Consider the following 112,339-nt stretch of genomic DNA (forward strand, 5'->3'; position numbering starts at 1 on the left):
GGTCTACAAAGCGGATCTCAAAGGTCATAACCCTTCAATCAACACACCAAACACCACCTTCGACGCGGGGTGGAGCAGCCCGGTAGCTCGTCAGGCTCATAACCTGAAGGTCACAGGTTCAAATCCTGTCCCCGCACCCAAGTCCAAACAAACGGCCTCTGCCCAAGCAGAGGCCGTTTTCGTTTGCGCGGACGTGGCCGCTGACCTCAGCCGTGCGCCGGCTTAAGGCTGGGGGCGAGGCTCTGCCACACGGCCTGGACGTCGCTGAGCCAGCTGTCCACGGGCTGGGTAAGGTCATGGCGGGCCTCGAACGCAAGGCCCGCCGTGTCCCACCGCCGCCAGCGCAGGATCGCCTCGTAGGCGCTGTCGTCCCGGTAGTGCAGCAGCACAAGCCGGCGCGGCAGGACGTAGAAGCTGGACACCTCCACCTTCGCGCCACCCTGGCTGAAGTCGGAGATCACGCCGTCGGCCCAGTGGGCCAGCTTCGGCCCCCAGAACAGACGCGCCGGGGCGTTGACCACCTCGCGCGGATGGGCTCGCCGGTCGACGAAGTCGCCTGTGCTCATGATCTTCGCTCCAAACTCTGCGCGGACCTTCCCACGGCCAGGCTAAGCAATCCTCACCGGGGGATCCGCTAGAAGCGGCGCTTAGCCCCGATCCGCAGGGTCCGAGGTTCGAGCACGCGCCCGAGACGCCCTTCGGTCGGCTCGGCGTCGACCCCAGGCACGAAGGCCTCGTACCAATAGGCCATGTCCTTGTCCCGCCGGTCCAACAGGTTGAGCACCTCGGCATAGAGCTCCAGGCGGTCGGTCTTCCAGGCGCCGCGGGCGTTCACGACCGTGCTGCCGCGGTCACGGACCGAGTTGTCCTCCACGAGCGGGTAGGGGCCCAGATGCCGGACGCGGAGGCTTGCCTCCCACCGCGGGCGGACGGCGGCCAAGCCCAACTGGGCGGCGTTCTCGAAGGCGTTGGGGATGAAGTCGCCGGTGCGATAGCGGGCATGGCTGGCGGTGTAGCTGGCGTCCAGCGCGAGCCACGCCAGGGGCCGCCAGAACGCCACCAGCTCGTAGCCCCGGCGGCGGCTGGCCCCGGTGGGCTCCACTGCATTGGAGTCGCCGACGAACTTCAATTCGCTGTCGAGATCCAGCCGCCAGTAGGTCGCCGTGGCGGTTAGCCGACGGGTCTGCAGGCGCGCCCCTGCCTCAGCGCCGCGGCCGGGGACCAGCAGGGGGACGGGGGTGGCGCTCACCGCCCCGCGGGCGTCGTTCGAGTGGAAGCCTCGCCCCCAGGCGCCGTAGACCTCCAGCCAGCCAACGGGGGCATAGGCCATGTTCACCTTGGGGGAGAGCAGGGTGTCAGTATCCCGGCCCTCGCCCAGGAGGGCGGCTTCGGGGTCGCGGGCGCGGACGTCGACACGGTAATGGTCGGCTCGCAGACCGCCGATCAGGCGAAGCCCAGGGAGGGGCCGCCAGACGGCCTCGCCATAGGCCGCGCCGGAAAGCTCCTCCACCTGATAGGCGCCGAGCGAGGCGACGAACGCCCGCGCGTCCGTGCGGTGGACACCCACCTCGCCGATGTGGTCGAGGCGGAACTCGCCGCCGCCGCTGAGCTCCACAGTGTCCGAAAGCGGGAGCTGTCTCTCGATCCGTCCCGCGAGCACCCATCGACGGTCGAACTGGCGTATCTGCGCGCTCCGCCCATCGGCATCGGCGAAGGTCGGGTTCGAATACATCGTCCAGTCGTAGGCCTGCCCGTTCAACGCCGCGCGCCAGCCGTCGCCCAGCAGCCTGGCCGCCGCCACGACGCGAGTGGTCTCCCCGGTGGCGGTGGCGTCGGGTGCGCAGAAGACATCGCGGCAGATCGAGGAGCCCACGATGCGGTCCGGGATTTGCTCGGTCGGTCTCCAGCGGCCGCGGTAGGCGTGCAGGATGAGTTCGAGATCCGCGGTCCGGACCGGCGCCACGTACTTGGAGAAGAGGGCGTAGTGGCGCAGGTCCTCAGGTAGCGCCCACGGTCCATCGTAGGTCTTGGCCTGTCCCACCAGCGTAAGGTCGCCCGGGCCGAGCGCGTGAGCCGTGCCGCCCGCAGCGACCCGACGCCAGCCGTAGGACCCGCCTTCGGCCGCGACCCAGGGGGCGTCATACCCCGCGATCGTGGTCATGTAGGCCGCTCCGGCCATGGCGAAGTCCCCGCCGTCCGCGCGGTAAGGTCCTTTCCGGTAGTCCTCGCGCTCCACCACCTCGGGGATCAGGCCGTTGAGGTCGAGATAGCCCTGGCCGTGGCCGTGGGTGCGCAGGTTCATCTGCACGTCGTCCACGTAGGCCGTGAAGTCCGACCCGTGGTCCAGGTTGAAGCCGCGGAGGAAGTACTGGTTGGCCTTGCCCGAGCCGGAATGCTGCGCCGCCACCAGGCCCGGCACGGCCTCCAGCAACTCGGCGACGCGGAGCAGCGGGCGGACCAGCAGGTCGGAGCCGGCCACCGTTCCTTCGCTGGCGGTGTGGGCCACGCCGACCTTCGCCTCGCCGCGTCCGAACACCACCACCTCGTCCAGGGCTCGGGCCGAGGGCTGGGCATGCGCGGCGCCGCTGCAGGCGAACGCAGCGACGGCGTGCGCCGCGCGGATCTTGAGTGGCATTGGTCGGTCCCCCTTGGCGCTCGGCCATACTTTGCTTTCGAAGCCGCGGGACGGTTAAGAACGGTAGCCGGGGGGTTACCGGCCGTTACGGGAGGCGTCGGTGGAGGCGGGCGACAGCATTGCGGGGCAGGCGGCTCATCTGCGCGCGTCCGGCGCATTGGGCCGTTCGGAGCTGCTGCTGCGGCTGTTCGACTACCTGGTGGAATCGTCCACGCGCGGGGACCGGCCGAAGGAGGTCGAGATCGCCCTGACGGTGTTCGGACGCGGCGGCGACTTCGACGGCGGGCGGGATGCTTCCGTGCGCGTGGCCGCGCACCGCCTTCGGAAAAAGCTGGACGCCTTTTACGCCGACGCTGGCCGCGACGAGCCCGTACGGCTGACGATGCCGGTGGGCGAATATCGCCTGGCGCTCGAGCCACAAGCGCGCGCCCGCCCGAAGCGCCGGCCGGCGTGGCCCTGGATCGCGGCGGCCGTGCTGCTGGTCACGAACCTGGCCACGATCGGCGGCGTCGCGGCCAGTCGGTGGAATGACCCGGCCGCCGCGTCACGGCGCCTCGAACCCTGGCGTGGACTTACGAAGTCGCAGCGGCCGCTCATCATCGCCGTCGGTGACTACTACATCTTCGGCGAGGTGGATCCGCAAACGGGCGCCGGGCGGCTGGTGCGCGAGTACGGCGTCAATTCCCACGAAGATCTCGAGACCTATCGCCTGGCGAACCCGCAGCAGGGCGCCCACCTCAGGGACCTCGACCTCTACTACCTGCCCGTCGGCGCTGCGCATGCGCTGCGCGCCGTCCTGCCGCTGCTGACCGCCGCGGGTGAGACGCCGCAGGTCGTGACCACCTCCAGCCTCACGACTGAGATGCTGCGGCGGAACGACATCGTCTACGTGGGCTATCTCAGCGGCCTTGGACCCCTGCGCGACCCGGTGTTCGCCGGCTCCCGGTTCCGGGTGGGCGACACCTGGGACGAACTCATCGACGCCCGCAGCGGGCGAAGTTTCGTCAGCCAGCAGGGCGGACCCGGGCGGGGGCCATCGCCGCAGCAGGACTACGGCTATCTCGCGTCGTTGCCGGGGCCGGAAGGCGGGCGCATCCTGATCATTGCCGGGATGCGTGACGTCGGGCTGATGCAGGCGGCCGAAGCCGCCGCGCGGCGCGAGGTGCTCGCCGCCCTGCGGCCCGCCGCCCGCTACGGCGCATTCGAGGCGCTGATCGAAGCGAACGGCATGCATCGGACCAGCCTGGGTGGTCGCCTGCTCCTCGGTTCGCCCCTAGATGGGGGGCGGGTTTGGAGCGCCCGGCCGGCCGCAGTCTTCCCCGCGGGCTGAGGCCACGGCGACGTTGCGGGCGCCGGCCCCCTTGCGTAAATGGTGGCCGCGGCGCGTGGTTGTGCGCCGTTAAGGCTGCGCACCTCTTGATCGATCCTTCCCTCCTGCGGCTCAGCGAGCTCGAACTCGACGCCCTCACCGAGCTGATCAACATCGGAATCGGCCGCGCGGCCGCCAGCCTCGCCCTCATGTGCCACGAGCCGGTCACGCTTACGGTGCCGGCGCTCTCCACGGTCACACCCGAACAGGCGGCGGAGATGATCGGTGGCGCGCGGGTGGGCCGCGTCGTAGCGGTGGAGCAGGATTACGCCGGCGACGTCTCCGGCCGCGCCCTGCTGATCTTCCCGGAAGTGAACAGCCTCGAACTGGTGCGCGCCGTGGCCGGCGAGGACGTGCCGGCCGCCGACATCCCGTCTCTGGCCACCGAAGCCCTGCTTGAGACCGGCAACGTGGTGCTGCAGTCGTGCCTCGGCACCCTGGCCAACATGCTGCACCGCCAGCTCGAGATCAGCACCCCCCGGCTTACCGAAGGGCGCGCGAGGGAAATCTTCCCGCGTGTGTCGCAGGACGGCGTGCTGTTCGTTTACATCAACTTCACAGTCCGCGGGCGGCGTATCCGTGGGTACATCGCGCTCTTGATGGACCTGGCGGCGCTCGGCGCGCTCAAGCTTCTGGTCAGCGAGTTCGTGAAACGCGAGACCGAGTAGGCTCAGCCCTCGATCATCTCCCGGATCTTGACGGCCAAAGCGTCCATCGCGAACGGCTTCGAGATCATCTCCATCCCCGGACCCAGGATGTCGGAACGCCGGGCCGCGCCGGCGGCATAGCCGGTGATGAACAGCACCGGCAGATCAGGCCTGCGCTGGCGGGCGACCTCGGCGAGCTGGCGCCCATTCATGCCGGGAAGCCCCACGTCGGAGATCATCAGGTGGATGCGCCTTCCAGTGTCCAGGATACGCAGCGCTGCGTCGGTGTCGCCCACTTCGACAGCCACGTAGCCCAGCTCCTTCAGAACCTCCACGATCAGCAGGCGCACCGAGTCGTCGTCTTCCACCACCAGAACGGTCTCGCCGGAGCCGCTCGGCGCGTCGGCTGCGTCGGGGTGGGCGTCGGCCTGCTCGGCTTCGGTGGCTCGCGGCAGGTAGAGCTTCACGGTCGTGCCGACGCCCGGCTCGCTGAAGATGCTGACCTGGCCGCTGGACTGGCGCACGAAGCCATAGACCATCGACAGGCCCAGGCCCGTCCCCTGGCCGATTGGCTTGGTGGTGAAAAACGGGTCGAAGGCCCGGGCAAGCACCTCGGGCGGCATGCCTGCGCCGGTATCGCTGACGCTGGCCACCACATAGTCGCCGGGCTCCAGCTCTTCCATGGTCGCAGCCTGGGCGGCGTCTAGCCGGACATTGCCTGTCTCGACCGTGAGCTTGCCGCCGTCGGGCATGGCGTCACGAGCGTTGATCGCCAGATTCAGCAGGGCGCTTTCGAGCTGATTGGCGTCGGTGAGCGTCGTCCAGAGGTCGGGGTCCAGAGAAACGGCGAAGTCCACCTGCTCGCCCAGCGTCCGGCGCAGCAGGTCCTCCATGGACGCGATCAGCCCGTTCACGTCGATGGGGCGAGGATCCAGGGTCTGGCGGCGTGAAAACGCCAGCAGCCGATGGGTGAGGGCCGCGGCTCGCTCGGCCGAGGCCACCGCCGTGTCGATGAAGCGGCGGGCCTCCTCGGTTCGCCCGGAGTCCAGCCGCCGGCGCACCATGTCCAGGCCGCCGAGCACGCCGGTGAGCATGTTGTTGAAGTCGTGAGCGAGCCCGCCGGTGAGCTGGCCGACGGCCTCCATCTTCTGGCTCTGGCGGAGCTGGTCCTCCAGCTGCTTGCGTTCGGTGACGTCGCGACCGATCGCGTAAAACTCGTTGCCTTGAGGTATGATCGTCCAGTTCACCCAGCGCCATGACCCGTCCTTGGCGCGCATGCGGGCGTCGACATCCTCCAGAGAAGCGCCGGCCGGCAGCTCGGCCCAGCGGGCCAGCGCAGCCTGGGCGTCCTCGGCCTGCACGAATTCCCGCAGATGGTGGCCGACCACGTCCTCCTCGTCATAGCCGAGGAGGTCGCGCCAAGCCGGATTCACCCCCCGGTAGGCGCCGTCCGCGCCGACGACGCCGAACAGGTCGCGCGAGCTGTTCCAGAGCCTGTCGCGCTCGCGGGTGCGCGCCTCGACGCGCGCCTCCAGAGTCTCCGCCAGCTCCCGAAGCTTGGCTTCCGCGGCCTTGCTCTCGCTGATGTCGTAAATCACCCCGATGAAGCGGATGCCGGCGTCGCCGTCGCTACGCCGCTCGCCGCGCAGCGCCAGCCAGCGTTCGGCGCCGGTGTCCGCCCGGCGGATACGCAGCTCCGCCTGAACGGCGCCTTCCTCTCCGTCGCCGGTGGCGATGATCGGCGGGTCCGTGGGATGGACCACCGCATTGATCGTCCGAACCGGCAGGGCTTCGGCCGGATGCAGCCCCAGCAGACGGCAGAACTGGTCGGAGACGGTCGCCGTCCCAAAGCCGTCCACGTACTCGAATGTGCCCACGCCGCCGGCGGTCTGGGCGATCCGCAGCCGTTCCTCGACGCGCTTCTGCTCGCTGATGTCGACCAACACACCGGAAAACCGGGGTGGCTCCCCCGGGCGGTGTTCCGCCCGGCCGCGCGCGCTGACCCAACGCAGGCCGCCCTCGACAGGCAGGCGGAAATCGCGCGCAAACACCTCGGCGCCGTGCTGTACGCCGGCGACGGCGATGCGCAGGCGCATCCGATCCTCGGGCAGGATGCGCTGGAAGAAGGCCTCGCTCGGCAGGCCGGCCTGCACGGCCTCGGCGCCGAGCCCCAGCAGGTCGGCGAACCGCCGGTCGCCGCGCACCCGGCCGGCGGCGAAGTCCCAAACCCAGGCGCCATTCGCGCCGCTCAGCGCGCCCTGAACGGCGTCGGACCCGTTGTCCCGCCCTTCGCCCACTGTCAGCGCCCGGCTTCGGCTTCGGGTCCGACCACGCGGGTGATGAACTCCGAAACCAACTCCTTCAGCGCGTCGAGGGACGGCAGGTCCATCAGGACGGCGATGTAGCCCCGGATGTCCCGCTCGGCGATCGCGAAGTTGATGTAGAGGAACAGGGCCACGCCGGCGTCGCCCCCCGCCGGATCCAGTTCGAACAAATGCGCGCTCTGGTCCCGCAGCACCCCCGGCAACGACATCTCCAGGGGCCGCTGAAGCATGTTCGCCATGGTCGCCAGGCAATTGTTCAGCACCACGTTACCGGTCTCGGCGAGCGCCTCCTCCTCGAGGCTCGCCAGCTCGTTGTCCGACAGCTCGTCGCCCGTCACCGCGCGGACCAGCGTCAGGCTGTTGGTTTCCGGGAAGATGAGCAGGGCTTGGCCCGAGAAGGCGCCGGTGAATTCCTGGCGGACCGCTACCAGCCGGCCGATCTCCCGCTCAGCCATGAGGGTGGCGGCCGCGCTTCGGCTGATGACCTCCACCGAGGGCACCGAAAGCAGGACCTGCCGGCCGACCATCAGGCGCAGGCTGGCGGCCGCGCGGCTGACGCCGATGTTCACCAGCTCGGTGAGCGCGTCGACCTCGAGCGGCTCGAGGAAGATGGGCGGCGCTGTCACGAGCCGGTCGCGCGGAGCTTAAGGGCGGCGCCGGAGAGGAAGCCCCGCAGGGCGTCCTCGGTGATCGGCTTCGGCACGAAGGTGGCGCCGGCGGCGCGCGCGCGGGCGATCACCTCGTCCTGGACATTCGCGGTCGCGAGCGCGATCGGCATCTCCGGATGCCGGCCGCGTAGCTCCTCGGCCAGTTCAAGCCCATTCTTGCCGGGCATGTTGAAGTCCAGGATCAGCACGTCCACCGGGTGGCTCTCGAGCAGGGCAAGGGCCTCGTCGGCGTTGCCAGCCTCAAGGCGTGTCCAATCGGGCTGCAGGGCCGTCACGGCCTTACCAACCACGATCCGGGCGAGCTTGCTGTCGTCGACGATGAGAACTGAGGTCAATCCAGGGCTCCTTCACCCTTGTGGCCCGGTCGCGGGCGGCCGTCATCCATAACGCCCGGGCGGGCGCTTGTCTGCCGCAGGTCGCTGCGCGTGGCGGCCGCCAGCGCCGGGGCCAGATGGTCGCGCAGGAACTCCAGTTGCGGTGCGCCGCGCAGCGGCGGAGCGAAGGCGAGCAGCACCTGCGCGACGGCGGCATGCAGGCTGGTGCAGTCGGAGAGGTCGACAGGGCACAGCCGTCGCTCCAGGGCCGCCGCCAGGGTCTCGGCCTCCTCGACACGGCAGGCGCCTTGCAACCAGATCACCTCCCCGTCCACTCGCACGGTCATCCCACCAGCTCCGCGACGTCGAGCACCATCAACACCCGCCCGTCAGGCAGCAGGGTCGTGCCGGCAAGGCCGGGCACACGCGCGAGGAGCCCTCCCAACGGACGAAGCGGAGCCTCCAGCCGGGCGCCGAACGCCTGGACGGAGATCGCCGCCAGCTCGTCGCCGGTCTGCACGATCAACAGCTTCAGCTCGTCGTGGGCCCCCGCCGCCCGCGGCAGCCGCAGCAGGTCGGAAAGCTCGATCAGCGGCAGCGGCCGCTCGCGCCAGACCAGCGCCCGACCGGCGCGGACGGACGTGAGGCGGGCGGCGTCGACACGGGCCGTCTCCACCACGCTCTCGAGCGGCACGCCGAAGGTCTCGCCGCCGGCCTCCACCACCATGAGGCGGGCAAGCCGCACCCGCACCGGAAGCAGCAGGGTGATCCGGGTTCCCGTTCCCGGCGTGCTCGCCACTTCGACGCGGCCCCCGAGCGAAGCCACCGCCGCTCGCACGGCGTCCAGGCCGACGCCGCGGCCCGAAAGGTCGGTGACCGCCGAAGCGGTCGAGAAGCCCGGACGGAAGATCAGCTCGGCGGCCTCGGCGTCGGACAACGCCGCCAGGGCGGCTTCCTCCAGCAGCCCGCGCTCGGCGGCGACGCGGCGGACCTTTTGCAGGTCGAGGCCGCGTCCGTCGTCGGCGACTTCGATGGCCACCTCGTCGCCCACGGGGCGGGCGGAGATCCGCAGCGCGGTCGCGGCGGGCTTGCCGGCGGCTCGCCGGGCGTCGCGCGGCTCCACGCCGTGGTCGAGGGCGTTGCGGACCAGGTGCAGCAAGGGCTCGAAGAGGCCGTCGACCAGCGACTTGTCGACCTCAACGTCTTCGCCGGACAACACCAGCTCCGCCGACTTCCCGAGCGAGGCCGCGGTCTGGCGCACGAGGGCCGGGAAGCGGCGGAAGAGCGGCGCCAGCGGCGTGAGGCGCAGGCGGGTGACGGTGTCGTGCAGCCGGCCGAGGCGCCGGTCCAGGTCGGCCTGGGCGGCGGCCAGTGTCCGGGCGACTTGGGGTTCGGCCGAGCGTGCGAGCTCGTTGGTGAGATGGGCGAGGCTGTTCTTGGCGACCACGAGCTCGTCGACCGCGGCCGCGAGCGCGTCGACGCGCGCGCCCTCCACGCGCAGGCTGCGGACGGCGAGGGCAGGCGCTCTAGGGCCGTCTCCAGCGGGGGTGGCGCCCCCCAACTCGGCGAGCTCAACTTCGTCGGCCACCAAGCGGAACGCGCTGCGCACGGCCTCGAGCGAGGCCGTGCTGAGCCCGCTCAGCACGAGGTTGCAGGTGAAGGGATCATAGGGAGAGGTGTCGAACGCGGCGCGGGGCGCGACGGTCAGGCGCTGCAAGTCCGGTACGGCGGCCACCGTTGCGACGGGATCCTCGCCCGCGAAATAGCTGTCGGGGCGCGGCGTGTAGCGGAAGGCGACGTAGGGCCCAGGCCGATCGAGGCTCGGCGTGAGCAGGTCGGCGGCCCATTCGCTTGGGCTCGCGTCTCCCTCCGGCTCCGGCACCTCCGTCTGGGCGCCGTCGGTTTGGCTGAGCGCCGCCAGAAGGGGAGCCACCGGAGCCGCGTGCGGGAGGCGACCCTGAGCGGCCGTTTCATCGAGCCAGCGGCCGGCCTGCCACACCGCCGAAAGGAGCGCCTCCGCGAGGTCCGGCGTGAGCCTGAGGTCGCCCCGCCGGACGTCCGACAGCCGGTCTTCCGCCACATGAAACAGCTCGGCCATGGGCGCGAAGCCCACAAGGCCGGCGGAACCCTTGAGGGTGTGCACGGCGCGGAACAGGCTCTCCAGCGCGCCGCCGTCCTCCGGCGCACGCTCCAGGGCGTGCAGGTCCTGCGCCGCCTGGTCGACCAGCTCGCGGCCTTCGGTGACGAAGATCTCCAGCAGGTCGTCGCTCACGACGGCGCCTCCGGCCGCTGGTAGACCACAGCGTCGGGGAAGCGGCAGGCGCGGAACCGGTCCGTGATCCGGCTCATGGATTCGGTGTGACCGAGGCAGATGTAGCCGCCCGGCTTGAGCGCGGTGAAGAGGTTGTCGATCGCCCGGGCCCGCGCCGCATCGTCGAAGTAGATCAGGACGTTGCGGCAGAAGATCACTTCGAACTGGCCGTGGCCCGACAGCGTCGATCCCTCGATCAGGTTGGCCGGGCTGAACAGCACCGACTCCTTCAAGTCGCTGATGATCTCGCGGTCGCCCTCGCCGGCCTGCTCGAAGTAGCGGTCGACGACATCAGCGGGCAGTCGGGAAAGGGCGCGCTCGCCGTAGCGGCCGGCGCGCGCGGCCTCTAGAGCCTCCGTGTCGATGTCAGAGCCCACGATCTCGACATTGTAGGCGTCGACCATGGGCCAGTTCTCCAGCAGCCAGATGGCGATGGAGTAGGGCTCCTCACCGGTGGAGCAGGGAAGCGACCAAATGCGGATCTTGTCCCCGGGGCCCTTCGTGGCGGCCACCGCCGGCAGGATCGAGCGGCTGAGGCAGCGGAGCTGATGGTCCTCGCGGTAGAAGTAGGTCTCGTTCACCGTGAAGGCGTTGATCATCGCCTCCAGCTCGGCCGGTTCGGAACGCAGGCGGGCGAAGTAGTCGCCGAAGCGGGCCTCGCCCGTGGCGCGCATGCGGTCGGCGACGCGACGCTCGATATAGTAGCGCTTGCTCTCCCCGTAGGTCATGCCGGTGCGCTGGTAGAGGTAGTCACAGAAGCGCTCGAGATCGCTGGCCTTCAAGGGCTCGGCGGCGTTCATCGCGCCATCTCCGCCAGAAGCCTATCCGCGAGGCCGTCGAGCGGCGCCACCAGGCTGGCGCCACCGGCGCGGACGAGTTCGCCCGGCATGCCCCAGACCACCGCCGTCTCCTCCGCCTCGGCGAGGGTCCGGCCTCCGGCGGCCTGCAGCTGCGTCATCGCGGCCGCCCCGTCGTCGCCCATGCCGGTCATGAGGACGCCCACCAGCCGCTCGGCAGGGAAGGCGACCATGGCCGTCTCCACGAGGCGATCGACGCTGGGGTGCCAGCGATAGGCCTCGGCAGCGGGGGCGGGGAGCGCGACCACCCCATCTGGCCGCGCGGACACCACCAGGTCGGCCTCGCCGCGCCCGACGTAGACCCGCCCAGGCTCCAGCAGCAGCGGCCGGGTGACCTCCACGACCTCCAGGGCGCAGATCCCGTCCAGCCGGCGCGCCAGGGGGCCGGTAAAGGCCCGCGGCATGTGCTGGGCCACCAGGATCGGCCACGGAAAGTCGGCGGGCAGCGGCTCCAGCAGCGCGTCCAAGGCTGGCGGGCCTCCGGTGGAGCAGCCCACCAGGACGAGACCTGGCGGCGTCCCGTCGCCCAGCGCCCACCGCCTCCCCGCAGGCTCGGCAGGGTCGGCAGGCGAAAGCCGCGGGCGCGGCCGCACGGCTGGGATCGCGCCCGCCGCGTTGGCCAGGGTGCGGACACGCTCCGTCAACCGGTGCGTCCGGCGGATCCGGGCGCCAGCCGCGGCGCGGATCTTGGCCACCAGCGGCGGCCCCAGGGTGTCGATCTCGAGGGAGAGAGGCCCCGCGGGCTTGGCGATAACGTCCACCGCGCCGAGCTGCAGCGCCTCCAGGGTCTCGGCGGCGCCTTCTTCGGTCAGGGAGGAGACCATCACCACCGGCGTCGGCCGCTCGACCATGATCCGGTCGAGGCAGGCCAGGCCATCCATTTGCGGCATGTGGACGTCGAGCGTGATCACGTCGGGCTCGAAGGTCCGGAGCGAGTCCAAGGCCTCGACCCCGTTGCGCGCATAGGCCACCTCGAAGCCGGGCTCGGCCTCGAAGAGATCGCCCAGCAGCCGCCGGGCCAGGGCAGAGTCGTCGACGACGAGGACGCGCGTCACGGAGCGAGCTGAGCTCCGTCGGCCAGGGCGGCGAGCAGGTCAGCCTCGGCGCGGTCCAGCAGCTCCTGTGGATTGACGAGCAGCACCATGCCGCCGTCCGCCGTCAGCTGGGCCACGCGGTCGAAAAGCCGGGCCGCGTCTGCGCCCAGCTCGGGCGTTGCAGAGACGCTTTCCTCAGGCGCCTCCAGGATCTCGGTCACCGTGTCCACGGCGAAGCCCACCAGGGTCTCGCCCACTCGCGTGACGATCACCCGAGGCCGGCCCGCGGCCGAACCCGGCACACCGAAGCGGCGGCGTTGGTCCACCACCGGCAAAGGCGCGCCGCGCAGGTTCATCACGCCCGCCACGAAGGCCGGAGCGCGCGGCAGGCGGGTGACGGTTTCCGGCAGCGTCACGACCTCCTGCACCGCCTCGATGGGAAAGCCATAGCGTTCTTCCCCCAGGCCGAAGATCAGGAACCGCTGGCCGGTGCGACGCTCGCGGGCGGTGGTCATCTCGGTTCCCTTCTGGCGCCCGTCCTCGAGGATCTGGGCGACGGTCTCGTCGCGGAACAGCCGTTCGGGCGCCAGGACGGAGACCAGGCCGTCGTCCACGGTGCGCAGCATGGCGTCGATATGGGCCTCTCCCGCGCCTCGGTTCAGCACGCGCGGCACGGGGCCTATGGCGGCTTCCGACGCCCGCAGGATGGAGGTGAGCTGGTCGACCACCAGCCCCACCCGAGAGTCGCCGATGGCGGTGACGATCACGCGGGCGCCGCCGCCAGGGGCTTCGCCCGGCAAACCGAGCAGCACGCGGGTCGCCACGACCGGCAGCAGGCCGCGCCGGAAGTCGACCACGCCGAGCATGGCTGCGTCCGTGCGGGGCAAGGCGGCGATCGCGCGCGGAAGCGCCACCACCTCCCGAACCGTCTCGAGCGGGAGGGCGTAGGGCTGGCCGGCGAGGCGGAAGCCCAGGAGGGCCACCTGCGTCTCTGCGGACGTCGCTTCCGTGAGGGCGCGGCTGGGCGTCGCCCGCGCGGCGCGATTGCGGCTCAGGCCGGCGAACTGCGCCGCGAGCAACTCGTCGACGGCCAGGATGCGGGTCTCGCCCGCCTCGGTCAGCAGCAGGCCGCCGGGGGTCGCCTCGCCGTCGGCAAGCCCGGTGACCTCGTCCACCGCCAGTCCGAGCGGCGGCGCGCCATGCAGCACGACGATCCGGCTGCGGTCGGTGGCCTGGGACTCCTCGCCGCCCAGCACCCGGGCCAGCGCCACCACCGGCGCGACCTCGCCGCGTATGCTCGCCACCCCCGCCAGCCCGGCGGGGGCGTGGGGAACGCGCGTGATCCGCGGCCGGCGGACCACCTCGGCCACCTCGTCGGCAGCCACAGCCAGGCGGCGATCTCCCACCCGGAACGTCAGCACGGCGCCCGCGGCGGCCATCGTCTCACGCCTCGCCGGTCTGGAGAGCGTCAGCGAGTTCGGCGATCTCCTCGATGGCGGCCGCCAGGTCTTCCGCGCCGCGCGCTTGCTGGCGGGCGGCGGCGGCCGACTGGGCCGCGGCGCCGCCGGCCTCCTCGGCGGCGGCGGCCACCTGCTGCATGCCCGCCAGCACCTCTCGCGTCGCCGCCAGCACGCTCTCGGCGGCCTGAAGGCTCTCGGCCGCGCCGGCGCGGACCACGGCGACGTCCGCCTCCACGGTGGCCAGGCGTTCGTCGATGGCGATGTTGCGCGCGATCTCGCTCTCGGCGGCGCCGACGATCTGCTCCAGGTCCGGGCGCACCGTCGCCACCTGGATCTGCAGCCCACGGACCACGTCCTTCACCTTGTCGGCGTTCTCGGCCGATTCCCGGGCGAGCGTGCGGATGTCGCCGGAGACGGTGGCGAAGCCATGCCCCGCCTCGCCGGCGCGGGCCGCCTCCACCGCGCCGGACACGGCCAGCATGGTGGTCTGCACGGCTATCAGGGCGATGGCGTCCACCTGCTTGTCGATCAGCCGGCCGGACTCCTCCAACTCGCCGGCGCGCTCCGCGCTGGCCCGCGTGTCCGCGAGCGCCGCGGCGACCCCGTCCGTCATCCGCCGCATGGCGGTGCGGCTGTCGGTCAGCAGGCGCTGCACCGCCTCGGCCTGGGTCAGCGCGTCGGCGGCGGCCGCCCGCGTTCGGTCGGCGGCGCGTTCGATCTGGCCCATGGCGGCGGTCGCCTGCTGGGTGGCGGCGGCCTGCACCTGGGCGCCACGGGAGATCTGTTCGATCGCCACCAGGATTTCGGCGGCGGCGCCCGACAGCTCCTGAACGGCGGCGGATAACTCCTCAGCGGCGGCGGCGACGTCCTGCGCCCGGCCTTCCACCGCAGCGCCGTCCTCAAGGCTCTCGGCCAACTCGGCCAGGGCCTGCGCCGTACGGTCGCTTTCCTCCAGCGAGGTGGCCTGCTGCTGGACGGCGCGCTGCGCCTCGGCCGCGGCGGCCGACTGCTCTTCGGCGGCGCTGGAGATGCTCTCGGCTCCGCGCTGGGTCTCGCGGGCCGCCGCGTCGGCCTCGACCGCAGCCAGCAGGATCGACTGCGAGCCGTCCGACAGCGCGTTCATCTGGCGTCGGATCTCGAGAAGGTCGCGCCCGACGGCCCCGCCAGCCTCGGCCTCCGCCGTGGCCCGCTCGGCAGCGCCGCGGACCTTCTCCGAGAGGGTCCGCACGTCGTCGACGATGGCGGACGCCAGACCGCCCACCTGGCCGGCCCGGCGCTCGGCGTTCTCGGCGAGGGCTCGCACCTCGTCGGCGACCACCGCGAATCCCCGCCCATTGTCGCCGGCCCGCGCGGCCTCGATCGCGGCGTTGAGCGCCAGCAGGTTGGTCTGATCTGACATCTCCGCGACCGCGCGGGTGATCTCGCCGATCTGGGCGGCGCGACCCTCCAGGGCGCCGATCACCTCGACCGAGTTCAGCTGGCGCGCGGCGTTGGACTGGACGGCGGCGACGGCGCCCTCCACCTGGGCCCCCGTCTCCGCCACCAGCGCCTGCAGGGCGTCGATGCGCCGTCGCGCCCCCTCCGCCCGCTCGCGGGCCTGGCCGAAAGCCGCCGCAAGCGCCGTTACGGACGCCAGCGACTGATGGCTCGCGCCCGCCGCCTCTTCCGCGGCGCTCGCGATCTGCTCCAGAGCCCGCCGCAGCTCCTCGGCGGCGGACGCCGCCTCGGACACGCCGCCCGCCAATTGGTGGGTGGCCGCGCCAATGCGTTCGGCGACGGTCTGGCGCCGGCCGCCGGCCGCGCGCGTGCGCTTCGGCCGGGGCGCCGGGGCGACGTCCGCCGCTTCCGCTTCAGCGCCGCCCTTGGCGGCCGGCCGCCCACGCGTCGCCAGCGTCGACCGCTTCACCAGAGCCATGTCCCGACCTCGCCCCCCGCGCATGAGCCCTGGCTGGCGCCGGAATGGCGCGGCCGGGCGTCTGCGTGATCTAGGGGGCGCAGCCTGCCTCCGGCAAGCGGCATCTCCCCGACTTCGCCTTAGGAACTCCGGGAGCCGTCGTCCGGTTCGCCACGGGCCAGGGCAGGAGAGCAGACATGATGGCGGAGCCCTCACCGCGGAGCTATGTCCTACGGGCCCTAGCGGCCAGCGAGATCGCCGAGAGCTGCAACGAGATGTCGATCCGCGCCCAGTTCTTCGCCTTGGCCGAGCAGTGGCTGCGCGAGGCGGAGGCGGCGGAGAACGAGGGTGGGGCGGGGGTTCAGCCGGCGGACATATAGGCGAACCGCGCCAGGAACAGCGCCGCCAGGCCGAACAGCAGCACGTCGGCGCGCGTCACCCGGCGAGCCACCAGCTTCAGCACCGCATAGGCCAGGACCCCCATCGCCAATCCGTTGGCGATGGAGAAGGTGAGCGGGATGGCGATGAGCGTCAGGAAGGCCGGGATCGCAACCACCGGGTCGTCCCAATCGACCTCTGCCAGCGGCGCCATCATCATCGCGCCGACCAGCACCAAGGCCGGCGCGGTCGCGGCCGCGGGGATCAGCTGCACCCAGGGCGCCACGAAGAGGGTGAGAAGAAAGAGCAGGCCGACCACGACAGCCGTCAGCCCGGTGCGGCCGCCCGCCGACACGCCGGAGGCGCTCTCGATATAGCTCACCACGGTGCTGGTGCCGGCCAGGGAGCCGGCGATGGTGGCGCCCGCGTCGGCGAACAGGATGCGGTTCAGCCGCGGGATCGTCCCATCCGGCTGCATCAGTCCCGCGCGCTTGGACACGGCCACCAGGGTGCCGACGTTGTCGAACAGGTCGACGAACAGGAAGACGAAGAGGATCTCCAGGAGGGCGAGGCCAAAGCCGTGGCCGCCGATCCCGAGCGCCGCCGGGATGTCGAGCCGGAAGGCGGTGGCGGTCATCTCGGCCGCCGAATAGGGCTCGGGATCGAACCTCGCCAGTCCCAGCGCCCATCCGAGCAGGGTGGTGGCCACGATGCCGATGAGGATGCCGGCCCGCACCCGGAGCACCTGCAGCGCGGCCACGATGCCGAGGCCGAGCACCGCCAGCAGCGCCGTCGGCTGCTTCAGGTCGCCGAGGCCCACAAGGGTGCCGGGATTGCCGGTGACGATGCCGGCGCTGCGTAAGCCGATGAAGGCGATGAACAGGCCGATCCCCGCGGCGATGGCGGCGAACAGGCTCTTCGGGATCGCGCTGACGATCAGCTGCCGCACCCCGGCGAGCGTCAGAAGCAGGAAGGCGACGCCGGAGACGAACACCAGCCCGAGCGCCGTGGGCCACGGCACGCCCATGGCCCCCACGACCGTGAAGGCGAAGTAGGCGTTCAGCCCCATCCCGGGGGCGAGCGCGATCGGATAGTTGGCGAGCAGGCCCATCAGCAGGCAGCCGATCGCCGCCGCGATGCAGGTGGCCGCAGCCACGCCGGCCACGGGCATGCCCGCCTGGCCCAGCACCGAGGGGTTCACCACCACGATGTAGGCCATGGTCAGGAAGGTGGTCAGCCCCGCCAGCACCTCGGTGCGGACGTTCGTGCCGCGCGCCGAGAGCTGGAAGAGCCGCTCCAGCATGGTCAGGCGGCCGCCACGCAGGCGTCGATCTCGGCCACCCGCCTGGCCTTCTCGTCGGGGGACAGGAAGGAGCCCACGAAGCTGTTGCGCGCCAGGGTCACCAGCTCGTCGCGCGTGAGGCCGACGGCGGTGGCGGCGGCTGTCCAGTTGTCGCCCAGATAACCGCCGAAGTAGGCCGGGTCGTCCGAGTTCACGGTGGCGCGCAGACCGAGCGACAGCATCCGCTTCAGCGGGTGGGTCGTGAGGTCGTCGACGACGCAGAGCTTCAGGTTCGAAAGCGGGCAGACGGTGAGGGTCATGCCCTCGCGGGCGAGCCGCTCCACCAGCCTCGGGTCCTCCAGCGCGCGGTTGCCGTGGTCGATGCGGTCGACGCCCAGCACGTCCAGCGCCTCCCACACATAGGCCGGCGGGCCTTCCTCGCCGGCGTGGGCGACCAGCTTCAGGCCGCGCTCGCGCGAGGCCTTGAAGACGCGGGCGAACTTCGAGGGCGGATGGCCCACTTCAGAGGAGTCCAGGCCCACCCCGGCGATCCGGTCGAGATAGGGCTCGGCCTGTCTGAGGGTGTCGAGAGCGGCCTCCTCCGGCAGGTGCCGCAGGTAGCAGAGGATCAGCTTCGAGGTGATCCCCAGGTCCCGTTCCGCCTCGGCCATGCCGGCCAGCAGGCCGTCGGCGACCACCTGGAAGGGGATGCCGCGGTCGGTGTGGGTCTGCGGGTCGAAGAACAGCTCCACGTGCCGGCAGCCGTCCTGCGCCACGCGGCCGAAATAGGCCATCGCAAGGTCGCGGAAGTCCTCCTCCGTCCGGAGCACGTCGGCGCCCTGGTAGTAGATGTCCAGGAAGTCCTGCAGGTTGGAGAAGGCGTAGGCGGCGCGGACCTCCTCCACGGACTTGAACGGCAGGGCGACCTTGTTGCGGCGCGCCAGCTGGAACATCAGCTCGGGCTCCAGACTGCCTTCGATGTGCAGGTGGAGCTCGGCCTTGGGCAGGGCGCGGATGAAGGCGGAGAGGTCGGTCATGCGGCGGAGCCTAGCGCGCCGCCCCGCGCATGCGCCAGCCGGCCCATGAGGTAGGTCCGCTCGATGGCGCGGTCGTCCCCCAGGATGGAGAGGGCGAAGAGCCGGTCCCGCAGGGTTCGGGCGGCCGCGGTGCGCCGGGCCATCAGCGGCGTGGCCGCCAGGTCGAGCACCACGAAGTCCGCCTCCTTGCCGACCGCGAAGTTGCCCACGCGGTGGTCGATCTTCAGGGCCCGGGCGCCCGCCAGGGTGGCGAGATAGAGGGCGTGGAGCGGATCGAGCGGCTCGTGCTGCAGCTGGCCGACCCGATAGGCCTCGCCGATCGTGCTGAGCAGCGAGAAGCTCGCCCCTGCGCCGATGTCGGTGCCGAGCGCCACCTGGGTCCCGCAGTCGCAGGCCTGCTTGAGGGAGAACAGGCCCGAGCCGAGCATCAGGTTCGAAGACGGGCAGAAGGCGGCCGAGGCTCCGGCGGCGGCCAGCCGGCGCAGGTCGGCGGCTTCGGTGTGGACGCAGTGGGCGAGCACCGAGCGGCCGGTGACCAGGCCAAAGCGCTCATAGACCCCGAGGTAGCTGCCGTGCTCGGGGAACAGGCCCTCCACCGTGGCGATCTCCTCGAGGTTCTCGCTCATGTGGGTGTGGACCAGGATGTCCGGGTGATCGGCGGCGAGCTGGCCGGCCATCGCCAGCTGGGCGTCGGAGGAGGTCACCGCGAACCGTGGGGTCACGGCGTAGCCGAGCCGCCCGCGCCCGCGCCAGGCGCGGATCAGGGCCTCCGAGTCGGCGCGGCCGGTCTCGACCGTGTCGCAGAGCGCCGCCGGGGCGTTGCGGTCCATCAGCACCTTGCCGCCGATTAGGCGCATGTTGCGGGCGAGCGCCGCCTCGAACAGGGCGTCCACCGAGGTGCGATGAACGGTGCCGAACACCAGGGCGCTGGTGGTGCCGTTGCGCAGCAGCTCGTCCAAAAAGAAGGCGGCGGCCTCGTCGGCATGGGCGCGGTCCTCGAACGCCTGCTCCACCGGGAAGGTGTGGGTGGCCAGCCAGTCCAGAAGCCGGGCGCCCCAGGCCGCGACCACGTCGGTCTGCGGGTAGTGCACGTGGGCGTCGATGAAGCCGGGGGTGAGGATCCGACCGGGGAGCGCCTCGACCGGCGTGCCTGCGGGCAGGGCGGGGGCGAGCTCGGCCCAGGCTCCGGCCGCGGCCACATGGCCGTCCTCCACCAGAAGCAGGCCGTCCTCGTGCCAGACGGCGGCCTGGTCGCCGGCGGCGCAGGGGTCGTCCAGCAGGTGCAGGAGGCTCGCGCGGAAGGCCTGGCGTTTCGTCGACACATCCGCGTGATGCGCAGGCCCGCGCCGAAAGGCAACGCCCGCTCTTCGGGAACAGCCGCGGCGCCGTCCGGTTTACGAGGGCATGTGGTTCTTCATGCTCTTCGGATCCCCGCTCGGCCTGTTCTCGATGATGAACGGCCTGAACACCGCCCCTGCGAGCGAAGGCGTCCGCGTCGTGCCCGAGGGGCTCAGCAGCTAAACCCGATGACCGACCCCGCCCAACCCAACGCCCCGCCGCAGGACGACAGCTCGGCTGGCGAGAACCTCTGCCCGCGGTGCTCAGGTAGCGGGCGCCTCGACGACCAGCCGTGCCCCGAGTGCGACGGCACGGGCAAGGTGATGGACGGCATCGGCGGCGGCTAAGCCGGCGCCCGGCTCTTCAGGAAATATTGCCAAGTTCAGGGGTTAGGATCAGAGTTCGCTCTCAAAGGCCCTGCGCCGGCGAACCGGCGGCAGGGCCTTTCCGACTCTGGAGGGTTTCCCACCCATGTCCGGCAACAGGACATCGCACATTCGTCTGACCTCGCACCCGGGCGCCGGGGCTGCGAGCCGCTTCCCGATCCGTTGGGACGCCCCTACCGCCCGTGAGCGCGGCCCGGTGGTGGCGACCGCTAACGCGGGCCCCGACCGCAACGCCATCGGGGCGCACGGCGGCGCCTATTCGGTCTATCGCGCACTGGCGATCTCCGCCGGCGCCATGAACCCGCTGGCGCGGCCCGAGCTGCACAACACCCATCCGGTGGTGGACGTCGGCCCGCACCCGCAGTGGAGCGAACCCGGCCGCATCGTTAGCCTCGACCCCTGGGGCCACCGCGTTGCGGCCGACTTCGCAGACGAGCTGGCGGAGGGCGTCGACATCCGCCCGACCATCGCCGTCACCAAGGCCCGCATCGACCTGCCGGAGATCCACGATGCGATCGCCAAGGGCCGGCTGAAGCCGGACGGCGAGGTGGTGCACGAGGGAGGCGACGTCTCCGTCACCAAGGCCGCCATCGATCCGGTCTGGTGGCTGCCGGGCATCGCCGAGCGGTTCGGGACCGACGAGCAGACGCTGCGTCGCACGCTCTTCGAACAGACCGGCGGCATGTACCCCGAGCTGGTGACGCGCCCCGACATGCAGGTCTTCCTCCCGCCGATCGGCGGCATCACCCTCTACATCTTCGGCGACGCCGCCAAGCTCGGCGACCGGACGGTGAGCCTGACCTGCCGGGTGCACGACGAGTGCAACGGCTCGGACGTGTTCGGCTCGGACATCTGCACCTGCCGGCCTTACCTGACCCATGGCATCGAGGAGTGCGTGCAGAGCGCGCAAGCCGGCGGCACGGGGCTGATCGTCTACAACCGCAAGGAAGGCCGGGCGCTCGGCGAAGTCACCAAGTTCCTGGTCTACAACGCCCGCAAGCGGCAGCCCGGCGGCGACCAGGCGGCGACCTACTTCGAACGCACCGAATGCGTCGCCGGCGTGCAGGACGCCCGCTTCCAGCAGCTGATGCCCGACATCATCCACTGGCTGGGCATCCGCCGGATCGACCGGTTCGTCTCCATGTCCAACATGAAGTACGACGCCCTGGTGGAAGGCGGCGTCGAGATCGGCGAGCGCGTGCCGATCCCGGACTACCTGATCCCGCCGGACGCCAGCGTGGAGATGGAGGCCAAGAAGGCGGCCGGCTACTTCACGCCGGATGGCGCGACGTCCGACCTGACCAAGGTCGTTGGCCGCGACCTCGACAAGTTCTGATCGAGGCGCGAACCGTGGATCTGAATTCCGCCGCCGACCTTCTGTCGGCCGCCGCCGTGCGGGCGCGTGCGCACGAGCTGCTGGCGATCGCCCTGGACGGCGGCCTCGACGAGTGGCGCGTGGATCTGGCGAAGCTGGACGCGGCCGCAGACCTCACAACCGAGACGGTCCGGGCGAACTATCCGGACCTGAACGTCCCCTTCCATGCCCGCTGGCGGCACTTCAACGCAGGCGGGCGCGACCTTTGGGCCGAGGCGAGCAAGCCCGCCGATCGGACGGCGCTCGGCCGGGCGGCGTTCGACCTGGTGATCCCGTCGGTCCTGCTGGACGCCGGGGCCGGGCCGGGCTGGCGCTACCGGGACGCCACGGGCGCGGAGCTGGCGCGCTCAGAGGGGCTCGGCGTCGCCTCGCTGCGCATGTGGCAGGCGGGCGCGCTGGACGATCTCTCCCAGGTGACCGCCGCCTCGGTGGCGGAGGCCTTCCAGGTTTCCGAGGACAATCCGCTGGTCGGCGTCGACGGCCGCGCGGCGCTGCTGCGCCGGCTTGGCGAGACGGTGGGCCGGCCCTCGCGGCTGTTCGACCAGATGGCCGCCCGCGCCGAGGGCGGCCGGCTCCCGGCGCCGGTGATCCTCGAGGTGCTGCTGGCCGAGCTTGGCCCCATCTGGCCGGGCCGGCTCAGCCTCGACGGCGTGCCGCTCGGCGACTGCTGGCGCCATCCCGCGGTGGATGGCTTCGTGCCGATCCACAAGCTCAGCCAGTGGATGAGCTATTCGCTGATCGAGCCGCTGCAGTGGGCGGGGATCGAGGTGGTCGACATCGACGGGCTGACCGGGCTGGCCGAATACCGCAACGGCGGCCTGTTCGTGGACACCGGCGTGCTCGCCCTGAGGGATCCCGCCGACCTGGCGCGGGAGCATCCGGTGGACGGCCCGCTGGTGGTCGGCTGGCGGGCGCTGACCGTCGCCCTGCTGGACCGGCTGGCGCCGCTGGTGCGCGAGCGGCTGGGGGTGACGGGGGAGGCCTTCCCTCTGGCTCGGGTGCTGGAGGGCGGCTCGTGGGCCGCGGGCCGGCGGGTCGCCCGCGAGCGCCGCGCCGATGGCGGGCCGCCGCTGAAGATCCTCAGCGACGGCACGGTTTTCTGAGAGGGATGGGACAATGAAGGGCGTCACCGTCGTCGACCACCCGCTGGTCCGCCACAAGCTGACCCTGATGCGGAAGAAGGACACCTCCACCAAGAGCTTCCGCCAGCTGCTGAAGGAGATCGGCAGCCTTGTCTGCTACGAGGTCACCCGCGACCTGCCGCTGGAGACGGTGGAGATCGAGACGCCGATGATGCCGATGTCGGCGCCTACCATCGCCGGCAAGAAGCTGGTGTTCGCCGCCATCCTCCGCTCTGGCATGGGCATGCTGGAAGGCATGCTGGAGCTGGTGCCGGCGGCGCGCGTGGCCCACGTGGGGCTCTATCGCGACCCCATCACGCTGGGCTGCGTAGAGTACTACTTCAAGGCCCCGGCGGACCTGGCCGACCGCCTGGTGATCGTCGTCGATCCCATGCTGGCCACCGGCAACACGGCGATCGCCGCCGTCGACCGGCTGAAGGAGGCCGGCGCCAAGGACATCCGGATGGCCTGCCTGCTGGCGGCGCCGGAGGGTGTCTCCAACTTCCTTGGCCACCATCCGGACGTGAAGGTGTGGACCGCCGCCGTGGACGAGCGGCTGAACGACCACGGCTACATCCTGCCGGGCCTCGGCGACGCCGGGGACCGGATGTACGGGACGAAGTAGCGCCGCGTCAGAAGATCGGCAGCGTCACCTTCAGCACCACGGCCACGGCGGCTGCCGACCACAGCGCCGTACGGCCGATCAGCCGGCGGCGGTTGGGGGAGGGGCGGCGAAGCGGGGTGGCGGCGGTCATGGCGGTCGGCTTGGCTGGCGTGGTGGAGCTCATATGCGCCGTGATGGCGCAGCTGCAATGAGCGGGAATGCAGAGCCGGTATGCGTTTTTCGCAGGGGCCGCTGTGACCTTCGGCACAGGCCGGTTGCTGAACGATTTGGCTCGCGGAAACGGCGGCGCCTGTTTGCTGGGCGCCGGCCCAAATCCGGTCCCGACGCGGCCTGACACCGGTTGCAGGCCGGCCCAACTGCCGCCATGTCTTGGGGGTCCCGTTTGGGGCGTTTCCTCCCTTTGACTTGGCCGCGCTTTGACGAGCGCGGCCTTTCTTTTGCGCCTGCACCGCGACTGCACGACCCGTCATGCAGGGCTGCATTACGGCGAATTATCTTGGCGGGGCTCGGGCGCGCCGCCACAAGGGGGCGGCGTGTCGACCGGCGCCTCGAGGGGGCGCCGCCGAAGGAGAGACGCTTCCGTGTTCGCCCTGCTTGCTTCAGCCTCGGTGCTCGTCGCCGGTCCGACGATCGCCGCGCCCGAGCTGCCCGCCCTGCCGCCGATCCGGCGCGAGGCGCAGATCACCTACCTGGACCGCACCGGCCAGGTGATCGGCGTCCGCGGCGGCCGCTATGCGCCGCCGGTCGATCTGGCCCGCCTGCCGGCGCATGTGCCCGCCGCCTTCGTGGCGATCGAAGACCGGCGGTTCTGGGAGCACACCGGCTTCGATCCCCGCGGCATCGCCCGCGCGGTGGTGGTCGCCGCCAGCGAGGGCCGCGCGCGCCAGGGGGCCTCGACCATCACGCAGCAGCTGGCCCGCAACCTCTACCTGACCCAGGACCGGACGATCGAGCGCAAGGCGACCGAGCTGCTCTACGCCGTCCAGCTGGAGCGCACCTACAGCAAGAAACAGATCCTCGGCCTCTACCTGAGCCGCGTCTACTTCGGCTCCGGCGCCTACGGGATCGAGGCGGCGGCGCAGCGCTACTTCAACAAGCCCGCCGCGAAGCTGACCATCATGGAGTCGGCCATGCTGGCCGGGATCATGAAGTCGCCGGTGAACTATCACCCGGTTGAGGAGCCGGAGGCCAACCTTGCCCGGGCCAGGCTGGTGCTGGACGCCATGGTCGAGACCGGCGCCATCACGCCCGCCCAGCGCACCCAGGCCCTGGCCGCCCCGCCGAAGGTCTGGAAGTCCGCCCCCAATGACGCCGCCCAGTACTTCCTGGACTGGCTGGACGGCGAGACCCGCAAGCTGACCGGCGGCCTCAAGCAGGACATCGTCGTCGAGACGACCCTCGACGCCCAGCTGGAGCGCACGGCCGCCACCGCCGTGCGCCGCGCCGCGGCTGCGGCTCCCCAGCTCCAGGGGGCCGTGGTGACGATCGACGGGGCCGGCCGGGTCCGCGCCATGGTCGGCGGCACGGACTACGCCAAGGCGCCCTACAACCGCGCCGCCACCGCCAAGCGGCAGGCCGGCTCGGCGTGGAAGCCCTTCGTCTACCTCACCGCCCTGGAGGCGGGCTGGAAGCCGGACGATCCGGTGGTGGACGAGCCGGTGACCATCGCCAACTGGAGCCCGCGAAACTACGACGAAGGCTTCCTCGGGCCCATCACCCTCGAGCGGGCGGTGGCCTCGTCGACCAACACCGTGGCCGCACGGATCGCCGACATGGTGGGCCGCCAGAACGTCGCCGCCACCGCGCGCCGGCTGGGGGTCGCCTCCCAGGTCAACACCGACCCGGCCATGGCGCTCGGCACGACCCTCGTCACCCCGCTGGAGATGACGCAGGCCTATGCGGTGTTCTCGAACGGCGGCAGCCGGGTGCAGGCCTATGGAATCGAGCGGATCCGCGGAGCCGGCGGCAAGCTGCTCTACCAGCGCAAGCCGCCCAGCTGGACGCCGGTGGTGCAGAACCCCGCGCTCAGCCACCTGAACCGCGTGCTGCGCGCCGTCATCGCCAGCGGCACCGGCGCCAAGGCGCAGATCGCCGGCCACGATGTCGCGGGCAAGACCGGCACCACGTCCGACTACAAGGACGCCTGGTTCTGCGGCTACACGGGCGGGCTCGCCGCCTGCTCCTGGCTGGGCCGCGACGACAATGCCCCCATGGGCCGGATCACCGGGGGCGGGGCGCCCGCCGAGCTGTGGCGCACGGTGATGAGTTCGGCGGTCAAGCGCCTGCCGGTGCAGGCGATCCCCTATGGCCGCCCGGCGCCCGCCCCGCCGCTGGCGCCCACCGCCATCGCGGCCGCGCCCGAGGAGCCCGACGAGGAGGAGGCGGCCTTCCCGCCTCCCGCAGGCCGCTAAGTCGGACCGCCTCTCCCCCGAGCCTTCCTCAGTCCCGCAGACCGGGCTGGAGTGCGACCGCGACAAGCGCCGCCGGGACGATCTAAGAAGAGGCGAGGGGGAGTCTCACATGGCCACACAGAGCGCGGGCGGCGCGTCGAACCGCAGGATCCTGACGGCCAGCCTGGTCGGCACGGCGGTCGAGTTCTACGACTTCTACATCTACGCGACGGCGGCTTCGCTGGTGTTCGGCCAGTTGTTCTTCCCCAAGGCCTCGGCCTCGGCGCAGCTGATGAGCAGCTACGCGACCTTCGCGCTCGCCTTCTTCGCCCGCCCCCTGGGCGCGGCCTTCTTCGGCCACTTCGGCGACCGCATCGGGCGCAAGTCGACCTTGGTGGCCAGCCTGCTGCTGATGGGCGGCTCGACGGTGGCCATCGCCTTCCTGCCCACCTACCAGCAGGCTGGCTGGCTGGCGCCCTTCCTCCTCTGCGTGCTGCGCTTCGGCCAGGGCTTCGGCCTCGGCGGGGAGTGGGGCGGGGCGGCCCTGCTGGCGGTGGAGAACGCCCCGCCCGGCTGGCGCGCCCGCTTCGGCATGTTCCCGCAACTCGGCGCCCCCGTGGGCTTCCTGGCCGCCAACGGCCTCTTCCTGCTGCTGGGCGTGCTGCTCACGCCCGAACAGTTCGTCGCCTGGGGCTGGCGCATCCCGTTCCTGCTCAGCGTCGCCCTGGTGGGCGTCGGCCTGTGGGTGCGGCTGAAGCTGACCGAAACCCCCGCCTTCGCCGCGGCCTTGAAGGAAGCGCCGCCGCCCAGTGTGCCGTTCGCCGAGCTGTTCCGCCGCCACGCCCTGGCCACCCTGGGCGGGACCTTCGCCGTCGTCGCTTGTTTCGCCATCTTCTACATCACCACCGCCTTCGCCCTCGGCTACGGCACCACGAAGCTGGGCTACAGCCGCGAAACCTTCCTGGGCGTGCAGCTCGCCGCCATCGGCTTCATGGCCGCCGGCATCATCGTCGCCGGGTATTGGGCGGACGCCACGTCGCCGCGTCGGGTCCTGATGACCGGCTGCGTGCTCACGGTCCTCACGGGCCTGGGGCTGGGGCCGATGATGGGCTCAGGCTCCCTGGTGCTCATCTGGGCCTTCCTGTCGCTCGGCCTCGTCATGATGGGCCTGGTCTACGGCCCGCTCGGCGCCTTCCTGCCCAGCCTCTTCCCGGCCCGGGTCCGCTACACGGGCGTCTCCGTGGCGTTCAACGTCGGCGGCATCCTCGGCGGCGGCTTGGCCCCCATGGCCGCCCAGTGGCTCGCCGATCGCGGCGGCCTCGGCCTCGTGGGCCTCTACCTCAGCGTCGCCGCCCTTGTCAGCTTCCTCGCCCTGCTGGCGCTCCGCCCGCAGGCCGACCTTTGAGAGAGACCCACATGCACCGCCGGACCCTGCTGCGCAGCGGCGCAGCCTTCGTCGTCGCGGGCGCCGCCCCCGCCTGGGCGGCCCCCGCCGGAGCCGAGGACGCCCGCCTGCGGCGCCTGCTGGACGCCTTCTGGGAAGCGGACCTCGACGAGGCCCCCGAGCTCGCGACGACCCTCGGCCTCGACGTGGGCCCGCGCGCCGGCCAGCGCCGCCGGCTGAACGACGTCTCCTCGGCCAGCCGCGCTCTTTGGGTGGCGGGGCGCAAGGCCAGGCTTGGCCGGCTTCGGCAGATCGACCGGGCGAAGCTCTCCGCCGCGAGCCGGGCCGATCTCGACGTCGTCGCCTACGCCTACGAGCAGATCGTGGCGGGCGGCGAGCGCTTCACCTTCGGCGAGGGCGCCGCCGGTTTCTCCTACGCGCCCTTCTCCCCCTATGTGCTCAGCCAGCTGTCGGGCGTCTACCAGTCGGTCCCGGACTTCCTCGACAGCGTCCATCCGGTGAAGACCGCCGCCGACGCCGAGGCCTACCTCGCGCGCCTGGAAGCCTTCGCCGGCGCCCTGGACGCCAACACCGCCGACGTCCGCAAGGACGCCGCCCGCGGCGTGCTGGCGCCCGACTTCGCGCTGGACGCGACGCTCGCCCAGCTCCGCAAGCTGCGCGAGCCGGCGCCGGAGGCCAGCGGCCTGGTGACGTCGCTCGTCCGCCGGACGACGGAGGGCAGGATCACGGGGGACTGGAGCCGCCGCGCGGCCGCGGTCGTGGCCGGGAAGGTCTATCCGGCGCTCGACCGGCAGATCGCCGCCGTGCAGGCGCTGCGCCCCCAGGCAAAGCCGGATCCGGGCGTCTGGAAGCTGCCGGACGGGGAAGCGTTCTACGCCGGCGCGCTCGCCTTCCAGACCACCACCACACTCAGCCCGGACCAGGCCCACGAGCTCGGCCTGCGCCAGGTGGCGGAGCTGGAAGCCCAGCTGGACGCCCTGCTGCGGGCCCAGGGGCTCACGGACGGAACGGTCGGCGAGCGGGTGACCCAGCTCTCCAAGCGGCCGGACCAGCTCTACCCGAACACCGACGCCGGCCGCGCCGCCCTGCTGGCGGCCCTGAACGTGCAGACCGAGGCCATGCGGGCAAAGATGCCGCGGGCGTTCCAGACGCTGCCCAAGACGCCAGTGGAGATCGTGCGGGTGCCGCCGGAGATCGAGGATGGCGCGCCCAACGGCTACGCCACCCCGCCGGCGCTGGACGGCTCGCGACCTGGGCGGTTCTACATCAACCTCAAGGACACGGCCGAGTGGCCGAAGTTCACGCTGCCGACGCTGACCTACCACGAGGCGCTTCCGGGCCACCAATGGGAGGGCGCGATCTCGCTCGCCTCCACCGAGATCCCACGCCTGCGCCAGGTGGGGCTGGGCTTCGCCGCCCACGGGGAAGGCTGGGGCCTCTATGCCGAACAGCTCGCCGACGAGTTGGGGGCGTACGAGGGCGATCCTCTCGGCCGCATCGGGTACCTGCAGTCGCTGCAGTTCCGGGCCGTGCGGGTGGTCGTCGACACCGGCATGCACGCCCGGCGCTGGAGCCGCGAGCGGGCGACCGACTACATGGTGCAAAAGACCGGCTTCGTCCGCAGCCGCGCGCAGCGGGAGATCGATCGCTACGCCATCTGGCCGGGTCAGGCGTGCAGCTACAAGATCGGCCACACCGAGTGGGTGCGGATCCGTGAGGAGGCGAGGGCGCGGGCGGGCGCCCGCTTCGACCTGCGGCAGTTCCACGACGTCCTGCGTCGGGGCTCCATGCCGCTGGTGGTGCTGGAGCGCACCGTCAAGGAGATGTTCCCGGGCTAGGCGGGAGGGCGGCGGCGCGAGGCGCGCCGCCGCCCCGTGCCTTACCAGCGGCGGTCGTAGTAGCCGCCGTCGTAGCGGTAGTGATCGCGGTCGTTGTCGTTCAGGGCGTCGGCGATGATCAGGCCGATGATGCCGGTGGCGATGGCCGCCATGACGATGTCGCCGTTGTCAGACCGGTAATAGCGATAGCCGGCCCTCGGCGGCGGCAGGCGATAGGCCCGGTAGTCGCTGATGTAGTACCCGCGGTTGTTGTAGTACGGATAGTGCTGCCCGGTCCGCCAGCGGTTCTGGCCGTAGCGGTGGCCGCGGCGATTGTCGTAGCGGTCCCACTGGTCCGGGCGACCGTCACGGTCGCGGTCGCGGTTCCACTCGCGGCGATCGGGCCGGCCGTCGCGGTCGGAATCCCGCTCGTAGTAGCGGTCCCCATAGTAGCCGTAGGGTTGGGCGGACGCCGTGGCGACGCTGCCGAAGGTCATGGCGGCGGCGGCGGCGATCAGAAGGGCTTTCTTCATGGCGATCTCCTCAGTTGCCGCCATCCTGCCTGAACGCCGCTGAACGGACCTGGGCTGTGCCGTTCACCTGGAATTCAGGTGCCTGAACGGCGAACGCCCCGGAGGGGGAGGGGCCTCCGGGGCGCTGCGGCGCAGGCTGGGTTCTCTTAGAAGAACAGGCCGCCGACAACCGCGCCGATCAGGCCGCTGACCACCGCGGTCAGGACGGCGTCGTCACCCACGCGGGTCCACTGGTAGCCGGCCGGCGGGGCGTAGAGCCCGTAGGTTCGGTAGTCGCGGATCGCGTACGGCTGGGCGTAGTAGGCCTGCGGCAGGCGCTGGCCGACGCTCCAGGGACGGGCGGCGTAGCCCCGGGGCGCGTAGTAGCGGCCGGCGTTGTAGCGCCGCTGGGCTTGCTGGAAGGCGCGGCGATCCTGGCGCTGCTCCTGGCGGAATTCGCGCCGGTCCTGACGCAGATCCTGCCGGAATTCGCGGCGATCCTGCCGGTCCTCGCGGCGTTCGATGCGGGCGTCGCGGTCGCGTCCCCGGTAATCCTGGGCGGCGGCGGGCAGGGCGGCGCCGGCGGCCATCGACAGCGCCAGGCCTGCGATCATCAGCTTCTTCATCTTCGGTCTCCATTGCGGCGCGGAGGCCGGGGGATCCGGCCGTCCGCCCTGCGTTGGACCTCTTATGGACGCCTGGCGCTGAGGCCCGCCTGAACCGCCGGCGATGGGGCGGGTTCATCCCACCGCCCTATTCGGGCCGCGGTTCGGAAACGTCTGAAATACAGCGCCTTAGAAGAACACCTTGCGGAAGCTGAGGCGCACGGTGCGGCCAAGCGGATCGATCAGGTCGGGCTGGTAGCTGATCGGCGTCAGCCCCTGCGCGTCGCGCACCTCCAGCCGCTCGTCGAACAGGTTGTCGACCGAGAGCGTGGCTCTGGCCCCGCGCAGCCAGGAGCGGCCACGCGCCCAGGGCTGGAGCCCGAGGTCGGCGAACAGGCGCACGTTGACGGTGGTGAGGTCCGAGAAATCCAGCTCCTGGCCCCCGAACCGGGCGCCGTTCACCTCGGTGCCGCTCTGCCACCGCACCGTGGCTCGGAAGCCCAGTCCGTTTCGCGAGGCGCCGGCCTGCGCCTCGATCTCGTGGCGCGGCGTCCCGCCCGTGGCCCCGATCGCCGACCCCTCCAGCAGGTCGAGCGGCGCGACGCCCGGGCGGATGAAAATCTCCTCCTGCAGGCGCCAGGTGTGGAAGAGCGCGAACTGCAGCGCGCCTGCGCCTGGGCCGCCGCCGCGTCCCCCGAAGCCGCCGCCGCCGGGCCCACCGAAGCCTCCGCCGCCGGGGCCGCCGAAACCCTGGCGCTGGCCGCCGCCGCCGCGCTCGCCGCGCGCCGCGCCAGCCTCGCCCGGCGGCGACGCCGCGCCCGGCGCCGCCACGGACCCGGCGTTCTGGCCTCGCGCGTCCTGCCCCTGCGCCCGCGCGCGGCGCTCGGCGAAGCGGCGCATCTCCTCGGGCGTGAACTGCGGCTGGCGGGTGGCGCGCAGCGGCCGGCTGTAGTTGAAGCCCCAGCGGATCTGCTCGCTGTCCTGCCGCTCGAAATTCACCGGCCGCACGTCGACGCGCGTCAGCCGGCCGGTCCCATCGCGGAAGATGCGCTCGTTGAGGAACGCCCGCTCGATCTCGGCGGTGACCGCCGGGAAGGAGGCGATGGCGTCGCGGATCCGGGATCGCGTGTAGTCGGCGCGGAAGTTGAGCTGCTGCTCCTGGAACGGCTGCCAGTTCAGGCCGAGCTTAAAGACGCGGCGGCTGTCCGCCAGCAGGTCCTCGTTGCCGCCTTCGACCTGGGTGACCTCCACCGTCTCGCCGCGCACATAGTCGAAGACCCGCACATTCTCCGTCTCGATCTGCGGGTTGCCCAGCTGCTGGACGGTGGGCGCGCCCTCCTCGTCGGTGACCGAGGCGATCACGCGGAAGCGCTCGAAGGGCGACCAGTTGATCCCGCCCCCGAGGGTGGTGAGCGTGCCGAAGTCGGAAAGCTTCTCTGCCGCGGCGTTGAAGTTCAGCGTCAGGTTGCCGATGCCGCCGAGGAACGCGTCGCGGCGGGTGAGCGGGACGTCGAGATTGGCCTGAACCCGGCCGACGTCGCGGCCCAGGTCGGTGTCCCGCGCCACGCCCGAGCGTAGGGACGCGCTGGCGAAGTCCAGGGTCGAGGCGCCGACGGTCAACGCGGCCGTGACATCGCCGGCCGGCAGGTCGAACAGCGTCCCGTGCGCCAGGGCCTCGATGTCGGCCGAGGTGACCACCGACTTCGCCTGGTCCGGCGCGCGATAGAAGACCAGCCCTGAGGGCAGGGGCGCGAAGGGGTTCACCTGGCCGGCCGTGACCGCCGCCTGGAGGATGCTGGTGTTCAGGCCGCGCTCCGTCAGCGTTTCGGCCTGGGTGCGGTCGGCGTTGGCGGTGACCGACCAGCGCCAGCCTGAGGTCGCGCCATTCGCGGAGAAGCCGAGGTGTGCGTCGATCACATCGTTGCGGCGGGTGAGCGGGGTCAGGCCGGCGAAGCGCTGCACCTCCACGGCGCGGCTGAACGGCGAGAACGGGGAGCCGGCCGGCACGGTCAGGGTCGCCCCGGCGAGGCCCTGCAGGCTCTCGGTCTGGGTGGTCTCCAGCCGGCCGTTCAGGGTGGCGCCGATCCCCTCGCCAAGCGGTCGCGTCAGGACCGCGTTCACCGAGGCCCCGGTCTGCTCCGAGAGCAGGCTGCGGTAGGGGGCTTCGCTGGTGGCCGCCGCCGGCTGGGCGGCGAAGGCGGCCAGGCCCGAGCCGGTGGTCGGCACGCCGACGACCGTAAGGGGCTGTCCGGCGAGCGCGGTGAGCGCCGGGTCGATCTCGCCTGAGCCGAAGGGCGCGGCCGTGACGTTGCCGGCTAGCGCGAAGGGCCGCTCGGCGCCGCTGCGCAGCACGTCGCGCTCGCTCTCCAGCAGCGGCGTGGACCGGTTGGCCTTCAGATCGAGCTGGAAGCGGGTGTCGCGCTGAATGCGCAGGATGTTGGCGTTGGCGTCGAAGGCTTCACGGCCGCCGGCGGTGGCGACCCGCGCGCCCGCCTCGGTGGTGAGCGCATTGAAGCGCCGCCGCAGCACGAAGTTCACCACCCTCTGGTCGGCGCGGTAGCCGTACTTCAGCGCCACCTCCTCGGGCAGGATGTCGACGCGCAGGATGGCTTCGGGCGGCAGGTCGCGGATCTCGGCGAAGCTGGAGATCCGCTGGCCGTTCACCAGGGTGACGGGCCGGCCGCCGCCGCGCCCGCGGGCGCTGCCGATCTGGGGGGCGAGGGCGTCCAGCAGCTCGGCGACAGAGCTGACGCCAAGCGAGCGGATCTCGCGGGGGCCGAGCTGGATCTCGGGCGGGATGTCCCCGACCACGGCGCCCGGTTGCTCGCGGGTCTCAGCCACCACGACCAGCTCCTCGACCACGGCGTCCACGTCGTCCTCGGGAGCAGCAGCCGACGGGTTGGCGCCCGACTGGGCTGCGGCGGCGGGCGCGGTCTGGGCGAGGACCGCCGGCGCGACAGCCACCGTCGCAACGCAGGCCAGCAGCGCAAGGCGCAGGTCGGCGCGCGCCGCTGCGCGCTCCGTGGTCAGCTCGATCACGCTCTTCATTCTCCTTGACGGCTAGTCGGCGGCTTTGCTCGGCCGCGGCGTCCCTCGGCGGCTCAAACACGCGAGGCGCGGAAGGGATCACGCCACCTTGGCCGTCGTGTGTCGCCGACGTATCGATGCATTGCAGAATTGCGCCGCTCGCGTGGCCATCACCGTCCGAAAACCGCCAGTCTCCACCCATGTGTGTCCGAAAACCGCGAGACTCGTGGGGTCGGGCCGCGCATCCTCGCGACCATGGATATGGATTTCGAAGCCTGCCGCCGCGCCTTCGTCACCCGGGACCCCCGGTTCGACGGCCGCATCTTTGCGGGCGTGAAGACCACCGGCATCTACTGCCGCCCGATCTGCCCGGCCCGCACCCCGAAGGCCGAGAACATGACCTTCTTCCCGACCGCGGCGGCGGCCCAGGAGGCAGGCTTCCGCCCCTGCCTGCGCTGCCGGCCCGAGTCCTCCCCCGACCTCGGCGCCTGGCGCGGCACGTCCAACACCGTGACCCGGGCGCTGTCGCTGATCGAGGCCGGCGCGCTCGACGGCGGCGACGTGGACGGGCTGGCGAGCCGGCTAGGGGTCGGCGAGCGGCAGCTGAGGCGGCTGTTCAAGCAGCACCTGGGCGCCTCGCCCGTCGCGGTCGCCCAGACCCGGCGGGTGCTGCTGGCCAAGCAGTTGATCCACGAGACGCGCCTGCCCATGGCCGAGGTGGCGCTGGCCGCCGGCTTCGGGAGCGTGCGCCGCTTCAACGAGACCTTCCAGCAGCTGTTCGGCCGATCCCCGGGCGCCTTGCGCCGCAGCCAGGGCGCCGAGCAGAGCGCGGCGGCGTCCGGCATCACGGTGAGACTGCCCTACCGTGCGCCCTATGACTGGGATGCGATCATCGGCTTCCTTTCCGCCCGGGCGATCCCGGGGGTCGAGACGGTAGGCCCCCGCCGGTACGCCCGGACCCTGCAGGTGGACGGCGCCTGCGGGGTCGTGGTGGTCACCCCAGGCGAGGGCGACTTCCTCGTCGCCGAGATCCGCTTCCCCAAGGTCCAGGCGCTGCCCGCCGTGATCGCCCGGATCCGGCGCGTGTTCGACCTGGCCGCCGACCCGGGATTGATCGGGGCGCACCTCTCGCAGGATCCGACCCTCGCGCCGATGATCGCGGCCCGTCCCGGCCTCCGCGCGCCCGGAGCCTGGGACGGCTTCGAACTCGCGGTGCGCGCGATCCTGGGCCAGCAGATCACCGTCGCGGCCGCGCGCAACCTCGCCGCTCGGCTGGTGGCGGCCTATGGCGCGCTGATGGACGACCCCGCGGCTGCGGCGCTCGGGCTGACCTGCGTCTTCCCGGCCCCCGAGCGGCTGGTGGGCGAGGACATCGCCGCCCTGGGCATGCCCCGCGCCCGGGGCGCCGCCCTCGAGGCCCTCGCCCGGACGGTGGCGGCGGACCGCTCGATCTTCACGCCGCGCGCCGACCTGGAGAGCGCCATCGCCGCCCTGTCCGCCCTCCCGGGCGTCGGCGAGTGGACCGCGCAGTACATCGCCTTGCGCGAGCTGCGTGAGCCGGACGCCTTCCCGCACGCCGACATCGCCCTGCTGCGCGCCCTGACCGAGCCGGACGGGCGCCGGCCGACGCCGCAGGAACTGCTCGCCCGCTCTCAGGCGTGGCGGCCCTGGCGGGCCTACGCCGCCCAGCACCTGTGGGCCGCCGACGCGGCGGTCCAGCCGCAAACCACAAGGACCAAGACCGATGCCAAACGTGCAGCCTGAGACCTTGACCCTCGACCGGCTCGAGACACCGATCGGCACGGCCCTGCTGGTCTCCGACGAGGCGGGGGTGCTCCGCGCCTTCAACTGGACCGACTACGAGGCGAAGATGCGCAGCTGGGTCGCCCGGCATTACCCGCGCGCCGCACTCGTCGATGGCCGCTCGCCGACCCGACCGGCTTTCGAGGCCTATTTCGCCGGCGAGCCCGCCGCCCTGGACCGTGTTCCGTGGAAGGCCTCGGGCACCGTCTTTCAGCTGCGGGTTTGGGAAGCGCTCTGCTCAATCCCGGCGGGAGAGACCCTGAGCTACCGTGGCCTCGCCGAACGGATCGGCCGTCCCAGCGCGGTGCGCGCGGTGGGGCTCGCCAATGGGGCCAACCCCGTGGCGGTGGTGGTGCCCTGTCATCGCGTGATCGGAACGAACGGCTCGCTGACCGGCTACGGCGGGGGCCTGTCGCGCAAGAAGTGGCTTCTGGCGCACGAGGGCGCCCAGGTCCGCGAGGCGCTGGCGGCGTGACCGAGCCTTACCTTACCAAGAATTCATCTACCGGCGGTCGCACATCGGTAACGCTTCCCGTATAACCAGGGTCGACGGAATCGCATCGTGGGAGGGAGGAGCCGATGTCGACATTGACGGACGTTGTCGCCGCCGTGGTGATGCATTCCTCCGCGGTCGCGTTCTCCCACTTCGGCGTGGCCGTAGAGCCGCTGGAGATGGCCAGGCCGTCCGCCCCGGTGGAACGGGTGATCGCCCGCACGCCGCGCAAGGGCCGGGTCGAGCGCCTGGAGAAGGTCTCCGACTGCCCCGAGACCCGCAAGCCGCTGACCCGCCAGGCCGTCGTTCGCGCCTAGGCGAGATCGTCCGCGCAACCGCTTGCGCTGCCGCGACATACCGCGCCTGAGGCGCGGTTTTCCACAGGCCGCTGTTTGCGTCTGCACGTCGGGCGGGTAATCCTTCCCGGGCGGGAGTGGGGGCTTCCGCGCGTAAGCGAAGGGGATCGGCGCGCATGAGGATCGGAAGACGCCAGCCGCCCACGGATTTCGGCGCGTCGAACGACGAGGGGCTCACCCCCGCCGCAAGCGAGAGCGCCGCGCGTGCGGTGAACGATCCGGTCATGGCACCGGCCGCCGAGGCCGCGCCCGCCTCGCCGCTGCAGCCGCCGCCTCTGCGTGGCGCGGTGGCTCCAGCCGCGCCCCGTACGCCGGCCCGCCGGCCGCAGGACCTTGGGGAGACGCCCGCGGACACGACCTTCCGTGCGCCGTCGGCCTGGCCGATCTACCTGACGGCGCTCGCCGTATCGGTGCTCTGGGCGCTGGGGCCGATCGCGTTTGCGGTGGGCTATCGCAACCAGGTCGCGCCGCTGACGCAGGACGTGTTCGCCCTGGCGGTCTTCGCCCTGCTGGCGATCGGCCCGGCGGCGTTCGTCTGGGGCTGCGCCTACATGATCCGTCAAGGCCAGAAGCTCGCCGCCGAGAGCCGGCGGGCGAAGGTCATGGCCGAGGACATGCTGTCGCCGGCGCTCAGCGCCGCCGCCCGCGCCGGTCACGTGGTCCAGGCCGTGCGCGACGAGATCGCCGCCGCCGGCCAGGCCGCCGACGAAGCCCGCGAGACCCTGCTGGCGCTCCGCCAGGCCGTGGCCGAGGAGACGCTGAAGCTCACCGACGCCACCCGCGCCTCGGTTCGCACGGCCCAGGATCTCGCCGGCACGCTCGGCCGCGAGCGCACCGAGATCAGCGCCCTGGCCGACACGCTGGACGCCCGCGCCGCGCAGGTGGCCGACGCCATCGGCGGGCAGGCCCGGCGCGTGGTCGAGGCGACCGACGCCGCCGCGGCCCGGCTGAAGACGTCCGAAGCCGAACTCTCCGGCACGCTGGACCTGCGCGCCGCCCGCATAGGCGAGGCGATCACCCAGCAGGCCCGCATGGTCGCCGAGGCGGCCGACGTGGCCGAGACCCAGCTGCGCGAGGCCGAGTCCGTGCTCGCGGCCCGTGCGGCGGATCTCGCCGCCGCCGCGTCCGAGGTGGGCGACGCCGCGCGCACCGCCGGCGAGGACCTCACCCGCCACATCGCCCGGCTGGAGACCGCCGGCACGGGCGTCGCCGACCAGGTGCGCGCCGTGCAGGGCGGGCTCGCCGATCACCGCACCGCGCTCGTCAGCCTCTCCAACGCCCTGCGCGCCGACCACGAGGGCTTCGCCGCCGAGACCCAGGCCCATGCGGACCGGCTGGGCGAGTTCATCAGCCAGGCGCGCCTCTCGGCCGCCGAGATGAACGAGCGGGCGATGCGCGGCTCCGAGACGCTGAAGGCCCTGATGGCCGACGCCGCCGAGCAGTTCCGCGACCTCGCCGAGACCGCCCGGGCCGAGCGCGAGGAGTTCGGCCAGTCGACCCTGCAGTCGCTGGAGGCGGTCTCCGCCGCCGCCGCCGAGCAGCGCGCCCAGCTGGAGGCCCAGACCCGCGCCGCCATCGACGCCCTGGCCCGGGCGGCCGAACAGACCCGCGAGGCGGCCGCCAGCCACGCGGCCACGGCCCGCGAGCAGGTGGACCAGCTCTCCGAAGCCGCCTTCACCGCCGGCCAGAAGGCCAACCAGGTGTTCGAGGCCAGGCTGGAGGAGGCCCGGGCCCTCGTCGCCCAGTCGTCCGAGATGGTCGAGCAGGCCGGCCAGGCGACGGCTCGGAAGCTGGAGGAGGGCGCCGCCGCCGCGCGCGCCGCGCTGGCCGAGCTCCAGGCCATGCTGGCCGAGCTGGAGGCCCGCGCCAGCCGGCTGCCCGCCGCCGCCCAGGACCAGGCCTTGCAGGTCCGCGAGACCGTCGTCCAGGGCATGGACGAGCTGATGGCCGCCGCCCGCCGCACCGCCGACGAGGCCCAGGCCATCGACGCCGCCTTCCAGGAGCGCGTCCGCCGCAACTTCGAGATGCTGAGCGAGGCCGTGCGGCTGATGGGCACGGTGGCCGCCGCGCCCGGCGCCGCCCCGGCGGCCAGCCCGCCGCCGCTTCGGCCCGTCCCCGCGCCGCCGGCTTTCACAGCCTCCGCCGCCTTCACCCAGAAACCCGCGCGCCCGCGCCTGCCCGAGCCCGAGCTCGAGCCCGAGCCGCCGCCGGTCGCCGCCGAGCCGCCGTCGCCCCCGGAGGCCGCCGTGCCGCCCGAGGACCTGGTGCTCGACGAGATCGCCGAGCCGGCCCCTCCGCCCGTCCGCGGCCGCGCCAAGGCCCCGCCGCCGGCCGCGGAGTCCGAGAAGCCCGCCGGCGCGCTCGCCCAGCGCCTGGGCCTGCGCCCGCGCCTGAAGCTGACGCCGACCGCCACGGACGAGGAGTTCAGCCAGGTGTTCGAGGCCGCCGGCGGCCCGCCGCCCGCCGAGGCCCGCGGCGAGGGCTGGACCTGGAAGGACCTGCTGGCCTCCGTCGACGGCGGCCCGTCTGAGGCCGGCGACCTGGAGCAGACCCTGTCCGACGAGCTGGCCGGCATGGGCGTCGACGCCGAGAAGCTGCTGCCCAAGCCCCGCATCGACGAGATCGCCGCCGCCGTGCAGACCGGCGACCTCGACGGCGCCCGCCAGGTGGTCAAGAAGCTGGCCCCCGCCGCCACACGCCGCATCGTGCGCCGCCTGTTCACCGACGAGGCGCTGAAAGGCCAGGTCACCGCCTTCCTCCGCCGCCACCAGGCGCTGGTGGACGACGCCGTGGTGCAGGATCCCGAGGGCTTCCTGATGGCCGAGCTGCTCGGCGGGCGCGCCGGCCGGCTCTACCTGCTGCTCGACGCCGCCGTGGGGGACATGGCCTGAGGCGGCTCAGCTTCCGCGACGAGCGCTGGCCGCTGCGCGAGGCCTTCGTCATCTCCCGCGGCGCCAAAACCGAGGCGCACGTGGTGGTGGCCGAGATCGCCGACGGCGAGCACGTGGGCCGCGGCGAGGCCGTGCCCTATCCACGCTATGGCGAGGACGCCGAGGGCGTGCTGGCCGAGATCGCGGCGGTCCGCGGGGCCATCGAGACCGGCGCCGGGCGCGAGGTGCTGCAGGGGCTGATGCCGGCCGGCGCGGCGCGCAATGCGCTCGACTGCGCTCTGTGGGACCTGGAGGCCAAGCGGGCCGGCGTCCGCGCCTGGACGCTGGCCGGCCGCGAGCGGCTGGACCCGGTGAAGACCTGCTACACCATCAGCCTGGGCTCGCCCGAGGAGATGGCCGCCGCCGCGCGGCTGCACGCTCGACGCCCCATGCTGAAGCTCAAGGTCGGCGGGCCCGACGACCTCGACCGGGTGGAGGCGGTGCGCGGCGCGGCCCCGCGGGCCCGGCTGGTGGTCGACGCCAACGAGGGGCTGACCTTCGACGACCTGCGCCGCCTCGCCCCCGAGCTCGCCCGCTTGGACGTCCAGCTGGTGGAACAGCCCCTGCCGGCCGCCGAGGACCAGGCGCTGGAGGGCTGGGCGAGCCCCGTGCCGCTCTGCGCCGACGAGAGCCTGCACACCCGCGCCGAGCTGGCCGACTGCGCGCGGCGCTACGCCTGCGTGAACATCAAGCTCGACAAGGCGGGCGGCCTCACCGAGGCCCTGGCGCTGGCGGCCGAGGCCCGCGGCCTGGGCCTGGAGCTGATGGTCGGCTGCATGGTGGCCACCTCGCTGGCCATGGCCCCGGCCCTGCTGGTCGCCCAGGGCGCGCGGGTCGTCGACCTCGACGGGCCTCTGCTGCTGGCCCGCGACCGCGAGCCCGGCCTGCCGATCACCGGCTCCCTGATCGAGCCGCCGCCGCCGGAGCTCTGGGGCTAGCCTGCCGGTCCCGGATCGCTAGGGTCGGGGCCATGGACCTGCCCCGCAACAGCTTCAAGCACGCCATCGCCGCCGGACGTCGCCAGATCGGCTTCTGGCTGGCGCTCTCCGACAGCTATGCGGCCGAGGCCGTGGCCGGCGCCGGCTTCGACTGGCTGGTCCTCGACATGGAGCACGCGCCCAACACCCTGACCTCGGTGCTCACCCAGCTGCAGGCCCTGGCCCCCTATCCGGGCGCGGCGGTGGTGCGCCCGGCCTGGAACGACATGGTGGCCATCAAGCAGGTGCTCGACCTGGGCGCCCAGACCCTGCTGATCCCCTATGTGCAGACGGCGGAGGAGGCGCAGGCCGCGGTGGCCGCCGTGCGCTACCCGCCGCGCGGCGTGCGCGGCGTCTCGGCCGGCGCCCGGGCCAGCCGCTACGGCCGGGTGGCCGACTATCCGCAGCGCGCCGAGGAAGAGCTCTGCCTGCTGGTGCAGGTGGAGACCGCCGCCGCGCTGGAGCAGCTTGAGGCGATCGCCGCGGTGGAGGGCGTCGACGGCGTGTTCATCGGCCCCGCCGACCTTGCCGCCAGCCTGGGTCATCTCGGCCAGCCGGGCCATCCCGAGGTGAAGGCCGCCGTGCTGGACGCCATCCGCCGCCTGCTGGCCGCCGGCAAGCCCTCGGGCCTGCTCACCCTCGACGCGACCTTCGCCGACGAATGCCTGGCGGCCGGCGCCGCGTTTGTGGCGGTCGGCATCGATGCGGCGGTCCTCGCCCGCGGGGCCGATGCGCTGCGTCAGCGCTTTCCGTCCTAGCCGGCCGCGTCCCACAGCCAGGCCGCGCCGCGCACGCCGGAGCTGTCGCCCCAGCGGGCGGGCGCGATCCGCGCCGCCCAGCGGTCGGTGAACACATAGGGCGCGATGGCCGCGGGGAGCCGTTCGTAGAGTTCGGGGATGTTCGACACCCCGCCTCCCAGCACGATCGCCTCCGGATCCACGATGTTGCAGACCATGGCCAGCCCGCGGGCCAGCCGGTCCACGTAGCGCGCCATGCTCGCGACCGCCCCGGGATCGCCAGCCCGCGCGGCCTCCGCGATGTCGGTGGGGGCGAGCGTCCGCCCCGTCGCTTCCCGGTGGTCGCGGCTGAACGCCGGGCCGCAGAGCCAGGTCTCCAGGCAGCCGCGACGGCCGCACCAGCAGGCCGGGCCAGGGTGCTCGTCGGCCGTGGACCAGGGTAGGGGCGTGTGGCCCCACTCGCCGGCGATGGCGTTGGCGCCGGACACGAGCCTCCCGCCGGCCGCCAGGCCGCCGCCGCAGCCGGTGCCGACGATCACGGCGAACAGCGGGTCCGCCCCCACGCCCGCCCCGTCGGCCGCCTCCGACAGCGCGAGGCAGTTGGCGTCGTTGGCGTAGCGCACCGGCCGGCCGAGCGCCGTCTCCAGGTCGGCCGGCAAGGGCCGGCCGTTCAACATGGTGGAGTTGCTGTTGCGCAGCAGGCCGGTGGCCGGGGAAACCGATCCCGGCCCGCCCACGCCGACTGGGCCGCCGCCGCCGCCGGCCTCCGCCTCGACCTGCGCCACCAGCTCGCAGACGGCCTCGATCGCCGCCTCGTAGCCGGGTGGGGTGGCGACACGCCGCCGCGACAGGAAACCGCCTTCGCCGTCGAGGACGGCCGCCTCGATCTTCGTGCCGCCGAAATCCACGCCCACCCGGATCATGTCTGCTTATAGCGCAGGCGCGGCGCAGCGCTCGCTTCTGAGGCGACAACCCCGCATAGTCGTCGAATCTGATTCACGCCGCCCGCCGCAGATGGCGGGCGAAGGGGGAATTCCGGGATGTCGAGACTTCGCACGAGCCTGATGTCGGCCTCCGCGCTCGCGGGGCTGCTCGTCCTTTCCACGCCGGCCCACGCTCAGGAGGCGGAGGTCGGCGAAGTCATCGTCACCGGTAGCCGGATTGCGCGACAGGATTATGTCTCCGAGAGCCCGATCGTCACCGTCACGTCCGACCAGATCGCCGCCGTCGGCTCGGTGACCATCGAGAACACCCTGAACCAGCTGCCGCAGTTCACCCCGTCCAACGGCGCGGGCACCAACAGCACCAACTACGTCAGCACGCCCGGTCAGGCCTACGCCAACCTGCGGGGTCTCGGACCGACGCGGACCCTGGTGCTGATCGACGGCCGCCGCGTGGTGGCCGCCAACCCGAACAACGTCGTCGACCTGAACAGCATCCCCACCTTCCTGGTGGACAGCATCGAGACCATCACCGGCGGCGCCTCGGCGGCCTACGGCTCGGACGCCATCGCCGGCGTCGTCAACTTTAAGCTGAAGCGCAACTTCGACGGCCTGCAGGTGGACGCCCAGTACGGCCTCACCGACCGCTCCGACGCCGAGCAGTCCACCATCTCGGTGGGCTACGGCAGCGAGTTCGCCGGCGGCCGTGGCCACTTCGCCGTGGCCGGCACATGGGACAAGCGCGAAGGCCTGGTCGCCTCCGACCGCGACTGGTCGGCGGTGGGCTACACCGTGCTGACCACGGGCCTCACGCCGTCCGGCGCGGCCACCATCCTGGAAGGCCGCTTCGACCCCGCGTCGAACGCGGGCGGCGCGGCGAACCTGCCCAGCCAGGCGGCGCTCGACCTCGTGTTCGGCCGCTACGGCGTCGCGCCCGGCACGGTCGCCCGCAATTCCAACATCGGCTTCAACGCCGACAACACGCTGTTCACCGCCTCGCCGGTGCGGAATTTCCGCGGCGAGCGGACGCCCGGCTTCTCCGAGACCAGCTACACCTTCAACTCGGCTGATTATCGCTACCTGTTCCTGCCGCTCGAGCGCTGGAGCCTGTTCGCCAACGGCCGCTTCGATCTGACCGAGAACATCGAGGCCTACGGCACGGCCAGCTACGTCACCTATGACGTCTCCCGCCAGCTCGGCCCGGCTTCGGCCTCCGACGGCGCCTTCCCGGGCCCGGACATCGTGGTGCCGGTGACCAATCCCTTCATTCCCGCCGACCTGCGGACCCTGCTGGCCTCGCGCGCCAACCCTAACGCCGAGTTCTATCCCCGGCGGGCCTTCGCCGAGGTGGGCGGCCGTCTGTCGGAGAACACCTACGAGACCGCTCAGGTGGTCCTCGGCCTGCGCGGCGACCTCGGCTTCCGCGGCTGGAAGTGGGACGCCTACGCCAGCCTCGGCCGGATGGAGCACCAGGAGAGCCAGTTCGGCAACGTCAGCCGGGCCGCCATGCGCCAGCTGACCTTCGCGCCGGACGGCGGCGTCGCGCTCTGCGGCGGCTTCGACATCTTCGGCGCAGGCCAGGTGAGCCCCGGCTGCGCCGAGTTCATCAGCCGCGACGTGAAGAACGAGACCGAACTCGATCAGCAGGTGTACGAGGCCAACCTCACCGGCGGCCTCTTCGACCTGTGGGCCGGCGAGGTGAAGTTCGCCGCCGGCCTCCAGTACCGCAAGGACAAGATCGACTACGATCCCGACGTGCTGCTCCAGGGGCCTGACATCGTCGGCTTCAATCCGGCGGTGCCGATCCAGGGGTCGATCAAGTCTAAGGAAGCTTACGCCGAGCTGCTGGTGCCCCTGCTGGACGGCAGCGACGGCGGCATGGGCCTGGAGCTGTCCCTGGGCGGCCGGGTCGCCGACTACAACACCATCGGCACGACCACGGCCTACAAGGCCGACCTGCTGTTCCGGCCTGCCCCCGGCCTGCTGCTGCGCGGCGGCTATCAGCGCGCGGTTCGTGCGCCGAACATCGCCGAGCTGTTCTCGCCGGTGTCGCTGGGCTTCTCCGGGATCGGCACGCCGGGCGCCGCGACCACCGCCGGCGATCCGTGCGACGTCCGCTCCTCCTTCCGCGCCGGCCCCAACGCCGCGGCGGTGCGCGCCCTGTGCATCGCCCAGGGCGTGCCCGCGGCCATCATCGACAGCTACCAGCAGGCCTCGACGCAGGTGGAGATCCTCACCGGCGGCAACCCGAACCTGGACGAGGAGACCTCCGACAGCTTCACCGCCGGCATCGTGTGGGCCCCGCAGGTGGATCAGCGGTTCTTCCGCCGCTTCCAGCTGGCGGTGGACTGGTACCGGATCGAACTCGAGGACGTGGTCGGGAACCTGACGGTCCAGCAGATCGTCGGCGCCTGCTTCAACACCGAGGGGACCAACCCGACCTTCTCCAACGACAACTTCTACTGCCAGCAGTTCCAGCGCCTCGGCTCCGGCAACATCACCAACGTCGGCGCCAACCAGGTGAACCTCGCGGCCTGGAAAACCTCGGGCATCGACTTCCAGCTCGACCACGCCCTGGAGCTGTCGGATCTCGGCCTGCCGGAGGGACTGGGCCGGCTGGAGACCAATGTCGTGGTCTCCTACCTCGACACCTTCAAGAGGCAGTCGCGGCCGGGCGCGCCGTTCCTCGAGAACGGCGGCACCATCGGCGCCGACCTCTCCGGCGGCGCCTACCCGGAGTGGAAGTGGACGTCGTCCTTCACCTGGAACATGGACCCGCTGCGGATCATGTTCCGCTGGCGGCACATCGACTCCATGCTCGACTTCCGCAACGTGCCGGTCTTCTCGCCGACCGCCGTCAGCCCGCCAACCTACAACGCCTATGACCTGGTTGGCTGGTACCAGCTGAGCGAGCGGGTCACCTTCCGCGCCGGGGTGAACAACCTGACCGACAAAGAACCGCCGCTGTTCACCAGCTACTCCAACTCCAACACCGACCCGTCCACCTACGACGTGCTCGGCCGGCGGTACTTCGTCGGCCTGTCGGCGAAGTTCTGACCGGGCAGGGAGCGGGGCCGTGCTGAGCGTCCTCGCCGCCGCTGCGCTGGCCGCAGCCTCGCCCACCGGCGGGGAGCTGCGGCTGGCCTTTGAGTGGCTGGAAGGCGGCGGGCAGGTGGTGTTCGCCGTCTATGCCGACGCCAAGGGCTGGAGCCGCCGGGCGGGCCAGGTGGCGGGCGGGCCGCTGCCGATCCGCGCTGGCCGGGCCGAGGCGACGGTGGCCCTGCCGCCGGGGCGCTATGCGGTGATGGCGTTCCACGACCGCGACGCCGACGGCCGTCTCGATACCCTGCCTGTGGGCCTGCCCGTCGAGCCCTACGGCTTCTCCAACGACAGCCGCGGGACCTTCGGGCCGCCGGCGTGGAGCCGGGCGGCCTTCACCCTGCCGGCCAACGGCCTGCGTCAGTTCATCAGGCTGCGCTGAGCGGCCAGGGCCTCCAGCCGCTCGGCCGCCCGCACGCCGCCGTCCGCCTCTTCCGCGATCGCCTGCCCCAGCACGGTCGCCTTCGCCGCGAACCCGCGGTCCGAGAGCACCCGGCTGACCGCGCGCCGAATGCTGGCCACGCTGGCGCGCCTTGGCAGCCGCAGGCCCGCGCCGGCCCAGGCGATGCGCTGGGCGTTCTCCGGCTGGTCGCGCCCGGTGGGGATGCAGATCACCGGCACGCCGTGCATCAGGGGGCGCATGACGGTGCCGTGGCCGGCGTGGCAGATCATCAGCCGGCAGTGGGGGATCAGGGCGTCGTGGTCGGCGCGCTCGACCACCCGCACATTGGCGGCGGTGGGAAGCTTGGCCGGGTCCAGCGCCGGCCCCAAGGTGACGATGCCGTTCACCGGCAGACCGTCCAGCGCCCGGATGGCGTTCGCCACCGCCGGCTCCTGGCCCTGGTAGGTGGTGCTGAACGACACCAGCACATTTGGCAGGCTAGGATCGATCAGCCCGCCGGCGTCGCCGCTCGCCTTCGCCCAGTCCGGCGCCTGACCCAGCGGGCCGGCGTAGGCGAACGGCCGCGGCGGCGGGGTCGCGCCATAGTCGAAGGCGCCGCTCGCCCCCAGCAGCACGAGCTCGGCCGCCATCAGCTGCTCGAGGGTGGCGCCCAGAAGGGGGAGGCCCAGGCCGCGGCGGGCGGCGTTCAGGTCCTTCAGGCCGGCGTCGTACCAGCGTCCGATCATCCGCCGCGAGGTCCGGTCGCGCCCGGCCTCGAACCCATTGCGCGCCGGCGGGAAGCCCGGTCCGAACGGCGGCACGTCCTCCCGCGTCGGAAAGCACCAGACGTTGGCGGTCAACAGGGCCAGCGGGACGCCCACCTTCTCCGCGGCGGCCATGACCCCGAACAGCAGCTCATTGGAGACGATGGCGTCGGGTTCGAAGCGGGCCACGAGGTCCAGGGTGTCTGAGGCGTAGCGGGCGGCCGGTCCGGTGATCACCGCCTGGCAGACGGAGCGCACCACCGCCGGCGGCCAGCGCGCGCGCCAGTCGTCCAGCGGGTCGTCCGCCCCGCCGAGCGCCGTGCGGTTCGGCGCTGTGGCCCAGGGCTCGAAGCGCAGGCGCGCGCTCACCGCCTGGGCGCGGTTCGCCTCGTCCGAGACGAACAGCACCTCGTGGCCATGGCTCTGCAGCTGGCGGGCGACGAGCAGGGCCGGCGGCACATGGCCGCCGCCCTCAAAGGTCGTGAAGAGGAAGCGCACGCGTGACCAGCCGAACGAACCGGAGCGCCGGGAGATCCCGCGCGCCGGTGCAGAAGCAGGCGATGCGCAGCTGGCGGGCCAGGGTTTCGAAATGCTGCACCACCGCCTCCGCCGAGACCAGGGCGGCGGCCAGCACCCCGCCGGCCTGGCCCACAAGGTCGGCGCCCAGGCGGATGGCCTTGGCCGCGTCCACCCCGTGGCGGATCCCACCCGAGCCGATGACCGGCAGGTCGGGGCAGGCTGCGCGCACCTCGGCGATGGCCCGGGGCGTGGGGATGCCCCAGCCCTGGAAGGCGTCGGCCACCTGGCGCTCCTGGACGTCGGCGATCCGCTCCGCCTCGATCGCCGCCCAGTCGGTGCCGCCGGCGCCCGCCACGTCCACCGCCGCCACCCCGACGTCCTGCAATCGCCGGGCGACGGCGCCCGACAGGCCATAGCCCACCTCCTTGACGATCACCGGGCGTTCGAGCCGGACGGCGAGGGTCTCGAGGGCGGCGAGCACGCCCGCCCAGTGGCGGTCGCCGGCCGGCTGCACCGCCTCCTGCAGCGGGTTGAGGTGCACGATCAGGGCGTCGGCCCCGATCATTTCCACGGCCCGACGTGCGTCGTCGACGCCGTAGCCCTGCACCAACTGGGCCGCCCCCAGGTTGGACCAGATCGGGATGCCGGGCGCGAGCCGGCGCAGGCCTGCGTCGATGCCGGCCTGGGCGGCGCCTTCCAGCGCCACCCGCTGTGACCCGACGGCCAAGGGAATGCCCAGATGCTCGGCGGCGACGGCCAGGTTGGCGTTGATCGCCGCTCCGCGCTCCGGGCCGCCGGTCATGGAGCTGATCAGGAAGGGGAGGGCCAGCTCGCGGTCGAGAAAGCGCGTGGCAAGGTCGATCTCCGCCAGATCGAGTTCCGGCAGGGCGCAGTGTTCCAGGACCAGGCTGTCGAAGCCGTTGGCGCCGCCCGCCTGCTGCCGCAGGGCGATGTCCAGGTGCTCGTCCTTGCGGCGGATGATCGCCGAGCGGTCGGTCAAGGTCGCCTCGCAGAGGAACAAGAGGGGTGTTGCAGAATTCTTTCTCGTAGCTGATACATAAAATAGACGGGCTTGTAACCGGGTTCCGGCTCCGGGCTCGAGCAACGGTCTTCGAGGTGATCGCCGTGACCGAATTTCTGGCGGTGGAACGACACAAGCTCGCTCTCCTGCGCGATCTCGTCGAGCGAGGTTTGCACGAGGTCCTGCCCGACGCAGGCGACCCGCCGCACAGGCTGCACGCGGCGATGCGCTACGCGGTGCTCTCCCCCGGCAAGAGGATCCGGCCCATCCTGGCGCTGCTGACCGGACAAGCCCTGGGCTGCCCGCTCGCCCACGTGCTGCCGGCGGCCTGCGCGCTCGAACTGGTGCACGCCGCATCCCTGGTGCTCGACGACCTGCCATGCATGGATGACGCCGCGACGCGCCGGGGACAGCCCAGCGTGCATGCCCGCTATGGGCAGGACGTGGCCGTCCTGACCGGGGTGGCCCTCCTGAACGAAGCCTACGGCCTGCTCGCCCGCGCGCCTTACATCGGGGAGCCGGCCCGTGTGGCCATGGTCTCGCTCCTCGCGCGGACGGTCGGCGCCAGCGGACTGGTGGGCGGCCAGGAGAAGGACCTGCGTGGTCCCGCGGAACCGACTTCAGCCTTCATCAGCCAGCTCCACCAGGAAAAGACCGGGGTGCTGTTCGTCGCCTCCGTGGAGATGGGCGCGCTCGCCGCTGGCGCAGGCCCGCTGGAGACAGAGGCTTTGCGCACCTTCGGTCACGAGCTCGGCCTGGCGTTCCAGGCGCTTGACGATCTGGAGGACGAGGCGGAACTGGAGACGGGTCGCGGGGCCGTGAACCTGGTGAGCGTCCTCGGGCGCGACGGTTTGCGGGAGACCGTCGCCCGACGCCTTGACCTGGCTCGCCGCGCCGTCGTGGACGGTGGTCCCGAACTATCGCCCCTCGCCGGCTACGTGGACCTCCTGTTCAGCCGCGCCGCGGCGTAGGATCCAGCGATGGCGAGCGTGATGATCCCGGTGGCGAGCTTTCTCACCGGCCTCCTGGGCATGGAGGCCGTCGCCTGGGGCACGCACCGCTATCTCATGCACGGTCCGCTTTGGGCCTGGCACCGTTCGCACCACGAGCCCGGCGGCCGGGGGCCCGAGCTGAACGACCTCTTCGGTCTCGTCTTCGCCGGCCTGGCGCTCGGCCTCTTCTGGCTCGGGGCCCGGCCGGACCTGCGTCCGCTGTGGTGGGCGGCCATGGGGGCGACGGCCTACGGCCTGCTCTACGCGCTTGTGCACGACGGGCTGGTGCATCGGCGCTTCCCGTTTCCGGTGACGGCGCGCCGCGGCTACCTGCTGCGGCTCGTCCAGGCGCACCACCTCCACCACATCAGCCAGGAGCGGGACGGCGCCGTCTCCTTCGGGTTCCTCTGGGCCCAGGACCCGGAGCGGCTGCGCGGCCAGCTGCGCGCCCGGCGCGCGACATGAGCCCGGCCCGCCAGGGCTGGATTGGGCTTGGCCTCGCCGCCGCGATCCTGGGCGGCTGGCTGGGCCTCCACGTCTGGGGCGTCTTCTTCCATCATTGGGGCGCCATCGATTGGGTCCGGGCGCCGCTGGTCGTGGCGGCCCAGGCCTGGCTCGGCGCCGGCATGTTCATCATCGCCCACGACGCCATCCATGGCTCGCTCGCGCCCGGCCGGCCCCGGCTGAACGCCGCCATAGGCCAGCTGTGCGTCGGCCTTTATGCGGGCTTCGCCTTCGGCAAGCTCGCCCACGCCCACCGCCTGCACCACGAGGCGCCTGGGACGGCCGCCGACCCCGACTTCCACGCCCCGGCGCCGCACACCCTGCTGCCGTGGTTCGTCGCCTTCTTCCGCCGCCACTTCGGCTGGCCCGAGTTCGCCCGGGTGGCCGCCGTGCTCGCCCTGTACCTTTGGCTCGGGGCCGGCGTCGCGAACCTCATCGTCTTCTGGGGCCTGCCGGCCATTCTCTCCGCCGTGCAGCTGTTCGTGTTCGGCACCTGGCTGCCGCACCGGCACGAAGGGGAGGGCGTCTTCGCCGACGCGCACCGGACCCGCTCGCTGGACTACCCCTGGCTAGGCTCGCTCCTGGCCTGTTTCCACTTCGGCCGCCACCACGAGCACCACATGCGGCCCGATGTTCCCTGGTGGCGACTTCCGCAAGTGAGACTCTAGAGCTTCGACCAGAGCGCCGGCCGGGCCGGGCGCGGGAACAGCCGATCCGCCCGGCTCCACAGGGCCACCAGCACGCCGCGCGCCACCAGCAGCGCCATCAGCGGCTTCGGCACGGACATCCGGCTCGCCAGGGCGTCCGGCCCCCGGCTCAGGATGCGCCGCCCGATGGCCCGGTAGACGTCCCGCGCCGCCGCCACTGCCAGGGCGCCCCGGAAAGGCAGGTCCCGCAGGCCCACCCGCGCGGAGGCGTAGTACCGCTCCGCAAGCGCCAGCTGCTCCGCCACCACCCTGAAAATCTGGTCATGGTTGAAGGGGTTGCGCAGCGCTTCTGCGGTCGCGGGCACGCCCGCCGCCGACAGGCGCTCGGCCGGCAGGTAGACCCGCCCGTTCAGCGCGTCCTCCCGCACGTCGCGGCAGATGTTGGTCAGCTGGAAGGCCAGCCCCAGGTCCTGGGCCCGCTTTAGGACCTCGGCGTCGCGCACGCCCATGATCTGCGCCATCATCACGCCGACCACCCCCGCCACGCCCCAGCAATAGGCCAGCAGGTCCTCGACAGTGGCGTACTTCGCCTCGTCAACGTCCAGCGCGAACCCGTCCAGCAGCTCCTGGGGCCACGCTTCGTCCAGCCGATGCTTGGCCGCCACCCTCTGAAACGCCACGAACGCCGGGTCCTTCACCGGCTCCCCGGCCATGGCCGCGTGAGTACGACGCCGAATCCACTCGAGCCGCTCCCGCCGCTCCGCCGCGCTCATCTCGGCCGAGACGCCGCCGTGGTCCTGCCCGTCGATCTCGTCGTCGCACCGCCGGCACCAGGCGTAGAGCTGCCAGACATCCTCCCGCAGCTCCTCCCCGAACAGCCGCGTCGCCGCCCGGAAGCTCGACGAGCCCTTCTCCATGGCCGCTTCCGAATGGGCGACGACAGCGTCCATCAGGCCGGCTCCCGCGCCAGGTCCTCCGCGATCACCCCCGCGGTGGCCTTGGCGGACCCGACCACCCCCGGCACCCCGGCGCCCGGGTGGGTCCCCGCGCCGACAAAGTAGAGATTGCGGATCTCCGCGTCGCGGTTGTGCACCCGGAACCAGGCGCTCTGCGTCAGGATGGGCTCCAGGGAGAAGGCGCTGCCCAGGTGGGCGTTCAGTTCGCTCCGGAAGTCGTCCGGCGTGAAGATCCGCAGGGTGTCGAGGTCGGCCCGCAGCCCCGGTATCGCCCGCCGCTCGATGCTCTCCAGCAGCCGGTCGGCGTACTTCGGCCCCTCCACCGCCCAGTCGATCGGCTGGCGCAGGTTCGGCACCGGCGAGAGGGCGTAGTAGCCGCTGCATCCCGGCGGCGCGAGGCTGTCGTCGGTGACGCTCGGCGCATGCAGGTAGATGGAGAAGTCGTCCCGGAGCGGCTTGGCCCCGCAGATCGCGTCCACCAGCCCCTTGTACTCGGGCCCGAACAGGATGGTGTGGTGGCTCAGGTGGTCGTGTCGCCGCTTCAGGCCGAAGTAGACGACGAACAGCGACATGCTGAAGCGCCGCCGGCCCAGCCCCTGCGCCATCCGTCGGCCGCGGGGATGCTTCAGCAGCGTTCCATAGGTGTGCATGACGTCGGCGTTGCTGACCACCAGATCTGCCATGAGCACCTCGCCCTGTGCGGTCCGCACCCCGACGGCGCGATCGCCCTGGGTCAGGATCTGGTCGGCGGGCGTGGCCAGGCGCAGCGTTCCCCCGAGGTCCTGGAAGAGCTGGGCGAGCGCCTGCACCAGGGCCCCCGTTCCGCCGCGGGGGAACCAGACGCCCCACTTGCGCTCGAGCGCGTGGATCAGGGCGTAGATCGAGGAGCTCTGAAACGGACTGCCGCCAACCAGCAGGGTGTGGAAGGAGAGCGCCTGGCGCAGGTGCTCCTCCTTCACGAAGCTGGAGACCATGGAATAGACGCTGCGCCAGGCCTGCAGCCGCGCGAGCTGGGGCGCGGCCCGGACCATGCTCCAGGGATCCAGGAAGGCGACGTGGCCGAGCTTGAGGTAGCCCTCCTCGAACACCTCGGTGGAGTAGTCGAGGAAGCGGCGGTAGCCGGCTACGTCATCCGGGGAGAGGGCGCCGATCTGGCGGTCGAGGCTTTCCTGGTCGTTGACGTAGTCGAAGGCCGTGCCGTCCTCCCACAACAGCCGGTAGAACGGGCTGATGGGGAGAAGCTCCACGTAGTCCGCGAGCTTCCGGCCGGAGAGGGCGAACAGCTCCTCCAGGCTGGACGGGTCGGTGATCACCGTCGGCCCGGCGTCGAAGGTGTAGCCGTCCTGCTCGTAGACATAGGCGCGGCCGCCCGGCCGGTCCCGGCCCTCGAGCAGGGTGACGTCCAGCCCCATGGACTGCAGGCGGATGGCCGCTGCGAGGCCGCCGAATCCGGCGCCGATGACAATGGCCTTAGGCAAGCTCGGGTCTCCTGCGGGGCGCAACCGCCTTCAGCGCCGGCCACAGCGGCACGGGCGGGCGGCCGCTCAGCACTTGCACCATGTCGCCGAAGGTGGAGCGGCCGGCGTAGAAGCGCTCGATCAGCGGCTCGGGCAGCCGGTAGAAGCGCTCCAGCACCCGGTAGCGCTGCTCCGGCCGGGCGGCGGTGAACAGCATGCGATTGAGCAGTCGGTAGAAGCCGCGGCGCCGCCATAGGCGCACCGAGTGGTCGCGGAGCACACGACCGAGGCCGGCGGTGTCCAGCCGAGCGTTGCGCGTGACGAGGTCGGCCACCTCAAGGGCGTCGGGGAAGGAGTAGCCGGTCACCGGGTGGAAGAAGAGGCCGCGGAGGCCAACCTGCGGAATCCGACGCCCAGGCTCCTCCCAGTAAGCGTCCACGTCGCCGCCGAGGGCGACGGGCAGGGCGCCCTGCTCGCGGCGGGTCACGCCGGCGACGGACCAGCCGGCGCCGCGGGCGTAGCGCAGGATCTCGGCTTCGAGGTGGAGGCGGTCGAAGCCGGGCTGCTCGCTGTAGCGGGTGTCCTCGATGAGCAGCCGGTCAGGGCCGAGCGGCAGGACATAGAAGAAGCGGAAGCCGTCGGTCTGCCGGACGGTGGCGTCCATGACGGTGGGGCGGTCGAGCCCATGGGGCCGCTTCAGCTGCAGCTCGAGGCCGAGAAACTTCTGGAACCGGATGTCGAGGTGGGGCGAGGGGCTCGGGCCCCGGCCGTCGATGACCAGGGGGGCGTGCAGGGTCTGGCCGTCGGCGAGGACGACGGCGTCCGGGGCGAGGTGGCGGGCCTCGCCCCGCAGCAGGTCGGGGCCGAGGGCTTTGCGGACGGCGGCGCGCAGGGTGGGGCTCGTGAGGCAGCCGTAGGTCGTGCTGAGGCCGCGGGCGTGGGCCGGGAAGCCGACCTCGTAGCCGCGCCAGACGTGATCGAGCCGGGGCGCGAGGTCGGTCCAGTGACTCGGCGTCGTATCCGTTTCGAACAGGCACCAGGTGTGCGGCTCGGGCTCCGGGGCGGGGTCCAGGACGGCGACGCGAAGGTCCGGGTGGCGGCGGCGGAGCTCGAGGGCGATCAGGCTGTTGGCCAGGCCGCCGCCGACCAGCAGGACATCATAGGTGGGGGCGCGCTGGAGCATTCCCTGTTATACTAGAGATAAAGAATGCGGGGTCCAGACGCCGCATTGGTCGAAATCAAACTTCCGAGGTAGGTAGCCGTCACGGAAGGGGAGTCGGGGTGCCGAGGCCGAAGGGCGCGCGAGATTCAGACTATGCCGAGAAGAGGGCTGCTCTTCTCGACCGCATGACCAGGCGGATCATGCGGCGGGAGACCGCGCGCCCCAGCCTGCGGCAGCTGGCCGAGGCGGCGGGCGTCACCGTGCCCACCTTGCGCCACTACTTCGGCGGTCGCGCCGAGGTGATGACGGCGATCCTGGAGGCCTATCGGGAAGCGGGCGGCAAGCGGCTGGAGATGCTGGCGTTCACGGAGCAGCCCTTCGAGGCCGCGATCCGCGAGTTCGCCTTCTCGCTGCTGATGGCGGTGCAGATCCCGCGCGAGGTGCGGCTGGGGGACGTGTTCGCCGTCAGCATCGCCGAAGGCCTGCTGGACGCCCAGATCGGGCCAGCCGCCCTGACGCATATCGTCGATCCCGCCATCGACACCCTGCAGGCCCGACTTCGGCTGCACATCGCCCGTGGCGAGATGATCGACACCGACACGCGGCCAGCGGCCCTGATGCTGCTCTCGCCGCTGCTGCTGGCGATCCTGCACCAGCACCACATGGGCGGCGCAGAGTGCAACCCGGCGGACCTGCCGAAGGTCACCGAGGAGATCTGCGCGGCCTTCATCCGCGCCTACAAGGCGCCCGGCGCTCAGGCGGGGGTCGGCGCGGCCCGGGCAATGTCGGCGGGCGCGCCCGCCGCGTCGTAGACGGTGCGGTCGAGCAGGCCCTGCCGCTTGGCCACCACGGTGGGGACCAGCGCCTGGCCGGCGACGTTCACCGCCGTGCGGCCCATGTCCAGGATCGGGTCGATGGCCAGCAGCAGCCCCGCCCCCTCCAGCGGCAGGCCGAGGGTCGACAGCGTCAGGGTCAGCATCACCGTGGCGCCCGTCAGGCCCGCGGTGGCGGCCGAGCCGATCACCGAGACGAAGACGATCAGCAGATAGTCGGTCAGGCCCAGCGGCACGCCGAAGAACTGGGCCACGAAGATCGCCGAGATGGCCGGGTAGATGGCCGCGCAGCCGTCCATCTTGGTGGTGGCGCCCAGGGGCACGGCGAAGGCGGCGTAGGCCCGCGGTACGCCGAGGCCGGTCTCGGTGACCGCCTCGGTCACCGGCAGGGTCCCGATCGAGGAGCGGGAGACGAACCCGAGCTGGATCGCCGGCCAGGCGGCGCGGAAGAAGCGGAGCGGGCTGAGGCCGTGGCCGGCGAGCAGGGCCGGGTAGACCACGAAGAGCACCAGCCCCAGGCCGATGTAGACCGCGAGCGCGAACTGGCCGAGCTGGCCCAGCGCATCCCAGCCGTACTTGGCGACGGCCGTGCCCAGCAGCCCCACCGTGCCGATGGGCGTCAGCCGGATCACCCACCAGAGCACCCTGCGGATGACGGCGAGCGCCGAGGCGTTGAAATCCAGAAAGGCGCGCCCGGCCTCGCCGGCCTTGAGCGCGGCTGCGCCGATCGCCAGCGAGATCACCAGGATCTGCAGGACGTTGAACGAGACCGCGGTCGTGGCCGAGCCGTCGGCGAGCTTGGTGGAGGCGGTGAGGCCCAGGAAATTTCCAGGCACCAGGCCCGTGAGGAAGTCGAGCCAGCCGCCGGTGGTGGACGGGGCGTGCGCCGCCTCGGCGGCGACGCCGGCGTGCAGGCCGGGCTGCAGCGCCAGCCCCAGCCCGATCCCGATCAGCACGGCGATCAGGGCCGTCACGGCGAACCACAGCAGGGTCCGCCAGACCAGGCCGGCGGCGTTCTGCAGCTCGCGCAGGTTGGCGATGCTGGCGACGATGGCGGTGAACACCAGCGGCGGCACGAGCGCCCGCAGGAGCTGCACGAAGCTGGAGCCGATGATCCTCAGGGTCTCGGCGAGCGCAAAACCCGGCTCGCCCTTGTCGGCGCCCAGGCTGCGGGCCAGGAGCCCCAGCGTCAGGCCCACGACCATGCCGGCCAGAACCTGCCAGCCGAAGCTGCCGATGAAGCGGGAAGGGCGGCCCTGGGCCATGACGAGGGTCCTCGTACGCAGAGCCTGATCTCTACCGCCGTGGTGGGAGTTCCCTTGCGCCGGAAATTCTGGAGCCGGCCGTAGAAGCGCTGGACCTGCGCCAGGCGGCTTCCGCGCCCGGGCATTGCCCGCAGCGCCGGCGGCGGCTAGGCCCGCGGGATGCTCACCGACCCGCTCTTCTACGCCCTGGCCATCCCCGCGGTGGTCCTGATGGGGCTGGCAAAGGGCGGGTTTTCAGGCGTGGGCGCCATGTCCATGCCGCTGCTGGCGCTGGCGGTCCCGCCGGTGCAGGCCGCCGCGATCCTGCTGCCGATCCTGATCGTGCAGGACATGGTCAGCGTCTGGGCCTTCCGCCGGGACTGGGACCGCGGCGTGCTGGCGGTGATGCTGCCGGGCGCCGTGGTCGGCATCGTCGCCGGCTACTTGCTGGCGGCGAAGGTGTCGTCCGTGGCGGTGTTGGCCGTCCTGGGGGCGATCTCGATCCTCTTCGCAGCGCACCGGCTGTGGCTCTCCCGCGGCGGGCGGATCGCCGCGCCGGCCAACTCGCCGCCTTGGGTCGGAGGGCTGTTCGGCGTCGCCGCCGGCTTCACCAGCCAGATCGCCCACGCGGGCGGCCCGCCGTTCCAGATGTGGGTGCTGCCGCGCGGGCTCTCGCCGGCCAGCCTGATCGGCACCACCGCCATCTTCTTCGCGGTGGTGAACTGGATAAAGGTCCCCGCCTACCTAGCGCTTGGGCAGTTCACGGCCGCCAACCTGCTGACGGCGGCCGCGCTGATGCCGGTGGCGATCGCCTCCACGTTCGCCGGCGTGTGGCTGGTCAAGCGGGTGCAGGCCGAGCGCTTCTACACGCTGATCTACATCCTCATGGCCCTGGTGGGCGTCCAGCTGCTCTGGGAGGCCTTCCGGGCCTGAGCTACTCGGCGGCCACGGCCGGCTTGCGCGCCCGCTCATAGACGAAGGCGGCGTCGTCCAGGTCCAGCGTCGGGAAGACGTCCTTCTCGGTCCAGTAGTCCTGGGTGTGCTGCCACTCGGGCTTGTCGCCGCGCTTGGGCATCAGGTTCAGGCCGCGCATGAGGTAGCCGGGATTGAAGTTCTCGGGATCGATCCACGGCAGGATCGGCATGTCGCGGTCCTCCGGACGCAGCGCCACCGTGACCTTGTTGGCGCCGCGGGCGTCCATGTGCGGCAGCAGCCGGCCGACGAAGTCGGCGATCAGGTCGGCGCGGAGCGTCCAGCTGGCCCGGAAGTAGCCGAACACCCAGACGAGGTTCGGCACGCCGGTGAACATCATGCCCCGGTAGGTGACGGTAGAGCCCCAGTCGACGGGCTGGCCGTCCACCTGGAAGGGGATGCCGCCCATGACGCTGAGCTCGAAGCCGGTGGCGGTGACGATCACGTCCGCCTCCAGCACCTGGCCCGACTTCAACAGGATGCCGTTCTCGACGAACCGGTCGATCTCGTCGGTGACCACCGAGGCCTTGCCCGCGGCCACGGCGCGGAAGATGTCGCCGTCCGGCACGAAGGCGATCCGCTGACGCCATGGCCGATAGCGGGGGGTGAAGTGCTGGGCGGCGATCTCGGGTCCCACGAAGGCCGAGACGCCGGCCAGCAGCTCCTGCTTCACCGCCTCGGGCTCCTCGAAGCTGCGGCGGGTGAAGAGGGCGCCTTCGTAAAGCCGCTTGCGGCGGACGATCTCGTGCACCCAGGTTTCGTCGATCTGCAGCTCGCGCAGCTGGTCGGCCAGGTCGTCGGCGTTGCGGCCCGGGACGAAGTAGGTGGGCGAGCGCTGCAGCATGGTCACGTGGGCGCAGTCGTCGGCGATGTTGGGGATCAGGGTGGCCGCCGTGGCTCCGGAGCCGATCACCACCACCTTTTTGCCGGCGATCTGCGCATCGGCGGGCCAGGTCTGCGGGTGGATGATCCGGCCCTTGAAGTCGGCCATGCCCGGCCACTCGGGCGTGTAGCCCTCCTGGTGATTGTAGTAGCCCTGGCACATCCACAGGAAGTTGGTGGTGAAGCGCCGCTGCTCGCCGGTGTCCTCGCGCAGGACATCGACGGTCCAGAGGCCCTCGTCGCTGGACCAGGCGGCGTTGGTGATCCGGTGGCGGTAGCGAATGCGGGGCGCGAGGTCGTTCTCCTCGATCACCTCGCCCATGTAGCGCAGGATCTCCTCGGCGGTGGCGATCGGCGGGCCGACCCAGGGCTTGAAGCGATAGCCGAAGGTGTAGAGGTCGCTATCCGAACGGATGCCCGGGTACTTGTGGGTCAGCCAGGTGCCGCCGAAGCTCTCCAGCGCCTCGAGCACCACGAAGCTCTTGCCGGGCAGTTGCCGGGTCATGTGGTAGGCGGCGCCGACGCCGGAAATGCCGGCGCCGACGATCAGGACGTCGAAGTGCTCGACGCCGGCCTGGCTGGAGATAGGTGCGCTCGCGTTCATGCCGCCTCCCTGCAAGGGCGTCCTCTTTCCCGTCCACCGTCAGGCGAACGGCCGGGCGCCTCCTTGATGAGGGTCAAGCGAAACTGAACGTCGATAAGGAATCAAGCCGGCAAATGCGGCTCACGCGGGAAGTTGACCGCCGATCCAGGTGGTGACGACCTCGCCCGCGTCATCCAGCAGGACGAGATCCGCACGCAGGCCGGGCGCGATCCGGCCGAGCTCGTGGTCGAGGCCGAGGAACTGGGCCGGCGTCTGGCTGGCCATGCGGAGCGCATCGGGCAGTTCGACGCCCATCATCTCGACCGTGTTGCGCACCGCCTGGGCCATGTCGAGGTCGGAGCCGGCGAGGGTGCCGTCCGGGCCGACGCAGACGCCGTTTTCCACGGTGATGGTGCGGCCCTGCAAGGTGAAGCTCTTCTCGGTGAGGCCGACACTGGGCATGGCGTCGGTGACCAGCATGAATCGGTCAGCCGGCTTGCAGCGGAGCGCCAGCCGCAGGACCGCCGGGTGAATGTGCCGGCCATCGACGATGATCCCGCAGATGCTCGAGGCGTCCTCCAGGGCCGCGCCCACGGCCCCGGGCGCGCGGCTGGCCAGCGGCGACATGGCGTTGAACAGGTGGGTGAAGCCCGCGATCCCCGCGGCGAGCGCCGCCTGGGTCTCCTCGTAGGTGGCGTCCGTGTGGCCCGCCGCCACCACCACGCCGGACGCCACCAGCTTGCCGATGCAATCCGACTGGGTGCGTTCCGGGGCAAGGGTGACGAGGGTCCGTCCGGCCTTCAACGAGCCCAGCAGCCGGATGGCGTGATCGTCCAGGGTCCGGAACTTGGCCTTGTCGTGGATGCCCGCGCGCTCCGCGCTGAGGAAAGGGCCTTCCACGTGAACGCCGAGCACGCCGGGCACGCCGGCGGCGATCGCCTGTTCGACAGCGCGCATGGCGCGGTCGATAGCGTCGAGATCCTCGCTGATCAGCGTGGGCAGGAAGCCGGTGGTGCCGAAGCGGCGGTGCGCCTGGCCGATGGCGGCGATGGCCTCGACGCTGACGTCGTCGTTGAAGAGCACCCCGCCGCCGCCGTTCACCTGGGTGTCGACGAAGCCGGGGACAAGGCGGCCGCCCGCCAGGTCGTATCGCGCGTCGGCCCGGCCCAGGGCCTCGGCCTCGGGCAGGACAGCCGTGATGCGGCCGCCGTCGATCACGACGCCCAGGCCTTCCACGAAGCCCCGGCCGTTGAGGACCCGGCCGCCTGTGAGCGCGACGGACATCAGACGGTCCTCGTCACCTTGGCGAGGCCCGGGGGACGGTCGGGATCGAACCCGCGCTGGCGGGCCAGCCTCTCGACCATGCCGTAGAAGGCCTGGGCGAGCAGGATCGGCTGCAACAGGGGATCGGCGGCGATGGCGGGGAGGGCGATGGCGCCCGGCGCCTCGCCGCCGGCCAGCAACACGCGCGCGCCGGCGGCGGCGAGCTCGGCCGCCAGGGCCTCCACCCCTTCGCGCGTCTGGTCGTCCTGGGCGAACACCAGGACCGGGAAGCCGTCGCGGGCGATGGCCATGGGGCCGTGGCGGACCTCGGCGGCGCTGAACGCCTCCGCATGCAGGCCGCAGGTCTCCTTGAACTTGAGGGCGGCTTCCTGGGCCGCAGCGAAGCCCGGGCCCCGGCCCAGGACATAGAGGCTCTGGGCGTCGTGGAAGACCTCCAGGCAGGCGGACCAGTCCTGGCGCGCGGCCGCGGTCATGCGGTCGGGCAGGTCGGCAAGCGCCGCCTCCAGGGCCGCGTCCTCGGACCAGGCGGCGACCAGTTGGGCGACGGCGGCCAGCGCGGCCAGGTAGGACTTGGTGGCGGCGACGCTGAGCTCGGGACCAGCCCACAGCGGCAGCTCGGCGTCGGCGATGGCCGCGAGCGGGGAATTGGCCGCGTTCACCAGCGCCACCAGCCGCGCGCCGCCCGCCTTCGCGGCCTCGGCGGTGGCGACCAGGTCGGGGCTGGCGCCCGACTGGCTGATGGCCAGAGCCAGCACGTCGCCGGCGTCGGGCGAGGAGCCGTAGACCGAGCTGACCGAGGGGGCGGCGGAGGCGGTGATCAGGCCGAGCCGGGTCTCGATCAGGTACTTGGCGTAGGTGGCGGCGTGGTCGGAGGAGCCGCGGGCGCAGGTGAGTACGGCGCGCGGCGGGCGGTGGCGCAGCTCGGCGGCGAGCTCGCGGGCTGGGCCGGCGTTGCGCGCCAGGAGGTCGGCGATCACGCGCGGCGCCTCGGCCGCCTCCTGGGCCATCAGGCTGGTCGCGCGGGCGTCGTTGCGGGGCGCCTCGGGGCTCGCGTGGGGCAATTTTGCTCCTTCCGGCTTACGAGGTGAGCGCGTTGAGCTCGGCCACGAAGTCGTAGGCGTCGCCACGGTAATAGGACTGGGTGAACTCCACCGGCCGGCCGTCCTTCAGGAAACCGCGCCGTTCGATCAGCAGGCCGGCGTCCCCTGGCTGAACGCGCAGCAGGCCGGCCTGTTCGGGCGTGAACAGCACCGCCCGCAGGCGCTGCAGGGCGCGGGTCGGGCGGTGGCCCGCGGCTTCCAGCGCCTCGTAGAGCGACGAGCCCACCGCCTGGACCGACGGGAGGGAGAAGCCCGGCACCGTGCTGTACTCGAGCGCCATCGGCAGGTCGTCCGCGAAGCGGATGCGGTTGAAGCGGTACACCGCGGAGCCGGGGCTGAGCCCCAGCACCATGGATTCCTCCGGCGTCACCGCGCCCTCGGCGCGCTTCAGCCACTCGCTGCGGGGCGTGCGGCCGCGCGAAATCATGTCCTCGCTGAAGGAGGAGAGCTTGGAGAAGTTCTTTTCCACCCGGCTGGCCACGAAGGTGCCGGCGCCCTGGCGGCGCATCAGCAGGCCCTCGGCCACCAGGCCGTCGAGCGCCTTGCGGATGGTGATTCGCGAGACGGCGAATTCCTCGGCCAGGTCCCGTTCGGGCGGCAGCGCTTCGTCCGGGCTGAGCACCCGGTTCTGGATCGCCTCGCGGATCTGTTGCTGGAGCTGCTGGTACAGCGGCCCCCGCGCTTGCGGATCCAGGGTCCCGATCAGTTCTGCAAAGGCTGGCACGACGCCCCCGACCGTGTGGTGGGCCGCAGCATGGCGGCCCCGGAGATATAGGTCACGCTTGCGACCAATTCCATACCAATCTTCTAATGCTCCCGAATTGGTCTTATTTTTCGCTTGCGCATTTTCATTTTTCCGTCACAGCTAAGCCCCGATCCCGAGTGTGTTGGGGGGAGTTTGCCCGAGTCGTGCCGCTGATTGGCATGGAATTGGTCACATGGGAGGCGAGCCGCAACGGCCGTCATTGGGGAGAAAAACCATGGGCGTGAAGAGAAAGCTTCTGGTGGCCTCCACCAGCCTGGCCGCCATCCTGGCCGCGAGCAGCGCCGCTCAGGCCCAGGAGGTCGAGGAACTGGTGGTCACCGGCATCCGCGCCTCGCTGCAGCAGTCCATCGAGGCCAAGCGCGCAGCCGATACGGTGCTCGAGGTGATCACCGCCGAGGACGTGGGCAAGTTCCCCGACAAGAACGTCGCCGAGAGCCTCCAGCGGGTGACGGGCATCACCATCCAGCGCGACTTCGGCGAGGGCGAGCGCGTCTCGATCCGCGGCACCGCGCCCAACCTGAACCTGACGCTGCTGAACGGGCACGGCGTGGCCACCGCCGACTGGTTCATCCTCGACCAGCTGAACGCCAGCCGTAGCTTCAACTTCCTGATGCTGCCGTCCGAGATCGTCGGCCGCGTGGAAGTGTTCAAGAGCCCGCAGGCCGACCTGGAAGAGGGCGGCATCGGCGGCGTGGTCAACGTGGTCACCCGCCGGCCGCTGGACCTCCCGAACTTCACCGTCCAGGCCTCGGCCCAGATGGCCTACACCGAGCTGGCCGACAAATGGGATCCGCAGCTGTCGGGCATGCTGAGCTGGAGCAACGCCGACGACACCTTCGGCGTCATGGTCGGCCTCGTGAAGCAGAAGCGGCACCTGCGCCGCGACGGCGTGGAAGTGCTGGGCTACGGCTCGAACAACTTCGGCGGCGCGATCGGCACGGTCGACTATCCGTCGCTGATCGGTTCGTCCTTCTTCCAGCAGACCCGTGACCGCGAAGGCGTGAACTTCGGCGTGCAGTTCGCGCCGAACGACCAGTTGGACGTCAACCTGACCGGCCTCTACAGCCACATGGACGCGGACAACTTCAACCAGAACTACATGGCCTGGGTGTCCAACAAGGTGGGCGCGCTCGGCACGCCGGGCGCCGGCCTGACCGGCACGGAGGTGCGCGACGGCACGCTGGTGCGCGGGACGTTCGCGCAAGCCGGCGGGTTCGGGGCGGTGTTCGACGCCATCGACCGGATCGCCCAGACCGAGACCCGGTCCATCGACCTGGACGTCGCCTATGAGCTGAACGAGGCGTGGAAGGTCCACGGCCAAGTCGGCTACACGGATGCGGAAGGCAAGACCGAAGCCCAGCCGTTCTGGGAGACCATCGGCGTCACGGGGCTGACCTTCGACCTGACCCAAGGCCCGCCGCGGGTGACCTTCACCAACCTCGATCCGACCAACGCCGCAGCGCTGAACGAGCTGGGCTGGTCCTCGCTGGACAGCATCGGCAACACCGACGAGGAGTTCTACATTCGCGGCGACGTGGAGCGCACCGCCGCGGTCGGACCCTTCACCAGCTTCAAGGCCGGGCTGAAGTACACCGACCACGAACGCGAGACCCTGCACATCGCCGGCCGCCTGGGTTCGCTCTATCCCTGGACCGGCGGGCGTTGTGGCGGCCACATCTGCGGCCTGGCCGACGTGGCCGGCGAAGTGACCCCGTCGGACTACCTGAAGGGCATCCGTGGCGCGGGCGTGCTCTCGGCCTACCGCCAGGTGGACCGCAGGGCGCTGGAAGCCCTGCTGCTGTCGAAGACCCTGGTGGAGTGGACCCCGTCCACGCCGGGCAGCGCGGACTACAAGTTCCTGTCGCCCTCCGACAGCTACACCATCGAGGAGAAGGCCTTCGGCGGCTACGTCATGGGGGCCTTCGAGGGCGAGGGCTTCCGCGGCAACGTGGGCGTCCGCGTGGTGCGCACCAAGCAGACCGCCGACGGCTGGGTCGTCGGCGCGGGCGGCGGCACGCCGAACCCGTTCGGCGACATCACGCCGGTGACCTACAAGAACAACTACACGGACGTCCTGCCGAGCTTCAACCTGGCCTTCGACCTGTCGGAGGACCTGGTGGTGCGCGTGGCGGCGGCCCGGGTCATGGCCCGGCCGGACTACGCCAAGATCGCCCCGCAGATCTCGCTGACGCCGTCGATCTTCACCGGAACGGGCGGCAACCCGCAGCTGGACCCCTATCGGGCCAACCAGTTCGACATCTCGGCCGAGTGGTACTACGCGCCCCAGTCGCTGCTGTCGGTGGCGGTGTTCTACAAGGACATCCAGTCCTACCTGGTGAACGCTACGGCCGAAGAGATGCAGCGCGTGGAGACCAACACGCCTGACCTCACCCGCTGCACCCCGGTGAGCGGCGCGCTCTACAACTGCCGCTTCGACGTGACCCGGCCGGTGAACGGCCCGGGCGGGCGCAACCAGGGCCTGGAGGCGGCGATCACCCAGCCGCTGTGGAACGGCTTCGGCGTGCAGGCGAACTACACCTACTCCGACGCCAAGGCGAACAACGGCGACCCGATCCCCGGCAACTCGAAGCACAGCTGGAACCTGACCGGCTTCTACGAGAACGAGCGGATCAGCGCGCGGCTGTCCTACAACTACCGGTCCAAGTTCTTCGTGGACATCGACCGGGCGGCCCAGCTGAACAGCGCCTCGGTTACCTCGCTGGACGCCTCGGTGAGCGTCAACCTGACGGACAACATCGCGCTCACGGCCGATGCGGTGAACCTGACGGACGAGACCCTGAAGTACTACTCCGGCACGGAGTCGCGGCCGCGCGCCTACTACAAGAACGGCCGGATCTTCTACGTCGGGGCCCGCTACCGGTTCTAAGACACATCCTCCCCAACTGAGGGCGCGGCTCGCTCTTTTCCGCGCCCATTTCCTTTTCCATTGTAGGGCTTTGGGCCTGGGCGGCCGGAGGGCAGGATGCGGGCGAGTTCGGGTCCCTGGACGGCGGCGGCCCTGGCGCTCGCCTGCGCCTGGCTGGCCGCCTGCGCCAGCCTGCCGGCTGCGCCTGCGCTCCCGCCGATGACGCCCGCGCCAGCCCGCGTCGCCGCGGCCTCCGGGGCGCTGCGGATCGCCGACGGGGCGGCGCTGCGGGTCGAGCGGCCGGGCGACCGGCGGACCGCCGAGATCCTCGCCGAGCTCACCGCCCGCGCGGGCGGGCCGAAGCTGAACGTCACCGAGGCGCCCGGCCGGGCCGCCATCGAGCTGCGCCGCGGCGAGGTGCCCGAGCCGGAAGGCTATCGCCTGGAGGTCACGCCGGACGGGGCGCGGGTGGTCGCCGGCACGGACGCGGGCCTGTTCTACGGGGCGATGACGCTCTGGCAGCTGATGACGGCCCAGCCCGGGGCGGCGACGATCCCGGCGATGCGGATCGAGGACGCGCCGCGCTTCCGCTGGCGCGGGCTGATGCTGGATAGCGCCCGCCACTACCAGTCGCCCGAGTTCATCCGCCGCCTGATCGACGGCATGGCGGCCCACAAGCTCAACGTCCTGCACTGGCACCTCACGGACGACCAGGCCTGGCGGCTGGAGATCAAGAAGTATCCGAAGCTGACGCAGGTGGGCGGCTGGCGCGTGCCGGCCGGGCAGGGGCCTGCGGCCGACATCGACCCGGCGACCGGCAAGCCGCGGCTCTACGGGGGCGTCTACACCCAGGACGAGGTCCGCGCGCTCGTGGCCTACGCCGCCGAGCGGCAGATCACCATGGTCCCCGAGATCGAGATGCCGGGTCACGCCTCGGCGGCCACCGCGGCCTATCCGGAGCTCGCCGCCTCGGCCGACGCGCCGAAGCAGGTCCCGGCGGACTGGGGCGTCTATCCGAACCTGTTCAACACCGAGGACTCCACCTTCGCCTTCCTGACCGACGTGCTGGACGAGGTCGTGGCGCTGTTCCCCTCGACCTACATCCACGTGGGCGGCGACGAGGCGGTCAAGGACCAGTGGAAGGCCTCGCCGCGCATCCAGGCGCAGATGAAGGCGCTGGGCGTCAAGGACGAGCACGCCCTGCAGACCTGGTTCGTGCAGCGCATCGGGCGGCACCTCGCGGGCAAGGGCCGGCGGCTGATCGGCTGGGACGAGATCCTCGAGGGCGGGCTGCCCGCCGACGCCACGGTCATGTCCTGGCGCGGGATCGACGGCGCCGTGGCGGCGGCCCGCGCCGGCCACGACACCGTGCTGTCGCCGGCTCCGGTGCTCTACTTCGACAATCGCCAGACGGCGCGGACGGACGAGCCGCCGGGCCGCGGGCGGGTGGTGAGCCTGGCCGAGGTCTACGCCTTCGACCCGGCGCCGGCCCAGCTGACGCCGGAGGAACGCCGCCACGTCCTCGGCCTGCAGGGCAACCTGTGGACCGAGCACGTGCGCACCGAGGACCGCGCCGCCCACATGCTGTTTCCCCGCGGACTGGCCATCGCCGAGATCGGCTGGGCGGCGGAGGGGCCGCGCAACTACGCCGCCTTCGAGCGCCGGGCGCAGGCGGGCGTGGCGCGGCTGCGCCGGCTGGGGCTGGCGGCCGCCGAGACGCCATTCCTCGGAGCCGAGCCCGCGCCGGATCCGCGCTACCGGGCCAACCGGCAGCTGAAGCTCTGCTCGGAGGGCATCGCGCTCGCGCTGGAAGACGACGCGCCGGTGCGCGGCGAGCGCGCGGTGTTCCTCACCGACATCATGAACCCCTGCTGGATCTGGCCGGCCGCCGAGCTGGGCGGGATCGTCGCCCTTGAACTTCAGGTGGGCCAGCTGCCGTTCAACTACCAGATCGGCGAGGACATCAAGAAGGTGGTCGCCGGGAACAACCGCACCCCCGCCGGCGAGCTGGAAGTGCGGATCGGCGGCTGCCAGGCGGCGCCCGCCGTGGTCGTGCCGCTTGGGCCGGCGGCCTCCAATCCCGCGGTGACGACGCTGACCGCCAAGCTGCCGCCGACCTCAGGGCGACAGGACCTCTGCTTCACCTTCACCCGGCCGGAGGTCGACCCGATGTGGGCCCTGGGTGGGGTCCGCCTGCTGCCGGGGGACGCCCGATGAAGCTGGCGCGCGCACAAGCCGAGGTGCTGAAGCTCCACTCGCCGCTGGCCGGCTGGGCCGCGCCGCTGGACGAGGCCCCGGATCCGGTGTTCGCTGGCCGGATGCTGGGCGACGGCGTCGCGGTCGACCCCACGGGTCAGACGCTGCACGCGCCCTGCGATGGGGTCGTGGCGAGCCTGCCGGCGAGCCGCCACGCTGTGACGCTCCGCGCCGACAACGGCGCCGAGATCCTGATGCACGTGGGGCTCGAGACCGTGGCCCTGGGCGGCGAAGGGTTCGAGGCGCACGTGGCGGAGGGCCAAAGGGTCCGGCGCGGCGATCCCCTGCTGAGCTTTGACCTCGACCTCCTGGCCGGCCGCGCGCGCAGCCTGCTGACGCCGGTGGTGCTGGTGAACGGCGAGAGCTTCGAGATCGTCAGCCGCGTCACGGGACGCGAGGTGGCGGCCGGGGACGCCCTGCTGGAGATCCGTCCGCTGGCGGCGACGCTGCAGCGGGTGGCGCACGCCGAAGCGGTGGCGCTGCGCGAGGAACTGGTGCTCGACCTGCCGCACGGGCTGCACGCGCGGCCGGCGGCGCGGCTGGCGGCGCGGGCGCAGGGCTTCCGGGCCGAGCTGTCGCTGACGGCCGGCGCGCGCGCCGCCGACATCCGCAGCGCGGTCGCCCTGATGACCCTCGGCGCAGGCCACGGCCAGACGGTGACGCTGAGCGCGGCCGGCGACGACGCCGCCGACGCGCTCGCCGCACTCAAGGCGCTGCTGCGAGAGATCGCCGCGTCCGAGCGGGCAGCCGCCCCGGCGACCGCCAAGCCCGTTGAACAGCCGACCGCCCCGCGGGTCGAAGAACCGGGGGCGCTGCGGGGCGTCACGGCTGCGCCTGGCCTAGCCATCGGGGTCGCCGTGCGCCTCGCCGACCCCGAGCCGGTGGTGACGGAGGCCAGCCGTGGCGCCGAGGCGGAGTCCGCCGCCCTGCGGGAGGCGCTCGCCAAGGTGGCGGTGCAGCTCGCCGGGGGCGCCCGGAGCGGCCATGCCACGGGACAGGACATCCTTGCGGCCCACCAGGCTTTCCTGGCGGATCCTGAGCTGCGCAGCCGGGCGGACGCGGCCATCGCGGGCGGGGCCAGCGCCGGCGTCGCCTGGCGCGAGGCGGTGCGGGCCACGGTGGCCGCGCTCCGCAGCCTGGGCGATCCGCGCTTCGCCGAGCGCGCCGACGACCTGCTGGACCTCGAGCGGCAGGTGCTGTTCGCGCTGTCGGGCGAGGAGGCGCCGCGCCCGCAGCTGCCCAGCGGAGCGGTGGTCATCGCCGACGAACTGCTGCCGTCGCAGCTGTTGGGGCTCGAGGCGGCGGGTGTGGCCGGCTTCTGCACCGCGCGCGGCGGGGCCACGAGCCATGTGGCGATCCTCGCCCAGGCGATGGGCGTGCCGGCCCTGGCCGCGATGGGCGAAGGCCTGCTGAAGATCCCCGACGGGGCGGCGGTGATCCTCGACGCCGACGCGGGCGTGCTGCGGGTCGCCCCCGACCGCGCCACCTTCGAGCGGGCGCAGGGTGCGCTGGCCGCCCGCGCGGCGACGCGAGAGGCCGAGCGGGCGTCGGCGGCGGAGCCCGGCCGCCTGTCGGACGGAACGGCGGTGGAGGTCCTCGCCAACCTCGGCGCGGTGGCGGAGGCCGGGCCCGCGGTGGGGCAGGGGGCGGAGGGCTGCGGCCTCTTCCGGACGGAGTTCCTTTACCTGGAACGCCAGTCGCCCCCCACCGAAGACGAGCAGGCGACCGCCTACCAGGCGGTGGCCGAGGCGCTGGAAGGCCGGCCGCTGACGATCCGAACCCTGGACGCGGGGGGCGACAAGCCGCTCGCCTTCGCGCCGGCCCCGCACGAGGCGAATCCCGCGCTCGGCCTTCGGGGGCTGCGCGCGGGCCTGCGGGCCCCGGCTCTGCTGCGGACCCAGCTCGCCGCCATCCTGCGGGTGGAGGGTCCCGTGCGGATCCTGCTGCCGATGGTCAACGACCTCGCCGACGTGCGCGCCGTGCGCCGCCTGCTGGACGAGCTCGCGCCCGGCCGGCGGGTGGAGCTCGGCGTCATGGTGGAGACCCCGGCCGCCGCCCTGCTGGCCGACCAACTGGCGCGCGAGGCCGATTTCCTGTCGCTGGGCACCAACGACCTCACCCAGTACGTCCTGGCCATGGACCGCGAGCATCCGGAGCTGGCGCCCGGCCTTGATGGCCTGCATCCGGCGGTGCTGCGCCTCGTGGCTCGCGTCGCGGAAGCCGCGGCGGCGGCCGGGCGGCCGGCCTGCGTTTGCGGCGGACTGGCCTCGGATCCGCTGGCCGCGCCGCTGCTGGTCGGCCTGGGCGTGCGCAGCCTCTCGGCGGCGCCGGCGGCCATCCCCGGCCTCAAGGCGCGGCTCAAGGCCCTCGACCTGGCGGCGTGCCAGGCGGCCGCCCGCGCAGCCCTCGACCTTACCTCGGCCGAAGACGTTCGCGCGCTCGCCCGCGAGCGCCTGGCCGGCCACGGAGCGCCGTCATGAACCTACGCCTGGGCGGCCTGCAGCAGCTCGGCCGCGCTCTGATGCTGCCGATCGCGGTCCTGCCGGTCGCCGCGCTGATGCTGCGCCTGGGGCAGCCCGACCTGCTGGGGGCGCCGGCCCTGGCCGGCCTCGGCGGCGGAGCCTTCGGCGTGCTCGCCCAGGCCTTCGCGGCGGCGGGCGGGGCGGTGTTCGGCAACCTGGGCCTGATCTTCGCCGTCGGCGTCGCGGTGGGCCTTGCCCGCGAGAACCACGGCGCTGCGGGGCTGGCCGGCGTGGTCTGCTTCCTGGTGGCGACGGAAGGCGCCAAGGCGCTGCTGCAGGTCCCGCCCGAGGTCGTCGCCGGCGTCGCCGCTGGCGCTGGGGATCTCGCCGGAGCGGCGTGGAAGACCAAGGAGATCGGCAAGCTGTCGATCCCGGCCGGCATCCTCTCGGGCCTGATCGCCGGGGCTCTCTACAACCGCTACGCCGACATCAAGCTGCCCGAATACCTGGCCTTCTTCGGCGGCCGCCGCTTCGTCCCGATCGTCTGCGGCCTGGCCGGGGTGGCCCTGGCGCTGGCCTTCGGCCTGGCCTGGCCGGTGCTGGAGCGGGGCATGGATGCGCTCAGCGCTGGCGTGCTGGGCCTCGGTCCGATCGGCCTCTTCCTCTATGGCGCGCTCAACCGCCTGCTGATCGTCACCGGCCTGCACCACATCCTGAACAACCTCGCCTGGTTCCTGCTCGGCGAGTACGGCGGGGTCACCGGCGACCTGAACCGCTTCGCCGCCGGGGATCCCACCGCCGGCGCCTTCATGGCCGGCTTCTTCCCCGTGATGATGTTCGGCCTGCCGGCGGCGTGTCTGGCCATGTACCACGCCGCCCGGCCCGAGCGGCGCAAGGCGGTGGGCGGCATGCTGCTGTCGGTGGGGCTGACCTCGTTCCTCACAGGCGTGACCGAGCCTATCGAGTTCAGCTTCATGTTCCTGGCGCCCGCGCTCTACGCGGTGCACGCGGTGCTGACCGGGCTGTCCATGGCGCTGATGGACGCCTTGGGCGTGAAGCTCGGCTTCGGCTTCTCCGCGGGCCTCTTCGACTATGTGCTGAATTTCACCAAGGCGACGCGCCCGTGGCTGCTGCTCCCGATCGGGCTGGCTTATTTCGGCGTCTACTACGGCCTCTTCCGCCTGGTGATCCGCGCCTTCGACCTGAAGACCCCCGGCCGGGAGGACGCGCCCGTGTCGGCCGGTCCGGCGGTGGACGTGCGCCCGGCAGAGCGCGGGGCAGCCTTCGCCCGCGCGCTCGGCGGCGCGGCGAACCTGGCGAGCGTCGACGCCTGCACGACGCGGCTGCGGCTGACGGTGCGCGACCAGGCCGCGGTGGACGAGGCGCAGCTCCGGGCGCTGGGCGCCAAGGGCGTCGTGCGACCCTCGGCGGAAACCTTGCAAGTGGTCCTCGGCCCGCAGGCCGATCAGGTGGCGGGCGAGATCCGTGCGGCGCTCGCCGCGGCTCCCGCGGCCGGGCTGCTCGAGGCGGCGCTGCGGACGCTGCGTCCGACGGAGGTGGAGGTGTGCGACAGCCGCCTGCGCCTGCGCCTGCCCGCCGACGCGAGGGTCGACGAATCGGCCCTGAAGGCGGCCGGCGCCCGTGGCGTGGTCCACGCCGGCGAGCGGCTGCATGTGCTGGTGGGGCCCGGCGCCGCCGGGCTGGCGAAGGCGCTCGGCGGCCGCTAGCGGTTCAGCAGGTACCAGGCCACGAGGCTGACGCCGCCCCAGAAGGTGGCCCCCGCGCCGATGATGATCGCCATCCCCTTCTGCCGGGCGCCGCGATCCGGCGTGTCGGGAGTCTCCGGCCCAGGGGCGGTCTGGATGAGGCGCCAGCCATCTGCGCGTGACGGCGATGCCCGCGACAGGTCCGTGGTCGTGAGATCCGGTTGTTGGCTCATCTGACGCTCCCTCGTGCGCCAAGCCTATGGCCTACCTAACCTGTCGGATCAATTAGGCGTTTCCGCGGCGGCACAACGCCGTGCGGCCGTCTACCGGGCGCCGAGGTTGACCACCTGGCGCAGGGGCTGCGGCGCCGGGCGGAGGCGGGCCTCCAGCACCTCGCGGGCGCGCAGGGCGGCCACGATGGGATGCAAGCCGTTGAGCGCGCCGAGCAGGAAGCCGAGGCGGCCTTCGCGCCACCCTCCCGCCAGAAGATAGCTGCGCGCGAACTGAAGCAGGCCGGCCGCGGCGCCGCCGAGCACGCCCCCGGGCTGACCGAGGTCGGCGCGGTCCTCCGCCGTCAGCGCGGCGAGGCGGTTCAGGCGATCCACCAGGGCGCCGGTGTCGTCCGCGGTGTGGCGGCGCAGGGCGCCACGGAGCGCGCCCGCCGGCTCGCCGGACAGGACCCCCGCGTCCAGCCGGCGCGAGCTCCAGCGCTTGGCCCCACGGCGAAAGAGCCGCGCGGCCCGCGCCGGGCCCAGCGGCCCGCCCCAGCCGCCCCGGACGAGCTTGCCCCCCACGTGGTTGGCGACCGGCACATGGAACCAGTCGCCATCGGGGCGAAGTTGCAGGGTGGCGCGGATTTCCCAGGCGAGCGCGGAGTCCACCGTCTCGTCGGCCTCCACCTCGAAGATCCAGTCTCCGGCGCAGGCCTCGGCGCCGGCCGTGCGGCGCTGGCTGTCCATCGGGAAGATGCCCGCCACCAGGCGTGCACCGTAGCGCCGCGCGAGCTCCTGCAGCCTAGGGGTCGTGCGATCGGCGACCAGCACGACCTCGTCGCAGAAGGAGAGCCCCTTCAGGCACTCCGCCAGCTTCGGCGCATCGTTCTCCACGCAGACCAGCGCAGACAGCTTGACCACGGCGACTCCCCAGCCTTCCGCGCGGGCGTTAACAGCCCGTTCATTGACTTGACGCCGCCGCTGCGAACCGCCCCCCAGTAGGCGATCGGAAAAAGTCGCTGTTCCGCGCCTCAGAAGGCGGCGGCCAGCCGAACGCCCAGGGTGCGGGGCCGTTGGGGCGTGACCAGTCGCCCGTTGGCCAAGGTGTAGATGAAGGGGTTGCCGTAGGCGAAGGTGTCCCCCGCCGCGTTGCCCGGATTGTTGACGAACACCGAGGCGCTCCAGCGTTCGTTGGCCAGCTCGGCCGAGAGCCGCGCCCGCAGATAGTCGCCCTGGGACCAGGCGCGGGCCGTTTCGAAGCTCACCGCCGACTGGCCCACATAGCTGGTCTCTCCCGCGAGCCGCAGCGTCGTCCCGCTGGCGATCGGCCGCTCGTAAACCACCAGAACCCCGCCCGAGAAGCGAGGGACGCCCGGGAGCTCGTCGATGAGGGTGGACGTCAGGGAGAACTCCGGATTGCGCCGGGTCATGTCGGTGTCGGCGAGCAGGCCGTTGGCCTGGATGGAGAGGCCGAAGTCGAACTCGTAGGCGATCTCGGCCTCGAGCCCGAGCACCCGCGCGTCGCCTGCGTTGCCGGTGAAGGCCACACCCGACGGGCGGTAGATCTCGCTCTGGACGTTCTGCCAGGTGTTGTAGAACACGGCGCCGCGGGTGGAGAGCCGGCTGTCGAGCAGCCGCGCCTTGGCGCCGAGCTCGTAGTTCCGCAGCCTGTCCGACTTGAACTGAGCGCGGGGCGCGCGGATGGGCCACAGGAAGCCGCCGGTGTTGAAGCCCCCCGCGCGGAAACCCTCGGAATAGAGCAGGTAGACGAGGTCGCCGGTGGTGAACTCCCTCTGCACAGAGAGCATGGGCGAGACGCCGTCGAAGTTGCGCTCGCCTTCGACGTCCCGGGAGACGCCGGGCGGCTGCGCGGTCACGGCCGATCGGGTGCGCACGCGGGTGTCGAACAGCCGCGCGCCGGCCGCCGCGGTCCAGCCTCGCCGAAGGTCAGCGAACCCTCGCCATACAGCGCCAGCTCCCGCACGCGATCCCGACGGTTCTCGCGATAGGCGGTCCGCAGGCCGCCCGGCGTGCTAACGCCGAGCAGGGAGGGGGTCTTCTCCAACGTGCTCGCGGCGTAGGCGCCCACCAGCCAGGAGAAGGGGCCTTCCCGGTTCGAGCGCAGCACCAGGTCCTCGACCCACATGCTGACCCTGGCGGTTTCGTGGAACACCGCCAGGTCCGCCCCAAGGTTGGCGTAGGGGGCGTCCATCCCGACCGTCACCGGGGTGGCGTCGTACAGGCTGGAGTAGGTGTGGTGCACATAGGCGCTGGCGGAACTCAGGCTGAGGCCGCCGAGCTCGCCGCGGGCGGTCAGCGCCCCTTCGGCGAAGTCGTTCTTGTGGGACTCGCGGACCCGATTGCTGCGGCGCTGGCCCATGCCGATCTGGAGGTACTGGGTGTCGTCCGAGCGAAGACGTTGCCCTGCGCCGGAGAGGTCCACCTGCCAAGTGTCGGCGAGCTGCGCGCGCAGCGCCAGGCGGCCGCCGTCGCGAACGGTGCGGTCGACGTTGCTCTCCCGCAGATTGACGTTGTCGAGATAGCCGCCGCGGACATCGTGGTAGGCCACAGCCCGCAGGCCCAGCCGATCGACGCTGAGCGGCGCGTTGACATAGCCTTCAAGCGCGCGGCTCGCCGAACCCCCTTCCGTGGCGGACAGCGTTGCGGCCACGCCCGCGCTCGCCGCGTCGAGATCGGGGCTGTTGGTCACGATGCGGTAGATGCCGGTCAGCGCGCCTGAGCCGTAGAGCGAGCCCTGCGGCCCGCGGATGACCTCGACGCGCGCCACATCGGTCAGCCGCAGGTCCGGGTCGGGGGCGTTGTAGTTGAGGGGCGCGTCGTCGAGATAGGTGCTGACCGTGGAACGGGCCCGGCCGGTGAAGGCGCCGTCGGACAAGCCGCGGATGATCAGCTTGTCGCGCCCGGGACCAAGGTTGGTGGTCAGGACACCCGCCAGCTGGCCCGTGGTGCGGCCCACGTCCTGCGCGTCTGTCAGCTGCAGCTGGTCCTGGGGGATGGCGCTGACGCCCGCAGGGATGCGGCCCAGGCTGGCCGGCCGCTTCGTGGCGGTCACCATCAGCTCGGCCACGACCGTGGCGGTCTTTGCCGGGTCGGACGGGGCGGAGGCCTGGCGAGGGGTGATCCTGACGGTGCGCGCATCGACGATGCGGTAGTCGCAGGGTGCGTTCTGGAGCAGCCGGGCGAGGGCTTCCTCGAGCGTGTAGTTCCCGGTCAGCCCCGTGAGGCCTGAGCCGCCGCAGGCGGAGGTGCCCAGCACCGAGACATTCGCCTGGATTCCCAGGTCGATCAGGGCGTCGGCGTAAGGCTGCGCCGGGATCTGGAGATGGCGCCGGGGTTCGGCCGCGTCAGCGCGTCCGGCCAGCAGGCATGCGCCCGCGGCCGCTGCGGTCAACGTCAGGTGCGCGCCCGGTCGGATGATGGCCCCAAGTCCCCATCAGCGTCTCGCCCCGTTGTAACGCAACACGACGCCCCTGTCGGAACGTTCTGCGCGGAAGGGCGCGAGCAGCGCCAGGCGGCGAATGACCGCGTCCTGGTCGTCCAGCACCAGCACGCCCGACACGCGGACGTCCGCGAGCTCGGGGTCGGCCAGGCGGATGGGGGTCGGGAACTGGTCGTTGAGGTCGGCCACCACCTCGGAGAGCGGGCGGTCGCGATAGACCAAGCGGCCGGAGCGCCAGCCGAGCACCTCCTCCGGCGCCGCGGCCGCTACCCGAGCCTCGACCGCGCCCTCGACATGGTCGAGCCGCTGACCTGGACGCAGCCGATAGGCGCGGCCCGTGGCCGCCCCGGCAGGGCGAACTTCCACCACGCCGCGCGCCACCGTCACGGACAGCCGTCCGTCCCGCCGGCGTACGTCGAACTGGGTGCCCACCACCCGGACGGTCCTGTCGCCCGCTGCTATCTCGAAAGGCCGCTTCGGGTCGGCGGCGACGTCGAACACCGCCTGGCCCTTCTCGAGCACCACGCGTCGGGCGTCCCGCGAGAGACTGACGCTCAGCTTTGTGCCGGCGTTCAGTTCGAGCCGGGAGCCGTCGGCCAGGGCGATGGTCTGGCGTTGGCCGACCGCCGTCGCATAGGCGGTCGGGGCGGGCGGCGGCGCCAGGGTCGGGGCGAGCAGCACCGCCACCGCCGCAGCGGCGGCGATGGAACCGGCCGCCATGTAGAAGCGTCGCGTCGGCTGCGGCCGCCGGCGCTCGGCCCGCAGCGCGTCTTCCACCTGCGCGCCGGCCGCATCGAAGGCCGACCACACCGACAATGTGGCGTCAAACGCCGCCCTGTGCACGGGCGATGCGTCCAGCCAGGCGTCGAAAGCCAGGGCCTCGTCGGGCGACAGGTCGTCCGCCTGCAGGCGCACCAGCCAGTCGGCCGCTTCCGACCGGGCCGCCTCGCCGCCGTGTGCCGTGACCTCAATCATGGTCCATCCCGCCGCGCCCCCCGGCACAGTCCGTCAACCATCAAGACGGCGCCGAACCGGTCCGCCCCCCGCCCGAAAGATGCAATTTCCGGTAGAATCATCGGCCGAGCCTGACCGTGAGCGCCTTCAGCGCGGCGCTGATGTGCTTCTCGACCGACTTGACGGAGATGCCCATCGCTTGGGCCGTCTCGGCGTGGCTGAAGCCCTGCAGCTTGTGCAGGCGGAAGGCGCGCTGCATCTGCGGCGGCAGTTCGGCTACGGCTGCAACGAGCTGCCGCAGGCGTTGACGCGAGGCCGCCGCCTCGTCGGCCAGGGGCTCGTCGACCACGTCCTCGCCGCCCAGGCTGACGTGGGTCGCTTGCCGCCAGGCCCCTTCGCGGGCCGCCGCCCGCTGATCGCCGCGGGCGCGGTCCAGCATCAGGTTGAACGCCATGCGATAGAGCAGGGCCGTGGGATTGTCGGCGGCGTCGCCTTCGGACCGGCCAGCCACCTTCAGATAGAGGTCCTGGACGAGGTCTTCCGCGGCCCGGCTTCCGACCCGGGCTGCGAAGAAACGGACGAGGTTGGCGCGACGCGCCAGATAGGCGGCGACCAGCGGGTCGTCGTCGCCGCGCAGATTCGCCTCTGATCGCCCCTCGGACACCAAATCGATGTGCCTGAATACCGGCGCGCCGCCAAGCCGACTGGGCGAAACGCAGAAAACCGCGCAGCTCGGCCATTGCCACCGGTGTCATTGATGGTCGCTTTGTCATAGGTGCTGGCGGAACGTCGCGTCAGCGGTCTATGCAGCGCACGGAAGCGGCGTCGCCGTAACCCAAGCGGCTGATCCAAAGGCGCTTTCGCGCGTTGAGGGGCGGCTACAGGGTCAGCTGGGCCGCGCCTGCAGGATCGAGGGACCTGCGGGCGTGTGGTGTTTGAATATGATCGCGGGGGACCCGGTTCGGTGTCCGGCGGATCAGGGGCCAGGGAGTTTTAGTGAATGAGCGCAAGCACCGTCCCGGGACTTGAGCCCGCGCCGACGAACCACGCGAAACTCATCAGCTGGGTGCGCGAGATCGCCGAGATGACGGAGCCGGACCGGGTGGTCTGGTGCGACGGGTCCGAGGAAGAGTGGACCCGCCTCACGGACGAGCTGGTGGCCGCGGGCACGCTGAAGCGCCTGAACCCCGCCAAGCGTCCGAACTCGTTCTACGCCGTCTCCGACCCGCGCGACGTCGCCCGTGTGGAGAGCCGCACCTTCATCTGCTCGGAGAAGCCGGAAGACGCCGGCCCGACCAACAACTGGCTGGACCCCACTGAGATGCGGGCCGACCTCAAGAACCTGTTCAAGGGCTGCATGAAGGGCCGCACCATGTATGTGGTGCCGTTCTGCATGGGCCCGTTGGGCTCGAAGATCTCCGCCATCGGCGTGGAGGTCACCGACAGCGCCTACGTGGCCGTGTCCATGCGGATCATGACCCGGATGGGCAAGGCCGCTCTCGACCAGCTGGGCTCGGACGGCTTCTTCGTGCCGGCCGTGCACTCGGTGGGCAAGCCGCTGGCCGCGGGCGAGGCGGACGTCGCCTGGCCGTGCAACGACATCAAGTACATCGTCCACTTCCCCGAGACCCGCGAGATCTGGTCCTACGGCTCGGGCTACGGCGGCAACGCGCTGCTGGGCAAGAAGTGCTTCGCCCTGCGGATCGCCTCGGTCATGGCCCGCGACGAGGGCTGGTTCGCCGAGCACATGCTGATCCTCAAGCTGACCTCGCCGCAGAACGAGGTCCGCTATGTGGCGGCCGCCTTCCCGAGCGCCTGCGGCAAGACCAACATGGCCATGCTCCAGCCGACCCTGGCCGGCTGGAAGGCCGAGACCATCGGCGACGACATCTGCTGGATGCGCTTCGGCGACGACGGCCGGCTCTATGCGGTGAACCCCGAGGCCGGCTTCTTCGGCGTCGCTCCGGGCACCGGCGTCGAGACCAACGCCAACGCCGTGGACGCCCTGCACGGCAACTGCATCTTCACCAACGTCGCCCTGACGGACGACGGTGACGTCTGGTGGGAGGGCCTGACCGCGGAGCCGCCCGCGCACCTGACCGACTGGCGCGGCCGGGACTGGACGCCGGACAGCGCCGAGCCGGCCGCCCATCCGAACGCTCGATTCACCGTCCCGGCCTCGCAGTGCCCGGTGATCGCCGGCGAGTGGGAGGACCCGGTGGGCGTGCCGATCTCCGCCATTCTGTTCGGCGGCCGCCGGGCCAGCGCCGTGCCGCTGGTCAACGAGGCCCGCGACTGGCGCCACGGCGTGTTCATGGCCTCGAACGTGGCCTCCGAAGGCACGGCCGCGGCCGAGAACGCCATCGGCGAGCTGCGCCGCGACCCGTTCGCCATGCTGCCCTTCTGCGGCTACAACATGGGCGACTACTTCGGCCACTGGCTGAAGATGGGCGAGAAGGCCGATCCGGCGAAGCTGCCGCGCATCTACTTCGTCAACTGGTTCCGCAAGGACGAGCGCGGCAAGTTCGTCTGGCCGGGCTACGGCGAGAACAGCCGCGTCCTGAAGTGGATCTTCGACCGCCTGGAAGGCCGCGCCGAAGCCATCGACACCCCGATCGGCCGCCTGCCGGCCCCAGGCAGCCTGGACGTGGAGGGCCTCGGCCTGACCCAGGAGCAGCTTGACCTGCTGCTGACTGTCGACGCCGACATCTGGCGCCAGGAAGCCGCGCTGATCCCGCCCTTCTATGAGAAGTTCGGCGACCACACCCCCAAGGCCCTCTGGGACGAGTACGAAAGCCTGGTCGCCCGCCTGGGGGAGTCCGTGAAGAGGTCGGCGGCCATGGAGCCGGCTGAGTAGGACCGGCGCACCCCGCCGCTCGCCGGCGGGGCAGCCGCCCCGGAGCGCCTTCAGCCGCAGGCGGCGAGCGCCCGCGCTCGGGCCAGGGTGGCGGCATCCAGGGCCGGCGCGCCCGCCGCGCCATAGGATCTAAGGCTGGCGTAGCGGACCACGAACACGGCGCCGGGCTGGTCGATCAGCTCGGCCAGGGCGGACTCGCCGCTCTCGGCCACGATCGCGCGGCTCATCACGTAGCCCAGGCTGTACAGGATTTCGTCGCCCAGGAAGCCGAGCGCATAGACCTCGGCATAGGAGGCCTGCGGATCGGTGGCCAGGGCGTGGCTGGAGAGCTGCAGCAGGGTGACGGCCCGGCCGACCAGGGCCACGCCGCGGGCGGCGCGCCGACGCTCGTCCAGGGCCGCCGCATCGTCCTGCGGCAGGGCCAGGATATCACCCACATAGCTGGCGGAGCCCTCGCTGAGCAGGTCGTCGAACAGGCGGCTCAGGTCGCCGCCGCCCGGCTGAGCCGCCCGGCAGGCGACCGCTGCGGCGGACGGCGGGCGCGCGGTCCGGGCCAGCTGCTGAACGCCATGGTACAGCTCGTGGGCGAGGATGGTCCTGGCCAGCGCCGGCGAGCGGAACTCGGCCACGTTCAGGTAGAAGGCGGGCGCGCCGAAGGCGAAGCCGCCAGCCCGGCCCCCCGCCACCAGATAGCCGTCCACCGCTCCGCCCACTCTCGCCGGCGTGAACCGCGCGATCCGCGCCTGCACCTCCCGGAGCGCCGGACGCGAGGGATCGGTCAGGCCCCGAAGAACCTGTTGGATCTCGGGCGCGGCGCGGCGCACCTCGGCGAAGCGGTAGTCCGCGTCCGCGGAACTGGCCTCGCCGCGGGCCGCAGAGAGCAGGGCGCTCGTGAAATCCGCCTCGTCAGCGGGGCGACCGTAGCTGCGCGCCTTGCGGATCAGCCCGGCGTTGCCGGGGAGGCGCGCGGCCTTGGCGGCGGCTTCGGGAGTCAGCGTGGGCGACTGGACCGCCGCGAGCACGGCCTCCGCGGCGCTGGCGTCCAGCCGCACGGACAGCGGTCCGGCGCCAGCCGGTGAGGCGAGCGCGGCCGCCGCGGCGGCGGCGATCCATGCAATCATCACGGACCTCCCGCGCGGGGCGCGTCTCAGCCCTTCTTGAAGAAGGCGGGGATGTCCTCGGCGATCTGTCGCAGCGGGGTCGCCCAGTCGCCCGGCGCCGGCTGCCGATAGAGCTTCAGCGACGGGTACCAGGGGCTGTCGGTGCGGCCGTCGTGCAGCCAGCGCCAATCCTCGCCGACCCAGGGCAGCAGCACCCAGCAGGGCTTCCCGAGCGCTCCAGCCAGGTGCGCGACCGCCGTGTCCACGCTGATCACCAGGTCCAGGTGCTGCACCACCGCCGCCGTCTCTGCGAAGTCTGTGAGGGGGAGGGTGCTCTCCTCGGGATGCAGGTTCTCGGCCCCTGGGAGCGACAGCAGGAAGCCGGCCGCCGCATAGGGCAGGGAGCGGTTGCGGTCGTTGGGGTGGGCTGCCTTGCCGCAGGTCACCACGCCGATGCGGGCCGTCGGGCGCAGGGTGCGGGCCCAGCGGTTCAGCCGGTCGGGCGTCGCCTTGAGGTAGGCCGTGCGGCCCGGCAGGCTATCCAGCGTCACGCCCATCCTCAGCGGGAGCGAGCCCATCATGGCCCAGGCGTCGGCCTGGGGCACGCGGATATCGCCCTGGGCGGCGATCACCTCGGCGCCGAGCCCCTCCATCAGCGGCGCGAGTTCGGGCCGGACCACGAGGGTGACCTTGATCCCCCGCGCCAGGAGGTCGGGGATGAAGCGGGCGAACTGGATGGTGTCGCCCGCCCCCAGCTCGTCCCAGAGGGTGAGAGACCGGACGGGCCGCCCGTCCCACTCCGGATAGTTCAGCCGCGGGCGCACCGATCCGGCCGGCAGGGCGGCGCGGGCCTCGAGCAGCGGCCAGGCCTCGGGGTACCGGCCGAGCCCCAGGAGGGCGGTGGCCACATGGACCATCAGTTCGGGGGCCTGGGGGTTCGCCTCGTGCGCGGCGATCGTTTCCCGGAGGGCGTCGTCCCAGCGGTGCTGGCTCTCGAGCAGGTGGATGAGGTGCCGCCGGGCCGCATCCGCGAGCGCCGGCGCGGCGAGCGCCCGGCGATATCCGGCTTCGGCCTCGGCGAAGTCGCCGGCCAATTGGGAAAGGAAGGCGCGCCGCAGCTCGGCGGGGGTCACATTCTCGGTCATCGGAAGTCTCGTCTCGGGAAGGTGGGGCTCAGCCGCCGGCGATCACGCGGAGGTTCGGGGCCTGGCCTGGCTTGTCGCCGCGGATCTGGGCGACGAGGTCGAACACCAGCCGGCGGACGTCGTCGTCCCGCCCGGCCGTGGCCAGGGCTTCCAGCTCGGAGAGATGTTCGGGGGTGGGACGCAGCGCCGGGCTGGACACCACCTCCATGACGTTCGGCGAGCAGGAGACGGCGCGCTCATTGTCGTCCACCAGGGCCTCGGTCAGCTTCTCGCCGGCCCGGAGCCCGGTGATCTTGATCTGCACGTCGCTTCGCCCGGAGAGGGCGATCATCTGGCGGGCCAGGTCCATGATCCGCACCGGCTCGCCCATCTCGAGCACGAACAGGCGGGCCTCGCGGCCGTCCTCGCGCGCCCGGGTGGCGGTGGCGTGCAGCACCAGTTGCGCGGCCTCCGGGATGGTCATGAAGAAGCGTTCCATCTCGGGGTCGGTGACCGTCACCGGTCCGCCGCGCTCGATTTGCGAGGCGAAGATCGGCACGACCGAGCCCGCCGAGCCGAGCACGTTGCCGAACCTCACCACCGAGAAGCGCGTCCCGCGGACCTTGCTCTCCTGGGTCTGGATCAGGGCCTCCGCCAGGCGCTTGGTGGCCCCCATGACGTTCGTCGGGTCGACCGCCTTGTCGGTGGAGATCAGCACCATCTGGCCGGCGCCCGAGGCCTTGGCCGCCTGGGCGACGTTCCAGGTGCCGAGCACATTGGTCAGCGCGCCTTCCGACGGGTGGCTCTCCACCAGGGGCACGTGCTTGAGGGCCGCGGCGTGGAACACCAGGTCCGGCTTCTCGGCGGCGAAGATGTCCGCCAGGCGCCGGCCGTTGCGGACGTCGCAGAGGATCGGTTCGTGGGACAGGCCGGGGAAGGACTCGGCGATCTCGCGGTCGATGGCGAACAGCGAGGGCTCGGAATAGTCCACCAGCGCCACGCGCGCGCACTGGAAGGCGGCGACCTGCCGGCAGAGCTCCGAGCCGATCGAGCCCCCCGCCCCCGTGACCAGCACCCGGCGGCCGCGGATCAGCTCGCCGATGGCGAATCGATCCAGCTCGATGGGGTCGCGGGCCAGGAGCTCCTCGATGTTGATCTCGCGCATCGGCAGCAGCTTCAGCGACTCGTGCTGGGCGAGCTCGACGATGGACGGCAGGCGCAGCAGGCGGATGCCGTCGTTGACCAGGCGGCCGAGCTGGGCGGCGGTCAGCCCCTTCAGCCGGCCGGGCTCCTCGAGGAACAGGATGGCCCGCGGATAGCGGTTCCAGCGCCGCAGGTCGGCCAGGGCGGCGTCCAGGTTCTCCAGGTGGTCGATGATGCAGACGCCGCGCACCTGCTGGCCCACGTCGCGGGCGTCGACGCCGACGATGCCGACCGGCGTGTAGCTCCGGTCGTGGCTGCGCGCGGCGTCGCGCAGGTAGGTGTCGGCGAGCGAGGTCGGCCCGATCAGCAGCAGCGAGGGGCCGGGCGCCCGGTCGCCCACGGCCTTCAGCGGCGAGAGGCTCTCCAGCACCCGCTCGTGCAGGGCCCGGCGCAGGACGCGCACGCCCATGGAGCCGGCCATCTGGATCAGCGGGGCCATGAACAGGGTGGAGCGGGCCAGGCCCTGGGCGCGGCTGCTCAGGAACACCACAAGCAGGAACACGCCCACGGTCAGCAGGGCGATCCTCGCCAGCACCAGGGCGTCGGGGATGGAGGCGTAACGCCAGGGCGACAGTTCGCGGCGGAACAGCACCCCTAGCGCGCCGGCGATCCCGGCGTAGACGGCGACCAGCTGCAGGAGGTCCTGGCTGGGCAGCGCAGCCCACGGGATCTCCGGGCTCATCGGGATGATCCAGGCGAGCGCGAAGGCGCAGGCGGCGATCAGCACGTCGACCACGATGGTCTGGGCCCGGAAGGCCATCCGCTCCATGCTGGTGCTCCGCTGAACTCCGGGCTCACCATAGGCTGACCCGCGCCGTGCGCCAAACCGGGCGCCGACGCGGCGGAACTTATGAATCGCGGTTCCCTGAGGCAAACGAAAAGCCGCCGCAAGGCCTGCGGCGGCTTGCCGTTGGCACTAGAGATCAGAACGTCGCCTTGACCCCGACCACCACGCGTTCGTCGGCGAGGTAGCCCAGCGCCGTGCCCTCGTTGGTGTCCCAGTACCGCAGGTCGAGCCCGATGTGGTCCGTGAGCGCGAAACCGAGGCCTGCATTCCAGGTGGTGTAGTCGACGCCCTCGTCGATCCATTGGCGGCCAAGCGCGCCGGAGACGCTGAACTTGCTTTCGCCGAGCGGCATCGCGCCGTTCACCTCGACGTAGGTGGCCTCGCCCGTGTCGCCGAAGAACTCCGGCGAATAGAACACCGCCGCCCCGATGGTCCCCGGCCCGGCCGCCGTCGAGGCGGCCAGCTTGCCCTCCCAGTAGTCCTGGTGCGAGCCGGACGGGGAGTCCGTGTAGCCGTAGTAGATGACGCCGAGGTCGAAGGTGACCGGCCCCATCACCGGCTTCACCCCGGCATAGAGGTCGTACTCGAGGTCCGTGCCGTTGCCGAAGTCCACGTTGGAGAGCCAGACGCCGGCGTAGCCGATGGAGCCGAGCGCGGCGTCCACGCCGCCGAACACCTGCGGGTCCTCGTCCGTCTGGCTGATCCCGCGAAACACATAGTCCGACGCCGCGCCCACGTTGAAGCTGAGCGAAATCGGGCCGTCGTCCTCCTGCGCCTGGGCCGCGCCGCCCAGCGCCAGCGCGCCGAAGGCGCCCAGCAGCGCGAGTTTCAGAGCTCTCATCGTCTATCCCCTTGGTCTCCGGCTTGCCTTCGAGGGCTGCCGTGCGCCGCCATGGTCGCGGCGGAGGGGAAGCGAGTTCAACGCGCGGGGGACGGCCCCGCCGGATCGCGTGGCGCCTGATCGCCTGGCAGGCTCAAGCGTGAGCAGGCGCCCGCATTTTAGGCAGATCAGCGCGCCATCCGCGCCGCATAGCCCAGGTGAGTCCCCGCGTCGGCGAGCAGGGTCTCGCCCGTGACGTGGCGGGAGGCCCGCCCGCCCAGGAACACGGTGGAGAGCGCGATGTCCTCAGGCGTCGACGCCGCCTTGAGCGGCGTGGAGGCCGCCGCGTTGGCGCGCACCCGCTCGGCGCCGGCCTCGCCCAGGCCCTTGCCGAACCACGGGGTGTCGATGAAGCCCGGGCAGATGGCGTTGACCCGGATCTTCGGGGCGAGCGCCCGGGCCAGGGACTGGGTCATGGTGATCATCGCGCCCTTCGAGGCGGCGTAGGGGATCGACGAGCCGATGCCGGTCACCCCGGCGATGGAGGCGGTGTTGACGACGGCGCCCGGCTGGGGCGCGGCCTCCAGCAGGGCGCGGCAGGCACGCACCATCTGGAAGGCCCCCACCACGTTCACCGCATAGAGCCGCTGGAAGTCGTCGGCGCTCACTGCATCCAGGTCGCCGTGGGCGGCGAAGGTGGTGGTGCCGGCGTTGTTGAACAGCGCATCGATCCGCCCGAACGGCTCGGCGGCCGCCGCGATCTTCCGGCAGTCGTCGTCCGAGGCGACGTCGCCCTGGACCAGCACGGCCTTGGCCCCCGCGGCCTCCACCAGCCGGGCGGTCTCCTGGGCCTCGTCCGCGCTGCGGGCGTAGTTGACGATGACCGCGGAAGCGCCGCGTTCGGCGGTCTCCACGGCGATCGCCCGGCCAAGGCCCGTCGAGGCCCCTGTCACCAGCACGACGAAGTCCTCGAAATCCCGCACCGCCATGGTCCTGCCTCCCGTTGTTCGCCGGCTGGTCTAGCGCGGCGAGGGGGAGGGGCAAACCCTCTCGCGGACGGGAGGCGCGCTACTCCGCCGGGACTAACGCGCTACTCCGCCGGGACTAACGCGCCACGCCGGCGGCCGACGTAGGGCGCGAAGAACATCCAGAGCCCCGTCAGCATCAGCACGATCAGCGGCGCGAGCGCCAGGAAGCCGATCCACGCCGCCTGCGACTTGGTCGCGAGGGCCAGGAGGTTGGCGATCACCGCCAGCACGAACACGATCGAAAGCCAGCGATGAACTTGCCGCAGGCGCAGGGTCCAGGTCATGGAAAGTCCTCCGTCATCTCAGGTGTTGAAGGCGCTGCTCACCCCATGCGGGCGAGCAGCTCGCCGAGTTTGCCAAGCATCTGGGTCCAGCCGGCTTGGGCGCCCCCGAAGGCCTGCCGCTGCGTGGGGCGGAAGCCGGCCTGCTCCATCCGCAGGTGCGTGCCGCCGGCCGTGGGCGTCAGGGTGAGCGTGACCACGCTCTCGAGCTGGAAGTTCGGGTCCTCGTGGTCGTAGTTCCAGGTGTAGGCGAGCGTCCGGTTGGGCTCCACCACCAGAACCTCCCCGTCGAGCACGCCGCCCCACTCGCCCCGCAGCTGGAAGCGATGGCCCACGACTGGGGCGAAGTCGGTCTTCATCAGCCATTCCTCGAGAAGGTGCGGCTGGGTCAGAGCCCGCCAGACCTTCTCGGGCGGGTGGGGCAGCTCGCGCTCCACGACGGCCGTGCGCCGCTCCATCCGGGTGTCGCTCACTGGTCCATCCTCCTCAGCAGGTCCTCGAGGTCGTCGAACCGGGCTTCCCAGAAGCCGGTCATCTGCTGGGTCCAGTCCACCAGCGGGGCGAGAGCGCCACGCACGGCGCTGTAGTGGGTCTGGCGGCCCTCGTGCCGGTCCCGGACGAGGCCGGCCTGCTTGAGGACGCCGAGATGCTTCGACACCGCCGGCTGCGATACGCCAGCTTGTGCGGTGAGGGCCCCGACCGTCTGCTCGCCGTCGCGGCACAGGCGCTCGAACAGCGCCCGGCGCGTGGGGTCGGCGAGGGTGCGGAAGAGGGTGTCGTGGGCGTCAGGCACGTTTGATAACTACGCGGTTATGAGTTGCAAGCCATAACCAACGGGTTATTGATTGGCAAGCGTTGGTTTCAGCCAAGGGAGGCGCAGGCGCGGCCATGGATCGAAAGGCGGACCGTTCAGGGTCGGAACAGGGCGCGGCTGGCGCGCCGCGGTTGCTCTCCGGCGGCAACCCGCAAATTCCCAAGGGCGACGGGGACGGCCCGGTGCAGGCCTATATCGCGGCCATCCCGGACTGGAAGCGCGAGGTGGCGCGAGAGCTGGACGCGCTGATCGTCCGCGTCGCGCCCGAGGTTCAGAAGGCGGTGCGCTGGAACTCGCCCATGTACGGCCTGGAGGGCCAGGGCTGGTTCCTCAGCTACCACTGCTTCACCCGGTACCTGAAGGTGACCTTCTTCAAGGGCGCGCAGCTCGATCCGCCGCCGCCCGGGCCCTCGAAGGACGCCAATGTGCGCTACCTGGACATCTACCAGGACGCCGCGCCCAATCAGGCGCAGCTCGCCGACTGGATCCGCCAGGCCGCCGCCCTGCCGGGCTGGAAGCCCTAGGGCGCGGCGGCGGCCGCCGCGGCGGCGGCGGCGAACAGGCCGTAGCCCCAGCCAAGCACCAGCGCCGCGAAGCCCGAGACGACCACCGGCACGAGCCGCCACCGCTTGCGGTCGCCCTGGGTGTCGGCGTCCACCTGGGCCCACCAGCCCTGGCCGATGATGAAGCGGGTCACCAGCGCCGCCGCCCCGGCGATCGCCGCCGTCGCAACGAGGAACCCGGCCAGCCAGACCCACACCGCCTGCCCAGGGGTCAGCAACGGGCCTGTCCCGGCGAGCAGGCGCACCGCCAGGGCGGTCATGACGCTGCCCGCCGCCACGCTGATCGCCGACGAGCGGCGACGCAGCCGCCCGGCCGGATCGCGCCAGGAGGCGGACAGCGGCAGCCAGACGATGGCGGCGATCGCCGAGCAGACGGCGCCGTTCATCAGGGCCGAGAACAGGCCAGGAGGTTCCAGCAGCATCCGACGCCCCTCAGTAAGCCACGTTGAAGGTCGCGAAGAGACCGCTCGCCCGCGCGTCGCCGGTGATCCGCAGCCGGTACTGCAGCGCCATCTCCAGGTAAGACCGCGGCGCCTGGTGCGTCTGGCCGCCGAACCACCAGCGCGCCGCCACGCCGGGGCCCCAGCCCGCCGCCAGCGCCTTCGACAGGCTGTCGTCGTAGCTGGCCGCCACGCCCGCAAACGGCGAGAGCACCAGGCCGCCGTCGGGATCGTCGGAGAGCCGGAAGCTGCGGCCGGCCCGCAGGTCGGCGGCCGCGAGCGTCTGGCCGTCGCCGGTGATGTGCGCCACGTCCACGTAGGCGTTCCACATGGGCCAGTTGCTGCGGTCGAAGCGCAGGTCCAGGCCGTCGCCCGCGGACCAGGCGGCCCGGATCATCCAGTCGTCCCGGGCGAGCTCGCCCAGGCTGATCATCCGGCTCGCTTCCAGCACCAGGTTCTGGCTCTCGAAAGGCTTGTGACGCACGCCGATCCAGCCCTGCAGGGTCTGGGGCCCCGTCGCGTCGCCCCGCTCGCTCGCCACCGTCTCGAACGCGCGGCCGAAGACCTCCCACGTCCGCCCGCGGCGATAGCCGCCGAGCCGCGCGTAGGCCTCTCCGCCCACCTGGGTGACGCCTTGCGAGGCGCCGGGCAGGGCGGCCGTGGCCGCCCCCGCGCCCCCGTATCCGACATAGCCGTTGAAGCCCCACCGGCGGGAGATGGTGGCCACGTCCCGGCGGATCTCGAACTCGGCCTGCGGGCCGAGGGCGAACTCGCCGGCGCGGGTCCGGTCGAGGCCGAGGGTGAAGTAGCGGACGGCGTCGGCGTCGCGCGCCAGCCGCTTTGCGGCGTAGGCGGCGTCCAGGGCGGCGCGCCCCTTCAGCTTGCCATCCGCCTCGGCGCGGCGGAACCAGGTGAGGGCGGTCTCGTCGTCGTGCACCGCGACCGCCACCATGGCCACGTCCATGGGGTCAGAGGCGTCCAGTTGTCCCGCGCGCAGGGCGGCGTCGAACACCCGCCGGGCCTCCGCCCGCTTCTGGAGGGCGACGAGCGACATCACCTGGCCGCGCAGCATATAGGCCTTGCTCTCGGCCGTGGGCGCGAGCTCGGCGGCCGCCGCCTGAGCCTCCGCCGCCTCGGCCGGTCGGCGGGCCGCATCAGCGGCCATCGCCAGGCGGGAGCGCACCTCGTAGCTGTCCGCGGCGAGCCCCTCCAGGCTCCGCGCGGCCTCCTCGGGCTGCTTCAGGCTCATCAGGGCGTCGAACCGCCCGAGCCGCGCCAGCCGGGCGGCGGCCGGGTCGAGGCCAGGAAGGGCGAGCGCCTCGCCGAAGCGATCCGCCGCGGCTGTCCAGTCCTGGCGGGCCGCGGCCAAGTGGCCCCGCTGCGCCGCCACCAGCGCCGAGGGGCCGAAGCGCCGTTCGAGGGCGGCGGCGGCCTGCTCCGCCGCCTCGCCACGCCCGGCGTTGGCCAGCGCCTGCAGATGCAGCAGGGCATAGTCGCGGTTGCCAGGCGCCAGGGCCGCGGCTTCGGCGGCCAGCGCCGCCGCACGGGCGTAGTCACGCGCGTTGAACGCCTCGTAGGCCGCCGCGGCCAGGGCGTAGGCGCTGGGCGGCTGCTGGGCGCGTCCCGTGCTTCGCGGCGTCTCGCCGGCGGGCGCCTGCGCCTGGGGCGCGGCCGCCAGAGCGGCCGCCGCCAGGATCGGGGTCAGGGCATGGGCAGCCATCAGGCGGCGCTCCTCAGGTCGGAAAGAGGCGTGGCGGCGAAGGCGCCGCCCTGGCGCAGCACCGCGCCGATGGAAGCCGTGGGGGAGGCCCGCAGCAGCTCGTGGGGGACAAGCCCCTCGTCAGCGAGCAGCTCGCCGAGCCCCAGGCCCGAGGCGCGCCCTGCCGGGAGGGACCAGGCCAGCATGACCAGGCCTGCGGTGATCTCGCTCTCCCGCGCGATGCGAACCTGCACGGGCTGGCCGGCGGCCGTCTCCAGCGCGGACTGCGCCTCGGGCGTCAGCGGCCGGGCGGCTGCGACGGTGAGGCCGCTCTCGCCCGCCTCTAGGGGTGCGATGCGATGCGAGATGGCGAGTTCTCGCGGCAGCAGATCGAGCCCGGCTTTCAGCGCCTGCGTCGTCACGGTGGCGCGCGGCACGTCCGCCTGCACGCTGACCGCTTCGGCCAGGGTCTCGTCGTCGAGCCAGCCCCGCGCCTGCAGGATGCGGCCCAGGGGACGGCCGTCACGCGCCTGGGCCGCCAGCGCCTCCTCGAGCTGCGCCGGCTCGATGGCGCGCCAGTCCACCAGGATCTCGCCCAGGCGCCGCCGCTCCTGGCCGAGGTCCTCCGCGGTGGGGAAGTCGTGCATTGTCTTGTCCCAGACGATGCCTTTTCCGAACATCAGGCTTTCGAAGAAGATGCGGGTCGCCCGGCCGGCCGCCCACAGGTTCACGAAGGTGGCGACCACCATCCGGGGCAGCGACAGCAGGGCGTGCTCCCAGCCGTAGAAGCGGTTCACGAAGTAGAGCCTCTGTGCGGTTCGCGCGGCGAGCGCGAAGCCGTTGAAGGCGATCAGCGGCCAGAACCACCACTGGTCGGGGAAGATGGGGCGGAAGCCGTGCGCCGCGGCCTGCGGCCACACGGCGAAGGCCACGAAGTTCAGCAGGATCAGGTAGGACGCTAGCGAGAGCAGGGGCGTGACGATCGCCTTGCGGTCCCGCACGAAGAAGTAGTTGGCCTTCAGGGTGTCGGCCCAGCCGAGTTGCGCCCAGCCCTGGTAGGCGATGCCCAGCGTCCAGCGCGCCTTCTGGCGGTACGAGGTGCGGAAGGTGTTCGGGAAGTACTCGCGCACGCAGAGCGGCATGGCGACGTCGAGTGTCTTCTCCGGACCCAGGCCGAACAGCGTCTTGCGCTTCACCCGGACCGAAACCGGGAAGCGGGCGATGATCGAGGTCATGCCGCGCGCCCGCAGCCGGGCCCCGATGTCGTAGTCCTCTGTCAGGCTCGCCGTGTTGAACGGCTCCTCCGCGTCCTCCTCCTGCAGCGCCAGCAGGGCTCGCCTGGAGAAGCAGGTCCCGACCCCGGCCGAGGGCACCGCCCGGCAGAGGATCTCGCGCACCACCAGGTCCTTGGAGTGCCACTCGGCGAACTCGTCCATGTAGGTGCCAGCGATCAGCTCCGAGCACTTGCGCTCGAGCGAGGCCACCGGCAGCTGGATCATGTCCTTCCGGGGCAGGAGGTAGTTGTAGAACTTCAGCTCCAACGGGTGCAGCACGTCCTCGCAGTCGTGCAGGATGACGCCCGCGTACTCGATCCCCAGCCGCTTCTCGTGCTCGAAGATCGTCTTGACGATGGCGTTCAGGCAGTCGGCCTTGCAGGTGGGCCCGGCATGGTCGACCTCCACCCGCACGACCCGGCGGCTATAGCGGCGCCGCGCGCGCTCCACCTCGGAGATGGTGGCCGCGTCGTTGGGATAGGTCCCGCAGAAGATCGTGTAGTTCTGGTAGTCCAGGGTGCTGATCGCGTTCTCGACCATGGCCGCGATCACGTCGTCCTCCTTCCAGGCCGGGACCATGATCGCCAGGTGCTGCTGCGGCCGGGCGTGCAGCTGCGCCTCGGTGAGCGGCGTGTGCCGCTTGCTGACCACCAGCTTGCGGTGGAGCTCGCGCGCCCAGAAGAAGGCGTCGATGAACAGGTCGTCGGCCGAGGAGGCGGCGATCAGGACCGCCACGACGACGGCCACGACCTGGAGGCTGCCGGAATAGGCCTCCAGTCCGGCGTTCAGCGCAGCGTTGAGGGCGGGCGGCATGGCCGCCTCACGCCGCCCGGAGCGTCGGCGGAGCCGACGGGGCGAACGGGATCACCTCGCGGCCGACCACGGCGTCGACGATCCGCGCGGCGGCGCGGCCGTCGCCATAGGGGCTGACCGGCGCCGGACCGCGGCCGCCGAGATCGAGCCGCTCCAGGTGGCCGAGCGTTGCCGACAGGATGCGCTCGGCGTCCGTACCCACCAGGCTGACGGCGCCGCTGGCCAGGGCTTCCGGCCGCTCCGTCGTGTCGCGCATGACCAGGACCGGCTTGCCCAGCGCGGGGGCCTCCTCCTGGACGCCGCCGCTGTCGGTGAGGATCACGTCGGCGCGCTGCATCAGGCGCAGGAAGGCGACGTAGTCCTGGGGTGGGATCAGGTGGATGTTCGGCTGGCCGGCGAGCGCCTCGGTGACCGGGCCCTGGACATTGGGGTTCAGGTGGACGGGGTAGACGATCTGGGTCCGATCCATGCGCGACAGGCCCAGCAGCGCGGCGCAGATGTTGGCCATGCCGTCGCCGAAGTTCTCCCGCCGGTGACCCGTCACCAGCACCAGGCGGTGACCCGGGCTGATCCGCGGCAGGCCGGCGTCCACCTTCGCGCGCAGGGCGTGGTCGGCGTCCAGCCGCGCCGTGGCCCAGTGCAGGGTGTCGATGACGGTGTTGCCGGTGACCAGGACCCGGCCTTCCAGCGCCTCGGCGGCCAGGTTCGCGGCGGAACGTGCCGTCGGCGCGAACATCAGGTCGCTGGCGAGGTCGACGATCCGGCGGTTCATCTCCTCCGGGAAGGGGTGGCCGGAGTCATAGGTGCGCAGGCCCGCTTCGACGTGGCCCACGGGGATGCGCCGGTGGAAGGCGGCCAGGGCGGCGGCCATCGCCGTGGAGGTGTCGCCGTGCACCAGCACACGGTCCGGCCGCAGGGCTTCCAGCACCTCGTCCAGAGCCCAGAGCGCGCCCGACACCAGCCCGTTCAACGACTGGCCGGGCCGCATCAGGCCCAGGTCTGCGTCCGGGGCGACGCCGAAGAAATCGAGCAGCGGCGCGATCATCTGCCGGTGCTGGCCCGTCACGCAGACGCGCGAGTCCACGCCTGGCTCGGCGGCCAGGGCGCGCAGCACCGGCGCCATCTTGATGGCCTCGGGGCGGGTTCCGAACACCGACAGGATCTTCATGCGGCCTCCACGCCTGTGGGCGCAGCGGCGCCTCAGGGCGGCTCGGGTCGCATGGGTCGCGCAGGCCGTGGATTACGTAGAATTACAGCGTTTCGCGGATAGGTTTCGCTGGAGGACCGACGGGCCCGGCTTCTGCAACTGCCGGAAGTGCGACAGGTTGCCCGACCGGCCGTCCACGCACGACCGGCTCGGCCGCCTAGCTCTCGGCCGGCGGGTCCCAGGTCATCTCGATCATGGTGCGGCGGAAGCCGGCGCGTTCAAAGAGGCGCTGGGCGCCCGGATTGCGTTCGGCGGTGAACAGCACGATCCGCGGCGCGCCCTTGGCCGTCAGGTCTGCGGCGACCGCGTCGACCAGGCGCCGGCCGACGCCGCCGCCGCGGTGGTCCGGGTCCACCACCAGGTCGTAGACCACGCCCGCCGGCCCGCGCAGGGACAGCCAGTCCATGCCCTCCAGCGCGCCATAGGCGTAGCCGACCACCGCGCCGTCCGCCTCAGCCGCCAGCACCACTACCTCGGGCCGCTCCAGCTCGCCTAGCAGGAAGGCGCCATAGCCCTCGGCGCTGTCCGGCCCCGGCGCGATGAAGCGCTGCGGATCGAAGCCGTGGTGCACCGCCACCAGCAGCGCCCCCAGCCGCCCGAGCGGCGCGACGTCGGCCGTCGTCGCCGGTCGTATTGTGGTCACGGTCGTCACGCTTCCTCCTGATTGTCGGCCCGCGACCCAATCCTTAGGCCGCCGCCGCCCCGTCAGAAAACTCGCATCTCGCCGACGGCCGGCGGCAAGCTCCGTCGTCTGATGTAGCCCCCGGTGGCGGCGCACGCTATCGTCTCCACCACGAGTAGAGTGGGCGCACAGTGATCAGCTTCGACGCGCTTCTGGATCCTCTTCCCGCGACCTGTGTCCGCGTCGCCATGACGACCGCCTGCAATCTGCGGTGCGTCTACTGCGCGGTGAGCGCTCCCGACTGGGAAGCCCGCCACATCGCCGGGCACCTGGTCGAACGCGTGCCCCGCGAGGTGGCCGAGGTGGCTGAGCCCGGGGCCACCATACTGGTCAACGGCGCCGGCGAGACCACCTTCATGCCGGGCTGGCAGGGCGCCTGCGCCGCCCTTATGGAAGCCGGCCTCCCGCTGGGAATGACCACCAACCTGGCGCGCATCTATTCGGACGACGACATCGCGCTCCTGGCGCGCTTTCGCGTCCTGCTGGTGAGCATCGACTCCTTCGACGACGCCCTGATCCGCTCGATCCGGCGCAAGGTTAGCGTGGAGCGTGTCCGCGGAAACGTGGCCCGCATACGGCAGGCGGCGGAAGATGCCGGCCGGCCATCCCCGGAGATCCGGCTGAGCTGTGGTCTCTATGACCGCAACACGCCCGAGCTGACCCGGTTCGCCGAGGCGGCAGTAGAGCTTGGGGTCACCGGTGTCACCTTCTGGAACCTCGATGCGCACGACGCCTTGCCCACCGCCGGCCTGGTGACGCCCCTCTACGAGTTGGCGGCCGAGGACCTGGCGCCGCGCCTGCGGGAGATCGCGGCCGCCCTGTCGGTCCTGGAGGCGGCGGGCGTCGAAGTGGAGATCGCCGGAGATTTTCTGGCCCCGCTCCAGGCGGGCCTCGAAGCAGCGGAGGTGGCGGCATGACGATGCTACGGTTGCCGCTGGAAGGGCGGACCCGTCTCTGCCTCTGGCCATGGAACTACGTCGAGGTGCGGACCGACGGAGGGGTCTCGCTGTGCTGCGTGCGTCCGCCCATCGGCAACCTTCAGGATCAACCGCTCGCCGAGCTCCGCAACAGCGCCGAGGCCCGCGATCTTCGCCTGGCCCTCCTGTCCGGCCGGCCGGACGATCAGTGCGCCAAGTGCCTCCTCGCCCCGCTCGCCACGCCCGCCGAGCTTGCAGCCGAGCTCGGGCGCGCCCACGAGCGTTCGGAGACTCTGCGCCTGCACAACGTGCGTGTGGCTGAGGCGCTTGCGGCGTCGGCGGCCGCTACATCCAAGGTGCCGCCGCCAGACCCAGCTAAGCCGCCGGAGGGAACGGAGCCTGGCGCCGCGGCGACTGGCTGGCTTCGCAGGTCGGCGGCCTGGGTGCTGGGCGTGCCGGACGTGCTCACGGGCGGCCGGTACCGCGGCGGCCTCGGCATCTTGGCGGCGGTTCGCCGCCTGCTGCGGGCGCGATAGCGTTCCTCCGCTTTCACTGTTGGCCCAAGCTGGGCCGGCTGAGCCCGGGATTCGGCCGCTGCGGCGCCGGCTCCCTTTGCGGCGCCGCGCGGCAGGCAGTAGAGGGGCGCCATGGAAGAGACCCACCTGAGCCAGCTCGGCCGCGACGTGCGGGGCTTCGAAAGCCCGGAGGCCGCCGTCCTCGAGCGCGTGCCGAACCCGCACCCCGACACCACCTACCTCGTCCGCTTCACGGCTCCCGAGTTCACGTCGCTGTGCCCGGTCACCGGCCAGCCCGACTTCGCGCACCTGGTCATCGACTACGCCCCGCGCGACTGGCTCGTGGAATCCAAGTCGCTCAAGCTCTACCTCGGCTCGTTCCGCAACCACGGGGCCTTCCACGAGGACTGCACCGTGGCCATCGGTCGGCGGCTGGTGAAGGAGCTCGAGCCCGAGTGGCTGCGGATCGGCGGCTACTGGTATCCGCGCGGCGGCATCCCCATCGACGTCTTCTGGCAGAGCGGGCCGGTTCCGCAGGGCCTGTGGCTCCCCGATCAGGGGGTGCAGCCCTATCGCGGGCGGGGCTGAGGCAAACCGCCGTGTGAGGGTTTGCAAACCCTCCGGCCGGTCCTATACTCGTTACGCCCAACTCTCCTCGGGCGTGTCACCTCAGGCCGGATGGTGCGGTGCGCCGTCCGGCCGTTGTGTGTCTGGGGGTCTGGGTGTGTGTCTTGGCCGGGGCTTCAGCCCTGCCAATGCGAGGTCAGCGCCGCCACGTCCGGCCGCTCGCGCTCCAGCGGCGCCTCCTTGGGCGTCCCCAGCAGCATGAAGCCCGCCACCCGCTCGCCGCCGCTCAGGCCAAGGATCGCCGTCGCTTCCGTGTCATAGGCGTACCAGTCGGTGATCCAGTTGCAGCCGTAGCCCAGGGCCAGCGCGGCGTTCAGCAGGTTGGTGCAGACCGCCCCCGCCGAGAGCAGCTGCTCCCATTCCGGGATCTGCGAGGCGCGGATGGAGGAGACCACGGCCACCGCCAGCGGCGGCGCCTTCAGCTTGCCCAGCTTGGCCGCGGCCTGGGCGTCGCCCCGGCTCTGGGCCAGGGCTTCCAGCCGCCGGGCGAACTCGGCCTTGGCTGATTGCTCCAGGATGATGAACCGCCAGGGCGCCAGCTTGCCGTGATCGGGCGCGCGGGCCGCCAGCCGGAGCATCACCTCCACGTCCTCGGCCGTCGGGGCGGGCTCGGCCAGGGTCACCGCCGGGGTGGAGCGCCGCAGCGCCAGGAAGGCCAGCACCTCCGGCGTGGGGCGGACGGGCAGGGGTGCTCCAAAGTCGGGGGCGGGCGGCAGTCGGTCGGTCAAGGGCTGTCCTGTCTTGAGCCTGGGGTGTGGCTCTGTTTATGGGTTCGCCTCCGGTGATCGCAAGGCCAGTTGAGAACATGTCGCAAAAACCCGACTGGCTGCGCCCGCACGGCCGACCCTGGGGCCGGGGCGAAGGTCGCCTGATCTACGACAACCCCTGGATCCGGGTGACCGAGTACGACGCCGAGGCCCCCACGGGCCGCCCGGCGCTCTACGGGGTCGTCAGCTTCAAGAACCTGGCGCTCGCCGTCCTGCCCCTGCACGACGACGGCACGGTCGTGATGGTCGGCCAGAACCGCTTCGCCCTGGCCGACTACAGCTGGGAAATTCCCGAGGGCGGCGGCGGGCTCGACGTCGATCCCCTGGAAAGCGCCAGGCGTGAGCTGGCGGAAGAGACCGGGCTTGCCGCCGATCACTGGCAGGAGGTGCTCCGCGCCCAGCTCTCCAACTCGATCACCGACGAGCGCGCCGTGGGGTTCGTGGCGTGGGGCCTCTCCCAGAGCACCGCCGGCCATCAGGCCGACGACACGGAGGAACTTGTGATCGCCCGTGTTCCGTTCCGGGAGGCGCTCGACGCGGCCCTGGCCGGGCATTTGCAGGACGTCCTTACGGTGGCGATGCTGCTGCGGGCCTACCATATGGCTCGTGAGGGAGACCTGCCGCGCGAGCTTTCGCGCGCTATGCTAGGCTAGGGAGACGGCCGATGGGTCGGGAGGACGCCATGAGCCAACGCCTCGAAGTTATCGATCCGGCCGCGCCGCCGCCGGTCTGGGCCGCCCTGCGGAATGAAGCCTACGCCGCCTCCAAGGACGAGGCCGCGCTGGCCAGCCTGCTTGCCGCGGTGATCCTGAACCACAAGAACCTCGGCGACGCCCTGTCGTACCAGCTGGCCCGGAAGCTCGGCGACCAGGAGCTGCGGGCGATGAGCATCCGCGACATCGCCGAGGAGGCTTTCTCCAGCGATCCCGAGCTGGTCGCCACGGCCGAAGCCGACCTGCGCGCCGTCTTCGAACGAGACCCGGCCTGCAAGGGCTACGTCCAGCCTTTCCTGTTCTTCAAGGGCTTCCAGGCCCTGCAGACCCAGCGCGTCGCCCACTGGCTCTGGAAACAGGGCCGCGACACGCTCGCCTTCTACCTGCAGAGCCGCTCCAGCGAGATCTTCCAGGTGGACATCCACCCGGCCACGGTGATCGGCAAGGGCGTGTTCATCGACCACGGGACCGGCATCGTCATCGGCGAAACCGCGGTGATCGGCGACGACGTCTCCATGCTTCAGGGCGTCACCCTGGGCGGCACGGGCGCCGAGCGCGGCGACCGCCACCCGAAGATCGGCAAGGGCGTGCTGCTCGGCGCCGGCGCCAAGGTCCTGGGCAATATCCAGATCGGCGACTACGCCAAGATCGCCTCGGGCTCGGTGGTGTTGAAGCCGGTGCCGCCGCACTGCACGGCGGCCGGCGTTCCGGCGCGCCTGGTGAACTGCCCGACCTGCGAGGAGCCGGCGCGCAGCATGGACCACACACTGGCCGAGGCTGTGTACGACTACGTGATCTGAGGTTTCCGTTCTGCGCCCGAGCGGCTAGGTTCGCGCCGAACTGATTTCCTCGCAGATCCTGGAGCGTTGGGCGTGGACGAGAAGGCTATCCGCAAGATCGAAGGCCACCTGCGGGGGACCTTCGCCAATGCGCGCATCAAGCTCGTGCCTCGGCCGAAGCAGAAGGACTCCGCCGAAGTCTATGTCGGCGAGGAGTTCGTGGGCGTGGTCTTCCAGGACGAAGACGAGGACGGCTCCTACATGTTCGAGATGGCCATCCTCGCCGAGGATCTGCCCTAGGCAGCGGCCGCCGCCGGCCGGAGCCTCCGCTCCGGCTTGAGGCCGAACCAACCCGCCAGCGGGCCCGCCCGTCGCGCGAGTTCGTACGTCGCCCAGCACCCCGCCGCGGTCAGCGCCACGAGAAGCGCGCCTTCCACGCCGATTGGCAGGTTGGCTCTGGCCAGGTGGTGGCCGGCGATCACGATGATCGTCTGGTGCACGAGATAGAACGGGAAGACGCCCAGCGTCAGGTAGCGCAGGACAGGGCCGCCCCGGTTCAGGTGCTTCGCGCCGAAGCCCAGCACCGCCACGACCGCGGACCACTGCTGAACCGCGAACAGGATCCGCGCGAGCCGCAGCATCGTCTCGCTTGGCGTGGCCTCGGCGTAGCGCGCCACGAAGGCGGCATAGAGCGCCCATCCGCCCAGCCACAGGGCCAGCGCCACCCACCGCAGCGAGATCGCTCCGTCCCGCGCCCGGTCCGACTTCGCGTAGCCGTAGCCGAGCAGCAGGGCGAAGAGGTTCATCGGGTGCTCGTACCAGTCGTCCACGAGGGCGTGGGTCGAGCCGAAGACCGGCTGCAGGGTGAGCCGCAGAAGGGCGAAGATCGCCACCGGCGCCGCCAGGAAGATCCAGGCCGGCAGACGGTCGAGGAGGGCGCTAATCCGCTCGCCGAGTCGCGGGCAGGCCCTCAGCGCCAGGGCCAGAAGCAGGGTGTAGACCAGCAGGTAGGCCACGAACCACATGTGGTTCCAGGTGGGCGTGATCAGGCACCCTTCCGGGGCGCACCAGCCGCCGGAGGCCGTCACGTACTTGGCGTAGAAGGCGGGGAAGGGCAGGGCCAGCTGCGGCGCCTGTTCGGAGATCTCGTACCAGGTCTGGGGCGGCACGATCACGAACATGGCCAGGAGCAGCGGGGGCAGCAGGCGGGCGGTACGCTGGCGCGCGAGGCCGCCGGGGCTGGGCGCCTTGTCGAAGATGAATCGCGTCGCCGCGCCCGAGACGAAGAACAGCAGTGTCAGCCGCCAGGGGTTGGTCAGCACCATCAGCGGCTCCAGCGCATGGCTGGCTCTTGGGCTTTTCACGTGCCAGTCCCAGGTCACGTAGAACATGCCGACGTGGTAGAGGATCAGCAGGGCGAAGGCGCCGACGCGGATCCAGTCGAGGTCGGCGCGGCGGTCGGAAGGAACGTTGGGCATCGGTGGCTCTGGGCGTGGACGAGACCTCCTCATCCGCTGAACCCGACGCGGGCGTGAAGCCGGTGCGTGACGTGCGGCGGCAGGCTTGGGGCGAGCGGCTGGCGCTCGTGATGGCCGGCTGGCGGCGAGGGACGAGCGGCGTCGCGATCGCAATCGCAGGCGTTGGGGTGTTGGCGGTCACCACCGTCAACGTCCTGAGCGAACTCCACGACGGGCGGCGCATCGGCGTGCCGGTGCCGCCGGTGCCGGCGTTCGCCTACGAGTACACCAGCGGCGCGGGCATCCTGCTGGCCTTCTGCCTTGTGGCGCCGCTCGCCCGCTTGCGGCCTGGGCAGCTGGGGTGGCCGAGGTTCCTGGCCGTGCACCTTGCCGGGGCGACGGCCTATTCCGCGGTTCACATCCTGGCCATGGTGGGCCTGCGCCACCTCGTCTGGGCGCTCGTTGGTCGCAGCTACGACTTCGATTTCGGCGCCGACTGGCTCTACGAATACCGCAAGGACCTGATCAGCTACGTGCTGTTGAGCCTGATCGTGGTGTTCGCGCCGCGGCGGCCGCCGCGGACGGCTGCGCTCCCGGAGGAGGTGCGCCTGCCGGACGGGCGCCGGGCGGCGCGGTTTCCGGCCGAGTTGATCGAGGCCGCGGAAGCGTGCGGCAACTATGTGGAGCTGAAGCTCGCGGACGGCGCTCGCCCGCTGGTCCGGGCCACCCTGGCCGCCGCCGAAGCCGAGCTTGCGCCCTACGGCTTCGTGCGCACCCATCGGTCCTGGCTGGTGCGGGCGGACCGGGTGACGGCGCTAGCCCCGACCGGGGCTGGCGACCATCTGGTGACGCTTGCGAGCGGGCTCTCCGCCCCTCTCTCCCGCCGCTTCCCTGCCTCCCTCGCCACCCTGCGAGAGCGGCTCGATCGCTGAGCGCCACACCCAAGTCTTGCAACCTCGCCCCTCAGGTGGCATTTTGACACCAGCGAAGGAGCACGCCATGGCCGCACGGCACGCATCCGTGAAGCTGTCCGCCGACTTCCTCGATGCCGCCCGTCGGGAGGCCGAGGTGTTCAACCGCTCCCTGGGCGCCCAGGTGGAGCACTGGGCCCGCCTCGGCCGCATGTTCGAAGCCACCCCCGGGGTCGGCGTTGACCGTGTCCGCCAGGCCCTGCAGGGCGAGCTCAGGTATGACGACCTCAGTGAGGCCGAGCGGCTCGCGTTCAACCTGCAGCTTGGCGACCCGTGGGATGCGGCCACCGAGGCCCACTTCAAGGCGCTGGGCGAGCAGGAGGGCGCCGTCGGCAGCGACGGGAACGGCCGGCTGGTCCGGCGCGAAGGCGGGCGGCTCACGCCGGTCCGCTGATCCATGGCCGGCGCACGGCCGACCTTCCACCTGCTGGCCGGACCGAACGGAGCGGGCAAGACCTCGCTCTACGAGGCCGTCATCCGGCGGCTTACCGACGCTGAGTTCGTCAATCCCGACCGACTCTGCTTCGCCGAGTTGGGCCGCCACGCCCTCAGTCGGGCGGACGCCGAGCTGGGCCAGCGGCTGGCCGAAACCCGCCGCGGCGAGCTGATGGCCGCCAGCCGAAGCCTGGTGGTCGAGACAACCTTCTCCCATCCATCCAAGCTCGATCTGCTGCGCCGCGCCCGTGTGCTCGGGTACGAACTGGTGGTCTATCACCTCTCCCTCGGATCGGCCGACGAGGCGGTGGCGCGGGTGGCGCAGCGGGCTGGGGCGGGCGGCCATCCTGTGCCCGAGGCCAATATCCGCGGCCGCTTCGCGCGAAACCCCGCGCTAATCCGGGAGGCGATCCTGCTCGCCGACTTCGGGCACGTGTTCGACAACAGCGTCCTCGGCCGCGCTCCGCGGCGGGTGATCGCTTTCGTCGGCGGGCGCCCGGCCCTGGTGGCGCCCGACCTGCCGGTCTGGGCCCGAGAGCTCTACGGCCGCGACCTCGGCCCCCGCACCCTGGCCTAAAGCGGCGCTGGCTCGCCCAGGTCGGAGGGCGCCCGCGCCGGCTGGCCGAAGGTCGGGTCCTCCAGGATCCGCGCGCCAGCGTGGACATAGCCGTTGTTGCGACACTCGTGGTGCGCCGACTGCCGCTGGCAGAGGTCGTAGGTCACCTGCTCCAGCTCGTTGTAGGCCAGGGTGCAGCCCGACAGCCCGAGGGCGACGGCAAGGACGACGATGGGCGTGCGCATGGGGCCTCCGGACGCGGAGCCTAGCTGTTCCGGCGTCTCAGCGCACCTGGGTGACGCGCAGGCTGCCGGCGGGGAGGGGGCCGATCGGCGGCTGCGCCTCTGCCGGACCCAGCCAGTCGGCCCAGTGCTTCCGGTGCAGGATCACGATCTGCCGGTCGTGGTAGGGCGCGATGTCGGGTCCGGGCTCGCAGGTCAGCATGGTGAAACGGTCGTCCCGCACCAAGCCGGCGATACAGAACAGCTCCCGATCGTCCGCCCGCTCGAACAGCCACTTGGACTTGGGCTTGGTGTCGCCGGTGAATTCGTAGAAGCCGTCGGCCGGGATCAGGCAACGCCCGTTGGGGAAGCGCCGCCCCTCGGAGCGGAAGTTGATCACCGGCGGCCGGCCGGGCTGCACGAACCCCCAGCGCAACTGCTTCAACTCCACCCCCTCCGCTGACCCCAGCAGGATGGGCGCCGGATCGGTGGGGCGGATCGAGTCCCTGGGCTCCAGGTTCGGCGCGCCGCCCACCCAGTGCAGCGGCAGCTTCAGCTCGCTGAACTCCCGGGCGATGCGGTCGAGGGACTGCTTGAAACGGTATTCATTGCACATGGCGTGTCAGATACGGCGGCGGCGCGTCCGCCGTCCATATGTAGATCACATACAGTCGGCGACTGTATCCGCTCTACGGATCAGGCGGCGCCCCGGATGATGCGGCGAGCCTGGTACGGCGGAATGATCGCGGTGATGTGCGCCGCCCAGCGGAGCTGGGCGTCGTGCCGGGTCGGCCCGGCGACGCTCTCGAGGTCGAACAGGCCGGGGCGGGAGCCGCGCAGCAGCCGCTTCACCAGCACCTCGTCGGTATCCACCTCCACCACCACGACGTGACCCAGCATGTCGGGCGTAGGCGGCGTGCGCTGGTCCTCGAAGTAGATCAGCGCGCCGTCATCGGCCACGCCGCGCATGGAATGACCGACCACCAGAAGGGCGGCCGCCCTGTCCGTGCCGCCTGGCGGGATCGGCGCAAGGTCGGCGGGGTCCTGGCCGGTCGCGAACAGCACCGTGCCCTCGGGATTCGCGCCCACCCGCCCGATGATCCGCACGAACCCCGGCTCGGCCGTCGGGCGCATCGGTCCGGCGGAGTCATACAGCCACTCGGGCCGCACGCCGAACGCCGCCGCATAATCCTTCGCGCGCCGGTAGGAGAAGGGCGCGTTGCCGTTCTCATTCGAGGCGTAGGTGTTGCGGTTCCAGCCGAACGCGTCCGCCGCGGCCGCGGCGGTGTCGAATCCCTTGCCGATGCGCGCCTCACGCAGTCGTTGGGAGCGGTCGTCCATGGCGAAGATCCTGCGGCCGTTCGACGCTGTAGATAACCTACAAAATGTGGTGGCGCAATCACTGTACATAATCTACAGTTCCCGTATGACGACAGCGACCCACGACCTCTCTCCTCACGCGAGCGCCGCCTACGTTGCGCTCCGCCGTGGCGGGACCCCGCCGGCGGCGGCCCGCCTGCAACTTGGCCTCATGCCTATCGCGGCCCTACGTCTGGAACGGACGTTCCAGGCGCGGAAGTGGCGCGATCCTGACGCCCTGCGCCCGCGCTTCGCCCATCATCGGCGGCACCTCGCGGCGGTTCTGGCCGCAGGCGGCTTCCCGGTCCTGCCCGAGCGCCTGCGATGAGCCCGCGCCCACTCGAGGCGGGCCCCGACGCCGCCAAGGTGGTGGCCGGCGCGCTCGCCCGGCGGCCGCCCGCCGAGCGCGCGGGCTTCCTGCGCGAGCTCCTGGCCCACACCGCGGCCGGCCTCGTAGTGATCGAGGGCGAGCGGGCGGCCGGCGAGGCGGTCTACCGGCTGGCCGACGCCGTGGTCGCCCGCGGCCTCCGCTGACCTGACCCACATCCGCAAGCATCCGGAGTCCCCCATGGGCAGACCCTTCGACCCCGCGCGCGAGACGCGCGCCCGCCTGCAGTTGCTCGAGCGCCGCGAGAAGGCCCGCGCCGAAGCCCGCGCCGTCTCCGAGGGCGTAGCCGAGACGGTGGCCCTCTCGCGCGCCCGCGGCGCCGCGATCACCAAGGCGCCGCCCGAGCCGGGCGGCCGCGAGACCGCCTGGCGCCGCCAGACCGGCCTGCAGTGGCTGGCGCGCAAGGGCCGCCTTACAGAGCGGCAGGTCGAGGCCGGCCTCCGCTACGGCGAGGCTTTCCGCCGCGCTGAGGCCGCGCCGCCGATCGGCTCCACCCTGGAAGTCCAGCCCGGGACCAACGTGACCCCCGGGCCGTCGCTCTCGCACCTGGTGAAGCTGTCCCGCGGGCGCCAGCATGCCGCCGAGACCCTGGCCGCCTGCCGTCGCCGCCTGTTCGACCAGTCCGATCTGGTCGGCGCCTGCGACCTGGTCTGCGGTCGCGAGCTCACGCCTCGCGAGGCCGCCGGCGGCGAGCGCGACGCCGCCCGGCTTGAGGCCGTGCTCAAGGTCGCCCTCGACATCCTCGCGGCCGAGCACTGAGGCGGAAGCTCGCTCGGCGGCGCGCGTCAGCCGGAGATCAGCGGTAGCGCATCGGGGCTGGTGGACGCATGCTCCTCCGGCTTTCGGAGTAGCGCCATGCCCGCCCCTGCTCATGCCATCGCCGCAGTGCAGACCCCCTTGCCCCTCCCGCTCGACGTGTGGGGCGGGGCGGCCGGCCAGCTGACGATCACCTATACCTTCGAGGATCAGCAATCCGCCCAGTTCCTGCGCCCCTACAGCGGCTGGACGGGCTGGACCGCCGATCAGAAGGAAGCCGTGCGCCGGGGCCTGCGGGAGTACGAGTCCGTGGTCGACGTGCGCTTTGTCGAGGTGGCGGCGGGGTCACCGGAGTCTGTGATCTCCTTCGGCCGGGTGAACGTGGATTCCGTCGCCGAGACCTGGTGGCGCATCTGGACCGGGCCAGACTCGACTGGCCAGACCGCCATCAAGCGCTGGCACGCCGGCGTGGTCTTCGACGACGACGTCGACCTGGCCGGCGTCAACGCCCGCTGGCTGATCCTTCACGAGGTCGGCCACGCCATGATGCTGAAGCACACCGGCGACTACGACACCACCGGCGCCACGCCGGCCGCTCCCTACCTTCCCGCGGACGAGGACCACCGCGACTACACCGTCATGTCCTATGTGCGCGGCGACGGGGCGGCCAGCGCCCTGCAGCTGCAGCTGTACGACATCGCCGCCCTGCAGGCCCGCTGGGGCGCAAACACCAAGGAGGCGGCCGGCGACAGCGTCTACACCTTCGCCGACGATCCGGGGATCTTCGCCATCTGGGACACCGGCGGCGTGGACCGCATCGACGCCAGCGCCGCGGCTGGGCCCACGGACATCGACCTGGCCGAGGGCGGCTTCTCGCGCCTGGCGGGCCAGAACCGGATCTCGATCGCCTGGGGCGCGCGGATCGAAAACGCCGCCGGCGGCGCCTCCGCCGACCGGATCCGCGGCAACGACCTGGACAACCGCCTGGTCGGCGGATGGGGCGGCGACACCCTCGAAGGCGGGGCCGGGCTGGACTACCTGCGGGGCGAGGACGGCGACGACCTGATCCTCGGTGGGGCCGGGTTCGACGACAGTCACGGCAACGCGGGCAACGACACCGTTCGCGGCGGCGACGGCGACGACTGGGTGGTCGGCGGCAAGGACCAGGACCAGCTGTTCGGGGACGCCGGATGGGACATCGTCTACGGCAACCTTGGCGACGACACGTGCGACGGCGGGGCAGGGGCCGACTGGGTCCGCGGCGGCCAGGGCGATGACCAGCTGCATGGCGGCGACGGCGCCGACTGGCTCTGGGGCGACCGCGGCGACGACACGATCACGGGCGGCGCCGGGGCCGACGACTTCCACGTTCAGCCGGGAAGCGCGCTGGACCGCGTCACCGACTTCAGCCTTGCGGACGGGGACCGGGTCTTCGTGGACGGCGCACCCGGCTACACGGTCAGCCTCTCCGGAGCCGACACCGTCATCGACGTCGGCGGCGGAGACCGCATGGTGCTTGTGGGCGTACAGCTCACGCCGGGGGCCTGGCTCGTGGTGACCTGAGCGCGAGCTCGGGTCAGATCGGACGCGGACCTCGGGGCAGGGGCGGACGGTCGGCGTCGAAGCTGCGGTCCGTCTCGGCCGGCGGGATCCCCGCCGGGCGCTCCCGCGGCAGGTCGGCGTGCACGGCGGGCTGCACGGCCAGGGCGAAGTCGGCGATCAGGCGATTGTACAGGTCCGCGCGCTCCATCGGGCCCAGGTGGTTCGCGCCCTCGACCACGAACAGCTCGCCCTGCGCCGCCGTGTCGGCGATCTCGCGATTGGCCTCCAGCTTGGTGACGATGTCCATGTCGCCGCCGATCACCAGCACCGGCCGGCGGAACCGGGCCATCGCCCCGGTGGCGTCCCAGTGCAGCATGGCGAGATTGCCCGCCGCCTCGACGGCGGGCGGGTTGCGCGTCGACAGCAGCGTCACGTGCTCCAGCTGGCTGCGGGTGACGTACCGGCCAAAGCCGAAGCGGTGCGCCAGGTGCGAGGAGCCGCTGAAGTAGCTCTGCCACTTGGACAGCCAGACCAGGGGATGCAGCACCTTGGTCAGCCGCATGGCGGGCTCGATGACGGGCTTCTGCAGCGCGCGCAGCAGGCCGCTCAGGATCATGGTCCTCAGCGGGTTGGTGTAGGTGGTGTTCAGCAGGACCACGCCGGCGATCCGGTCGGCCAGCTCCGGCCGGTCGCGCACCAGGGTCTGAATGGTCATGCCGCCGATGCTGTGGCCGACCAGGACGACCGGGCGACGGCCCGACGCCTCCAGCAGGGTCGCGAGATCGGCCGCGAAGGCGGGCAGGCCCACCTGCCGCGCCCGGCTCTTGCCAAGGCCCGGCAGGTCCCAGAGGGTCAGGTTGAACCGGTCCCCGAGGTCCGCCTTGGCGTAGGACCAGAAGGTGCTGTCCATGCCCCAGCCGTGGGTGAAGATGATCGGCGGCCCGTCGGCCCGGCCATGCCGTTCCACATAGAGCGTCGCCCCGCTGGCGCCGGCGATCTCCTGTCCCTCGCCGCGCTCCGGCCGGCTGGGCCGCTCGTCCCGGCGCGCGAGCAGCGGCAGCATCACGAACCGGCCCAGGGCCGACCAGGCCAGCAGGCCCAGGCCCGTCCACAGCCGCCAGTCCTCGCGCACCGTATGCGGGACGCCGGCGGCGTCGCGGACCCAGTCGCCCTGATACCACGTCCACAGCAGGTAGCCCGCCGCGCCCAGGATCAGGAGCGAGAGGAGGGTGGTAAAGAAGCGAAGGATCGACAGAAGCGGCATGGCAGGTCCTGCGGGCTGTAGGCGAAAGCCAACCCGCCAGCCGACGCCGTGTTCCATCGGGCTCAAAGGATCGCGCCGGCTCCGAGCAGGAAGACGCTGACGGTTGCGCCAAAGGCTCGCTCCGGCGCCGCCTAGGTGGCGATGAGCAGCTTGAGTTCCCCTGCGGCGTTCTGAACCAGCACCTCCACGTCCAGCGCGGGCCGCCGCGCCTGCGCCGCCAGCCGGAGCGCCGCCTCTTCGGCGTCCACCTTGTAGTCGAAGCGGCGCCAGCCGCCCGTCGGGCCGAAGACCCGCCAGCCGTCATGGTGTCGGAGCACAGCGAGCGTGAGAACCGGGCGCGAGGCCGCGTTCGGGCGTCTCACTTGGCTTCCGCGGCGACGAGCCGATCGCCGGCAAGTAGCTCGTAGGCGCGATGAAACGGACTCGCTTGCAGTTCGTCCCGAGCGAGCGCCTGCGCCTGCGCCTCCGCGGCCGTGATCAGCAACGAGAGCGTCGGGACAGAATAGCGGCTGTCGGTGATGAGGCATGTGAAGACTGGCATGGCTCCTGTTGAATAGGCCGCAGCGACGCGGCCGAAACTCAAATGGGTTAAGGGCGCTGAGCGGAATATTTCGCAGCACCGGCCGCGCTTGGATCGGGCGCTTCGTCCCCATATCTCAAGCATTGGTGCTCATCACGGCATGCGCTGACTGAGAGACAACGTGTGCTCCCGCCCTACGGGAGCAACACCATTGTCTTTTCGACTCGCCAGCCTCCCCGAACATGCTCAGCTGATCGCCAAGCTGACGAGCGTCGCTGACGTCCCGACCGGCGAACTGGCCGCGCTGGGCGATCTCGAGGTTGTCACGCGGTCTTTCGCGCGCGGCGAGGACATCATTCGCCTTCACGACACGCCGACCACGTGCGGCCTGATGCTGAGCGGCTTCGCCTGCCGCTACAAGCTGGTGGCCGAGGGCAAGCGCCAGATCATGGCCTTCCACATCGCCGGCGACACACCCGATCTGCAGAGCGTGCACCTGCAGACGATGGACCACAGCATCGCCGCGCTGACCCCGACGAAGGTCGCTTTCATCCGTCTCGATGACATGAAGCGGCTGATCTACAGCAACCCCGTAATCTGCCATCTGCTGTGGCGCGACACCCTCATCGACGCGGCCGTCGCGCGTGAGTGGATGATGGGCATCGGCCGCCTTCCGGCCGACTCCCGTGTGGCTCACCTGCTCTGCGAGCTGCTTTGCAAACACCAGGCGGCCGGCCTTGCCCAGGAACGAAGCTTCCCCCTCCCGGTGACGCAACAGGACCTGGCCGACGCCCTTGGACTGACCCCCGTGCACATCAACCGCGTCCTGCAGGAGCTCAGGCAGCGCCGCCTGATCGAGCTGACCCGCACGACGGCGGTGATACTGGATTGGGACGAGCTCGAGCGGCTGGCGTCGTTCGATCCCACCTACCTCCATCTGATCCCCCGCAAAGCCGCGTGAAGATCACCCTCCAGCCCGTCGAGCTCTTGCTGCAGGGCCGCTGCGTCTCCGCCCGGCTGGTGCTCTGCGACGGCCGGCTGTGCGCGGTGCTGAGCTGGCTGGACCCCGACCTGGACGGCGAGGCCGGCTGGTTCGTCGAAGCGGGATTCGGCCGCCTGGCGGAGCCTTCGAGCCCCGTAATCCCCGACTTCGAGGGCGTAGAGGCGTGGGTGGTCGCAAAGCTGAGCTAGGGAAGTCGCAAGCGCCGCGCTCTGCGCCAACGGGCCCCCTCAAGTCGCCCCCTGCGGGTCGCTCCCCCGCGCAAAGGTCGCCGCGCCAGGTGCGGGGTCACCGGTGGAGCTGCTCTGAGTAGGGTGGAGTACGTGCGCGAGCGCGCAGGCCTCCAGGCGCATCTGCTGCCGTGTCGTTGTGAGCGCCACGATCGCGCGTTCGATCGCGTTGAGACAGGCCGTCGCCCGCTCCTCGACCCGGACGTCCAGTCCATCGCGCTCGAAGCGAACGGGATTGCCCGACACGCTGTGCCATGTGGGCCGCGCGCCGCTGCGCCGCGCCGGAAGTTCGAGGCGCGCCATGATCGCTTGCAGTTGCGGCTGCACGTTGCGGCGGAAGTCATCGAAGTGGATCGTGAGGCTGCGGCCATCGTGCCGGCGCATGAAGTCGCTCGCTTGAGCGTTCCGGAAGATCCAGTGGGCGATGGCGTGGGCCAAGGTCTTGGAGCTCGGCATCATCGCATATGAGCCGTCCTGTGACTGGGGGCGTGGCTTCGAGGTCCTCAGGCTCTGCACGTTTGGCGCAGAACTCCTGAACAGGTGAAGCGGCAGGACACAGGCAGCGCCTGAAGCCTCCAGTGAAGCGGCGAAACGGGCGGGCTTGCTGGAGTCCAGCAGGGTTTTGCCGCCGCCCACCTGGTGGGCTGCGAGATACAGTTCGCGCGCGATCTCCCGAAAGAGCGGGTCGCCGGCCGGCCGCCGACGTCTGGTCTCGAGGTGGACGACCCCACCCACGGCGGCGCGAAAGGCCGCATCGAACCGGCGCGCGTCGGCCGCGTGAACCTTTCCGAAGCCCTTGGCTATGACTTCGGTCCAGAACTCGCATCGCGAGAAGTTCACGCCGCACCCGCAGAGCTCGTCGCGGAGGAAGCCTCGGCTCCAGAGATGGGCGACTTCTCCGAGCGCGGTCACGTCGGCGGCTTGCTGCAGCTTGCCTTCAAGGAGCGTGCTGCCGCTCCGCGCGCAGCCGATGATGGCGACAACACGAGGGACGAGGTGCGTCGGCTCTTGGTGCGCCGCGCGCGCCGGGGCGTGCTGACGGCGCCCGTCGCCGCCCCTTAGGCGGGCGCGCGCTTGCGCCACGATCCGACTTCCCTGTCCGTCCACTTGCGGCGGTGGAGGCTGCGGTGCGCCGCGTAGACCTCATCGAGCAGGGGTTCGGGCCGGAACCTGTCGATGGTCGCTGCGACGCCCGCCGGCTCGATCCTGCCCTCACGAATGGCGGCGTACAGCTCGAGGATCGCGCCAACCATGTCGGACACCTCGCGCCCCGAGCGTTGCACGAGCCGCCCGCTCACGCCGGGAGAGATGACGGCCTCCAGTTGCGGCAGGTGCAACGCCGCCACGGGCCTGCCGCATGACAGGGCTTCCAGCAGTGCGCGAGGCATGCCCTCGAACTCCGAGGTGAGAAGGCCGATGTGGACGTTCCGCCAGACGTTGGCGATTTCAGGTGGCCGCAGCACGCCGTGGTTCACGATCAGGTTCGAAACGCCTTCAAAACCAGGAACGGACGGCAGGTCTCCGTCGCCGACGTAGTGAAGCTCGACGGGCGCCGGAGCGACCTTGGCCAGCTCCGCGACGACCTGGAACAGGAGGTCCAGGCGCTTGAAACGATCGGCCCGTCCCACGTAGGCCAGCCGGATCTTGTCTTCGGCCAGGTCGAAGGGGCTGGGCTGATAAGTGGAAGGGTCGGCCCAGGTGGTGAGCGTCGCCATCTTGCTGGCCGCCCAGGGAAAGGCGCGCTTGTACATGGCCGTCATCTGCGGGTTCACCGAGAAGTAGCGGGCGGCGGTGGTCGCGGCGAACGCCTCCAGCATCCCGCGTAACGCCGTGTGCCGCCCCAGGATCGAGCTCATCGGTTGATCCTTGCGCCCCCAGACATGCACCATCTGGATGAAAGGACAGGCGAAGGACCAGACGATCGGCGAGAGTTCCACGCGTCGGATCTCGACCGAATATCTCCCGCGGCGCAGGAGGGCGCGCAACCGCCACCAGCGACGAAGTAGTGCGCCGGCGAACCGGAACGTTTCTGACTTCACGATGCTGTCCGGATATTCGTTATGAGCGGTCGGCGCCCGCATGAGCGGGAAGAAGTCGATCTGCCGACCCCTGAACACCACCTGGCTGATCACGCCTGGATCCAGGTCGCCGATCTCATCGGGCGCAACCACCAACAGCCGAAACTCCTTTGGGCAGTAGGTGATGAAATCCCGCACGTAGGTGCTGGTCCCACCGATCTTGCCGCCGCGCGGATCGTCGCTGTTGAACAGACAGACGTTGATATGTCCGCCGTCTCCCGCCTCCCGCTCGGGTTTGCCCACGCCCGCAGCGGGCGTCAGCAACGGCCCGTGACGGTGCGGATGGGCTAGGCTGGCGCGCAGCGTGGGCATGCGAGGCTCACATCAACCCGTCGAACTCGCGGGCCGAGGGGCGGATCGTTCGCCTGTTGATCGCATAGACGGCATCGAGGACCCGCGCCCGCGCGCGGCGGTAGCTCAGCGGGCGCTCGCGGGCGTTCACGAAAGCCCGGCGGCCGTAACGGGCATCCAGCTCACCCAGGCGGATGCCGTCGCTCTCCGTGGATCCCTTTTGAAGCCTGTCGTGGATCAGCGTGCCTTCCTGAAGGGAGAAGGCGTTGAACCGCACGCGGTCGATGAATTCGCCATGCTTGGCAAGAAACTCAGACGTCAGTTCCAGGTCACGCGCCGTTTCGCCCGGATAGCCACTGAACATCGTACAGCGCACACTGAGCCCCGCTTCGTATGCGGTGCGGATGAACTCACCATTCCGCTCTACGGTGCAGCCCTTGTCGAAAAGAGCCAGCATCCGGGGGCTGCCGCTTTCGAGCCCGAAGCTCACCCGCCGCATGCCCGCCTGGACAGCCGCCTGCAGCTCCGCACGGGTCAAGCCGTTGTCGGGGCGCTGGTCCACATGGACGGTGCCGATCCAGCGGGCGCCCGGGACGTTTCGCTGCACGTTCTCGACGATGCTGCGCATCAGGTGGGGATTCGAGTTCAGCTTCAGGTCGAGGAACATGAAGTTCTGCGTCTGGTGCCGCCGGGATTGCTCCCGCATCTCGTGCATGACGTCCTCGACGCTGCGATTGCGGAAGGTCCGCCCGGACACAGAGCTGATGTCGCTGCAGAACGTGCAGCGGTCCCACTGACAGCCTCGGCCTGCCATCAAGGGGATGATCCGCACCCGGTATCGCTCCCAGGGGAAGTCCGTGAAATCCGGAACCAGCCTTTGATTCAGCGGACGCAGCGGCCTGGCGTCGGCGGTGCGCCGGCCGTCCGGCAGGGTCACCCCCTCGAAGACCGTCAGGTCGCCGCCGCGGCAAACCGCACGAACGATCTCCGGCAAAACCACGTCAGCTTCCGCGCCGACGATCGCGCTCAGCCCGGGAAGGCGCCTCCAGGCCTCCGCCACCTTGGGCAGGTTGAAGACCGGCCCGCCCAGGATCACCGGCACCTTTGCCTCTGCCGCAAGGCGCGCCAACGCTTCGACCGTGTTGAAATGCTGCAGGTAGGCAGACAGCAGAATGGCGTCAGGCTTGCCCTGGATCGCCCGTTTGACCATCGCCAGAACCTTGGGATGCGGCCGGTTCTGCCGCCAATAGTAGGCCGCCCGGGCAGCATCTCGCGCCGCCTTCATCGGCCCGGTCGCGAAGTGCAGCCGACGCGCCACGTGATCGAGGTAGCGGTCGGGCCGCTCTCGCTCGACCGCCGGAACATCGTCCGCAAGCGGAGACAGCAGGGTGGCCTCGAAGCCTGCGGTTCGCAGCGACGCGAGCAGGATGCCGATCGCCAGGGTCGGAAATGTAGAGAAGTTGTTGAGGTCGACCACCACGACCCGAAGCGGGCCTGTGCTCGTCCCAGGATATTCCTCAGCACGCGCCGCCGACTGACTGCTCGCCATGGCGAAGCTCCTTGCGGTGACTAGCCGTCCGGAGGTGGTTCCGGACCCAGCGTGACGTGGCTGTAGCGCGCAGCCATCCGCTCACCCCCTGGCGCGGGCGCGCGATAGACGCCGAACTTGAAGTAGGGGCCGCGCTTGTCGGGGTAGCCCAGCGGGCCTCTGTAGTCGGCCACCAGCACGCCGTCGCGCCACAGCCGGACCATCCCGTCTTGCTCCTGACTGACGCGAAACTGATAGACGAACCGATAGGGGCGACCGCGCTCGAGTTTGGGGTCCTCGAAGATCACGATGGGAGGGGGCGCCTCCCGGATCGGATCCTCGTGTGTCTGGCGCACTTCGACCTGAAAGCGGTCGTTCGGCAGCAGCCTCTGCACCCACGGTGGGGACGTTGCGGGCTCGCCGCGGTCGGCTGTCGCGTGAAGTTGGCCGAGGTTCACCCAGGCGGAGGTGCTCGGCGGCCCCGGCTCCACCTCGAGCGTGAAGGCCAGCCAGATGTCCTTGCCATAGGGCATGCGCGCCAGGTCGGACAGTTCGGCGCGTTCTTTGAAGCCCGCGTGCCCGACATCCTTGGCCCAATGATCGCCAGGCCGGACCTCGAACCGGTAGCCGTTCACGCCATCAGAGCGCGCGGACCACGCTGCGCCCGAGCTCTGCAGCCGCCAAGCTCGACCGTTCACATGGCAGGCGATCGGATTTACCGCGGGGACGCAGCCGGGCGCGTAACTCGCCTGCACCAAGCCGAGAAGCCGCAGCGGGTTGTTGTGCACGCCGACCGCAGCGCGCTCGAGCACCACCGCCGCCGCCGCCGTGCCGACGGCGACGGCCGCGGTCGTCAGCGCAGCGATCCCCACGATGATCTTGGAGCGACGCATCCCCAGCCCTCCGCCCAACTCCTGCACACCCGTGGCGACGCAATCGGCCGGGCGACGGTTTGAGCTACCACGCCGGGTAGGGCCCGGATCCAACATCTGAGGCGCCGCTGGACGGCGCGCTGGACCCCGCGCCGTCGGCGCGGTGCCGGGGGAGGAAGAGCTCAGCGCCTTGCCGTGTCTAGCGCTCGGCGCGGGCCGCCTCGGGACGCGCAGGTCCGGCTCTCCCGGGCGTGCGACTTCGGCTAACTGGGCTCCGAGACGCCGGTCCGCCCCGATGTCGGGGTCAGGTCCGCAAGCGCGGCGGCCAGCTCGTGCTGGCGGAAGGGTTTGGCGAGGCGCGGCAGGCTCGCCGCCAGGCCTTCGGCTTCAGCATAGCCAGAGATCACCAGGACCAGCACGTCCGGCAGCCGGTGGCGGATTTCGGCGGCCAGCTCCGCGCCCGTCATCCCTGGCATCAGGTGGTCGGTGACGAGCAGGGTAGGGGCGAGGCCCGCCTCCACCAGGCTAAGGGCTTCCGTCGCCGAGCGGGCTTCGACCACCGCGTAGCCGAGCTCGGCCAGCATGTCGCCGGCGCTGGTGCGCACCAGGTCCTCGTCGTCCACCAGCAGGGCCACGGCGGCCTGGGCGGCCAGGGCGTCGCCCTCGTGCTGAGCCTCGGCCGCAGCCGTCCGCGCGCGCGCCTTGGGCAGCCACAGTTCCACCTGGGTGCCGACGCCCGGCGTGCTGTTGATCTTCAAGGCCCCGCCCAGCTGGCCGGCCAGGCCGTGCACCATGGAGAGCCCCAGGCCCGTGCCGCGGCCGACGCCCTTGGTGGAGAAGAACGGCTCCACGGCGCGGGCCAGCGTCTCCCTGTCCATCCCGGAGCCGGTGTCCGTCACCGATAGGCACACGTAGGCGCCGGCGCGCAGGCCTGGGATCTCGTCTTCCGCAACGCTGCGGGCCTGGGCCGCGATGGTCAGCGTGCCGCCATCCGGCATGGCGTCGCGGGCGTTCACCGCCAGGTTCAGCAGCGCCATCTCCAGCTGGTTGACGTCCCCTCGGGCCGGCGGCAGCGCCTCCGGCGCCTCCACCACGATCCGGATGCGGGGGCCGGCGGTGCTGGCGATCAGCTCGCCCATGCCTTCGATGAGACGCGCCACGTCCACAGGGGCGGGCTGCAGCGGCTGGCGACGCGCAAAGGCGAGCAGTCGCTGCACCAGGACTCGCGCCCGTTCCGCCGACTGCAGGGCGCCATCGATCAGCCGCCGGCTGCGCTCGTCCAGCTCGGCCTGGCGTCGCTGCAGCATGTCCAGGCTGCCCAGGATCGGCGTCAGCAGGTTGTTGAAGTCGTGCGCCACGCCGCCGGTCAGCTGGCCCATAGCGTCCATCTTCTGCGCCTGCCGCAGGGCCTCCTGCGCCCGGGCCAGCTCGGCCATCGCCTCGCGCTCGGCGGTCACGTCGCGAGCCACGCAGAAGTTCTGGCCCTCGAACGGCACCGCGGTCCACGAGAACCAGCGGTAGTGGCCGTCCTTGCTCCGGAACCGGTTCTCGAACCGCGTGATCGTCTCGCCCGACGCCAGCTGGGCGTCGGCGGCGCGGGTGCGCGCCCGATCCTCGGGATGCTCCATCCACTCCGAGGTCTTGCCCACCAGCTCGGCCTCGCTCCAGCCGAGGATGTCCGTCCAGGCCGGGCTTGCGCGCAGCCAGCGCCCCTCGGAGTCGGCGATCAG

105 protein-coding genes and 1 tRNA gene (1 of these 106 cut by a window edge) are annotated in these 112,339 nt (G+C 71.5%); 45 read left to right on the forward strand and 61 right to left on the reverse strand.

Translation table 11 applies throughout. The annotated features are described in order from the left end of the window. Positions 1–63: 63 nt before the first annotated feature. Positions 64–140 (forward strand) — tRNA-Met (locus VIL67_RS06690). Positions 141–206: 66 nt separating this feature from the next. Here the strand turns inward: VIL67_RS06690 and VIL67_RS06695 are convergent. Beyond that, positions 207–566 (reverse strand): hypothetical protein, encoded by a 360-nt coding sequence (locus VIL67_RS06695; RefSeq protein WP_332048095.1) that lies wholly within the window; start codon positions 564–566, stop codon positions 207–209. Between the two features lie 68 nt (positions 567–634). Next, complete coding sequence (locus VIL67_RS06700) at positions 635–2,635, reverse strand: TonB-dependent receptor (RefSeq protein WP_332048096.1); 2,001 nt, start codon at positions 2,633–2,635, stop codon at positions 635–637. A gap of 100 nt (positions 2,636–2,735) precedes the next feature. On the opposite strand from VIL67_RS06700, the gene VIL67_RS06705 reads away from it, so the two are divergent. Both VIL67_RS06705 and VIL67_RS06710 read left to right on the forward strand, forming a co-directional pair. Then, positions 2,736–3,965, forward strand: a complete 1,230-nt coding sequence (locus tag VIL67_RS06705) for a hypothetical protein (RefSeq protein ID WP_332048097.1) — start codon at positions 2,736–2,738, stop codon at positions 3,963–3,965. An 86-nt stretch (positions 3,966–4,051) separates the two neighbouring features. After that, entirely contained in the window at positions 4,052–4,672 is a 621-nt protein-coding gene (locus tag VIL67_RS06710) for a chemotaxis protein CheX (protein WP_332048098.1), read from the forward strand. 2 nt (positions 4,673–4,674) lie between these two features. Here VIL67_RS06710 and VIL67_RS06715 read toward each other — a convergent pair whose 3' ends face one another. From VIL67_RS06715 to VIL67_RS06755, 9 genes are read right to left on the reverse strand one after another with little or no spacing between them, the layout of a single operon-like run. Further along, a complete protein-coding gene (locus VIL67_RS06715; protein ID WP_332048099.1) occupies positions 4,675–6,948 on the reverse strand; it encodes a hybrid sensor histidine kinase/response regulator in 2,274 nt (757 codons plus the stop codon). Between the two features lie 2 nt (positions 6,949–6,950). Further along, complete coding sequence (locus tag VIL67_RS06720) at positions 6,951–7,601, reverse strand: chemotaxis protein CheX (RefSeq protein WP_332048100.1); 651 nt, start codon at positions 7,599–7,601, stop codon at positions 6,951–6,953. Further along, entirely contained in the window at positions 7,598–7,978 is a 381-nt protein-coding gene (locus VIL67_RS06725; RefSeq protein ID WP_332048101.1) for a response regulator transcription factor, read from the reverse strand. The genes VIL67_RS06720 and VIL67_RS06725 overlap by 4 nt, the downstream gene beginning before the upstream one ends. Then, complete coding sequence (locus VIL67_RS06730; RefSeq protein WP_332048102.1) at positions 7,975–8,304, reverse strand: hypothetical protein; 330 nt, start codon at positions 8,302–8,304, stop codon at positions 7,975–7,977. Before VIL67_RS06730 ends, VIL67_RS06725 begins: the two co-directional genes overlap by 4 nt. Then, entirely contained in the window at positions 8,301–10,229 is a 1,929-nt protein-coding gene (locus VIL67_RS06735; RefSeq protein WP_332048103.1) for a chemotaxis protein CheA, read from the reverse strand. Before VIL67_RS06735 ends, VIL67_RS06730 begins: the two co-directional genes overlap by 4 nt. Beyond that, positions 10,226–11,068: a CheR family methyltransferase gene (locus tag VIL67_RS06740; protein WP_332048104.1), complete on the reverse strand. Its 843-nt coding sequence runs from the start codon at positions 11,066–11,068 to the stop codon at positions 10,226–10,228. The genes VIL67_RS06735 and VIL67_RS06740 overlap by 4 nt, the downstream gene beginning before the upstream one ends. Beyond that, on the reverse strand, positions 11,065–12,180 hold the full coding sequence (cheB, locus tag VIL67_RS06745) for a chemotaxis-specific protein-glutamate methyltransferase CheB (RefSeq protein ID WP_332048105.1): 1,116 nt from the start codon (positions 12,178–12,180) through the stop codon (positions 11,065–11,067). Before cheB ends, VIL67_RS06740 begins: the two co-directional genes overlap by 4 nt. Beyond that, positions 12,177–13,598 carry a chemotaxis protein CheW gene (locus tag VIL67_RS06750; protein WP_332048106.1) on the reverse strand — a complete coding sequence of 474 codons (1,422 nt, stop codon included), beginning with the start codon at positions 13,596–13,598 and terminating at the stop codon, positions 12,177–12,179. The genes cheB and VIL67_RS06750 overlap by 4 nt, the downstream gene beginning before the upstream one ends. A gap of 4 nt (positions 13,599–13,602) precedes the next feature. Next, a complete protein-coding gene (locus VIL67_RS06755) occupies positions 13,603–15,534 on the reverse strand; it encodes a methyl-accepting chemotaxis protein (RefSeq protein WP_332048107.1) in 1,932 nt (643 codons plus the stop codon). A gap of 176 nt (positions 15,535–15,710) precedes the next feature. Here VIL67_RS06755 and VIL67_RS06760 point away from each other — a divergent pair, with 176 nt between their 5' ends. Continuing rightward, a complete protein-coding gene (locus tag VIL67_RS06760; RefSeq protein WP_332048108.1) occupies positions 15,711–15,893 on the forward strand; it encodes a hypothetical protein in 183 nt (60 codons plus the stop codon). On the opposite strand, the gene VIL67_RS06765 is transcribed toward VIL67_RS06760, so the two are convergent. From VIL67_RS06765 to guaD, 3 genes are read right to left on the reverse strand one after another with little or no spacing between them, the layout of a single operon-like run. Continuing rightward, complete coding sequence (locus tag VIL67_RS06765; RefSeq protein ID WP_332048109.1) at positions 15,875–17,194, reverse strand: NCS2 family permease; 1,320 nt, start codon at positions 17,192–17,194, stop codon at positions 15,875–15,877. The genes VIL67_RS06760 and VIL67_RS06765 overlap by 19 nt on opposite strands. 2 nt (positions 17,195–17,196) lie before the next feature. Beyond that, positions 17,197–18,210 carry an adenosine deaminase gene (locus VIL67_RS06770; protein WP_332048110.1) on the reverse strand — a complete coding sequence of 338 codons (1,014 nt, stop codon included), beginning with the start codon at positions 18,208–18,210 and terminating at the stop codon, positions 17,197–17,199. Next, complete coding sequence (guaD, locus tag VIL67_RS06775) at positions 18,207–19,532, reverse strand: guanine deaminase (protein WP_332048111.1); 1,326 nt, start codon at positions 19,530–19,532, stop codon at positions 18,207–18,209. The genes VIL67_RS06770 and guaD overlap by 4 nt, the downstream gene beginning before the upstream one ends. 204 nt (positions 19,533–19,736) lie before the next feature. Between guaD and VIL67_RS06780 the strand changes: the two genes are divergently transcribed. The 4 genes from VIL67_RS06780 to upp all read left to right on the forward strand — a co-directional run bounded on the left by VIL67_RS06780 (position 19,737) and on the right by upp (position 23,055). After that, the gene (locus tag VIL67_RS06780; protein WP_332048112.1) at positions 19,737–19,895 is read left to right on the forward strand and encodes a hypothetical protein; all 159 of its coding nucleotides are present in this window, start codon (positions 19,737–19,739) and stop codon (positions 19,893–19,895) included. A 124-nt stretch (positions 19,896–20,019) separates the two neighbouring features. Further along, on the forward strand, positions 20,020–21,270 hold the full coding sequence (locus tag VIL67_RS06785) for a GTP cyclohydrolase II (protein WP_332048113.1): 1,251 nt from the start codon (positions 20,020–20,022) through the stop codon (positions 21,268–21,270). 14 nt (positions 21,271–21,284) lie between these two features. Next, a complete protein-coding gene (locus tag VIL67_RS06790) occupies positions 21,285–22,412 on the forward strand; it encodes a DUF1688 family protein (protein ID WP_332048114.1) in 1,128 nt (375 codons plus the stop codon). A 13-nt stretch (positions 22,413–22,425) separates the two neighbouring features. After that, the gene (gene upp, locus VIL67_RS06795) at positions 22,426–23,055 is read left to right on the forward strand and encodes a uracil phosphoribosyltransferase (protein WP_332048115.1); all 630 of its coding nucleotides are present in this window, start codon (positions 22,426–22,428) and stop codon (positions 23,053–23,055) included. 7 nt (positions 23,056–23,062) lie between these two features. Here upp and VIL67_RS06800 read toward each other — a convergent pair whose 3' ends face one another. After that, a complete protein-coding gene (locus tag VIL67_RS06800; RefSeq protein ID WP_332048116.1) occupies positions 23,063–23,218 on the reverse strand; it encodes a hypothetical protein in 156 nt (51 codons plus the stop codon). Between the two features lie 418 nt (positions 23,219–23,636). Between VIL67_RS06800 and VIL67_RS06805 the strand changes: the two genes are divergently transcribed. The 3 genes from VIL67_RS06805 to VIL67_RS06815 all read left to right on the forward strand — a co-directional run bounded on the left by VIL67_RS06805 (position 23,637) and on the right by VIL67_RS06815 (position 28,688). Further along, positions 23,637–25,466 carry a transglycosylase domain-containing protein gene (locus VIL67_RS06805; RefSeq protein ID WP_332048117.1) on the forward strand — a complete coding sequence of 610 codons (1,830 nt, stop codon included), beginning with the start codon at positions 23,637–23,639 and terminating at the stop codon, positions 25,464–25,466. Positions 25,467–25,575: 109 nt separating this feature from the next. After that, on the forward strand, positions 25,576–26,850 hold the full coding sequence (locus VIL67_RS06810; protein ID WP_332048118.1) for an MFS transporter: 1,275 nt from the start codon (positions 25,576–25,578) through the stop codon (positions 26,848–26,850). A gap of 11 nt (positions 26,851–26,861) precedes the next feature. Then, positions 26,862–28,688, forward strand: a complete 1,827-nt coding sequence (locus tag VIL67_RS06815) for a DUF885 domain-containing protein (protein WP_332048119.1) — start codon at positions 26,862–26,864, stop codon at positions 28,686–28,688. Between the two features lie 41 nt (positions 28,689–28,729). Here VIL67_RS06815 and VIL67_RS06820 read toward each other — a convergent pair whose 3' ends face one another. From VIL67_RS06820 to VIL67_RS06830, 3 genes are all read right to left on the reverse strand, one after another. After that, a complete protein-coding gene (locus VIL67_RS06820; protein WP_332048120.1) occupies positions 28,730–29,200 on the reverse strand; it encodes an RcnB family protein in 471 nt (156 codons plus the stop codon). 146 nt (positions 29,201–29,346) lie between these two features. After that, complete coding sequence (locus tag VIL67_RS06825) at positions 29,347–29,805, reverse strand: RcnB family protein (RefSeq protein WP_332048121.1); 459 nt, start codon at positions 29,803–29,805, stop codon at positions 29,347–29,349. A 168-nt stretch (positions 29,806–29,973) separates the two neighbouring features. Continuing rightward, entirely contained in the window at positions 29,974–32,832 is a 2,859-nt protein-coding gene (locus VIL67_RS06830) for a hypothetical protein (protein WP_332048122.1), read from the reverse strand. A 240-nt stretch (positions 32,833–33,072) separates the two neighbouring features. Between VIL67_RS06830 and VIL67_RS06835 the strand changes: the two genes are divergently transcribed. The 6 genes from VIL67_RS06835 (at position 33,073) to hpaI (ending at position 40,128) form a co-directional block, all read left to right on the forward strand. After that, a complete protein-coding gene (locus tag VIL67_RS06835; RefSeq protein ID WP_332048123.1) occupies positions 33,073–34,575 on the forward strand; it encodes an AlkA N-terminal domain-containing protein in 1,503 nt (500 codons plus the stop codon). Continuing rightward, positions 34,556–35,089 (forward strand): methylated-DNA--[protein]-cysteine S-methyltransferase, encoded by a 534-nt coding sequence (locus VIL67_RS06840; protein WP_332048124.1) that lies wholly within the window; start codon positions 34,556–34,558, stop codon positions 35,087–35,089. Before VIL67_RS06835 ends, VIL67_RS06840 begins: the two co-directional genes overlap by 20 nt. Positions 35,090–35,193: 104 nt before the next feature. Continuing rightward, positions 35,194–35,424, forward strand: a complete 231-nt coding sequence (locus VIL67_RS06845; protein ID WP_332048125.1) for a hypothetical protein — start codon at positions 35,194–35,196, stop codon at positions 35,422–35,424. Between the two features lie 155 nt (positions 35,425–35,579). After that, positions 35,580–38,354 (forward strand): coiled-coil domain-containing protein, encoded by a 2,775-nt coding sequence (locus VIL67_RS06850; RefSeq protein ID WP_332048126.1) that lies wholly within the window; start codon positions 35,580–35,582, stop codon positions 38,352–38,354. Beyond that, positions 38,351–39,331, forward strand: a complete 981-nt coding sequence (dgcA, locus tag VIL67_RS06855; protein ID WP_332048361.1) for an N-acetyl-D-Glu racemase DgcA — start codon at positions 38,351–38,353, stop codon at positions 39,329–39,331. The genes VIL67_RS06850 and dgcA overlap by 4 nt, the downstream gene beginning before the upstream one ends. A 32-nt stretch (positions 39,332–39,363) precedes the next feature. After that, entirely contained in the window at positions 39,364–40,128 is a 765-nt protein-coding gene (gene hpaI, locus VIL67_RS06860; RefSeq protein WP_332048127.1) for a 4-hydroxy-2-oxoheptanedioate aldolase, read from the forward strand. Here the strand turns inward: hpaI and VIL67_RS06865 are convergent. After that, entirely contained in the window at positions 40,125–41,030 is a 906-nt protein-coding gene (locus VIL67_RS06865; RefSeq protein ID WP_332048128.1) for an ROK family protein, read from the reverse strand. The two genes, hpaI and VIL67_RS06865, sit on opposite strands and share 4 nt — an antisense overlap. A gap of 117 nt (positions 41,031–41,147) precedes the next feature. Here VIL67_RS06865 and VIL67_RS06870 point away from each other — a divergent pair, with 117 nt between their 5' ends. After that, a complete protein-coding gene (locus VIL67_RS06870; RefSeq protein ID WP_332048129.1) occupies positions 41,148–44,105 on the forward strand; it encodes a TonB-dependent receptor domain-containing protein in 2,958 nt (985 codons plus the stop codon). Between the two features lie 19 nt (positions 44,106–44,124). Then, a complete protein-coding gene (locus tag VIL67_RS06875) occupies positions 44,125–44,529 on the forward strand; it encodes a DUF2141 domain-containing protein (RefSeq protein ID WP_332048130.1) in 405 nt (134 codons plus the stop codon). Here VIL67_RS06875 and VIL67_RS06880 read toward each other — a convergent pair. Beyond that, on the reverse strand, positions 44,508–45,791 hold the full coding sequence (locus VIL67_RS06880) for a glycosyltransferase (protein WP_332048131.1): 1,284 nt from the start codon (positions 45,789–45,791) through the stop codon (positions 44,508–44,510). The two genes, VIL67_RS06875 and VIL67_RS06880, sit on opposite strands and share 22 nt — an antisense overlap. Continuing rightward, on the reverse strand, positions 45,766–46,812 hold the full coding sequence (gene fni, locus VIL67_RS06885; RefSeq protein ID WP_332048132.1) for a type 2 isopentenyl-diphosphate Delta-isomerase: 1,047 nt from the start codon (positions 46,810–46,812) through the stop codon (positions 45,766–45,768). Before fni ends, VIL67_RS06880 begins: the two co-directional genes overlap by 26 nt. A gap of 125 nt (positions 46,813–46,937) precedes the next feature. Here fni and VIL67_RS06890 point away from each other — a divergent pair, with 125 nt between their 5' ends. Genes VIL67_RS06890 through VIL67_RS06900 form a run of 3 tightly spaced genes read left to right on the forward strand, consistent with a single transcriptional unit; the run spans position 46,938 to position 48,997 of the window. Beyond that, entirely contained in the window at positions 46,938–47,804 is an 867-nt protein-coding gene (locus VIL67_RS06890) for a polyprenyl synthetase family protein (protein WP_332048133.1), read from the forward strand. A gap of 9 nt (positions 47,805–47,813) precedes the next feature. Then, complete coding sequence (locus VIL67_RS06895) at positions 47,814–48,290, forward strand: sterol desaturase family protein (protein ID WP_332048134.1); 477 nt, start codon at positions 47,814–47,816, stop codon at positions 48,288–48,290. Further along, positions 48,287–48,997: a fatty acid desaturase gene (locus VIL67_RS06900; protein WP_332048135.1), complete on the forward strand. Its 711-nt coding sequence runs from the start codon at positions 48,287–48,289 to the stop codon at positions 48,995–48,997. The genes VIL67_RS06895 and VIL67_RS06900 overlap by 4 nt, the downstream gene beginning before the upstream one ends. Here the strand turns inward: VIL67_RS06900 and VIL67_RS06905 are convergent. Genes VIL67_RS06905 through crtY form a run of 3 tightly spaced genes read right to left on the reverse strand, consistent with a single transcriptional unit; the run spans position 48,994 to position 52,572 of the window. Beyond that, positions 48,994–49,926 (reverse strand): phytoene/squalene synthase family protein, encoded by a 933-nt coding sequence (locus tag VIL67_RS06905; RefSeq protein ID WP_332048136.1) that lies wholly within the window; start codon positions 49,924–49,926, stop codon positions 48,994–48,996. The two genes, VIL67_RS06900 and VIL67_RS06905, sit on opposite strands and share 4 nt — an antisense overlap. Beyond that, entirely contained in the window at positions 49,926–51,410 is a 1,485-nt protein-coding gene (locus VIL67_RS06910) for a phytoene desaturase (protein ID WP_332048137.1), read from the reverse strand. Before VIL67_RS06910 ends, VIL67_RS06905 begins: the two co-directional genes overlap by 1 nt. After that, on the reverse strand, positions 51,403–52,572 hold the full coding sequence (gene crtY, locus VIL67_RS06915) for a lycopene beta-cyclase CrtY (protein ID WP_332048138.1): 1,170 nt from the start codon (positions 52,570–52,572) through the stop codon (positions 51,403–51,405). Before crtY ends, VIL67_RS06910 begins: the two co-directional genes overlap by 8 nt. Positions 52,573–52,751: 179 nt before the next feature. Between crtY and VIL67_RS06920 the strand changes: the two genes are divergently transcribed. Continuing rightward, positions 52,752–53,363: a TetR/AcrR family transcriptional regulator gene (locus VIL67_RS06920; RefSeq protein ID WP_332048139.1), complete on the forward strand. Its 612-nt coding sequence runs from the start codon at positions 52,752–52,754 to the stop codon at positions 53,361–53,363. On the opposite strand, the gene VIL67_RS06925 is transcribed toward VIL67_RS06920, so the two are convergent. Next, a complete protein-coding gene (locus VIL67_RS06925) occupies positions 53,306–54,649 on the reverse strand; it encodes a dicarboxylate/amino acid:cation symporter (protein WP_332048140.1) in 1,344 nt (447 codons plus the stop codon). The two genes, VIL67_RS06920 and VIL67_RS06925, sit on opposite strands and share 58 nt — an antisense overlap. 159 nt (positions 54,650–54,808) lie before the next feature. On the opposite strand from VIL67_RS06925, the gene VIL67_RS06930 reads away from it, so the two are divergent. Beyond that, on the forward strand, positions 54,809–55,561 hold the full coding sequence (locus tag VIL67_RS06930) for a sulfite exporter TauE/SafE family protein (protein WP_332048141.1): 753 nt from the start codon (positions 54,809–54,811) through the stop codon (positions 55,559–55,561). 1 nt (position 55,562) lies between these two features. Here VIL67_RS06930 and VIL67_RS06935 read toward each other — a convergent pair whose 3' ends face one another. From VIL67_RS06935 to VIL67_RS06950, 4 genes are all read right to left on the reverse strand, one after another. Then, positions 55,563–57,086 carry a flavin-containing monooxygenase gene (locus tag VIL67_RS06935; RefSeq protein WP_332048142.1) on the reverse strand — a complete coding sequence of 508 codons (1,524 nt, stop codon included), beginning with the start codon at positions 57,084–57,086 and terminating at the stop codon, positions 55,563–55,565. Positions 57,087–57,206: 120 nt separating this feature from the next. Next, the gene (nagA, locus tag VIL67_RS06940; protein ID WP_332048143.1) at positions 57,207–58,349 is read right to left on the reverse strand and encodes an N-acetylglucosamine-6-phosphate deacetylase; all 1,143 of its coding nucleotides are present in this window, start codon (positions 58,347–58,349) and stop codon (positions 57,207–57,209) included. After that, positions 58,349–59,410, reverse strand: a complete 1,062-nt coding sequence (locus VIL67_RS06945) for an SIS domain-containing protein (protein WP_332048144.1) — start codon at positions 59,408–59,410, stop codon at positions 58,349–58,351. The genes nagA and VIL67_RS06945 overlap by 1 nt, the downstream gene beginning before the upstream one ends. Before the next feature lie 16 nt (positions 59,411–59,426). Beyond that, positions 59,427–60,173 (reverse strand): GntR family transcriptional regulator, encoded by a 747-nt coding sequence (locus VIL67_RS06950; RefSeq protein WP_332048145.1) that lies wholly within the window; start codon positions 60,171–60,173, stop codon positions 59,427–59,429. A 256-nt stretch (positions 60,174–60,429) separates the two neighbouring features. Here VIL67_RS06950 and VIL67_RS06955 point away from each other — a divergent pair, with 256 nt between their 5' ends. The 4 genes from VIL67_RS06955 (at position 60,430) to nagE (ending at position 69,526) form a co-directional block, all read left to right on the forward strand. Next, complete coding sequence (locus VIL67_RS06955; RefSeq protein ID WP_332048146.1) at positions 60,430–63,102, forward strand: TonB-dependent receptor; 2,673 nt, start codon at positions 60,430–60,432, stop codon at positions 63,100–63,102. Between the two features lie 96 nt (positions 63,103–63,198). Further along, a complete protein-coding gene (locus tag VIL67_RS06960; protein WP_332048147.1) occupies positions 63,199–65,298 on the forward strand; it encodes a family 20 glycosylhydrolase in 2,100 nt (699 codons plus the stop codon). Beyond that, positions 65,295–67,817 carry a phosphoenolpyruvate--protein phosphotransferase gene (gene ptsP / locus VIL67_RS06965; RefSeq protein ID WP_332048148.1) on the forward strand — a complete coding sequence of 841 codons (2,523 nt, stop codon included), beginning with the start codon at positions 65,295–65,297 and terminating at the stop codon, positions 67,815–67,817. The genes VIL67_RS06960 and ptsP overlap by 4 nt, the downstream gene beginning before the upstream one ends. After that, the gene (gene nagE / locus VIL67_RS06970) at positions 67,814–69,526 is read left to right on the forward strand and encodes an N-acetylglucosamine-specific PTS transporter subunit IIBC (RefSeq protein WP_332048149.1); all 1,713 of its coding nucleotides are present in this window, start codon (positions 67,814–67,816) and stop codon (positions 69,524–69,526) included. The genes ptsP and nagE overlap by 4 nt, the downstream gene beginning before the upstream one ends. On the opposite strand, the gene VIL67_RS06975 is transcribed toward nagE, so the two are convergent. The 6 genes from VIL67_RS06975 to VIL67_RS07000 form a co-directional block, all read right to left on the reverse strand. Continuing rightward, the gene (locus tag VIL67_RS06975) at positions 69,523–69,738 is read right to left on the reverse strand and encodes a hypothetical protein (protein ID WP_332048150.1); all 216 of its coding nucleotides are present in this window, start codon (positions 69,736–69,738) and stop codon (positions 69,523–69,525) included. The two genes, nagE and VIL67_RS06975, sit on opposite strands and share 4 nt — an antisense overlap. A gap of 90 nt (positions 69,739–69,828) precedes the next feature. Further along, positions 69,829–70,638, reverse strand: a complete 810-nt coding sequence (locus tag VIL67_RS06980) for a glycosyltransferase family 2 protein (protein ID WP_332048151.1) — start codon at positions 70,636–70,638, stop codon at positions 69,829–69,831. Positions 70,639–70,748: 110 nt separating this feature from the next. Then, on the reverse strand, positions 70,749–71,594 hold the full coding sequence (locus VIL67_RS06985; protein WP_332048152.1) for a TonB-dependent receptor domain-containing protein: 846 nt from the start codon (positions 71,592–71,594) through the stop codon (positions 70,749–70,751). Beyond that, positions 71,591–73,129 carry a TonB-dependent receptor plug domain-containing protein gene (locus VIL67_RS06990; protein WP_332048153.1) on the reverse strand — a complete coding sequence of 513 codons (1,539 nt, stop codon included), beginning with the start codon at positions 73,127–73,129 and terminating at the stop codon, positions 71,591–71,593. The genes VIL67_RS06985 and VIL67_RS06990 overlap by 4 nt, the downstream gene beginning before the upstream one ends. A 42-nt stretch (positions 73,130–73,171) precedes the next feature. Next, the gene (locus tag VIL67_RS06995; protein WP_332048154.1) at positions 73,172–74,152 is read right to left on the reverse strand and encodes a FecR family protein; all 981 of its coding nucleotides are present in this window, start codon (positions 74,150–74,152) and stop codon (positions 73,172–73,174) included. 97 nt (positions 74,153–74,249) lie between these two features. Then, positions 74,250–74,795 (reverse strand): RNA polymerase sigma factor, encoded by a 546-nt coding sequence (locus VIL67_RS07000; protein WP_332048155.1) that lies wholly within the window; start codon positions 74,793–74,795, stop codon positions 74,250–74,252. A gap of 336 nt (positions 74,796–75,131) precedes the next feature. Here VIL67_RS07000 and VIL67_RS07005 point away from each other — a divergent pair, with 336 nt between their 5' ends. After that, positions 75,132–76,988 (forward strand): phosphoenolpyruvate carboxykinase (GTP), encoded by a 1,857-nt coding sequence (locus VIL67_RS07005; protein ID WP_332048156.1) that lies wholly within the window; start codon positions 75,132–75,134, stop codon positions 76,986–76,988. A 50-nt stretch (positions 76,989–77,038) separates the two neighbouring features. Here VIL67_RS07005 and VIL67_RS07010 read toward each other — a convergent pair whose 3' ends face one another. From VIL67_RS07010 to VIL67_RS07045, 8 genes are all read right to left on the reverse strand, one after another. Then, positions 77,039–78,109 carry a DUF5700 domain-containing putative Zn-dependent protease gene (locus VIL67_RS07010; protein WP_332048157.1) on the reverse strand — a complete coding sequence of 357 codons (1,071 nt, stop codon included), beginning with the start codon at positions 78,107–78,109 and terminating at the stop codon, positions 77,039–77,041. A 26-nt stretch (positions 78,110–78,135) separates the two neighbouring features. Beyond that, positions 78,136–79,233, reverse strand: a complete 1,098-nt coding sequence (locus tag VIL67_RS07015; RefSeq protein WP_332048158.1) for a glycosyltransferase family 9 protein — start codon at positions 79,231–79,233, stop codon at positions 78,136–78,138. 28 nt (positions 79,234–79,261) lie between these two features. Continuing rightward, the gene (locus VIL67_RS07020) at positions 79,262–81,184 is read right to left on the reverse strand and encodes a polysaccharide biosynthesis protein (RefSeq protein WP_332048159.1); all 1,923 of its coding nucleotides are present in this window, start codon (positions 81,182–81,184) and stop codon (positions 79,262–79,264) included. Between the two features lie 154 nt (positions 81,185–81,338). Next, positions 81,339–82,043, reverse strand: coding sequence for a TorF family putative porin (locus tag VIL67_RS07025; RefSeq protein WP_332048160.1), 705 nt, complete (start codon positions 82,041–82,043; stop codon positions 81,339–81,341). Positions 82,044–82,210: 167 nt separating this feature from the next. Beyond that, complete coding sequence (locus tag VIL67_RS07030; protein ID WP_332048161.1) at positions 82,211–83,011, reverse strand: SDR family NAD(P)-dependent oxidoreductase; 801 nt, start codon at positions 83,009–83,011, stop codon at positions 82,211–82,213. 101 nt (positions 83,012–83,112) lie between these two features. Beyond that, positions 83,113–83,334, reverse strand: a complete 222-nt coding sequence (locus VIL67_RS07035; RefSeq protein WP_332048162.1) for a hypothetical protein — start codon at positions 83,332–83,334, stop codon at positions 83,113–83,115. Between the two features lie 38 nt (positions 83,335–83,372). Further along, on the reverse strand, positions 83,373–83,804 hold the full coding sequence (locus VIL67_RS07040; RefSeq protein WP_332048163.1) for an SRPBCC family protein: 432 nt from the start codon (positions 83,802–83,804) through the stop codon (positions 83,373–83,375). After that, positions 83,801–84,124: an ArsR/SmtB family transcription factor gene (locus VIL67_RS07045; RefSeq protein ID WP_332048164.1), complete on the reverse strand. Its 324-nt coding sequence runs from the start codon at positions 84,122–84,124 to the stop codon at positions 83,801–83,803. The genes VIL67_RS07040 and VIL67_RS07045 overlap by 4 nt, the downstream gene beginning before the upstream one ends. A 95-nt stretch (positions 84,125–84,219) precedes the next feature. Between VIL67_RS07045 and VIL67_RS07050 the strand changes: the two genes are divergently transcribed. Further along, positions 84,220–84,669, forward strand: a complete 450-nt coding sequence (locus VIL67_RS07050; protein ID WP_332048165.1) for a DUF1801 domain-containing protein — start codon at positions 84,220–84,222, stop codon at positions 84,667–84,669. Here the strand turns inward: VIL67_RS07050 and VIL67_RS07055 are convergent. The 5 genes from VIL67_RS07055 to VIL67_RS07075 form a co-directional block, all read right to left on the reverse strand. After that, positions 84,666–85,130, reverse strand: coding sequence for a hypothetical protein (locus VIL67_RS07055; protein WP_332048166.1), 465 nt, complete (start codon positions 85,128–85,130; stop codon positions 84,666–84,668). The genes VIL67_RS07050 and VIL67_RS07055 overlap by 4 nt on opposite strands. 10 nt (positions 85,131–85,140) lie before the next feature. Further along, the gene (locus VIL67_RS07060; protein ID WP_332048167.1) at positions 85,141–86,868 is read right to left on the reverse strand and encodes an NfrA family protein; all 1,728 of its coding nucleotides are present in this window, start codon (positions 86,866–86,868) and stop codon (positions 85,141–85,143) included. After that, entirely contained in the window at positions 86,868–88,934 is a 2,067-nt protein-coding gene (locus VIL67_RS07065; protein ID WP_332048168.1) for a glycosyl transferase family protein, read from the reverse strand. The genes VIL67_RS07060 and VIL67_RS07065 overlap by 1 nt, the downstream gene beginning before the upstream one ends. A gap of 7 nt (positions 88,935–88,941) precedes the next feature. Then, the gene (wecB, locus tag VIL67_RS07070) at positions 88,942–90,102 is read right to left on the reverse strand and encodes a non-hydrolyzing UDP-N-acetylglucosamine 2-epimerase (protein WP_332048169.1); all 1,161 of its coding nucleotides are present in this window, start codon (positions 90,100–90,102) and stop codon (positions 88,942–88,944) included. A 196-nt stretch (positions 90,103–90,298) separates the two neighbouring features. Continuing rightward, positions 90,299–90,793, reverse strand: a complete 495-nt coding sequence (locus VIL67_RS07075; protein ID WP_332048170.1) for a GNAT family N-acetyltransferase — start codon at positions 90,791–90,793, stop codon at positions 90,299–90,301. A gap of 218 nt (positions 90,794–91,011) precedes the next feature. Between VIL67_RS07075 and VIL67_RS07080 the strand changes: the two genes are divergently transcribed. The 3 genes from VIL67_RS07080 to queF all read left to right on the forward strand — a co-directional run bounded on the left by VIL67_RS07080 (position 91,012) and on the right by queF (position 92,843). Further along, positions 91,012–91,740 carry a radical SAM family protein gene (locus VIL67_RS07080; protein ID WP_332048171.1) on the forward strand — a complete coding sequence of 243 codons (729 nt, stop codon included), beginning with the start codon at positions 91,012–91,014 and terminating at the stop codon, positions 91,738–91,740. Then, positions 91,737–92,276, forward strand: a complete 540-nt coding sequence (locus VIL67_RS07085) for an SPASM domain-containing protein (protein WP_332048172.1) — start codon at positions 91,737–91,739, stop codon at positions 92,274–92,276. Before VIL67_RS07080 ends, VIL67_RS07085 begins: the two co-directional genes overlap by 4 nt. 111 nt (positions 92,277–92,387) lie before the next feature. Then, positions 92,388–92,843: a preQ(1) synthase gene (gene queF, locus VIL67_RS07090; protein ID WP_332048173.1), complete on the forward strand. Its 456-nt coding sequence runs from the start codon at positions 92,388–92,390 to the stop codon at positions 92,841–92,843. A 155-nt stretch (positions 92,844–92,998) separates the two neighbouring features. Here the strand turns inward: queF and VIL67_RS07095 are convergent, their stop codons facing one another. Further along, a complete protein-coding gene (locus VIL67_RS07095) occupies positions 92,999–93,610 on the reverse strand; it encodes a nitroreductase family protein (RefSeq protein ID WP_332048174.1) in 612 nt (203 codons plus the stop codon). 77 nt (positions 93,611–93,687) lie between these two features. Between VIL67_RS07095 and VIL67_RS07100 the strand changes: the two genes are divergently transcribed. The 3 genes from VIL67_RS07100 (at position 93,688) to VIL67_RS07110 (ending at position 95,441) form a co-directional block, all read left to right on the forward strand. Continuing rightward, entirely contained in the window at positions 93,688–94,302 is a 615-nt protein-coding gene (locus VIL67_RS07100) for an NUDIX hydrolase (protein ID WP_332048175.1), read from the forward strand. 29 nt (positions 94,303–94,331) lie between these two features. Next, positions 94,332–95,162 carry a serine O-acetyltransferase gene (gene cysE, locus VIL67_RS07105; protein WP_332048176.1) on the forward strand — a complete coding sequence of 277 codons (831 nt, stop codon included), beginning with the start codon at positions 94,332–94,334 and terminating at the stop codon, positions 95,160–95,162. Positions 95,163–95,234: 72 nt separating this feature from the next. Continuing rightward, a complete protein-coding gene (locus VIL67_RS07110) occupies positions 95,235–95,441 on the forward strand; it encodes a DUF3126 family protein (RefSeq protein ID WP_257816988.1) in 207 nt (68 codons plus the stop codon). Here the strand turns inward: VIL67_RS07110 and VIL67_RS07115 are convergent. Next, a complete protein-coding gene (locus VIL67_RS07115) occupies positions 95,438–96,619 on the reverse strand; it encodes an acyltransferase family protein (RefSeq protein ID WP_332048177.1) in 1,182 nt (393 codons plus the stop codon). The genes VIL67_RS07110 and VIL67_RS07115 overlap by 4 nt on opposite strands. A 2-nt stretch (positions 96,620–96,621) precedes the next feature. On the opposite strand from VIL67_RS07115, the gene VIL67_RS07120 reads away from it, so the two are divergent. From VIL67_RS07120 to VIL67_RS07130, 3 genes are all read left to right on the forward strand, one after another. Beyond that, positions 96,622–97,530 carry a LytTR family DNA-binding domain-containing protein gene (locus VIL67_RS07120; RefSeq protein WP_332048178.1) on the forward strand — a complete coding sequence of 303 codons (909 nt, stop codon included), beginning with the start codon at positions 96,622–96,624 and terminating at the stop codon, positions 97,528–97,530. Positions 97,531–97,597: 67 nt separating this feature from the next. Beyond that, the gene (locus VIL67_RS07125) at positions 97,598–97,963 is read left to right on the forward strand and encodes a TA system antitoxin ParD family protein (protein ID WP_332048179.1); all 366 of its coding nucleotides are present in this window, start codon (positions 97,598–97,600) and stop codon (positions 97,961–97,963) included. 3 nt (positions 97,964–97,966) lie between these two features. Further along, positions 97,967–98,581: an ATPase gene (locus VIL67_RS07130; protein ID WP_332048180.1), complete on the forward strand. Its 615-nt coding sequence runs from the start codon at positions 97,967–97,969 to the stop codon at positions 98,579–98,581. On the opposite strand, the gene VIL67_RS07135 is transcribed toward VIL67_RS07130, so the two are convergent. The 3 genes from VIL67_RS07135 to VIL67_RS07145 all read right to left on the reverse strand — a co-directional run bounded on the left by VIL67_RS07135 (position 98,578) and on the right by VIL67_RS07145 (position 100,122). Then, the gene (locus tag VIL67_RS07135; RefSeq protein WP_332048181.1) at positions 98,578–98,805 is read right to left on the reverse strand and encodes a hypothetical protein; all 228 of its coding nucleotides are present in this window, start codon (positions 98,803–98,805) and stop codon (positions 98,578–98,580) included. The two genes, VIL67_RS07130 and VIL67_RS07135, sit on opposite strands and share 4 nt — an antisense overlap. A 37-nt stretch (positions 98,806–98,842) precedes the next feature. Continuing rightward, positions 98,843–99,397: an SOS response-associated peptidase gene (locus VIL67_RS07140; RefSeq protein WP_332048182.1), complete on the reverse strand. Its 555-nt coding sequence runs from the start codon at positions 99,395–99,397 to the stop codon at positions 98,843–98,845. Positions 99,398–99,477: 80 nt separating this feature from the next. Then, positions 99,478–100,122, reverse strand: a complete 645-nt coding sequence (locus VIL67_RS07145; RefSeq protein ID WP_332048183.1) for a peptidase S24 — start codon at positions 100,120–100,122, stop codon at positions 99,478–99,480. Between VIL67_RS07145 and VIL67_RS07150 the strand changes: the two genes are divergently transcribed. The 4 genes from VIL67_RS07150 (at position 100,121) to VIL67_RS07165 (ending at position 102,847) form a co-directional block, all read left to right on the forward strand. Then, positions 100,121–100,468 carry a hypothetical protein gene (locus VIL67_RS07150; RefSeq protein WP_332048184.1) on the forward strand — a complete coding sequence of 116 codons (348 nt, stop codon included), beginning with the start codon at positions 100,121–100,123 and terminating at the stop codon, positions 100,466–100,468. The two genes, VIL67_RS07145 and VIL67_RS07150, sit on opposite strands and share 2 nt — an antisense overlap. Next, on the forward strand, positions 100,465–100,674 hold the full coding sequence (locus VIL67_RS07155; protein WP_332048185.1) for a hypothetical protein: 210 nt from the start codon (positions 100,465–100,467) through the stop codon (positions 100,672–100,674). The genes VIL67_RS07150 and VIL67_RS07155 overlap by 4 nt, the downstream gene beginning before the upstream one ends. A 34-nt stretch (positions 100,675–100,708) precedes the next feature. Next, on the forward strand, positions 100,709–101,287 hold the full coding sequence (locus VIL67_RS07160) for a hypothetical protein (protein WP_332048186.1): 579 nt from the start codon (positions 100,709–100,711) through the stop codon (positions 101,285–101,287). Positions 101,288–101,383: 96 nt separating this feature from the next. Next, complete coding sequence (locus tag VIL67_RS07165; protein WP_332048187.1) at positions 101,384–102,847, forward strand: M10 family metallopeptidase C-terminal domain-containing protein; 1,464 nt, start codon at positions 101,384–101,386, stop codon at positions 102,845–102,847. 13 nt (positions 102,848–102,860) lie between these two features. On the opposite strand, the gene VIL67_RS07170 is transcribed toward VIL67_RS07165, so the two are convergent. The 3 genes from VIL67_RS07170 to VIL67_RS07180 form a co-directional block, all read right to left on the reverse strand. Further along, positions 102,861–104,090, reverse strand: coding sequence for an alpha/beta fold hydrolase (locus VIL67_RS07170; RefSeq protein ID WP_332048188.1), 1,230 nt, complete (start codon positions 104,088–104,090; stop codon positions 102,861–102,863). 131 nt (positions 104,091–104,221) lie between these two features. Further along, positions 104,222–104,452 carry a hypothetical protein gene (locus VIL67_RS07175; protein ID WP_332048189.1) on the reverse strand — a complete coding sequence of 77 codons (231 nt, stop codon included), beginning with the start codon at positions 104,450–104,452 and terminating at the stop codon, positions 104,222–104,224. Beyond that, positions 104,449–104,631 (reverse strand): hypothetical protein, encoded by a 183-nt coding sequence (locus VIL67_RS07180; RefSeq protein WP_332048190.1) that lies wholly within the window; start codon positions 104,629–104,631, stop codon positions 104,449–104,451. The genes VIL67_RS07175 and VIL67_RS07180 overlap by 4 nt, the downstream gene beginning before the upstream one ends. Before the next feature lie 190 nt (positions 104,632–104,821). Between VIL67_RS07180 and VIL67_RS07185 the strand changes: the two genes are divergently transcribed. Together VIL67_RS07185 and VIL67_RS07190 are read left to right on the forward strand one after the other, a co-directional pair. Continuing rightward, entirely contained in the window at positions 104,822–105,571 is a 750-nt protein-coding gene (locus VIL67_RS07185; RefSeq protein ID WP_332048191.1) for a Crp/Fnr family transcriptional regulator, read from the forward strand. Then, entirely contained in the window at positions 105,568–105,801 is a 234-nt protein-coding gene (locus VIL67_RS07190; RefSeq protein WP_332048192.1) for a hypothetical protein, read from the forward strand. The genes VIL67_RS07185 and VIL67_RS07190 overlap by 4 nt, the downstream gene beginning before the upstream one ends. 39 nt (positions 105,802–105,840) lie before the next feature. Here VIL67_RS07190 and VIL67_RS07195 read toward each other — a convergent pair whose 3' ends face one another. The 5 genes from VIL67_RS07195 to VIL67_RS07215 all read right to left on the reverse strand — a co-directional run. After that, positions 105,841–106,923, reverse strand: coding sequence for a hypothetical protein (locus VIL67_RS07195; protein WP_332048193.1), 1,083 nt, complete (start codon positions 106,921–106,923; stop codon positions 105,841–105,843). Further along, positions 106,899–108,230 carry a glycosyltransferase gene (locus VIL67_RS07200; protein ID WP_332048194.1) on the reverse strand — a complete coding sequence of 444 codons (1,332 nt, stop codon included), beginning with the start codon at positions 108,228–108,230 and terminating at the stop codon, positions 106,899–106,901. Before VIL67_RS07200 ends, VIL67_RS07195 begins: the two co-directional genes overlap by 25 nt. Positions 108,231–108,237: 7 nt before the next feature. Beyond that, positions 108,238–109,758, reverse strand: coding sequence for a B12-binding domain-containing radical SAM protein (locus VIL67_RS07205; protein ID WP_332048195.1), 1,521 nt, complete (start codon positions 109,756–109,758; stop codon positions 108,238–108,240). A 20-nt stretch (positions 109,759–109,778) separates the two neighbouring features. After that, entirely contained in the window at positions 109,779–110,630 is an 852-nt protein-coding gene (locus tag VIL67_RS07210; protein WP_332048196.1) for a heparin lyase I family protein, read from the reverse strand. A 242-nt stretch (positions 110,631–110,872) separates the two neighbouring features. Continuing rightward, positions 110,873–112,339 carry the 3' portion of a PAS domain-containing protein gene (locus tag VIL67_RS07215; RefSeq protein WP_332048197.1) on the reverse strand. 1,575 nt of this gene lie beyond the right edge of the window, so the window shows 1,467 of its 3,042 coding nt (coding positions 1,576–3,042); its start codon lies beyond the right edge, outside the window; the stop codon is at positions 110,873–110,875.

Origin of the sequence: Phenylobacterium sp. (genome assembly GCF_036563385.1) — a bacterium.
In the GTDB taxonomy this organism is placed as follows: domain Bacteria; phylum Pseudomonadota; class Alphaproteobacteria; order Caulobacterales; family Caulobacteraceae; genus Phenylobacterium.

Bases quoted from the DNA above. Each gene is read 5' to 3' on its own strand.
- VIL67_RS06695 (WP_332048095.1), bottom strand. From the start codon at position 566: ATGAGCACAGGCGACTTCGTCGACCGGCGAGCCCATCCGCGCGAGGTG.
- VIL67_RS06700 (WP_332048096.1), bottom strand. From the start codon at position 2,635: ATGCCACTCAAGATCCGCGCGGCGCACGCCGTCGCTGCGTTCGCCTGC.
- VIL67_RS06730 (WP_332048102.1), bottom strand. From the start codon at position 8,304: ATGACCGTGCGAGTGGACGGGGAGGTGATCTGGTTGCAAGGCGCCTGC.
- VIL67_RS06740 (WP_332048104.1), bottom strand. From the start codon at position 11,068: ATGAACGCCGCCGAGCCCTTGAAGGCCAGCGATCTCGAGCGCTTCTGT.
- VIL67_RS06750 (WP_332048106.1), bottom strand. From the start codon at position 13,598: ATGGCCGCCGCGGGCGCCGTGCTGACGTTCCGGGTGGGAGATCGCCGC.
- VIL67_RS06755 (WP_332048107.1), bottom strand. From the start codon at position 15,534: ATGGCTCTGGTGAAGCGGTCGACGCTGGCGACGCGTGGGCGGCCGGCC.
- VIL67_RS06760 (WP_332048108.1), top strand. From the start codon at position 15,711: ATGATGGCGGAGCCCTCACCGCGGAGCTATGTCCTACGGGCCCTAGCG.
- VIL67_RS06765 (WP_332048109.1), bottom strand. From the start codon at position 17,194: ATGCTGGAGCGGCTCTTCCAGCTCTCGGCGCGCGGCACGAACGTCCGC.
- VIL67_RS06770 (WP_332048110.1), bottom strand. From the start codon at position 18,210: ATGACCGACCTCTCCGCCTTCATCCGCGCCCTGCCCAAGGCCGAGCTC.
- VIL67_RS06780 (WP_332048112.1), top strand. From the start codon at position 19,737: ATGACCGACCCCGCCCAACCCAACGCCCCGCCGCAGGACGACAGCTCG.
- VIL67_RS06785 (WP_332048113.1), top strand. From the start codon at position 20,020: ATGTCCGGCAACAGGACATCGCACATTCGTCTGACCTCGCACCCGGGC.
- upp (WP_332048115.1), top strand. From the start codon at position 22,426: ATGAAGGGCGTCACCGTCGTCGACCACCCGCTGGTCCGCCACAAGCTG.
- VIL67_RS06800 (WP_332048116.1), bottom strand. From the start codon at position 23,218: ATGAGCTCCACCACGCCAGCCAAGCCGACCGCCATGACCGCCGCCACC.
- VIL67_RS06810 (WP_332048118.1), top strand. From the start codon at position 25,576: ATGGCCACACAGAGCGCGGGCGGCGCGTCGAACCGCAGGATCCTGACG.
- VIL67_RS06815 (WP_332048119.1), top strand. From the start codon at position 26,862: ATGCACCGCCGGACCCTGCTGCGCAGCGGCGCAGCCTTCGTCGTCGCG.
- VIL67_RS06820 (WP_332048120.1), bottom strand. From the start codon at position 29,200: ATGAAGAAAGCCCTTCTGATCGCCGCCGCCGCCGCCATGACCTTCGGC.
- VIL67_RS06825 (WP_332048121.1), bottom strand. From the start codon at position 29,805: ATGAAGAAGCTGATGATCGCAGGCCTGGCGCTGTCGATGGCCGCCGGC.
- VIL67_RS06830 (WP_332048122.1), bottom strand. From the start codon at position 32,832: ATGAAGAGCGTGATCGAGCTGACCACGGAGCGCGCAGCGGCGCGCGCC.
- VIL67_RS06835 (WP_332048123.1), top strand. From the start codon at position 33,073: ATGGATTTCGAAGCCTGCCGCCGCGCCTTCGTCACCCGGGACCCCCGG.
- VIL67_RS06840 (WP_332048124.1), top strand. From the start codon at position 34,556: ATGCCAAACGTGCAGCCTGAGACCTTGACCCTCGACCGGCTCGAGACA.
- VIL67_RS06845 (WP_332048125.1), top strand. From the start codon at position 35,194: ATGTCGACATTGACGGACGTTGTCGCCGCCGTGGTGATGCATTCCTCC.
- VIL67_RS06850 (WP_332048126.1), top strand. From the start codon at position 35,580: ATGAGGATCGGAAGACGCCAGCCGCCCACGGATTTCGGCGCGTCGAAC.
- hpaI (WP_332048127.1), top strand. From the start codon at position 39,364: ATGGACCTGCCCCGCAACAGCTTCAAGCACGCCATCGCCGCCGGACGT.
- VIL67_RS06865 (WP_332048128.1), bottom strand. From the start codon at position 41,030: ATGATCCGGGTGGGCGTGGATTTCGGCGGCACGAAGATCGAGGCGGCC.
- VIL67_RS06870 (WP_332048129.1), top strand. From the start codon at position 41,148: ATGTCGAGACTTCGCACGAGCCTGATGTCGGCCTCCGCGCTCGCGGGG.
- VIL67_RS06895 (WP_332048134.1), top strand. From the start codon at position 47,814: ATGGCGAGCGTGATGATCCCGGTGGCGAGCTTTCTCACCGGCCTCCTG.
- VIL67_RS06900 (WP_332048135.1), top strand. From the start codon at position 48,287: ATGAGCCCGGCCCGCCAGGGCTGGATTGGGCTTGGCCTCGCCGCCGCG.
- VIL67_RS06905 (WP_332048136.1), bottom strand. From the start codon at position 49,926: ATGGACGCTGTCGTCGCCCATTCGGAAGCGGCCATGGAGAAGGGCTCG.
- crtY (WP_332048138.1), bottom strand. From the start codon at position 52,572: ATGCTCCAGCGCGCCCCCACCTATGATGTCCTGCTGGTCGGCGGCGGC.
- VIL67_RS06920 (WP_332048139.1), top strand. From the start codon at position 52,752: ATGCGGCGGGAGACCGCGCGCCCCAGCCTGCGGCAGCTGGCCGAGGCG.
- VIL67_RS06925 (WP_332048140.1), bottom strand. From the start codon at position 54,649: ATGGCCCAGGGCCGCCCTTCCCGCTTCATCGGCAGCTTCGGCTGGCAG.
- VIL67_RS06930 (WP_332048141.1), top strand. From the start codon at position 54,809: ATGCTCACCGACCCGCTCTTCTACGCCCTGGCCATCCCCGCGGTGGTC.
- VIL67_RS06935 (WP_332048142.1), bottom strand. From the start codon at position 57,086: ATGAACGCGAGCGCACCTATCTCCAGCCAGGCCGGCGTCGAGCACTTC.
- nagA (WP_332048143.1), bottom strand. From the start codon at position 58,349: ATGTCCGTCGCGCTCACAGGCGGCCGGGTCCTCAACGGCCGGGGCTTC.
- VIL67_RS06955 (WP_332048146.1), top strand. From the start codon at position 60,430: ATGGGCGTGAAGAGAAAGCTTCTGGTGGCCTCCACCAGCCTGGCCGCC.
- VIL67_RS06960 (WP_332048147.1), top strand. From the start codon at position 63,199: ATGCGGGCGAGTTCGGGTCCCTGGACGGCGGCGGCCCTGGCGCTCGCC.
- ptsP (WP_332048148.1), top strand. From the start codon at position 65,295: ATGAAGCTGGCGCGCGCACAAGCCGAGGTGCTGAAGCTCCACTCGCCG.
- nagE (WP_332048149.1), top strand. From the start codon at position 67,814: ATGAACCTACGCCTGGGCGGCCTGCAGCAGCTCGGCCGCGCTCTGATG.
- VIL67_RS06975 (WP_332048150.1), bottom strand. From the start codon at position 69,738: ATGAGCCAACAACCGGATCTCACGACCACGGACCTGTCGCGGGCATCG.
- VIL67_RS06995 (WP_332048154.1), bottom strand. From the start codon at position 74,152: ATGATTGAGGTCACGGCACACGGCGGCGAGGCGGCCCGGTCGGAAGCG.
- VIL67_RS07005 (WP_332048156.1), top strand. From the start codon at position 75,132: ATGAGCGCAAGCACCGTCCCGGGACTTGAGCCCGCGCCGACGAACCAC.
- VIL67_RS07010 (WP_332048157.1), bottom strand. From the start codon at position 78,109: ATGATTGCATGGATCGCCGCCGCCGCGGCGGCCGCGCTCGCCTCACCG.
- VIL67_RS07015 (WP_332048158.1), bottom strand. From the start codon at position 79,233: ATGACCGAGAATGTGACCCCCGCCGAGCTGCGGCGCGCCTTCCTTTCC.
- VIL67_RS07020 (WP_332048159.1), bottom strand. From the start codon at position 81,184: ATGGAGCGGATGGCCTTCCGGGCCCAGACCATCGTGGTCGACGTGCTG.
- VIL67_RS07025 (WP_332048160.1), bottom strand. From the start codon at position 82,043: ATGAGAGCTCTGAAACTCGCGCTGCTGGGCGCCTTCGGCGCGCTGGCG.
- VIL67_RS07030 (WP_332048161.1), bottom strand. From the start codon at position 83,011: ATGGCGGTGCGGGATTTCGAGGACTTCGTCGTGCTGGTGACAGGGGCC.
- VIL67_RS07035 (WP_332048162.1), bottom strand. From the start codon at position 83,334: ATGACCTGGACCCTGCGCCTGCGGCAAGTTCATCGCTGGCTTTCGATC.
- VIL67_RS07050 (WP_332048165.1), top strand. From the start codon at position 84,220: ATGGATCGAAAGGCGGACCGTTCAGGGTCGGAACAGGGCGCGGCTGGC.
- VIL67_RS07055 (WP_332048166.1), bottom strand. From the start codon at position 85,130: ATGCTGCTGGAACCTCCTGGCCTGTTCTCGGCCCTGATGAACGGCGCC.
- VIL67_RS07060 (WP_332048167.1), bottom strand. From the start codon at position 86,868: ATGGCTGCCCATGCCCTGACCCCGATCCTGGCGGCGGCCGCTCTGGCG.
- VIL67_RS07065 (WP_332048168.1), bottom strand. From the start codon at position 88,934: ATGCCGCCCGCCCTCAACGCTGCGCTGAACGCCGGACTGGAGGCCTAT.
- wecB (WP_332048169.1), bottom strand. From the start codon at position 90,102: ATGAAGATCCTGTCGGTGTTCGGAACCCGCCCCGAGGCCATCAAGATG.
- VIL67_RS07080 (WP_332048171.1), top strand. From the start codon at position 91,012: ATGACGACCGCCTGCAATCTGCGGTGCGTCTACTGCGCGGTGAGCGCT.
- VIL67_RS07085 (WP_332048172.1), top strand. From the start codon at position 91,737: ATGACGATGCTACGGTTGCCGCTGGAAGGGCGGACCCGTCTCTGCCTC.
- queF (WP_332048173.1), top strand. From the start codon at position 92,388: ATGGAAGAGACCCACCTGAGCCAGCTCGGCCGCGACGTGCGGGGCTTC.
- VIL67_RS07100 (WP_332048175.1), top strand. From the start codon at position 93,688: ATGTCGCAAAAACCCGACTGGCTGCGCCCGCACGGCCGACCCTGGGGC.
- cysE (WP_332048176.1), top strand. From the start codon at position 94,332: ATGAGCCAACGCCTCGAAGTTATCGATCCGGCCGCGCCGCCGCCGGTC.
- VIL67_RS07115 (WP_332048177.1), bottom strand. From the start codon at position 96,619: ATGCCCAACGTTCCTTCCGACCGCCGCGCCGACCTCGACTGGATCCGC.
- VIL67_RS07125 (WP_332048179.1), top strand. From the start codon at position 97,598: ATGGCCGCACGGCACGCATCCGTGAAGCTGTCCGCCGACTTCCTCGAT.
- VIL67_RS07130 (WP_332048180.1), top strand. From the start codon at position 97,967: ATGGCCGGCGCACGGCCGACCTTCCACCTGCTGGCCGGACCGAACGGA.
- VIL67_RS07135 (WP_332048181.1), bottom strand. From the start codon at position 98,805: ATGCGCACGCCCATCGTCGTCCTTGCCGTCGCCCTCGGGCTGTCGGGC.
- VIL67_RS07140 (WP_332048182.1), bottom strand. From the start codon at position 99,397: ATGTGCAATGAATACCGTTTCAAGCAGTCCCTCGACCGCATCGCCCGG.
- VIL67_RS07150 (WP_332048184.1), top strand. From the start codon at position 100,121: ATGGCGAAGATCCTGCGGCCGTTCGACGCTGTAGATAACCTACAAAAT.
- VIL67_RS07145 (WP_332048183.1), bottom strand. From the start codon at position 100,122: ATGGACGACCGCTCCCAACGACTGCGTGAGGCGCGCATCGGCAAGGGA.
- VIL67_RS07155 (WP_332048185.1), top strand. From the start codon at position 100,465: ATGAGCCCGCGCCCACTCGAGGCGGGCCCCGACGCCGCCAAGGTGGTG.
- VIL67_RS07160 (WP_332048186.1), top strand. From the start codon at position 100,709: ATGGGCAGACCCTTCGACCCCGCGCGCGAGACGCGCGCCCGCCTGCAG.
- VIL67_RS07165 (WP_332048187.1), top strand. From the start codon at position 101,384: ATGCCCGCCCCTGCTCATGCCATCGCCGCAGTGCAGACCCCCTTGCCC.
- VIL67_RS07170 (WP_332048188.1), bottom strand. From the start codon at position 104,090: ATGCCGCTTCTGTCGATCCTTCGCTTCTTTACCACCCTCCTCTCGCTC.
- VIL67_RS07180 (WP_332048190.1), bottom strand. From the start codon at position 104,631: ATGCCAGTCTTCACATGCCTCATCACCGACAGCCGCTATTCTGTCCCG.
- VIL67_RS07200 (WP_332048194.1), bottom strand. From the start codon at position 108,230: ATGCCCACGCTGCGCGCCAGCCTAGCCCATCCGCACCGTCACGGGCCG.
- VIL67_RS07205 (WP_332048195.1), bottom strand. From the start codon at position 109,758: ATGGCGAGCAGTCAGTCGGCGGCGCGTGCTGAGGAATATCCTGGGACG.
- VIL67_RS07210 (WP_332048196.1), bottom strand. From the start codon at position 110,630: ATGCGTCGCTCCAAGATCATCGTGGGGATCGCTGCGCTGACGACCGCG.